The 113,687-nt window shown below is 63.9% G+C and carries 103 protein-coding genes, 1 tRNA gene and 2 pseudogenes (2 of these 106 cut by a window edge); 74 read left to right on the top strand and 32 right to left on the bottom strand.

Translation table 11 applies throughout. The features are described from left to right. The 9 genes from ABMA59_RS05165 to ABMA59_RS05125 form a co-directional block, all read left to right on the top strand. Positions 1-920 carry the 3' portion of an alpha-D-glucose phosphate-specific phosphoglucomutase gene (locus tag ABMA59_RS05165; protein WP_349004239.1) on the top strand. Its footprint begins 703 nt before the window's first position, so 920 of the gene's 1,623 nt are visible here — the last part of the coding sequence; its start codon lies beyond the left edge, outside the window; it ends in the stop codon at positions 918-920. 265 nt (positions 921-1,185) lie between these two features. Beyond that, positions 1,186-3,162, top strand: a complete 1,977-nt coding sequence (gene glgX / locus ABMA59_RS05160) for a glycogen debranching protein GlgX (protein WP_349004238.1) — start codon at positions 1,186-1,188, stop codon at positions 3,160-3,162. Further along, positions 3,159-4,784: a beta-galactosidase BglA gene (gene bglA, locus ABMA59_RS05155; protein WP_349004237.1), complete on the top strand. Its 1,626-nt coding sequence runs from the start codon at positions 3,159-3,161 to the stop codon at positions 4,782-4,784. Before glgX ends, bglA begins: the two co-directional genes overlap by 4 nt. Before the next feature lie 247 nt (positions 4,785-5,031). Then, positions 5,032-6,630: a peptide ABC transporter substrate-binding protein gene (locus ABMA59_RS05150; protein ID WP_425475864.1), complete on the top strand. Its 1,599-nt coding sequence runs from the start codon at positions 5,032-5,034 to the stop codon at positions 6,628-6,630. Positions 6,631-6,699: 69 nt separating this feature from the next. Beyond that, positions 6,700-7,623 carry an oligopeptide ABC transporter permease OppB gene (gene oppB / locus ABMA59_RS05145; RefSeq protein ID WP_349004236.1) on the top strand — a complete coding sequence of 308 codons (924 nt, stop codon included), beginning with the start codon at positions 6,700-6,702 and terminating at the stop codon, positions 7,621-7,623. Continuing rightward, entirely contained in the window at positions 7,616-8,734 is a 1,119-nt protein-coding gene (locus ABMA59_RS05140; RefSeq protein WP_349004235.1) for an ABC transporter permease, read from the top strand. The genes oppB and ABMA59_RS05140 overlap by 8 nt, the downstream gene beginning before the upstream one ends. Position 8,735: 1 nt before the next feature. Next, on the top strand, positions 8,736-10,355 hold the full coding sequence (locus ABMA59_RS05135) for an ABC transporter ATP-binding protein (RefSeq protein ID WP_349004234.1): 1,620 nt from the start codon (positions 8,736-8,738) through the stop codon (positions 10,353-10,355). 255 nt (positions 10,356-10,610) lie between these two features. Next, on the top strand, positions 10,611-10,862 hold the full coding sequence (locus ABMA59_RS05130) for a glycine zipper domain-containing protein (RefSeq protein WP_349004233.1): 252 nt from the start codon (positions 10,611-10,613) through the stop codon (positions 10,860-10,862). Positions 10,863-10,978: 116 nt separating this feature from the next. Beyond that, positions 10,979-11,194 (top strand): hypothetical protein, encoded by a 216-nt coding sequence (locus ABMA59_RS05125; protein WP_349004232.1) that lies wholly within the window; start codon positions 10,979-10,981, stop codon positions 11,192-11,194. A 62-nt stretch (positions 11,195-11,256) separates the two neighbouring features. Here ABMA59_RS05125 and ABMA59_RS05120 read toward each other — a convergent pair whose 3' ends face one another. After that, entirely contained in the window at positions 11,257-14,010 is a 2,754-nt protein-coding gene (locus ABMA59_RS05120) for a calcium-binding protein (RefSeq protein ID WP_349004231.1), read from the bottom strand. Positions 14,011-14,260: 250 nt separating this feature from the next. On the opposite strand from ABMA59_RS05120, the gene ABMA59_RS05115 reads away from it, so the two are divergent. Then, positions 14,261-14,746, top strand: a complete 486-nt coding sequence (locus ABMA59_RS05115) for an Lrp/AsnC family transcriptional regulator (RefSeq protein WP_349004230.1) — start codon at positions 14,261-14,263, stop codon at positions 14,744-14,746. 117 nt (positions 14,747-14,863) lie between these two features. Here the strand turns inward: ABMA59_RS05115 and ABMA59_RS05110 are convergent. From ABMA59_RS05110 to betI, 7 genes are all read right to left on the bottom strand, one after another. After that, a tRNA-Pro gene (locus tag ABMA59_RS05110) sits at positions 14,864-14,940 on the bottom strand. Between the two features lie 297 nt (positions 14,941-15,237). After that, complete coding sequence (gene betB, locus ABMA59_RS05105) at positions 15,238-16,701, bottom strand: betaine-aldehyde dehydrogenase (RefSeq protein WP_349004229.1); 1,464 nt, start codon at positions 16,699-16,701, stop codon at positions 15,238-15,240. Positions 16,702-16,793: 92 nt separating this feature from the next. Beyond that, the gene (gene betA, locus ABMA59_RS05100) at positions 16,794-18,446 is read right to left on the bottom strand and encodes a choline dehydrogenase (RefSeq protein WP_349004228.1); all 1,653 of its coding nucleotides are present in this window, start codon (positions 18,444-18,446) and stop codon (positions 16,794-16,796) included. Then, complete coding sequence (locus ABMA59_RS05095) at positions 18,439-19,431, bottom strand: threonine/serine dehydratase family protein (RefSeq protein WP_349004227.1); 993 nt, start codon at positions 19,429-19,431, stop codon at positions 18,439-18,441. The genes betA and ABMA59_RS05095 overlap by 8 nt, the downstream gene beginning before the upstream one ends. Beyond that, the gene (locus ABMA59_RS05090) at positions 19,428-20,069 is read right to left on the bottom strand and encodes a glutathione S-transferase family protein (protein WP_349004226.1); all 642 of its coding nucleotides are present in this window, start codon (positions 20,067-20,069) and stop codon (positions 19,428-19,430) included. Before ABMA59_RS05090 ends, ABMA59_RS05095 begins: the two co-directional genes overlap by 4 nt. Before the next feature lies 1 nt (position 20,070). Next, positions 20,071-21,597 (bottom strand): choline-sulfatase, encoded by a 1,527-nt coding sequence (gene betC / locus ABMA59_RS05085; RefSeq protein WP_349004225.1) that lies wholly within the window; start codon positions 21,595-21,597, stop codon positions 20,071-20,073. Then, entirely contained in the window at positions 21,594-22,187 is a 594-nt protein-coding gene (betI, locus tag ABMA59_RS05080; RefSeq protein ID WP_349004641.1) for a choline-binding transcriptional repressor BetI, read from the bottom strand. Before betI ends, betC begins: the two co-directional genes overlap by 4 nt. Before the next feature lie 194 nt (positions 22,188-22,381). On the opposite strand from betI, the gene ABMA59_RS05075 reads away from it, so the two are divergent. The 3 genes from ABMA59_RS05075 (at position 22,382) to ABMA59_RS05065 (ending at position 25,188) form a co-directional block, all read left to right on the top strand. Continuing rightward, positions 22,382-23,548: an acetyl-CoA acetyltransferase gene (locus tag ABMA59_RS05075; protein ID WP_349004224.1), complete on the top strand. Its 1,167-nt coding sequence runs from the start codon at positions 22,382-22,384 to the stop codon at positions 23,546-23,548. A gap of 234 nt (positions 23,549-23,782) precedes the next feature. Then, a complete protein-coding gene (locus ABMA59_RS05070; RefSeq protein WP_349004223.1) occupies positions 23,783-24,136 on the top strand; it encodes a hypothetical protein in 354 nt (117 codons plus the stop codon). A gap of 44 nt (positions 24,137-24,180) precedes the next feature. After that, positions 24,181-25,188, top strand: coding sequence for an asparaginase (locus tag ABMA59_RS05065; protein ID WP_349004222.1), 1,008 nt, complete (start codon positions 24,181-24,183; stop codon positions 25,186-25,188). Between the two features lie 339 nt (positions 25,189-25,527). On the opposite strand, the gene ABMA59_RS05060 is transcribed toward ABMA59_RS05065, so the two are convergent. Further along, entirely contained in the window at positions 25,528-26,907 is a 1,380-nt protein-coding gene (locus ABMA59_RS05060) for a TIGR03808 family TAT-translocated repetitive protein (RefSeq protein ID WP_349004221.1), read from the bottom strand. Positions 26,908-27,015: 108 nt separating this feature from the next. Here ABMA59_RS05060 and greA point away from each other — a divergent pair, with 108 nt between their 5' ends. After that, positions 27,016-27,486 (top strand): transcription elongation factor GreA, encoded by a 471-nt coding sequence (gene greA / locus ABMA59_RS05055; protein WP_349004220.1) that lies wholly within the window; start codon positions 27,016-27,018, stop codon positions 27,484-27,486. A gap of 154 nt (positions 27,487-27,640) precedes the next feature. Here the strand turns inward: greA and ABMA59_RS37130 are convergent. Continuing rightward, positions 27,641-27,777 (bottom strand): annotated as a pseudogene (locus ABMA59_RS37130) (IS630 family transposase); the annotation flags it as partial. A gap of 126 nt (positions 27,778-27,903) precedes the next feature. Between ABMA59_RS37130 and ABMA59_RS37125 the strand changes: the two are divergent. Then, positions 27,904-28,065 (top strand): annotated as a pseudogene (locus ABMA59_RS37125) (DUF4236 domain-containing protein); the annotation flags it as partial. 108 nt (positions 28,066-28,173) lie between these two features. Continuing rightward, a complete protein-coding gene (locus ABMA59_RS05050) occupies positions 28,174-29,544 on the top strand; it encodes an SH3 domain-containing protein (protein WP_349004219.1) in 1,371 nt (456 codons plus the stop codon). Positions 29,545-29,817: 273 nt separating this feature from the next. On the opposite strand, the gene ABMA59_RS05045 is transcribed toward ABMA59_RS05050, so the two are convergent. Further along, a complete protein-coding gene (locus tag ABMA59_RS05045) occupies positions 29,818-30,210 on the bottom strand; it encodes a type II toxin-antitoxin system death-on-curing family toxin (RefSeq protein WP_349004218.1) in 393 nt (130 codons plus the stop codon). Further along, positions 30,207-30,437 (bottom strand): AbrB/MazE/SpoVT family DNA-binding domain-containing protein, encoded by a 231-nt coding sequence (locus ABMA59_RS05040; RefSeq protein ID WP_349004217.1) that lies wholly within the window; start codon positions 30,435-30,437, stop codon positions 30,207-30,209. Before ABMA59_RS05040 ends, ABMA59_RS05045 begins: the two co-directional genes overlap by 4 nt. Before the next feature lie 222 nt (positions 30,438-30,659). On the opposite strand from ABMA59_RS05040, the gene ABMA59_RS05035 reads away from it, so the two are divergent. Next, the gene (locus tag ABMA59_RS05035; RefSeq protein WP_349004640.1) at positions 30,660-32,213 is read left to right on the top strand and encodes an FAD-dependent monooxygenase; all 1,554 of its coding nucleotides are present in this window, start codon (positions 30,660-30,662) and stop codon (positions 32,211-32,213) included. Positions 32,214-32,227: 14 nt separating this feature from the next. On the opposite strand, the gene scpA is transcribed toward ABMA59_RS05035, so the two are convergent. Continuing rightward, entirely contained in the window at positions 32,228-34,348 is a 2,121-nt protein-coding gene (gene scpA / locus ABMA59_RS05030) for a methylmalonyl-CoA mutase (RefSeq protein ID WP_349004216.1), read from the bottom strand. Next, complete coding sequence (locus tag ABMA59_RS05025; RefSeq protein WP_349004215.1) at positions 34,348-35,787, bottom strand: methylmalonyl-CoA mutase family protein; 1,440 nt, start codon at positions 35,785-35,787, stop codon at positions 34,348-34,350. Before ABMA59_RS05025 ends, scpA begins: the two co-directional genes overlap by 1 nt. A gap of 240 nt (positions 35,788-36,027) precedes the next feature. On the opposite strand from ABMA59_RS05025, the gene ABMA59_RS05020 reads away from it, so the two are divergent. Both ABMA59_RS05020 and ABMA59_RS05015 read left to right on the top strand, forming a co-directional pair. After that, positions 36,028-37,593 carry a helicase HerA-like C-terminal domain-containing protein gene (locus ABMA59_RS05020; protein ID WP_349004214.1) on the top strand — a complete coding sequence of 522 codons (1,566 nt, stop codon included), beginning with the start codon at positions 36,028-36,030 and terminating at the stop codon, positions 37,591-37,593. 151 nt (positions 37,594-37,744) lie between these two features. Further along, the gene (locus ABMA59_RS05015) at positions 37,745-38,323 is read left to right on the top strand and encodes a GNAT family N-acetyltransferase (RefSeq protein WP_349004213.1); all 579 of its coding nucleotides are present in this window, start codon (positions 37,745-37,747) and stop codon (positions 38,321-38,323) included. A gap of 85 nt (positions 38,324-38,408) precedes the next feature. On the opposite strand, the gene ABMA59_RS05010 is transcribed toward ABMA59_RS05015, so the two are convergent. The 4 genes from ABMA59_RS05010 to ABMA59_RS04995 form a co-directional block, all read right to left on the bottom strand. Beyond that, the gene (locus ABMA59_RS05010) at positions 38,409-39,368 is read right to left on the bottom strand and encodes a DMT family transporter (RefSeq protein ID WP_349004212.1); all 960 of its coding nucleotides are present in this window, start codon (positions 39,366-39,368) and stop codon (positions 38,409-38,411) included. Between the two features lie 182 nt (positions 39,369-39,550). Further along, positions 39,551-40,285, bottom strand: a complete 735-nt coding sequence (locus tag ABMA59_RS05005) for a L,D-transpeptidase (RefSeq protein WP_349004211.1) — start codon at positions 40,283-40,285, stop codon at positions 39,551-39,553. 345 nt (positions 40,286-40,630) lie between these two features. Further along, a complete protein-coding gene (locus tag ABMA59_RS05000; protein ID WP_349004210.1) occupies positions 40,631-41,494 on the bottom strand; it encodes a L,D-transpeptidase in 864 nt (287 codons plus the stop codon). 163 nt (positions 41,495-41,657) lie between these two features. Beyond that, entirely contained in the window at positions 41,658-42,317 is a 660-nt protein-coding gene (locus tag ABMA59_RS04995) for a haloacid dehalogenase type II (RefSeq protein WP_349004209.1), read from the bottom strand. A 161-nt stretch (positions 42,318-42,478) separates the two neighbouring features. On the opposite strand from ABMA59_RS04995, the gene ABMA59_RS04990 reads away from it, so the two are divergent. The 5 genes from ABMA59_RS04990 (at position 42,479) to ABMA59_RS04970 (ending at position 46,023) form a co-directional block, all read left to right on the top strand. Next, a complete protein-coding gene (locus ABMA59_RS04990; protein WP_349004208.1) occupies positions 42,479-43,354 on the top strand; it encodes a branched-chain amino acid aminotransferase in 876 nt (291 codons plus the stop codon). A gap of 181 nt (positions 43,355-43,535) precedes the next feature. Then, on the top strand, positions 43,536-44,135 hold the full coding sequence (locus tag ABMA59_RS04985; protein WP_349004207.1) for a superoxide dismutase: 600 nt from the start codon (positions 43,536-43,538) through the stop codon (positions 44,133-44,135). A gap of 104 nt (positions 44,136-44,239) precedes the next feature. Beyond that, positions 44,240-44,461, top strand: a complete 222-nt coding sequence (locus tag ABMA59_RS04980; protein ID WP_349004206.1) for a hypothetical protein — start codon at positions 44,240-44,242, stop codon at positions 44,459-44,461. A 183-nt stretch (positions 44,462-44,644) separates the two neighbouring features. Then, positions 44,645-45,085 (top strand): c-type cytochrome, encoded by a 441-nt coding sequence (locus ABMA59_RS04975; protein ID WP_349004205.1) that lies wholly within the window; start codon positions 44,645-44,647, stop codon positions 45,083-45,085. Positions 45,086-45,096: 11 nt separating this feature from the next. After that, positions 45,097-46,023, top strand: a complete 927-nt coding sequence (locus ABMA59_RS04970) for a c-type cytochrome (protein ID WP_349004204.1) — start codon at positions 45,097-45,099, stop codon at positions 46,021-46,023. Positions 46,024-46,243: 220 nt separating this feature from the next. On the opposite strand, the gene ABMA59_RS04965 is transcribed toward ABMA59_RS04970, so the two are convergent. Beyond that, entirely contained in the window at positions 46,244-48,358 is a 2,115-nt protein-coding gene (locus ABMA59_RS04965) for a S9 family peptidase (protein WP_349004203.1), read from the bottom strand. Positions 48,359-49,072: 714 nt separating this feature from the next. Between ABMA59_RS04965 and ABMA59_RS04960 the strand changes: the two genes are divergently transcribed. Beyond that, positions 49,073-49,501, top strand: a complete 429-nt coding sequence (locus ABMA59_RS04960; protein WP_349004202.1) for a Ros/MucR family transcriptional regulator — start codon at positions 49,073-49,075, stop codon at positions 49,499-49,501. A gap of 138 nt (positions 49,502-49,639) precedes the next feature. On the opposite strand, the gene ABMA59_RS04955 is transcribed toward ABMA59_RS04960, so the two are convergent. Both ABMA59_RS04955 and ABMA59_RS04950 read right to left on the bottom strand, forming a co-directional pair. Beyond that, positions 49,640-50,029 carry a hypothetical protein gene (locus ABMA59_RS04955; RefSeq protein WP_349004201.1) on the bottom strand — a complete coding sequence of 130 codons (390 nt, stop codon included), beginning with the start codon at positions 50,027-50,029 and terminating at the stop codon, positions 49,640-49,642. Then, positions 50,020-50,154, bottom strand: coding sequence for a hypothetical protein (locus tag ABMA59_RS04950; protein ID WP_349004200.1), 135 nt, complete (start codon positions 50,152-50,154; stop codon positions 50,020-50,022). Before ABMA59_RS04950 ends, ABMA59_RS04955 begins: the two co-directional genes overlap by 10 nt. 71 nt (positions 50,155-50,225) lie before the next feature. On the opposite strand from ABMA59_RS04950, the gene ABMA59_RS04945 reads away from it, so the two are divergent. Together ABMA59_RS04945 and ABMA59_RS04940 are read left to right on the top strand one after the other, a co-directional pair. Then, positions 50,226-50,630: a helix-turn-helix domain-containing protein gene (locus tag ABMA59_RS04945; protein WP_349004199.1), complete on the top strand. Its 405-nt coding sequence runs from the start codon at positions 50,226-50,228 to the stop codon at positions 50,628-50,630. Position 50,631: 1 nt separating this feature from the next. Then, positions 50,632-51,438 (top strand): DUF6456 domain-containing protein, encoded by an 807-nt coding sequence (locus ABMA59_RS04940; protein WP_349004198.1) that lies wholly within the window; start codon positions 50,632-50,634, stop codon positions 51,436-51,438. 176 nt (positions 51,439-51,614) lie between these two features. On the opposite strand, the gene ABMA59_RS04935 is transcribed toward ABMA59_RS04940, so the two are convergent. Next, positions 51,615-52,043, bottom strand: a complete 429-nt coding sequence (locus ABMA59_RS04935) for a SufE family protein (protein WP_349004639.1) — start codon at positions 52,041-52,043, stop codon at positions 51,615-51,617. Between the two features lie 82 nt (positions 52,044-52,125). Further along, positions 52,126-52,488 (bottom strand): DUF5330 domain-containing protein, encoded by a 363-nt coding sequence (locus ABMA59_RS04930; protein WP_349004197.1) that lies wholly within the window; start codon positions 52,486-52,488, stop codon positions 52,126-52,128. A 468-nt stretch (positions 52,489-52,956) separates the two neighbouring features. Here ABMA59_RS04930 and ABMA59_RS04925 point away from each other — a divergent pair, with 468 nt between their 5' ends. The 3 genes from ABMA59_RS04925 (at position 52,957) to ABMA59_RS04915 (ending at position 56,019) form a co-directional block, all read left to right on the top strand. Next, positions 52,957-54,723, top strand: a complete 1,767-nt coding sequence (locus tag ABMA59_RS04925; RefSeq protein ID WP_349004196.1) for a sensor histidine kinase — start codon at positions 52,957-52,959, stop codon at positions 54,721-54,723. Further along, entirely contained in the window at positions 54,698-55,594 is an 897-nt protein-coding gene (locus ABMA59_RS04920) for a peptidoglycan-binding domain-containing protein (RefSeq protein WP_349004195.1), read from the top strand. The genes ABMA59_RS04925 and ABMA59_RS04920 overlap by 26 nt, the downstream gene beginning before the upstream one ends. An 80-nt stretch (positions 55,595-55,674) precedes the next feature. After that, positions 55,675-56,019 (top strand): DUF1491 family protein, encoded by a 345-nt coding sequence (locus ABMA59_RS04915; protein ID WP_349004194.1) that lies wholly within the window; start codon positions 55,675-55,677, stop codon positions 56,017-56,019. On the opposite strand, the gene ABMA59_RS04910 is transcribed toward ABMA59_RS04915, so the two are convergent. After that, positions 56,006-57,019, bottom strand: coding sequence for a hypothetical protein (locus ABMA59_RS04910; protein ID WP_349004193.1), 1,014 nt, complete (start codon positions 57,017-57,019; stop codon positions 56,006-56,008). The two genes, ABMA59_RS04915 and ABMA59_RS04910, sit on opposite strands and share 14 nt — an antisense overlap. Positions 57,020-57,182: 163 nt before the next feature. Here ABMA59_RS04910 and ABMA59_RS04905 point away from each other — a divergent pair, with 163 nt between their 5' ends. Beyond that, on the top strand, positions 57,183-57,374 hold the full coding sequence (locus ABMA59_RS04905; RefSeq protein WP_349004192.1) for a hypothetical protein: 192 nt from the start codon (positions 57,183-57,185) through the stop codon (positions 57,372-57,374). A gap of 34 nt (positions 57,375-57,408) precedes the next feature. Here the strand turns inward: ABMA59_RS04905 and ABMA59_RS04900 are convergent, their stop codons facing one another. The 4 genes from ABMA59_RS04900 to ABMA59_RS04885 all read right to left on the bottom strand — a co-directional run bounded on the left by ABMA59_RS04900 (position 57,409) and on the right by ABMA59_RS04885 (position 63,651). Continuing rightward, positions 57,409-58,014, bottom strand: coding sequence for a DUF1254 domain-containing protein (locus ABMA59_RS04900; protein ID WP_349004191.1), 606 nt, complete (start codon positions 58,012-58,014; stop codon positions 57,409-57,411). Then, positions 58,007-58,591 (bottom strand): DUF1214 domain-containing protein, encoded by a 585-nt coding sequence (locus ABMA59_RS04895; protein WP_349004190.1) that lies wholly within the window; start codon positions 58,589-58,591, stop codon positions 58,007-58,009. Before ABMA59_RS04895 ends, ABMA59_RS04900 begins: the two co-directional genes overlap by 8 nt. Before the next feature lie 64 nt (positions 58,592-58,655). Then, positions 58,656-60,809 carry a transglycosylase domain-containing protein gene (locus ABMA59_RS04890; protein ID WP_349004189.1) on the bottom strand — a complete coding sequence of 718 codons (2,154 nt, stop codon included), beginning with the start codon at positions 60,807-60,809 and terminating at the stop codon, positions 58,656-58,658. A 217-nt stretch (positions 60,810-61,026) separates the two neighbouring features. Then, positions 61,027-63,651 carry a calcium-binding protein gene (locus tag ABMA59_RS04885; RefSeq protein WP_349004188.1) on the bottom strand — a complete coding sequence of 875 codons (2,625 nt, stop codon included), beginning with the start codon at positions 63,649-63,651 and terminating at the stop codon, positions 61,027-61,029. Between the two features lie 382 nt (positions 63,652-64,033). Here ABMA59_RS04885 and ABMA59_RS04880 point away from each other — a divergent pair, with 382 nt between their 5' ends. The 7 genes from ABMA59_RS04880 (at position 64,034) to ABMA59_RS04850 (ending at position 72,800) form a co-directional block, all read left to right on the top strand. Beyond that, positions 64,034-65,074: a sugar ABC transporter substrate-binding protein gene (locus tag ABMA59_RS04880; protein ID WP_349004187.1), complete on the top strand. Its 1,041-nt coding sequence runs from the start codon at positions 64,034-64,036 to the stop codon at positions 65,072-65,074. 93 nt (positions 65,075-65,167) lie between these two features. After that, a complete protein-coding gene (locus ABMA59_RS04875; RefSeq protein WP_349004638.1) occupies positions 65,168-66,634 on the top strand; it encodes a sugar ABC transporter ATP-binding protein in 1,467 nt (488 codons plus the stop codon). Between the two features lie 39 nt (positions 66,635-66,673). Then, complete coding sequence (locus ABMA59_RS04870; RefSeq protein ID WP_425475863.1) at positions 66,674-67,684, top strand: ABC transporter permease; 1,011 nt, start codon at positions 66,674-66,676, stop codon at positions 67,682-67,684. A 146-nt stretch (positions 67,685-67,830) separates the two neighbouring features. Then, on the top strand, positions 67,831-68,829 hold the full coding sequence (locus ABMA59_RS04865; protein WP_349004185.1) for a dihydroxyacetone kinase subunit DhaK: 999 nt from the start codon (positions 67,831-67,833) through the stop codon (positions 68,827-68,829). 2 nt (positions 68,830-68,831) lie between these two features. After that, a complete protein-coding gene (locus ABMA59_RS04860; protein WP_349004184.1) occupies positions 68,832-69,431 on the top strand; it encodes a dihydroxyacetone kinase subunit L in 600 nt (199 codons plus the stop codon). Positions 69,432-70,239: 808 nt separating this feature from the next. Beyond that, positions 70,240-70,491: a YjiS-like domain-containing protein gene (locus tag ABMA59_RS04855; protein ID WP_349004183.1), complete on the top strand. Its 252-nt coding sequence runs from the start codon at positions 70,240-70,242 to the stop codon at positions 70,489-70,491. Positions 70,492-70,661: 170 nt separating this feature from the next. Next, positions 70,662-72,800: a calcium-binding protein gene (locus tag ABMA59_RS04850; RefSeq protein ID WP_349004182.1), complete on the top strand. Its 2,139-nt coding sequence runs from the start codon at positions 70,662-70,664 to the stop codon at positions 72,798-72,800. A 48-nt stretch (positions 72,801-72,848) separates the two neighbouring features. Here the strand turns inward: ABMA59_RS04850 and blaOXA are convergent, their stop codons facing one another. Further along, positions 72,849-73,643, bottom strand: a complete 795-nt coding sequence (gene blaOXA / locus ABMA59_RS04845) for a class D beta-lactamase (protein WP_349004181.1) — start codon at positions 73,641-73,643, stop codon at positions 72,849-72,851. Positions 73,644-73,813: 170 nt separating this feature from the next. On the opposite strand from blaOXA, the gene ABMA59_RS04840 reads away from it, so the two are divergent. From ABMA59_RS04840 to ABMA59_RS04700, 29 genes are all read left to right on the top strand, one after another. Further along, a complete protein-coding gene (locus tag ABMA59_RS04840) occupies positions 73,814-74,680 on the top strand; it encodes a bile acid:sodium symporter family protein (protein ID WP_349004180.1) in 867 nt (288 codons plus the stop codon). A gap of 313 nt (positions 74,681-74,993) precedes the next feature. Further along, on the top strand, positions 74,994-75,500 hold the full coding sequence (locus ABMA59_RS04835) for a hypothetical protein (RefSeq protein ID WP_349004179.1): 507 nt from the start codon (positions 74,994-74,996) through the stop codon (positions 75,498-75,500). Beyond that, positions 75,460-76,737: a DNA-packaging protein gene (locus tag ABMA59_RS04830; RefSeq protein WP_349004178.1), complete on the top strand. Its 1,278-nt coding sequence runs from the start codon at positions 75,460-75,462 to the stop codon at positions 76,735-76,737. The genes ABMA59_RS04835 and ABMA59_RS04830 overlap by 41 nt, the downstream gene beginning before the upstream one ends. Positions 76,738-76,870: 133 nt before the next feature. Continuing rightward, positions 76,871-78,049, top strand: a complete 1,179-nt coding sequence (locus ABMA59_RS04825; protein ID WP_349004177.1) for a phage portal protein — start codon at positions 76,871-76,873, stop codon at positions 78,047-78,049. A 181-nt stretch (positions 78,050-78,230) separates the two neighbouring features. Further along, a complete protein-coding gene (locus tag ABMA59_RS04820; protein WP_349004176.1) occupies positions 78,231-78,521 on the top strand; it encodes a type II toxin-antitoxin system TacA family antitoxin in 291 nt (96 codons plus the stop codon). Then, on the top strand, positions 78,500-79,039 hold the full coding sequence (locus tag ABMA59_RS04815) for a GNAT family N-acetyltransferase (RefSeq protein WP_349004175.1): 540 nt from the start codon (positions 78,500-78,502) through the stop codon (positions 79,037-79,039). The genes ABMA59_RS04820 and ABMA59_RS04815 overlap by 22 nt, the downstream gene beginning before the upstream one ends. 127 nt (positions 79,040-79,166) lie before the next feature. Further along, complete coding sequence (locus ABMA59_RS04810) at positions 79,167-79,499, top strand: DUF6107 family protein (RefSeq protein ID WP_349004174.1); 333 nt, start codon at positions 79,167-79,169, stop codon at positions 79,497-79,499. Then, positions 79,496-80,188 (top strand): HK97 family phage prohead protease, encoded by a 693-nt coding sequence (locus ABMA59_RS04805; RefSeq protein ID WP_349004173.1) that lies wholly within the window; start codon positions 79,496-79,498, stop codon positions 80,186-80,188. The genes ABMA59_RS04810 and ABMA59_RS04805 overlap by 4 nt, the downstream gene beginning before the upstream one ends. After that, a complete protein-coding gene (locus ABMA59_RS04800) occupies positions 80,185-81,438 on the top strand; it encodes a phage major capsid protein (RefSeq protein ID WP_349004172.1) in 1,254 nt (417 codons plus the stop codon). Before ABMA59_RS04805 ends, ABMA59_RS04800 begins: the two co-directional genes overlap by 4 nt. Positions 81,439-81,694: 256 nt before the next feature. Then, complete coding sequence (locus tag ABMA59_RS04795; protein ID WP_349004171.1) at positions 81,695-82,264, top strand: head-tail connector protein; 570 nt, start codon at positions 81,695-81,697, stop codon at positions 82,262-82,264. Next, positions 82,264-82,599 (top strand): phage head closure protein, encoded by a 336-nt coding sequence (locus ABMA59_RS04790; RefSeq protein ID WP_349004170.1) that lies wholly within the window; start codon positions 82,264-82,266, stop codon positions 82,597-82,599. Before ABMA59_RS04795 ends, ABMA59_RS04790 begins: the two co-directional genes overlap by 1 nt. Continuing rightward, a complete protein-coding gene (locus tag ABMA59_RS04785) occupies positions 82,596-82,784 on the top strand; it encodes a hypothetical protein (protein WP_349004169.1) in 189 nt (62 codons plus the stop codon). The genes ABMA59_RS04790 and ABMA59_RS04785 overlap by 4 nt, the downstream gene beginning before the upstream one ends. Beyond that, positions 82,765-83,178, top strand: coding sequence for a DUF3168 domain-containing protein (locus tag ABMA59_RS04780; protein WP_349004168.1), 414 nt, complete (start codon positions 82,765-82,767; stop codon positions 83,176-83,178). The genes ABMA59_RS04785 and ABMA59_RS04780 overlap by 20 nt, the downstream gene beginning before the upstream one ends. Positions 83,179-83,285: 107 nt before the next feature. Further along, positions 83,286-83,699, top strand: a complete 414-nt coding sequence (locus ABMA59_RS04775; RefSeq protein ID WP_349004167.1) for a phage major tail protein, TP901-1 family — start codon at positions 83,286-83,288, stop codon at positions 83,697-83,699. Further along, positions 83,699-84,037, top strand: coding sequence for a gene transfer agent family protein (locus tag ABMA59_RS04770; protein ID WP_349004166.1), 339 nt, complete (start codon positions 83,699-83,701; stop codon positions 84,035-84,037). The genes ABMA59_RS04775 and ABMA59_RS04770 overlap by 1 nt, the downstream gene beginning before the upstream one ends. After that, positions 84,034-84,267, top strand: a complete 234-nt coding sequence (locus ABMA59_RS04765; RefSeq protein ID WP_349004165.1) for a rcc01693 family protein — start codon at positions 84,034-84,036, stop codon at positions 84,265-84,267. The genes ABMA59_RS04770 and ABMA59_RS04765 overlap by 4 nt, the downstream gene beginning before the upstream one ends. Positions 84,268-84,270: 3 nt before the next feature. Then, the gene (locus ABMA59_RS04760) at positions 84,271-84,828 is read left to right on the top strand and encodes a phage tail tape measure protein (RefSeq protein WP_349004164.1); all 558 of its coding nucleotides are present in this window, start codon (positions 84,271-84,273) and stop codon (positions 84,826-84,828) included. A 185-nt stretch (positions 84,829-85,013) separates the two neighbouring features. Continuing rightward, positions 85,014-85,664, top strand: a complete 651-nt coding sequence (locus ABMA59_RS04755; protein WP_349004163.1) for a phage distal tail protein, Rcc01695 family — start codon at positions 85,014-85,016, stop codon at positions 85,662-85,664. Beyond that, positions 85,661-86,551, top strand: a complete 891-nt coding sequence (locus tag ABMA59_RS04750) for a DUF2163 domain-containing protein (RefSeq protein ID WP_349004162.1) — start codon at positions 85,661-85,663, stop codon at positions 86,549-86,551. The genes ABMA59_RS04755 and ABMA59_RS04750 overlap by 4 nt, the downstream gene beginning before the upstream one ends. Further along, positions 86,548-87,000, top strand: coding sequence for an NlpC/P60 family protein (locus tag ABMA59_RS04745; RefSeq protein WP_349004161.1), 453 nt, complete (start codon positions 86,548-86,550; stop codon positions 86,998-87,000). Before ABMA59_RS04750 ends, ABMA59_RS04745 begins: the two co-directional genes overlap by 4 nt. A gap of 115 nt (positions 87,001-87,115) precedes the next feature. After that, a complete protein-coding gene (locus ABMA59_RS04740) occupies positions 87,116-91,015 on the top strand; it encodes a baseplate multidomain protein megatron (protein ID WP_349004160.1) in 3,900 nt (1,299 codons plus the stop codon). 329 nt (positions 91,016-91,344) lie between these two features. After that, complete coding sequence (locus tag ABMA59_RS04735; RefSeq protein ID WP_349004159.1) at positions 91,345-91,650, top strand: hypothetical protein; 306 nt, start codon at positions 91,345-91,347, stop codon at positions 91,648-91,650. A 69-nt stretch (positions 91,651-91,719) separates the two neighbouring features. Next, positions 91,720-92,385 carry a response regulator transcription factor gene (locus tag ABMA59_RS04730; protein ID WP_349004158.1) on the top strand — a complete coding sequence of 222 codons (666 nt, stop codon included), beginning with the start codon at positions 91,720-91,722 and terminating at the stop codon, positions 92,383-92,385. Next, the gene (locus ABMA59_RS04725; protein WP_349004157.1) at positions 92,382-93,803 is read left to right on the top strand and encodes an ATP-binding protein; all 1,422 of its coding nucleotides are present in this window, start codon (positions 92,382-92,384) and stop codon (positions 93,801-93,803) included. The genes ABMA59_RS04730 and ABMA59_RS04725 overlap by 4 nt, the downstream gene beginning before the upstream one ends. A 107-nt stretch (positions 93,804-93,910) precedes the next feature. Then, the gene (locus ABMA59_RS04720; RefSeq protein ID WP_349004156.1) at positions 93,911-94,333 is read left to right on the top strand and encodes a hypothetical protein; all 423 of its coding nucleotides are present in this window, start codon (positions 93,911-93,913) and stop codon (positions 94,331-94,333) included. A gap of 128 nt (positions 94,334-94,461) precedes the next feature. After that, on the top strand, positions 94,462-95,598 hold the full coding sequence (gene ccmI / locus ABMA59_RS04715) for a c-type cytochrome biogenesis protein CcmI (RefSeq protein ID WP_349004155.1): 1,137 nt from the start codon (positions 94,462-94,464) through the stop codon (positions 95,596-95,598). Between the two features lie 7 nt (positions 95,599-95,605). Continuing rightward, positions 95,606-96,058: a cytochrome c maturation protein CcmE gene (gene ccmE / locus ABMA59_RS04710; protein ID WP_349004154.1), complete on the top strand. Its 453-nt coding sequence runs from the start codon at positions 95,606-95,608 to the stop codon at positions 96,056-96,058. Then, positions 96,058-98,043 carry a heme lyase CcmF/NrfE family subunit gene (locus tag ABMA59_RS04705; RefSeq protein ID WP_349004637.1) on the top strand — a complete coding sequence of 662 codons (1,986 nt, stop codon included), beginning with the start codon at positions 96,058-96,060 and terminating at the stop codon, positions 98,041-98,043. The genes ccmE and ABMA59_RS04705 overlap by 1 nt, the downstream gene beginning before the upstream one ends. Then, positions 98,040-98,552 carry a cytochrome c-type biogenesis protein gene (locus ABMA59_RS04700; protein ID WP_349004153.1) on the top strand — a complete coding sequence of 171 codons (513 nt, stop codon included), beginning with the start codon at positions 98,040-98,042 and terminating at the stop codon, positions 98,550-98,552. The genes ABMA59_RS04705 and ABMA59_RS04700 overlap by 4 nt, the downstream gene beginning before the upstream one ends. A gap of 14 nt (positions 98,553-98,566) precedes the next feature. On the opposite strand, the gene ABMA59_RS04695 is transcribed toward ABMA59_RS04700, so the two are convergent. Continuing rightward, positions 98,567-99,724, bottom strand: a complete 1,158-nt coding sequence (locus ABMA59_RS04695; RefSeq protein ID WP_349004152.1) for an adenylate/guanylate cyclase domain-containing protein — start codon at positions 99,722-99,724, stop codon at positions 98,567-98,569. Between the two features lie 237 nt (positions 99,725-99,961). Here ABMA59_RS04695 and ABMA59_RS04690 point away from each other — a divergent pair, with 237 nt between their 5' ends. The 5 genes from ABMA59_RS04690 (at position 99,962) to ABMA59_RS04670 (ending at position 107,290) form a co-directional block, all read left to right on the top strand. After that, complete coding sequence (locus tag ABMA59_RS04690; RefSeq protein ID WP_349004151.1) at positions 99,962-101,491, top strand: Do family serine endopeptidase; 1,530 nt, start codon at positions 99,962-99,964, stop codon at positions 101,489-101,491. Positions 101,492-101,693: 202 nt separating this feature from the next. Continuing rightward, a complete protein-coding gene (locus ABMA59_RS04685) occupies positions 101,694-102,368 on the top strand; it encodes a response regulator transcription factor (RefSeq protein WP_349004636.1) in 675 nt (224 codons plus the stop codon). An 8-nt stretch (positions 102,369-102,376) separates the two neighbouring features. After that, the gene (locus ABMA59_RS04680) at positions 102,377-103,822 is read left to right on the top strand and encodes a sensor histidine kinase (protein WP_349004150.1); all 1,446 of its coding nucleotides are present in this window, start codon (positions 102,377-102,379) and stop codon (positions 103,820-103,822) included. Next, positions 103,823-106,789 (top strand): bifunctional [glutamine synthetase] adenylyltransferase/[glutamine synthetase]-adenylyl-L-tyrosine phosphorylase, encoded by a 2,967-nt coding sequence (locus tag ABMA59_RS04675; RefSeq protein ID WP_349004149.1) that lies wholly within the window; start codon positions 103,823-103,825, stop codon positions 106,787-106,789. 66 nt (positions 106,790-106,855) lie between these two features. Then, positions 106,856-107,290: an EF-hand domain-containing protein gene (locus ABMA59_RS04670; RefSeq protein WP_349004148.1), complete on the top strand. Its 435-nt coding sequence runs from the start codon at positions 106,856-106,858 to the stop codon at positions 107,288-107,290. A 227-nt stretch (positions 107,291-107,517) separates the two neighbouring features. Here ABMA59_RS04670 and ABMA59_RS04665 read toward each other — a convergent pair whose 3' ends face one another. Then, positions 107,518-109,845, bottom strand: coding sequence for a PAS domain-containing sensor histidine kinase (locus ABMA59_RS04665; RefSeq protein ID WP_349004147.1), 2,328 nt, complete (start codon positions 109,843-109,845; stop codon positions 107,518-107,520). Between the two features lie 251 nt (positions 109,846-110,096). Between ABMA59_RS04665 and ABMA59_RS04660 the strand changes: the two genes are divergently transcribed. Continuing rightward, the gene (locus tag ABMA59_RS04660) at positions 110,097-110,564 is read left to right on the top strand and encodes a YqfO family protein (protein WP_349004146.1); all 468 of its coding nucleotides are present in this window, start codon (positions 110,097-110,099) and stop codon (positions 110,562-110,564) included. After that, a complete protein-coding gene (locus ABMA59_RS04655) occupies positions 110,561-111,445 on the top strand; it encodes a DMT family transporter (RefSeq protein WP_349004145.1) in 885 nt (294 codons plus the stop codon). The genes ABMA59_RS04660 and ABMA59_RS04655 overlap by 4 nt, the downstream gene beginning before the upstream one ends. 16 nt (positions 111,446-111,461) lie before the next feature. Here the strand turns inward: ABMA59_RS04655 and pepN are convergent, their stop codons facing one another. Then, positions 111,462-113,687 carry the 3' portion of an aminopeptidase N gene (pepN, locus tag ABMA59_RS04650; RefSeq protein ID WP_349004144.1) on the bottom strand. Its footprint extends 414 nt past the window's final position, so the window shows 2,226 of its 2,640 coding nt (coding positions 415-2,640); its start codon lies off the right edge, out of view; the stop codon is at positions 111,462-111,464.

Below are 113,687 nucleotides of genomic sequence, written 5' to 3'. Positions count from 1 at the left end.
CGCGAAACTTCAAGCCGCTCGAGGATTTCGGCGGCCATCATCCGGACCCGAACCTTGTCCACGCAAAACATCTCTACGACGAGATGATGGGTCTGGACGCCCCGGACTTCGGCGCCGCCTCGGACGGCGACGGCGACCGCAATCTGATCATCGCCAAGGGCATCTTCATTCCGCCGTCGGATTCTTTGGCTATGCTGGCGGCCAACGCGCATCTGGCGCCCGGCTACAAGGCTGGATTGAAGGGCATAGCCCGCTCCATGCCGACCAGCGGCGCGGCCGACCGCGTCGCGGCAAAGCTCGGCGTCGGCATGTACGAGACGCCGACGGGTTGGAAGTTCTTCGGCAACCTGCTCGACGCCGGCATGGCGACGATCTGCGGCGAGGAAAGTGCCGGCACCGGTTCCGACCATGTGCGCGAGAAGGACGGGCTGTGGGCCGTGCTGCTCTGGCTGAATATTCTAGCTGTGCGCAAGGAGAGCGCCAAGGCGATCGCCGAGAAGCATTGGGCAACTTATGGCCGCAACTATTATTCGCGCCATGACTACGAGGAGGTGGATTCTAACGCCGCCAACCAGCTCGTGTCGGAACTGCGCGCCAAGCTCGACTCTCTGCCCGGAACGAAGCTGCGCGGACTGACAGTCGAGAAGGCGGATGACTTTGCATATCACGATCCGGTTGACGGCTCGATCAGTGAGCACCAGGGCATCCGCGTGCTGTTCGAGGGCGGGTCGCGCTTCGTCATCCGGCTTTCCGGCACCGGCACCTCCGGCGCGACGCTGCGGCTCTATGTCGAGCGCTACGAACGGGACCGGCTCGATCTCGACACGCAGGAGGCGCTTGCCGATCTGATCGGCGCAGCCGATGATATCGCCGGAATCCGCAGCCACACCGGCAGGAACAAACCGAGCGTGATTACTTGATGGCGGCCATGAAGGCCAATCTCCCTCCTTGTGGGGGAGATGTCCGGCAGGCCAGAGGGGGGCAGCGTAGAGCGCCTGCCCGAGCGGACCTGCGTTTCGGCGGGCGCTTGCGTTCCGGTCAGATGCCAGCGGCCGCCACCTGCCATCGTGGCATTTCTTCACGCCCCCCTGTGTCTTGCCGGACATCTCCCCCACAAGGAGGGAGATCGGCCGTCGCGGCCCCCGGAGCTTTCCTGCCGCCCCTTATTCGCCATCCCGACGACAGATGAGTTCAAAGACACCTCGCCTCGGCGCGTCAGTCACTGCCTCCGGCACCGACTTCGCTGTCTGGTCCGGCGCGGCGGAGCGTATCTGGCTCTGCCTTTTCGATGACGACATCGAGACAGCCCGCATCGAGATGAATGCTGGCGAAGGCGGTGTGTTCAGCGCGAGCGTTCCTGGCCTTGGTGCAGGCCAACGCTACGGGTTTCGCGCTGACGGACCTTACGCCCCCGACCAGGGCCTCTGGTTCGATCCCGACAAGCTGCTGATGGACGCCTATGCTGTCGCGATCGACCGGCCCTATGCCTATGACATGCGGTTGGCGCTGAAGCGCGGCGCGGGTGGTGACACGGCGGCGCTGATGCCGAAGGCGGTTGTCACCGCTCTGCCGGAGCCGGTGAAGGCGGAGCCGCCGCTGTTCTTGCCGGGCGGGCTGATCTACGAAGTGCAGGTCCGGGCTTTCACGAAACTTCATCCGGATGTGCCGGAGGAACTGCGCGGGACAATCGCCGCGCTCGCGCATCCGGCGGTCGTCGACCACCTCGTCAAGTTGAATGTGTCGGCGGTCGAGTTGATGCCGGTGACGGCATGGATCGACGAGCGTCATCTTGGCCCGCTCGGCCTGACCAATGCCTGGGGTTACAACCCGGTCTCCTTCATGGGGCTAGATCCGCGCATCGCGCCGGACGGAATTGCGGAATTGCGGGAGACGGTGGCGACGCTCCGCAATGCCGGCATCGGCGTCATCCTCGATCTCGTCTTCAATCACACCGGAGAGAGCGACCAGTTCGGGCCGACGCTGTCGCTACGCGGGCTCGACAACGGGACTTATTACCGCCATGCGCCCGGTGACCCTGGAAAGCTCGTCAACGACACCGGCACAGGCAATACGGTGGCCTGCGACCGTCCGGTGGTTCGGGAACTGGTTCTGGATTCGCTGCGGCATTTCGTTCGCCATGCCGGCGTCGACGGTTTCCGTTTCGATCTCGCGCCGATCCTCGGACGCAATGATGAAGGCTTCGACCCGGACGCGCCGCTATTCAGGGCGTTGCGCGAGGATACCGTTCTCAAGGATCGCGTGTTGATCGCCGAGCCGTGGGATATCGGGCCGGACGGCTATCAACTCGGCAATTTCCCCGCGCCCTTCCTCGAATGGAACGACCGGTTCCGTGATGATGTCAGACGTTTCTGGAGGCGCGACCGCGGCATGGTCGGCACGCTGGCGACAAGGCTGGCCGGCTCGTCCGATGTCTTCAAGGGCGCGGCAACACGAACCGTGAATTTTCTCGCCGCGCATGACGGATTTTCGCTGGCCGACCTTGTCGCCTATGAGCGCAAGCACAACGAGGCCAATGGCGAGATGAACCGTGACGGTCACAACGAGAATTTTTCGTGGAACAATGGCGTCGAAGGAGAAACGGCCGATGCCGCAATCCTGACCGAGCGCCGCCGCGACCTCAAGGCTTTGCTCGCGACGCTGTTCCTTTCACGTGGCACGATCATGCTCACAGCCGGCGACGAGTTTGGCCGCACCGAGCACGGCAACAACAATGCCTATGCGCAGGACAACGTAGCATTCTGGCTCGACTGGGCGGGGCGGGATCGCGAGCTGGAAGAGTTTGCGTTCGTGCTTACCGCGATCCGTAAGCAATTGCCGACGTTGCGCGATTGCGCGTTCTTGACCGGTCAGGCGAACGAGAGCGGGCTGCCAGAGGTCGACTGGCTTACGGAGGCGGGCCGGCCGATGACCGAACAGGACTGGACCGACCCCGGGCGCAGCCGGCTGACGATGGTGCTGGCCGGCGAGGACGGCTCGCGTGTTGCGGTGGTCGTCAACGGCGACCGGCGGGCCACGGCGTTCTCCTTGCCGGAGCGGGCTGGATTCCGATGGGTCAAGATCTTGGGCGACCCGATAGGCCAGTCCGCGCCGTTGCTCGCAGCCGGCCGCGCCTGCCTGTGTTTTGTGGAGAAAGCCGAATGAATGCATCGTCCGACTGGTGGCGTGGCTGCGCGATCTACCAAGTCTATCCACGCTCCTATCAGGACACGACCGGCGATGGCAGCGGCGACCTGAAGGGTATCACAAGCCGCCTCGGCCACATCGCCTCGCTCGGCGTCGATGCAGTCTGGCTGTCGCCCTTCTTCAAGTCGCCGATGGCGGACATGGGCTACGACGTGTCCGACTACTGCGACGTCGATCCGATGTTCGGCACACTCGCCGATTTCGACAAGATGATTGCCGAGGCGCACCGGCTGGGGCTGAGGATCATCATCGACCAGGTGCTGTCGCATTCGTCGGACAAGCATCCGTGGTTCGCGGAAAGCCGGTCGAGCCGGAAAAGCCCCAAGGCCGACTGGTATGTCTGGGCCGACCCGAAACCCGACGGCTCCGCGCCGAACAACTGGCTGTCCATTTTTGGCGGGCCTGCCTGGGAATGGGATTCGGTGCGCAAGCAATATTACCTGCACAATTTCCTGGCGTCGCAACCAGACCTCAACTTCCACAATCCGCAGGCGCAGGAGGCATTGCTCGCCGCCGTGCGCTTTTGGCTGGATCGCGGCGTCGACGGTTTCCGGCTGGACACGGTGAATTTCTATGTCCACGACCAAAAACTGCGCGACAACCCGCCGCTGAAGCTCGGCAAGGCGGAAAAGGCGAAGCAGACCAATCCCTACGAGTACCAGAACCATCTCTACGATAAAACGCAGCCGGAAAACCTCGCCTTCCTCAAGCGGTTCCGCGCGCTGTTGAATGAGTACGACAACCGCGCCTCGGTGGGCGAGGTCGGTGACGGTAAGCGGTCGCTGAAGACGGTCGCTGCCTATACGTCGGGGGGCGACAAGCTCAACATGTCCTACACTTTCGACATGCTTGGGCCGGATTTCTCCGCAGCGCATGTCAGGAAATGCATCGCTGCCTTCGAAACCTCGGTCACCGATGGCTGGATCTGTTGGGCATTTTCCAATCACGACGTGATCCGCCACGTGACCCGCTGGACCAAGCCAGGAGCTTCGCCGGCGGAAACCGCGAAATTCGCCATCGCTTTGCTCGCCTGTCTGCGCGGCTCGATCTGCATCTATGAGGGGGAGGAACTCGGGCTGGAGGAAGCCGAGCTTGCCTTCAAGGATCTGGTCGACCCCTATGGCATCCGCTTCTGGCCGGGCTACAAGGGCCGCGACGGTTGCCGCACGCCGATACCCTGGGAGTCGGGGGCGCATGCCGGCGGATTCACCACCGGCAAGCCATGGCTGCCGGTGCCTGATGCACACCGGCAACTGGCGGTTGATCGGCAGGAGCGCCAAGCCGATTCGGTGTTGGCGCATTATCGTGCGGTGCTGAAATTCCGCGATGGTGAGCAAGCGCTGACGAAGGGCTCGATCGAACTTGTGGACGGGCCAGAAAATGTGCTGATCTTCACGCGCGAGGCGGGAAACGAAAAGCTGCTCTGCGCCTTCAGTTTTGCCAGCGCTCCCACGGAGGCCGGACTGCCGTCTGGTCTCAGCGGCGCGGCTGCCATCGGCTTTCCCGGTGCGGAGGGAACGGTCAGCGGTGAAAAATTGGTGCTGCCGGCACATGGTGTGTTCGTCGGAAGAGTGGCCTGAACCCTTGGCGGCGAGGACACGATTGGCCCACCTCGCTGGACCGAGGCTGTTGCCATCCATACGTCAGGAGCAACTTCCTCTGCGTGACCTCTCGGGACGGTTGAATTAGCGTTCGCCGGTGCTAGTGTCGCGGCACGGGGCGGCCACGGGCAATCCGGGCCGCTTTCACCGTGCCGGCGTCATTGCCAGGCACAAAAAGGCACATGCCGCGGCTGAGGGGCCGTGGCCAAGTGGGAGATCGACCAAAATGAAGATGCGAAACCTGTTGAAGGCGACGGTATTTGCCGCGAGCCTGACGGCGGCTGGCGGCGTGATGTTGGCGCCGGCCTTCGCCGAAGTTGTGTATAACCGCGGCAGCGCCGCCGAGCCGGAATCCGTCGACCCGCACAAGACTTCGACCGTCTATGAAGCGAACGTGCTGCGCGACCTGTTCATGGGCCTGGTCATGCAGGACGCCAAGGCGGAAGTGATCCCCGGCGCGGCCGAAAGCTGGACCGTTTCGGACGACGGCAAGACCTACACCTTCAAGATGCGCGCCGGCGCGACCTGGTCGGACGGCAGCCCGGTGACGGCAGAGGATTTCGTCTATTCGTTCCGCCGCCTCGAGGATCCGGCGACCGGCGCGGAATATGCCTCGATGCTCTATCCGATCGTCAATGCCGAGGAAATCAACACCGGCAAGGCCAAGCCCGAGGAGATGGGCGTCAAGGCGATCGACGCGGGCACGCTGGAGATCACGCTGAAGGCGCCGACGCCCTATTTCCTGGAAATGCTGACGCACCAGGCCGCCTATCCCGTCAGCAAGGCCGCGATCGAAAAGGAGCCGGCCGACTGGATCAAACCGGGCAAGCTGGTTTCGAACGGCGCTTTCACGCTGGCAGAATGGGTTCCGAACGACCACATGAAGATGGTCAAGAACCCCAAGTTCTACGACGCGGCCAATGTCAAGATCGACGTCGTGAACTTCATCCCGACCGAAGACCGCTCTTCCGCGATGAAGCGCTTCGAGGCTGGCGAACTGGACAGCTATGACGATCTGCCCACCGAACAGCTTGCCGACTTGAAGGCGAAGTTCGGCGACCAGATCCGCGTCGCGCCCTATCTCGGCAGCTATTATTACGCGATCAAGACGGACAAGGCGCCGTGGGACAATGTCGAACTGCGCACCGCCATCTCGGAAGCGATCGACCGCGACTTCCTCGCCGAGAAGGTCTGGAACAACTCGATGGCTCCCGGCTATTCCATGGTCCCGCCCGGCATCCAGGGGTACACGGCAGCGATGGCGACCTATGCCGACAAATCGCAGATCGACCGCGAGGACGAAGCCAAGGCGGTTCTGGAAAAGCTTGGCTACGGTCCCGACAAGCCGCTGAAGATGGAAATCCGCTACAATACGTCGGAGAACCATAAGAACACCGCTGTCGCCATCCAGGAGCAGCTGAAGCCGCTCGGTATCGAGGTGACGCTGCTCAATACCGATACCAAGACGCACTACGCGCATCTGGAGCAGAAGGGCGACTATGACGTTGCCCGTATCGGCTGGATCGCCGACTACAAGGACCCGGAGACTTTCCTGGGCACGCTCCGCAAGGCAAGCGGCAACAACTACTCGAACTACGACAGCGCGAAGTTCGAGGAATTGATGAACAAGGCGGCGGCAGCCGGCGGTAATCCGGAAGAGCGCATGAAGCTGCTGGGCGAAGCCGAGCGGGAGGTGGTCGACGACATCGCCATCATCCCGCTGCTGTACTACAACTACAAGAACATCGTTTCGCCGAAGCTGTCGGGCTTCGAGGATAACGTCATGGACGTTCATCCGTCGCGCTTCATGAACAAGACCCAGTAAGACTGCCCGCAAAATGGCCGCTCCACATTTGTGGAGCGGCTTGCGGACTTTTTAGCGAGGTCTTGCCTCATGCTGATCTATGTCCTCAGGCGGCTGCTGACTGCCATTCCCACGCTGTTTGTCATCGTCACGCTGGCGTTCTTCCTGATCAGGGTTGCGCCTGGGGGGCCTTTCAATCAGGAGCGGGGGCTAAGTCCGGAAATCAGGGCGAACTTGGAAGCCCAGTTCGGGTTGAATGATCCTCTCTGGCTTCAATATTTCAATTATTTGAAGAACTTGCTGCAGGGCAATTTCGGTCCGAGCTACAATCTACCTGACTTCACCGTCGGCGAACTGTTCGCGAACGGCTTGCCCATTTCTATACAATTGGGCTCCATGGCGCTTCTGCTGGCGCTGGTTGTGGGATCCGCGTTGGGCATCGTCGCGGCGCTGAACCAGAATAAGCTGGGCGACTACGCGGTCATCGCCACCGCGACTGCGGGAAGCACCATCCCGACCTTCGTCGTCGCACCGGTGATCCAGCTTCTGTTCGGACTGACCTGGACCTTGCTGCCCATAGGCGGCTGGGGCGACGGCGCATTTCTGAACAAGATCGGGCCGGTCCTCACCCTGTCGCTGCCGCAGATCGCCATCGTGGCGCGACTGATGCGCGGCTCCATGATCGAATCCCTGCGTTCCAATCACATCCGCACTGCCCGTGCGCTGGGCCTTTCCGAATGGTCGGTGGTGGTGCGCCATGCCTTGCGAGGCGCCTTGTTGCCGATAGTCTCCTACGCCGGGCCGGCGGCGGCGGCGCTGCTCACGGGCTCGATCATCGTCGAGACGATCTTTTCGATTCCGGGTGTCGGCCGGTATTTCGTCGATGCCGCGCTCAACCGCGATTATACGCTGGTGATGGGCACAGTGGTTGTGATCGCCATCTTCACCATCCTCTTCAACCTGATCGTCGACATCCTCTACGCCGTGGTCGATCCGAGGGTGCGCTATGACTGACGCCGTCCTTGTCGAGGCTGTTGCCGGACGGTCGTTCTGGGGTGACGCCTGGGCGCGGCTGAAGGCCAACCGCGCCGCCATGGTCAGCCTGATCTACCTGTGCCTGATGGCCGTGGTCTGCATCGCCGGTCCTTGGTTCGTCCCGCACCAGTACACCACCATCTATGCCGACTACGTGCGCACTCCACCGAGCCTCTCGGCTTATCCGAAGCCGGAGATGATCGAGACGGCGCTGGCGGACGTGATGAAGCGGATGCGTGTCGACCTCAAGGAATGGCGACAGGAGGGCGAGCGCGTCTTCCTCACCGTCACCTCCTCACGCGCGATCGACGAGCGAAACACGCGCTATCTCGACCGCTCCGACACGTTCGACGACGCCAAGGTCGAGGACAAGTCGGCCGACGGGCTGACCATGACGATGAGCGCCGGCATCAAGCAGCAGTATTTTCTGTTCGGCACAGACAATACCGGGCGCGACCTGCTGTCGCGAACCCTGATGGCGGGGCGCGTGTCGCTGGCCATCGGCCTGCTCGCCGGTGTCGTCGCCGTGGTTATCGGCGTGATCTACGGCGCGACGGCGGGTTTCCTCGGCGGGCGCGCTGACGAGGTGATGATGCGCATCGTCGATGTGCTTTATTCGCTGCCGTTCATCTTTTTCGTCATCATGCTGGTGGTGTTTTTCGGAAGAAATTTCGTGCTTATGTTCCTGGCCGTCGGCGCGGTGCTTTGGCTGGACATGGCCCGCATCGTCCGGGGCCAGGCGCTTTCGATCCGCCGCCAGGAATATGTGCAGGCGGCCGAGGCGCTCGGCGTATCCCGGGTCGGCATCGTGTCGCGCCACATTGTTCCCAACCTGCTCGGTGTCGTCGTCATCTACATGACGCTGCTGGTGCCGCAGGTGATCATCCTCGAGAGTTTCCTGTCCTTCCTTGGACTCGGCGTGCAGGAGCCGATGACGAGCTGGGGCGTGCTGATCTCTGTCGGCGCCAAGAACATCGGCTCGGCAAACTGGCTGTTGCTGTTCCCGGCGCTGTTCCTGGTGTCGACGCTGTTCGCGCTGAATTTTGTCGGCGACGGCCTGCGCGACGCGCTCGATCCGAAGGACCGCTGACATGACCGAGGGAAACCCCATTCTCTCGGTTAGGGACCTGCGTGTCGGCTTCCGCACACTCGACGGCACCGTGAACGCCGTAAAGGGCGTTAACCTGCGGGTCGATGCCGGCGAGACGGTGGCGATCGTCGGCGAGTCCGGTTCGGGAAAGAGCCAGACGATGATGGCGGCCATGGGCCTGCTGGCGTCGAACGGAAGTGCGAGCGGAGCGGTGGAATATCGAGGCCGCAATCTGCTCGGCCTTTCGAAAAGCGAGCTGAACAAGATCCGCGGCTCGAAGATCAGCATGATCTTCCAGGAACCGATGACCTCGCTCGATCCGCTCTACACGGTCGGCAGCCAGCTTGTGGAGCCGATCCGCAGGCACCGGGGGCTCGATGCCAAGGCCGCTCACGCCGAGGCGCTGCGCCTGCTCGAACTGGTTCGCATACCGGAGCCCCGGCGGCGGCTGCGGTCTTATCCGTATGAAATGTCCGGCGGCCAGCGTCAGCGGGTGATGATCGCCATGGCGCTGGCCAATGACCCGGACATCCTGATTGCAGACGAGCCGACCACGGCGCTCGACGTCACCGTGCAGGCGCAGATCCTGAAATTGCTTGCCGACCTGCAACGCAAGCTCGGCATGGCCATCGTTTTCATCACCCACGATCTCGGCATCGTCCGCCGCTTGGCCGACCGGGTCTATGTCATGCGCTCGGGCGAGGTGGTAGAGGAGGGGGCTACACAAGTGATCTTCTCGGCGCCTCAGCACGCCTACACCAAAATGCTGCTGGCCGCTGAGCCGACAGGTCGCAAGGCGCTGCCGCCCACCGGGGCGCCGGTGGTGCTGGAGGGACGTGGCGTCGAGGTCACTTTCGAGATCGGCGGCGGCTTTCTCGCTGGCGATTCGATGATCCTGCGTGCCGTCGACAAGATTTCCGTGGCGCTCAGGCAGCAGCAGACGATCGGCATCGTCGGCGAATCTGGTTCGGGCAAATCAACGCTCGGCCGTGCCTTGTTGCGCCTTTTGCCCAGCCAGGGCGTCATCCGCTTCGGAATGAAGGACATCGCCAAACTGGACCGCGAGGAGATGCGCCCTCTGAGGCGCGAATTGCAACTGGTGTTCCAGGATCCGTTCGGTTCGCTGTCGCCGCGCATGACCGTGGGCCAGATCGTCACCGAGGGCCTTCTCGTCCATGAGCCCAGCCTGTCGAAGGCCGACCGCGACCGCCGCGCCGTCGAGGCGTTGCGCGAAGTCGGCCTCGATCCTGCGATGCGCAACCGCTACCCGCACGAGTTTTCCGGTGGCCAGCGCCAGCGCATCGCGATCGCCCGTGCCATGATCCTCAAGCCCAGGGTTGTCGTGCTCGACGAGCCGACATCCGCGTTGGATCGGTCGGTGCAAAAGCAGATCGTCGAGTTGCTGCGCGACCTCCAGCAGGCGCATGAACTGTCCTACCTGTTCATCAGCCACGATCTTTCGGTCGTGCGCGCTATGGCCGACTACATCATCGTCATGAAGGAAGGCAGGATCGTCGAACAGGGCGAAACCGACGTGATCTTCGACCGCCCGCACGAGGACTATACGCGCACCTTGATGGCAGCGGCTGTCGATGAGACTAGGTTTCGGGCGGCAGGCTAGAGCCTTGATTCGACCGGATTTTTAAGAAAATGAGACCCGGCATTGGGGCAAGAGGCCGGGTCCCTAAGGCATATCCATCTGGAATGATTGAAGCTTACAAATGCTGTGTAACCGCTACATGCCGCCCGCCTTATGAATGTAACGGAAAGGACGGTTAGCCAAGATTGACGACGATCCTTGCGGCGATGCCGAGGGAACGTTAGGCTTCTCAGGACGTTACGATACACGTCGAAGCGAGAGAGGGATTTTCCACCCATGAAGAAGATTTTGATCGTCCTGGCAGTCGCGGCTGGCGTTGCCGGCTGCAACAACACCGAAAAGGGCGCAGTGATCGGCGGTGCGAGCGGCGCGCTTATCGGTGGTCTGGCCAGTGGCGATGCCGGCGGCGCGATTATCGGCGGCATCGCCGGCACGGCGGTGGGCGCGCTGATCGGCAACGTCGCCGACCAGCCGGGCAAGTGCTACTATCGCGGCCGCGACGGACGTCGTTACATCGCCCGTTGCTGATCTCGGGTCTCTGTCGGACCGATTGCGCCCGCGCTCGAAGCGCGGGCGTTGTCTTTTGTCTGAGGTGCAACTCCTTCCATGGTGCCACGTTTGGTTCTCGAACTTGGAGAAGTGCCATGACCGGTTATGCGCGCCCGCCGAGATTGACCCCTGACGGGAAGCCGCAGGAGGAGCGCCGCACCGGCGACGAGACCGGCCGCAGCTCTGTTGATGAGGCGCAGGATCCTGCCGGCGATACCGATGAGGGAACCTACGCCAACACCGACGAGGCGGTCCCGGACGAAGACGGCCTCGTTGGGCGCGGCGATCAGCGGAACCCGCCGTTGATCTGAAGCGTGCCGGCCTGACACGCTTCAAGGTCCCGCTCATCGCCGGCTTGCTCACAGGCGTCTGATCAAATCACCTCGAAATCCGCATTGGTGAGCGCCAGCCCGGCCGCAACCGTCGCGAAGTGGATGCCGGCGCCCGCGCCATTGCCGTCGGCGTCGTAGAACAGCTTTCCGGTGTCGGTCTCATAGACGATGCGGTCGCTGGCATCGGCTGCCGCCCCCGTGGCATTGGCACGGAACGCTCCCGCTGCCAGCCCGCCCACCCCTCCGGCCGACGCGAAGATGCCGCCGTCGAGCCGGATCGTGTCCGCGGCCACGCTGAAGTCGGTGATCTCGTCGACGTTGGCCGCGCCCAGCGCCGTCGAGAACACGAAGAAGTCCATGCCGCTGAGGCCGCTGAGTGAGTCCGACCCCTCCTTGCCGTCGAGGATGTTCGAGCCGGCATTGCCGATCACCGTCTGCGCGATCTCGTTGCCGGTCAGGTCGATCCCCGACACTCCTGCGCCGCTCGTGGTGGCGAGCTGCTCGACATGGACGCCCGCTCCCAGCGCATAGTCGATATTCGTCAGCAGCTTGTCCAGCGCCCCCTGGGCGGCGCTTTCGATGACGGTGGTGCCGACGCTGTAGACGAGATAGGTATCGTCGCCGCCTAACCCGCGCAGGACGTCGGCCGCGCCGCCGCCGTCCTTCAGCGTGTTCTCGCCGGCATTGCCCACGATCTCCTGCGACAGCTTGTTGCCGGTGAGGTCGATCGCCGTCACTCCGGCCGAGGACGTGGTCGTCAGCTTCTCGATGTCGGCATCCGCCGCCAGCGTGTAACTCGCCCGTGCCATGACACGGTCCGCCGCGCCACCCCCGGCAATTTCGACGACGATGTCGCCGGCAGCGTCAACGATCAGGACGTCGTCGTCCTGGCCGCCATCCAGCGTGTCGTTGCCCTTGCCGCCGTCGAGCGTGTCGTTGCCGATCCCGCCCTTCAGCATGTCGTTGCCGCCGAGGCCGGAGAGCTTGTCCAGTCCTTCGCTGCCGTCGAGCACGTTGTCGACGCCGTCGGTGCCGGTGATCGTGTCGTCGTGCGACGACCCGTAGGCATTCTCGATCCCATAGACCTTGTCGTTGCTGGCGCCGCCGGCATTGGCGCTGCCGTCGAGGTTCAGCGTGATCCCCACCGCTTCCGATTCGTAGCTGATCCAGTCGATGCCATCGCCACCGTCGAATGTGCTGCCCGTGCTCTTCGAGGCGACGAGGAAATCGTCGCCGCCTTCGCCCGAAAGCACATCATGGCCGCCGTTGCTGGCCAGCGTGTCCTTGCCGCCGCCGCCCTCCAGCCGATTGTTGCCGTTGGTGCCGTACAGCGTGTCGTCTCCCGTCGCCGAGCCGACGACCCTGAAGAACGAGTTGTAGACGATGGTGTCGCCTTCCGCGTCTCCGTATTTCGCGGTGCCGCCCAAAAGGTCGATCTCGACCCCGATCAGCGAACTTTCGTAGCTCAGCGTGTTGAGGCCGGTGCCGCCGTCCAGCTTGTCGCCGCCGGCGCCGCCTTCCACGATGTCGTTGCCGCCGCCCGCGGTGATCGTGTCCTTGCCGCCGCCGCCGAAGATCCGGTCCACCAACTCGTCGCCCTTCAGCGTCTCATCGGTGCCGTTGCCGACCGTGGTGCGGCTGATTTGCATCTCGGTGAAGGCGATGCCGCTGCCGCTGCCGTCGAATGTAACGTCCTTGGTCTCGTAGACATAAGCCAGAATACCGCCCGCGAGCCCGACGCCGTTGCCGCCCTTCTCGTCGCTGGCGCCGCTGGCGACAAGGAACTCGCCGGTTATCGCCACGCCGTTGCGGTCGTAGATCCTGCCAGCGATATCGGTGTTGGCGCTGCCTTGCGGCGTCGTATCCCAGGTAACCGCGATGAAGCCGTTGTCCAGCAAGGTGAGCGACGGATTGGCCTGGGTCCCGTCGATGACCTGATTGATTTTGAAGGCGGCGGTGCGGGCGGTGCCGTCCTCGTTGTAGATGCGCATCTTCTGGTCGAAATTACCCGACGAGTAGTCGAGATAGGCCACGGCGAAGCCGCCGTCCTTCAGGCCAATGACCTGCGGTTCGTTGCCGGTGCCGCCGCCGATGTTGTCGACCAGGATCTTGCCGGTAAGCGAGGAGTTGTTGTCGCTGTATTTGCTGACATAGGTCTTCCATTTCTGGCCGTCGTGCTCGGACCAGGCGGTCACGAAGCCGCCATTCGTTAGCGCAGCGACCGTGGGCGCGGCGGCGGTGGTCTGCGGCAGGTCGTCGATGGCCCAGCCTCCCTTCAGCACGCCGTTGGCGTCGAAGCGGGCGAAGTCGGCATTCTGGTCGCCGGTGGAATCGTCGGTCTCGAAGGTGATGACAAAGCCGCCATCCTTCAGCGCCGCGACGCCGCCCAACTTGGTCGTCTCGAAGCCTTCGAAGACGACCGCGTCCGGCCCGAGCGCATTGCCGCTGCTGTCGAAGACGCGGTAGCGGATCTGGTTCGCGCCGGAACTCATGTCATTGAAGATGGCGACGAAGCCGCCTCCGGTCAGCCCGACAGTCTGGCTGTCGAACTGGTCGCCGTTGAGCGTCGAGTTGACCGGCGCCTTCTCGAACAGCGGCGTCGAATTGGATGGATCGGTGCCGGCCTTGTAGGCACTCATCGCAAGCTGGGTCGTGCCGAAATGATTGAAGGTCGTCACCAGCGTGCCGTCCTTCAGCAGGGCGATGGACGGCGAACCCTGATTGTTCGTGGTGTAGGCGTCGGTGAGAACCACGGGGTTGAGAATCTTTCCGTAGTCATAGGTTATGGTCGCCATGAGGACGCTCTCCGGTGTGTCGGTTGTGCGGCTTCGGCATGCTGACGTTGCGGCATGCCCGCTGCGGTTGAATGGCCTATAGGCCGATCAAATTGGGCTTTCCATGAATTTCCGGACGTTGTGCGGGATAGTCCGAATATTGTCCGGTATATGACAAATTCACCCGTCATTTATCCGGATACGCCAAGCGGTGGCTTGATTTCGCGGCATCGCAATTGACCGCACGCCTCGACAGGGGCAGACATGAACGATGAACGATCTGGACGAGACCGACCGGACGATCCTGAGCCTTCTCCAGGAAAACGGCCGCACCCCTTATGCCGAACTCGGCAAGGCGGTGGGCCTGGCTGTTTCCTCGGTAAACGACCGCGTCCGGAAACTCCACGAGCGCGGGGTGATAGAGGGCGTCCACGCGACGCTATCCGCGCCGGCGCTGCGCCTCGATTTGCTGGCCTTCGTGTTCGTCGGCTGGAACGATCCCGCAACCGAGGAGGCGTTTCTTGCGCGCGTCGCCAACGAGACGGCGATCCTCGAATGCCATCATGTCACCGGCGCGTGGAACTATCTGCTAAAGGTGCGAACCCACACAACCCGCGACCTGGAAGCTTTCCTGAACGCAATCGTCAAGGCTGTTCCCGGCGTGCAGCGTACCGAGACGCTGATTGCGCTTTCGTCGCCGAAGGAGACCGGACGTCTGCCCTTGTCACGCCAGGCTTGGGCACCAGGGCCGAAATGACGATCGCTTGAGGTCTTCGCGATACAAGCCCGTGTCGCCTTGGGGCAGGCGTGATTAAAAACTGGGGAATGCCGTAAGCGAACGGCATGCAGCAAAGATCGGGATCCTTGTGAAAACTGGTCGGAGTGGCAGGATTTGAACCTGCGACCCCGTCGTCCCGAACGACGTGCGCTACCAGACTGCGCTACACTCCGTGACCAGACGCGGGCTTATAGCCGCCGCCGGACAAAGCCGCAAGCGTGAAAAGGCAGGTTGTGAGCAGGAATCGACACGGCTATTCGATATGCCGGTGCGAGGTTTTAACGCACTGATTTCACGTGGATTTTGACCAGCGTGTCTCGGACGGCTGGGCAGCGTCCGGCAGGGGAAGGCCATCGGGTTGGAGAGGGCGCGCGATACGATTTGTTCTATTGAGCCTAAGCATCGCTCAGGGCGAAGACGGCCTTAGACACCTGCGACCCCGTCGTCCCGAACGATGTGGGCTGCCGATATCAATAGGGGCTGGCGACGTCGCCGGTTTCGACATAGACCGACTTTACCTGTGAATAGTGGCGGAGCGCGTCCAGTGCGTTCTCGCGGCCGATGCCCGACTGTTTGTAGCCGCCGAAGGGTATCTCGACCGGTGTCAGATTGTAGGCGTTGATCCAACATGTGCCGGCCTGGAGGTCGGCGATGACGCGGTGGGCGCGCGGCAGGTCGCGGGTGAAGACGCCGGCAGCCAGCCCGAACTCGGTATCGTTGGCGCGGGCCACGACCTCGTCTTCGTCGTCGAAGGACAGGACGGTCATCACCGGTCCGAATATCTCCTCGCGCGCGATGCGCATCCGGTCGGTCACGCCCGCGAAGATCGTCGGCTCGACGAAGAACCCTCCCTCGAAACCCTGCAGGGAGGGTATGCCGCCGCCGTGGCGGAGGTCCGCGCCCTCCTGCCGGCCGATGTCGATATAGCCCAAAACCTTGTCGTGCTGCGCCCTGCTGATCAGCGGCCCCATCTGCGTTTCGGGATCGAGCGGATCGCCGATACGGATTTTCTTGGAGCGTTCGACCAGTCGCCCGAGGAAACGGTCGTGCAGGCCTTTCTGGACGAAGACGCGCGTGCCGTTGGAGCACACTTGGCCGGTCGAATAAAAATTGCCGAGCATGGCGCCGCCGACCGCGTTCTCCAGATCGGCGTCGTCGAAGACGATAAGCGGCGATTTCCCGCCGAGTTCCATCGTGGCGTGTTTCATCAGCGAACCGGCGAGCGCCATCACTTTGCGACCGGTCGGCACCGATCCGGTCATTGACACTTTTGCAACCGCTTCGTGGCCGGCGAGCGCGGCGCCGACATCGCCAAAACCCTGGACGACGTTGAAGATGCCGTCGGGCAGGCCTGCCTCGGAATAGATTTCGGCCAGCGCCAGCGCCGTCAGCGGCGTGTTTTCCGAAGGCTTGAACACCATGGCGTTGCCCATGGCCAGCGCCGGGGCGGATTTCCAGCCGGCGACCTGGATCGGGTAGTTCCACGCGCCGATGCCGACGCAGACGCCGAGCGCTTCGCGCCTTGTGTAGGCGAAAGGCCCGCCGAGATCGGTATATTCACCTCCGAAGGCAGCGACCGCTCCGCCGAAATATTCGAGCGCATCGGCGGCGGAAGCCGCATCGGCCACCAGCGTTTCCTGGATAGCCTTGCCGGTATTGAGCGTCTCCAGCCGCGCCAGTTCGGCATTGCGGGCGCGCAGAATATCGGCGGCGCGCCGCAGCACCCGGCCGCGTTCGACCGGTTTCAGCCGCGCCCATGCCGGCTGGGCCGCCCGCGCCGCCTCGATGGCAAGTTCGACGGTGTTCTCCGTTGCCGCATGCAGGGTCGCGATGGTCTCGCCGGTGGCAGGGTAGACGACCGGCAGTTCACGGCCTTGCTCGTCCTCGACATAGCTGCCGTTGATGTAGTGCGAGGTTTTCGGCTGGGCTTTCATTGGCGGTCCACCGAGTTAAGTTTGCGTTCAGATACAGCGTTGTCGGCTGTTCGTCATGTCCGATTGGCCGGCGAACGGCGAGCCCAGGGATTTCACCGGTCGCTTTCGCGCCAGCGCGGATTGATCCAGGGCTCCTGATTGGATGGCGGCAGCATCGGCCGCCCAAGGATATGGGCGGCGGCTTTCTCGCCGGTCATGATCGAGGGCGCATTGAGGTTGCCGTTGGTGACGCGCGGAAAGATGGACGAGTCCGCAACGCGCAACCCCTCGACGCCGATCACCCGGCATTCTGGATCGACGACGCTCATCGGATCGTTTCTCCGCCCCATCCGGCAGGTGCCGCAGGGATGGAAGGCGCTCTCGGCATGTTCGCGGATGAAGGCGTCGAGCTGGTCGTCGCTCTGCACGTCCGCTCCCGGCGAGATTTCCTTGCCGCGATAGGCGTCGAAGGCCGGTTGCCCGAAAATCTCGCGCGTCAGCCGGATGCAGTGGCGGAACTCCTCCCAGTCGTCGGGATGCGACATGTAGTTGAAGCGGATTTCCGGCTTGGCCCACGGATCGGGCGAGCGCAGCGTGACGCTGCCGCGCGACTTCGACCGCATCGGCCCGACATGCGCCTGGAAACCGTGCGACTTCGCCGCCGCCTTGCCATCGTAGCGCACAGCGGCCGGCAGGAAGTGGAACTGGATGTCGGGATAGTCGACGCCCGCTTTCGAGCGGACGAAGGCCGCCGCCTCGAAATGGTTGGTCGCACCGAGTCCCGTCTTGAAGAACAGCCATTCGGCACCGATCAGCGCCTTGGAGAACGGGTTCAGCACGGAATGCAGCGTGACCGGCTGCGTCGCCTCCTGCTGAATGTAAAGCTCCAGATGATCCTGGAGATTGGCGCCGACGCCAGGTCGGTCGGCGACAACCGGGATGCCGTTCGACTGGAGATGTGCGGCAGGCCCGATGCCGGACAGCATCAAGAGTTTCGGCGAGTTGATCGACGAGGCGGCGACGATCACCTCGCGCCTGGCGCGCACGATCTGGATCTGGCCGCGCGTTTCGATCTCGACGCTGACGGCACGTTGATTCTCGATGACGACTTTCCGGGCGAAGCCTTTGACAAGGCTGACATTCCCGCGTTTCAGCGCCGGCCGCAGATAGGCGTTGGCGGCCGACCAGCGGCGCCCGCGATGGATGGTCTGCTCCATCGCGCCGAAGCCTTCCTGCTTGGAGCCGTTATAGTCCTCGGTAAGCTCAAAGCCGGCCTGCGACCCGGCTGCCACGAAGGCTGAATAGAGCGGATTGCTCCGCTTGCCGCGCTGCACGAAGAGCGGCCCGTCCGTGCCGCGCCAGCCGTCTTCGCCGCCCCGTACGTTCTCCATGCGTTTGAAATACGGGAGCACGTCGGCATAGGCCCAGCCGGCCGCTCCTTGCTCGGCCCAGTGGTCGAAGTCGCCGGCATGGCCGCGCACATAGACCATGCCGTTGATCGACGATGAGCCGCCCAGCACTTTTCCGCGCGGCGTCACCAGCACGCGGTCGCCGAGATGCGGCTCCGGCTCGCTGGCAAAACCCCAGTCGTAGAGGCTCATATTCATCGGGAAGGACAGCGCCGACGGCATCTGGATCAGCGGCCCGATGTCGGAGCCGCCATATTCGATGACGATGACCGAATGGCTACCGTCCTCGGACAGACGATAGGCCATGGCCGAGCCGGCGGAACCCGATCCGACGATGACGAAGTCGGCTTCAAGCATTTTCGACATGTTTCATGTAGTCTGCCAGCGAGACGTTGCCGCCGCTGGCGATCACCACGACGGTCCTGCCCTTCACGTCGACCGTGCCGGAGAGCAGGGCGGCCAGCGAAGCTGCACCGGATGGCTCCAGCACTAGTTTCATCCGCTCGAAGGCGATTCTCATGGCCGCACGGACAGCGGTGTCGCTAACCGCCAGCCCCTTCACGCCGGCAGCCCGTACCGCCGCAAATGGGGTGACGCCCGGCCGGCGTGACATCAGTCCGTCGCAGATCGACGGCGCGACCAGCGGCATGGTTTCGATCTCGCCATGGGCTATCGAATTGCCCATGCCGTTGAACCCTTCCGGCTCGACGCCGTAAATTGCCGTCTTCGGCGAGAGATAGTGGAAAGCCAGCGAAACGCCGCCGATCAATCCGCCGCCGCCGACGGGGCAGAACACGATGTCGGCCTGCGCGTCGCGAGCCGCGAGTTGGTCGAGCGCTTCCAGGCCCGCGCCAGCCTGGCCGGCGACGATCTCGGGATCGTCGAACGGATGCAGCAACGTGAGACCCTGTTCGGACGAGATCTCGCGCGCCCGGGCGGAGGCCACTTCCTCGCGCGGACGGTCGCCATGGTCGGTCAGCACCACCGTCGCGCCATAACCTTTTGTCGCGTCGCGTTTGGCCGCCGGCGCGTCGATCGGCATGACGATGGTGACCGGGATGCCGAGCGCTTCGCCGGCCGCCGCCAGTCCCTGCGCGAAATTGCCGGAGGAATAGGCCACCACGCCGCGTTTCGCCTCCTCGGGCGAGAGCTGCTTCAGCCGCCAGTAGGCGCCGCGTACCTTGAACGAGCCCGCCCATTGCAGCGATTCCGGCTTGAGGAAGACCCGCGCCGCGCCGCTCTCGCGCGCTAGCGCTGCCGATTCCAGCAGTGGCGTGATCTGCGTCGCGCTGGAAGTAACGGCGTAGGCACGTCTCAGATGGTCGAGACCGGGGATCATCATTTGGCTCTCAGGCTTTCATAGGAGACTGTGACGTGCTCGGCATAGGCCGGACGCTGGCAAAGCCGGTCGTAATAGGCGCGCAGGTTCGGCGTGTCGGCGCGGTCGAAATCCAGCGTGAAATAGCGGTAGAGCGGCGCGCCGACGACGATGTCGGCGAAGCAGATATCGCTGCCGCCCAGATAGGGTCCGTCGGCGAGGCGCGCGTCGAGCATCACCGCGAGCGGTTTGAGTTTCCCTGCCGCCGCCGCGATGCCGGCGTGATCGCGCTTGTCCGGCGTGGTGCCGACGATCGGCCAGAACAGTCCCGGCCCAAGCACCGGGCTGAAGGTCGTCTTGATCCACTCTGCCCATTTATCCTGCGGCGCGCGTTTGCCGGGGGACGCCGGCCAGAACTGCTCGTCTCCGTAGGTCGCGCCGAGATAGCGCAGGATCGCCGCGCTCTCCCACAGGTACGGCCCATCGCCGTCGCGCAGCACCGGCACCAGCCCATTGGGGTTCATCGCCAGATACTCCGGCGTCCTGTTGCCGCCGAAGGCGCCGCCGACGTCGTGACGTTCGGGTTTCAGCCCAAGCTCGGCCAGCGCCCACATGACGATCTGCCCATTGCCGGAAGTCGTTCTGCCCCAGACGGTGATCATCTCATTCTCCCCGTGGAAATCGCTTGCTCTCTTCGAGCACGTTCAGGTCCATGTGGTTGCGCATGTAGCGCTCGGACGCGTTCCGCGGCGGCTGGAATTCCCAAGGAAAGTAGGCGCCGTTACGCAGGGCGGGATAAACCACCCAGCGGCGGGCCTGGCTTTCCCGAACTTCGGCGTCGAAGGCGGCCATGTCCCAGCGGGAACGGATCTTTTTTGTGAACTCCGCAACAAGGGCGTCATTCGCCGGATCGACCGCGAGATTGCGCAGTTCGTGCGGATCCGATTCCAGATCAAACAGTTGCGGCGGATCGATCTCGCAAAACACGAACTTGTAGCGGCCGTCACGGATGGCGACCATCGGCGCCTGCGTGCCTTCGGCGGCGTATTCCATCAGCACTGGCGTTTTCCGCCTTTCGCCGCGCATCAGTGGGACGAGGGATTCGCCATCGGTCCACGGCAGGACGTCGGAAATGTCGATGCCGGCCAGATCGCAAAGCGTCGGGCAGATATCGAGGTTCGAAGTCGGCGTCTCGATCAGCCCGGCGGGAATGGTCGGTCCTGCGATCATCAGCGGCACACGCGATGACCCTTCGTAAAAAGACATCTTGAACCACAGGCCGCGCTCGCCGAGCATGTCGCCATGGTCGGAACAGAACAGCACGATCGTATCTTCGCGCATCCGTGTGTCGTCCAGCACGGCAAGGATCTCACCGATCTTGTCATCGATGTATGAAATCGATGCGAAATAGCCGCGCCGCGAGCGCCGCACCTGGTCGGTCGTGATGTCGAAGCTGCGGTAGTCGCTGGCGTCGTAGAGCCGCTGCGAATGCGGGTCCTGGTCCTCGCGCTCGATGAAACCGACCTTCGGTTCCAACTCGGAGCAGCCTTCGTACAAATCCCAGTATTTTCGCCGCGCGACATAGGGATCGTGCGGGTGGGTGAACGAGACCGTCAGGCACCAGGGCCGGCGATCGGCGTCGTCCGACCGTCGCGAATAGTCGTAGAGTTTTTGGGTCGCGTGAAAAGCCACCTCGTCGTCATATTCGAGCTGGTTGGTGATCTCCGCCACGCCCGCGCCGGTGACGGAGCCCAGATTGTGATACCACCAGTCGATGCGCTCGCCTGGTTTGCGATAGTCCGGCGTCCAGCCGAAATCTGCGGGGTAGATGTCGGTCGTCAGCCGTTCCTCGAACCCGTGCAACTGGTCCGGTCCGACGAAGTGCATTTTGCCTGAGAGGCAGGTCGTGTAGCCGGCAGCCCTCAGGTGATGCGCAAAAGTCGGGATCGAAGAGGCGAATTCCGCGGCGTTGTCGTAGACGCGCGTCCGGGACGGCAACTGGCCGCTCATGAAGGAAGCCCGGCCAGGCGCGCAGAGCGGCGAGGCGGTATAATTATTACGGAACCGCGCCGAGCGCGCCGCCAACGCCTTGAGGTTTGGCGCGTGCAGAAAATCGGCTGGACCGTCGGGAAACAGCGTTCCCGCCAACTGGTCGACCATCAGGATGAGGATATTCGGACGGCGTGTCATTGTGTCCTGGCGGCCAGTCTGAGTTTGGTCTCGACATAATCTTCGACGAGCGTGGCGGCGCTCAGCGGGTGGGGTAGCCCGTCCCGCAGAGCGCGGCGGATGTACAGCCCGTCGATCATCGCGGCGATGGCTTCGGCCATCCGTTCCGCTTCGCTGCGCTCGAAGAGGGGGGTGAGCCCGCTCATCAGGTTGGAATAGAGCCGGTGGCTGTAGACCCTGAGCAGCCGTCGCAAGGGCGCCGAGCGCTGCGCCTCGACATAGAAGGCGAGCCAAGCATGCACGATCTCCTGCCGGAACTGGCCGACGGAAAAATTCACGTTGATCGCGGCGGATATCCGGGCGCGAGGCGACGGCGCCCGCTTGAGGGCGACCACCATGTCGCGCCCGAGATCGGCCAGCAGGTGCCGCATCGTTGCCTGCAGGAGGTCCTCCTTCGCGCCGAAATAGTGATGCGCGAGTGCCGGCGAAACACCGGCGCGTCCGGCGATTTCCGACATGGTGACGTCCAGCGTGCCACGGTCGCCAATGGCGGAAATCGCGGCGTCGATCAGCGCCTTGCGGCGCAACGGTTCCATTCCGATTTTCGGCATCGATCCCTCCCGGCAGGCAAGGCTATTTTTTATTGAGCGGTCAATCAATAAAAATCGAATGCGCCAGATGGTCGACGCCAGTAGCGCCCCGTGGGTCGTTGGGATAAAGGAAACAAGTTCATCCTTGAACAGAATGCGCAATGCTGGACAGCCGCCCGGCCCCGCGCGATTGTTGGATTTTCCAGGAGGTTGCCATGACTGCATGCATCGTTGGTTGGGCCCATTCGCGCTTCGGCAAGCTGGAGGGCGAGACGGTCGAAAGCCTCATCACCAAAGTGGCAGCGGAGGCCATGGAACATGCCGGTGTTGGACCGGACGACGTCAGCGAGATCGTACTCGGTCATTTCAACGCCGGTTTCTCCGCCCAGGATTTCACGGCGAGCCTCGTCTTGCAGACCGACGAACGTTTGCGTTTCAAGCCCGCCACCCGTATCGAGAATGCATGCGCCACCGGCTCGGCCGCCGTGCGTCAGGGGATCCGGGCCATTGAGGCCGGCGCGGCGAAAATCGTTCTCGTCGTCGGTGTGGAGCAGATGACCACGACGCCCGGCCCTCAGGTTCAGCAGAACCTGATTCGGGCCTCCTACCTGCCGGAGGAGGGAGATATTCCCGCCGGCTTCGCCGGACAGTTCGGCAAGATAGCGGCTGCTTACTTCCAGCGCCATGGCGACCAGTCGGATGCGCTTGCCATGATCGCGGCCAAGAATCATCGCAACGGTGTCGACAATCCCTACGCGCATATGCGCAAGGATATCGGCTTCGATTTCTGCCGGCACGAGAGCGAGAAGAACCCGTTCGTCGCCGGCCCGCTGAAGCGCACCGACTGCTCGCTGGTATCCGACGGCGCCGCGGCGCTGGTGCTGACGGACGCCACCACGGCGCTGTCGATGCGCCGCGCCGTTGCGTTCCGAGCGAACGAGCATGTGCAGGATTTCCTGCCCATGTCCAAGCGCGACATTCTGCTCTTCGAAGGCTGCGAACAGGCCTGGGCGCGGGCGCTGAAAAATGCCGGCGTGACGCTGGACGACCTGTCCTTCGTCGAGACGCATGATTGCTTCACCATCGCCGAGCTGATCGAATACGAAGCGATGGGCCTTGCGCCGCGCGGGCAGGGGGCGAAAATCGTCGCCGAGGGCCAGACCGAGAAGGGCGGGCGCCTGCCGGTCAATCCGTCCGGCGGCTTGAAGGCAAAAGGCCATCCGATCGGCGCGACCGGCGTTTCAATGCATGTGCTGACCGCCATGCAATTGGCGGGTGAGGCCGGCGGCATCCAGGTCGAGGACGCGAAGCTGGGCGGCATCTTCAATATGGGCGGCGCGGCGGTGGCGAATTACGTTTCTATCCTCGACCGTATCAGATAGAGGTCGCCGCCTAGGCCGGAACGCGAGTGTCTGTCAGCGTCGGCCCTATTGTGCGGGGGTGAAGGCTGGATGTCCACGGATTGCGGAACTCGGCTCAAGTCTCTGAGAACATTGGCTTTTGCCGTATCGCTTGTTGCGACTGCATCCGCCGTTGGGGCAGCCGACAATTCCGCCGACCTGACCGCGGCGTTCTGCAAGACACGGATTGCGGGAGACGCTGAAGCCGTCAGGCCGTTGCTCACCGCGTCGTTGCTGGCGGTGATCGCCGATGCCGAGGACCGCAACCGCATTATCGCGGAAGCAACACCCGACGAGAAGCCGCCATTCGGTGATGGCATTCCCTATCAGAGTTTTCCGGACCTGCCCGATACATGCACACCGGAGAAGCCCGCGGAAAGGGCCGGGCGGACGGAAGTGGCCGTTACGTACGGTTTCCCGAAAACGCCGCGCGCCAACTGGACCGACACGCTGATCCTGATATCGAGCGAGGGGCAGGCCCGGATCGACGACATCCGCTTCCGCGAATCGGCCGATGGCAGCGGCGCACTGACCCTGCGTGAAATCCTGCACGACGCCTTCGATCAGTAGGAGAACGCCATTTTACCGAACGGAATCAATAGGAAGACAAGGTCGTGACCAATCTGGTGCTGGTGGAAGTCTTGCGCGGCGAGATCGTCGAGAGCGCTCATCGTGGCGCTGTGGCGGTATGCGATGCGGACGGCAAGGCGGTGTTGGAAATCGGTGATACCAGCCAGCCGGTTTTCCCGCGTTCCGCAATCAAGGCGATCCAGGCGTTGCCTCTGGTCGAGAGCGGTACGGCTGACGCTTATGGCTTTGGAAACAAGGAATTGGCGCTGGCCTGCGCCTCCCATGGCGGTGAGCCGGCGCATGTCGAACTGGCTTCGGCAATGCTGGCGACTGCAGGATTGGACGGCGCGGCCTTGGAGTGCGGAACGCACTGGCCGAGCCATCAGGATTCGACGCTGGCGCTGGCGCGGGCCGGCCGCCTGCCCAACGACCTGCACAACAACTGTTCGGGGAAACATTCAGGTTTTATCTGTACTTGCGTCCATCTCGGCGTCGATCATCACGGCTACGTCGCGGCCGGACACCGCTCGCAACAGATGGTGCGCGAGGCGATGCAGGACGTCACCGGCGCCAGGCACGACGCCGGAAACAGCGCCATCGACGGCTGCTCCATCCCGACATATGCCATTCCGCTCAAGGACTTGGCGGCCGGCTTTGCGAAAATGGTGACGGGGAAGGGACTCTCGGCCAAGCGCGCCAAGGCGGCGAGACGGCTGATGGCAGCCTGCATGGCAGAACCATTTTATGTCGCGGGCACGGGGCGGGCCGACACAAGGCTGATGCAGGCCGCGCCCGGCCGCATCTTCGTCAAGATCGGCGCGGAAGGGGTCTATTGCGCGGCCCTGCCGGAACTCGGATTCGGCATCGCCCTGAAGGCCGAGGACGGCGGCGAGCGGGCGGCGGAGGTGATGGTCGCCGCGGTTCTGAGCCGGCTTTTGAAGGCAGACGAGGATCTTTCGGAGCGGCTGGCCGCCATGGCGAGGCCGCCTGTTCTCAACCGCAAGGGGCTTGCTGTCGGCGTGTTGCGACCCGCCGAGGCGCTTTTCGTCTAGACGACCACTCTCGTCTGTTCGCGTCGGGAACGAAGGCCGGCCATAAGCCGCTGTTTTCTTGCGGGAAAATGAAAGTGGCTGGGTTTTCGCGCGATGCGATTTTTGAGGCGATAGGGTTGTCCCGATGTTCGGATCGCGCGTCGCCCAGGCGATGCGTCAAGTTCAGAATAGTGAATAAAGTCAGTGGGATAAACAAATTTCCGGACTCAAGAATCGCAAATGAGCTGACGCGACACCCTTTTGAATATGGCGCGACGCCTCTTTTGGCTGAACCGAACGGCTCGGTGAAGTGCTTCGACCTGACGCGGCAAGGCGGTCCCGCCTACGTCGGACACCGCCTCAGCTCACATGGTTGCGATCGATGGTCAGATGGCCAAAATTCTCCGCGCCGGAGGCGGTGAGATCGCCGGTGGCGGTGTCGCTCCAGCGGAAGCCGACGATGGCGCCGTCGGGGGTCGCCTCGATCACGTTGTCGGTGATGACGGCCGGACCGGCGCCCTCGACCACGGTGACGGCGATGCCGACCCCGGCCTTGCGGATGACGTTGCCGGTGGCCGAGACGTTGCGCAGGTAAGGACCCCAGCCGAGTTGCATGCCATAGCGGGCGCTTTCCTCGACGACGTTGCCGGTCAGCGTCGTGTCTGCCTCGACGGTGATGCCGACGCCGAACATCGGCCTGTCGAACGGATAGGGGCCGACATTGGAGATGTTGCGGACGATGTTGCCGTTGCAGACCGCCAGCCGCCCGCCTTCGTTGAAGTTGACGATAGCGATGCCGTTGGCGGCGCCGTCGACGATGTTGGAACTGATCACCGCGCCCTGGAACGAGAATTCGGAATAGATCGCGGTCTCGCCGCTGCGTGAGCAGTTGTTGCCGAGGATCTGGACGTCGCTGGAACTGTTGGCGCGGATGGCGGAAAAGGCGCAGTCGGCAATCGTGTTGTTGGCGATCATGACCTTGTCGGCGCGGAAGGTGTTGATGCCGTTGCCGTAGGGACCCGTTCCGCCCTTGCGCGCGGCGATGCGCTCGACGCGGTTGCCGGTGACCATGGTGAAATCGTCAGCCGCCTGCCAGCGATGCACCAGGATGCCGCCATTGGCGCAGTCGGTCACGCTATTGCCAGTGATAGAAAGGCGTCCGGCCTCCACCGAATAGATGCCGGATTCCGCCGCCCCCGAAATGGTCGTGCGCTCGATGCGGCCGGACACGGTTTCCAGCGCCAGCCCGTTGCCGCCGCTGCCGATGACCTGGCAGTTGTCGACGACGAGATTGGCGACGCGGCGGAAATCGCCGAGCCCTTGCGCGTATTCTCCGATCCAGCGGTTGGCGCCGTCCAGAACCAGTCCGCTGAGTTCGATGTGGTCGGCATTCTCGGCGCGCAGCAGATAGCCGTCACCGCCATAAAGCAGCCGTGTCGCGCCGGGCACGCCGGAAAGCCGGACCCGGCGCGGCAGGGTGATGTTGGAGACGACATAGGTGCCGGGCGGCAGAAAGATAGGCGCTTCAGTCTCGGCGGATTTCTCGAGCAGTTTGGAAAAAGCCTTGCTTTGGTCGTCGAGCGTACCCGGCGCGATACCAAGTTCGGTGGCGCTGATCGCACCGCGCAGCGAGGCGGTCTCGACGCCGGACGGCAGGCGCGACACGGCAGCGGCGGGCGCGGCGATGCCCATCGCGGCAAGCCCGGCCGAGCCCGTCAGAAACGCACGCCTGTTCAACATCGGCACAGATTCCGCCAAAAGCCTCCCGACCGGCTTTGTTACGCAGGAAATGTGCCAGGTGCGCGGTTGACGCTTGTCGGCGGTGCGGCGAAGGCATACGCTCCCTCGATGAGCAGAGCATTCACCCGGGAAGACGACAACGAGGCCATCGCCGATATCGGCGAGCGGCCGGTGAGCCCCCACCGCAATCTCGTGACCGAAAAGGGACTTGCGCACATCGAGAAGGAACTCGCGAAGTTGCGCGAGGACCTCGGCGAGGCCGAGCGCTCATCCGACCGCGAGCGGATCGCGCTTGTGTCGCGCGACCTGCGCTACTGGACGGCGCGGCGCGAGACGGCGGAAGTCTCGGTGCCCGAGCCGGATTCCGACGTCGTGCGCTTCGGCATGACGGTCAGGCTGAAGGACGAGGACGGCAAGCACCACACCTGGACGATCGTCGGCGAGGATGAGGCCGACGCCGCGCACGGCACGATCAGCCATGTCTCGCCGATGGCCAAGGCGCTGTTTGGAAAAGGCGTCGGTGACGAGGCTAGTGTCAACGGCAAGGATTTTGAGATCGTCAAAATTAAGGTGGGGTAGGCCGCAGCTTGTCAGCACCCCTGTCAATTCGGTTTCAAGGTTCGCTAGCGACTCCCATTGTCGCCGTTCGCCCAGTTCCACGCGGCGCCATGTCCTTTCAACTCACGACAGCCGGTCGGACCGGGGTCGGAAGCAGCCCAGCAAATACTGGGCTGTGCAAAGGCAAGTTGTCCATAACGACGATGTTGCCTACCACCAAGGATCGGAATTAAGGCCCGTGAAAAGATTTTCGATCATTGCTCCGTCGTAGACGATGGGTGCGTTCATGCCACTCAAGCGCACCGCACCCGTTATGTTTCAGTAACCAGCAGGGACAAAGGCACGAATACACTTGCTCAATGGGGCTTCCTATCCAATAGTCGAGCCGATGCTTGTTGCCAAAGAGACGCAGGTTCTCGGGGGCAAGAGAAGGGCTTGGTGCGGGGGGCGCATTTGCCATTTTACATTAGGAAGTCGGTTTCGGCAGGCCCGTTCCGCTTCAATTTCTCAAAGTCCGGGGTCGGAGTTTCCGTTGGTGTGAAAGGCCTGCGAATAGGAACGGGACCTCGTGGGCACTACATCCATGCGGGTCGTGGAGGTCTTTACTATCGGGCGACGCTTGGCAATGCTGGGCAAGGTCGGCCGTCGGCAGCTTCGCCGCAACAATCACCATTGCCGAGGACGACGTTCGACAATGATGATGTCGCGATGATCGAGATCGAGTCCGGCGATGTCTTGCAGATGCGCGACGAGTCCTTTTCGGAACTTCTCGACGAGATAAACTCTAAGGCCAGACAGACGCGCATGTCTGTGGCGTTTTTCTGGACTGCTCTCGTAATAGGTGTGATAGCGGGCCTCGCGACAGGCGGACCTGGACTGGTTCTTTGCGCCGCTGCGCTGCCGGCGGGCGGGATCGGTAAGTGGCTGGACTCCTATCGCAGGACATCGGTGCTCTATTACGACCTCGAAGGGGAAGCAGAGATAGCCTATCGTCGCCTCGCAGAAGGGTTTGACGGCCTTATAGGGTGTGCCGCCAAATGGCATATCGAAGCCGGAGGCGCAGTCCAGACTCTAACTGCATGGAAGCGTAACGCGGGAGCTTCGCACCTTGTAAACAAAAAGGTGACTACCCTAACCTACAATCTCCCGGCGGTAATAAAGAGCAATGTGATCCCTCCTGCGCTGCATGTTGGCAGGCAGGTTATGTTCTTCATGCCCGACATTGTGCTCATGCAGGACGGCAGCCGCGTAGGGGCGGTGAAGTACGCTGATCTGAACGTACGTTGGCAGGACTCTAGGTTCATCGAAACCGAGGGCGTACCGGGCGACGCTACGGTCGTAGATCATACTTGGAAACATCCAAACAAGAGCGGCGGACCCGACCGACGCTTCAGGGACAACAGACAGATTCCGATCTGCCTGTATGAAGTTATGCATCTCACAAGCAACACCGGCGTGAACGAGCTTGTAGAATTTTCGAAGACCGGGTTGGTGGCGGCTTTTGCGGATGGCTGCCGAAAGCTTGCAGCGCTGCCACGGGAACGTACGGTCGCATTGCTGTCCGCGCCTACGAACGTTGCCGTTGAGGTTGCTCCCGTCCCCGCAAATGCTAGGAAGCGGAGCCCTCTCAAACTCGCAATGTTGACTGTTGTTGGTATCCTTGTGGGCATTCCAGTATTTGCTGTCATTTTCGGAACCGACAGAAAAAAGGCGGACCCCGGATTGCCACCGACCTTTAGCGTGGAGATATCCGACACCAAATCCGCAGCGCAGAAGGGTGCTGCCCCGACTGAAGAAATCGGGCCGGATCATCCCGCGCGTCAAGTAACAACAGTCATTGCAACCGATGGGGTTCAATCGGAGCCGGTCAGTAACGAAAAAGCCGATCGAGCCATGATACGCTATACGAAGACCGCGGTGAACCTGCGCGAAGGACCCGGCACCAAATTCGCTATAATTACCGTCGTCCCGGAAGGGGTAGACATCTCGGTTATTGAAGCCCAGGGAGCATGGAGTCGGATCAGGTTAAACGAGAATACGGCCGGATGGATGGCGAATTCTACGATCGCCGAACGTTGATCGCTGTTCTGCAAAACTCGCTGTCGTTAGACCCGCGGAAAGTAGCGCTTATAGTTAGCGACCATTGGTTTGATTAAACCTACCATTGTAGCTTGTAAGGTCGACGATTCGCCGGATCACTGGGAAATCAGAAGGCATTGCCGCAGCGGCTCGTTGGCAAGAATAAAGGACAGCTTGGCAGCCTCGCAACCACAACTTGCCATTTCGCTACCCACCTCATTGCCGACATTAGCGTTAGAACCAAAACCCCGTTTCAATGTCGTAATGGAGACATCAGGCGCTTTCGGTCAGCGGCTCCGTGTGATCCCGGAAAAATGCCGTGGCGCCGTCCTCGTCGATCTCGCCGGCGGCGACCATCAGGACGAACTGGATGAGGTCTTCGTCCACAGCCTGAAGCTCAAGCCCGTTGAAGAACAGAAACGTATCGGCGGCGGCCAGCGCGGTGCGTTTGTTGCCATCCACGAACGGATGGTTCTTGGCGATCCCGAAAAGATAGGCGGCCGCCAGTTCGCAGAGGTCCGGATCGCCATAGGCTTGTTTTAGCAATGGCCGGTTGAGCGCGGAATCCAGCATGCCTTCGTCACGCACGCCGGCGGCTCCGCCATGCAGGCGCAACTGCTCGGCATGCATGGCCAGAATGAAGTCGAGCGAATGGAACTCGGTCATTTCGCCAGCGCGCGATAGACCTTCTCGTATTTCTTCATGCGGTCGCGCGCGACCGCCATCTTGCGCTCGAATTCCTCCGCGGAATCCTCGACGCGGCGCAAACGCAACTCGTCGCCCTCCTGCACGACAAGCACGTTGTCGCCTGCCTTCAGATTGAGTTTCGTGAGCAGTTCCTTGGGCAGGATCACGCCCTCTGAATTGCCGATCTTGCGGATCACGGTGTTCATCGCAACCTCCATGTTATAACGTGATGTATAACGCCAAAATGGACCTGTTGCAACGGATGTAATAACGGGCAACGATGGGCAAGCGGCTTGCACGGACGGGCCGACAGCCTGACATTCTGTAAACGCTCCGTGGGGGCGACCGCTATCGGCTTGCGCCGGCATTCGAGCAATGCATTATGGCTGGACAGGCTTGGGGGAAATGTAGTGACTGGCGTAACTGTCATGATTGTTGGGGCCGGTCCAACCGGCTTGCTCGCAGCCGCGGAACTCCATCGGCGCGGTGTGGACTGCCTTCTCATCGATGCGCATGAGCATGCGATGGCCTGGGACCGGGCGACGGTCGTCCATCCGCGCTCGCTGGAGATTTTCGAGTCGCTGGGCATCCTGGAGCCGCTGCTGGCCGCAGGGGTCAGGCAGCGGCGGGCCTGCATCCATGCCGGAGGCGAACTGCTGGGCGAGATCGATCTCGAACTCTGCGGCAGCCGCTATCCGTTCAACATCGGCATATCGGAAGAAGTGACCGAAGCGATCCTGACGGACTATCTCAGCCGGCAGGGCGGCATGGTGACGCGCGGAACGAAACTGGTCGGATTGGTCGAGCGGCATGACGGCGTGCTTGCCACGATCGAGCACGAGGGGGTGGCGACCGAAATCCTCGCGCGATGGGTGATCGGCTGCGACGGCCACCACAGCTCGGTGCGCTCGCTCGCCGGCATCGAGCAGGACGGACACGACATCGCCGAACCATGGGCCGTGTTCGACGCCGGCGTGGCTGGCTGGCCAGCGTCGTTCGAGGCCAACTATGCTTATCTCGACGAGGTGCCGGTCATCCTCACCGCGCTGCCGGGCGAGCGGTGGCGTGTCTATCTGAGGCCAAGTTCTCCGGATTCCGATCTGGTTGCCGACGCGCTCGGCACGCTGCGGCGCTATTTGCCGGCGGCGCGCTTCGAGGGCGTGGCCAATCCGACGCGCTTCCAGTGCCACACCAAGGTCGCGAAAAAGTTCCGGTCCGGCCGCGTCCTGCTTGCCGGCGACGCCGCGCATACCTGCAGCCCGGCGCAAGGCCACGGCATGAACAGCGGCCTGCAGGACGCCTACAATCTTGCCTGGAAGCTGGCGCTCGTATGCCACGGACATTGCTCCGAAAAACTCCTCGACAGCTATGAGGCGGAACGGCGTCCGGTGGCGGAGATGGTGACAGCGTCCGGCGAGACGGCCGAGGGCGCGCAGATGGTCAAGGGTGCAGCCGCGCGCCGGGAGCGCGACGTTGCCATCAAAGGCGCCTTTGCCGATCCCGCCATGCGTCACCATGAGGCGGTGGCCGAGGCGGAGCTCGACATCGACTATGCGGCCTCGCCGATTGTGCTGGGTGACAGGCATGAAGCAAGCTGGCCGGGGCAGCGGCTGCCGGACGGGATCGAACTGCGGCAAACGGCCGGCGTCGGCAAGCTTCATCGGTACGCCAGCCGGCGGGGTCACACCGCCTTCCTGATCGGAGGTGCATCGGCGACCGGTGATAGTCTCGCCAGGATTCTGGATGAGCTTCGGTCCTTCGCCGGCGGTCCGATCATCGAGACGGTCATTGCCTTGGCATCGGACGCGGATTTCGCGGCTGCCGACGCCCGTATCGAGCCAGATGCCGCCAAAGGCCTGGGCGCGGGCGATGTCCTGCTGCTCGTCGTGCGAGCCGACGGGCACATCGGGCTCCGCGCGGAGAGCAACCACGCTGGGCAACTTGCGGATTATGCCGGGCTGCTAGGACGTGGCCTACGTTAAGTCATGTGGCCGCCTCAACGGGCCAACCCGTCCAGCAGCCTCTCCGCCGCCTCGGGTATCACCGTGCCGGGCGGAAAAATTTCCGCCGCGCCGGCCTCGCGCACCGCGTCGAAATCCTGCGGCGGGATGACGCCGCCGGCGACGATCACGATGTCGTCGCGGTTGAGTTTTTTCAGCGCCGCCTTGAGTTCGGGAATGAGGGTCAGGTGTCCGGCGGCGAGCGAGGAGGCACCGACGATATGCACGTCGTGCTCGGCGGCGAGTTTGGCGATTTCGTCGGGCGTCTGGAACATCGAGCCGACGGTGACGTCGAAGCCGAGATCGGCGAAGGCGGTGGCGATGACCTTCTGGCCGCGGTCGTGGCCGTCCTGGCCCATCTTGGCGACGAGGATGCGAGGCTTGGCGCCGGCGGCCCTCTCGAAGGCCGTGACCTTGGCCTGGACGCGGTCGACGACGGCGTTTTCGCCGATCGCCTCGCGGTAGACGCCGGAGATCGTCTGGACCTGGGCGACGTGGCGGCCGAAGGCCTTTTCCAGTGCCAGCGAAATCTCGCCGACCGTGGCCTTGGCGCGGGCGGCTTTGATGGCGAAGGCAAGCAGGTTGCCGTTTTCGCGCGCGGCTGAAGTGAGCTGGTCGAGCGCGGTTTCGACGGCGCCGACGTCGCGCGTGCCCTTGAGCTGCTGCAACTTCGACAGTTGCCGGGCGCGCACCTCGGCGTTGTCGATCTTCAGCACGTTGACCTCGATGTCCCTTTCCGGGCGGTGCACGTTGACGCCGACGAGATGCTGCTCGCCGGAATCGATGCGCGCCTGGGTGCGGGCCGCGGCTTCTTCGATGCGCAGTTTCGGAATGCCTTTTTCCACGGCGGCCGCCATGCCGCCGAGGGATTCGACTTCCTCGATGTGGGCGAGAGCCTTGGCGGCGAGGTCATGCGTCAGCCGCTCGACGAAGGCCGAGCCGCCCCACGGGTCGATGAAGCGGGTGGTGCCGGACTCTTTCTGCAGGATCAGCTGAGTGTTGCGGGCGATGCGCGCTGAATGGTCGGTCGGCAGCGCTAGAGCCTCGTCGAAGGAATTGGTGTGCAGCGACTGGGTGTGGCCCTGCGTCGCCGCCATCGCCTCGATCATGGTGCGCATGATGTTGTTGTAGGGGTCTTGTGCCGTCAGCGACCAGCCGGAGGTCTGACAGTGGGTGCGCAGCGACAGCGAGCGCTGGTCTTTTGGCGAAAAATTCTTCTGCATCAGCGCGGCCCAGATCAGGCGGGCGGCCCGCATCTTGGCGACTTCCATGAAAAAATTCATGCCGATCGCCCAGAAGAAGGAGAGGCGCGGCGCGAACTTGTCGATGTCGAGTCCTGCGGCGACGCCGGCGCGCGCATATTCGATGCCGTCGGCGATGGTGTAGGCGAGTTCGAGGTCCGCGGTCGCGCCTGCCTCCTGCATGTGGTAGCCGGAGATCGAGATCGAGTTGAACTTCGGCATGTTGGCCGAGGTGTAGGAAAAAATGTCCGACACGATCCGCATCGAAGGTTTCGGCGGATAGATGTAGGTGTTGCGGACCATGAACTCCTTCAAAATGTCGTTCTGGATGGTTCCGGCAAGGTCCTTCTGCGCGACGCCCTGTTCTTCGGCGGCCACGATGTAGAGCGCCATGATCGGCAGCACGGCGCCGTTCATGGTCATCGACACCGTCATCTCGCCGAGCGGGATCTGGTCGAAGAGCTGGCGCATGTCGAGTATGGAATCGATCGCGACGCCTGCCATGCCGACATCGCCGGCGACCCGCGGATGGTCGCTGTCGTAGCCGCGATGGGTGGCTAGGTCGAAGGCGACGGAAAGACCTTTTTGGCCGCCGGCAAGATTGCGGCGGTAGAAGGCGTTGGATTCTTCAGCGGTGGAGAAGCCCGCATATTGGCGGATCGTCCAGGGCTGCTGGACATACATGGTCGGGTAGGGGCCGCGGATGAACGGCGCGATGCCGGGATAGGTGTCCAGCATCGGAAGCTTGGCGACGTCGCTCTCGCCATAGGAGCGCTTGATCGTCAGGCCTTCCGGCGTCTTCCAGGTGCTTTTGTCGCGGATGGGCGCGGCCGCGCCGGGCCGGCGCCAGTCGATCTTGGTGAAATCGGGAATCATCAGTGGGCAGCAACCAGTTCGTCGATGCGGGCCGACTCCAGCCTCTGGCAGAACACGGTGCCGTCGGTGGGAAGCGGGCGGGGTGAGGCGGGAAGGGTTTCGACCGGCAGTTCGATCTTGGCGGGAAATAGCGTCGTGCCGATGATGGCGCGCTTGCCGGAACGGTATTCGGCGGCACGGCGGTCGCGCGCCTCGACGATGCGGGTCTGAAGGTGGCCGCCGGCAAGGCTGCGCAACAGACCGCCTTCCCTTTCGATGCGCTGGAACTCTGCCCAGGCTGCCTCGCAGAGCGCGTCGGTGAGGGCTTCGATGCTGCCCGAGCCGGTGACCGGATCGATGACGAAGTCGATGTGGCTTTCGGAGGCGAGCACGAGCTGGGTGTTGCGGGCGACGCGGCGCGCGAAGGCGCCGGAGAGGCCGTGGGCGATGGTGTGCGGCAGGACCGAGATCGAATCGGCGCCGCCGGCGCCCGCCGCGAAGGCAGCAAGCGTCGTACGCAGGATGTTGGTTTCCGGATCGCGGATCGTCGCCATCCGGTAGGAGCTCTCGGCATGGATCATGGCGCGCGACGGCTTGATCCTGACGGCTTCCTGCGCCTTCTGCCAGAGCAGCCGGAGCGCCCTGATCTTGGCGATGGACAGGAACTGGTCCTGGTCGACCGACAGCGCGAAGCCGATATGCGGCGCGGCATAGACCAGCGCCTGGCGGGCTTCTTCGAAAAGCCTGAGATGCGCGACGGCCCCGGCCAGCATCGCGCCCAGCTCCTGCGCTTCCGTTGCGCCGGCATTGTGGAAGACGCGGCCGTCGGCCTCGAGCAGGATGCCGGGAACGCCCATGGCGAAGAAATGCGCCAGCGACTGCGGCATGGAGGCCTGCAACGCTTCGATCGACATGCGCAGGCGGCCGGTGCCGGCGAAATTGGCGGCCGAATCGATGCCGAAGGAGAGGCTGAGTTTTGCCGGGTCGGCGCGGCGCTTGGTGAGGAAGGCGACGAGGCGGTCGGCCATGGCGCGGCTCGCGGGGTGCGCGTCGATGCGCACATGCACCTTGTCGAGCGGGATGCCATCAAGCACGCGCTCCAGCGTGTCGGGCTGGTCTGGCAGGCCGTAGCCGTAGGCGTTGGGCGCACCCTCGAACACCAGGGCGAGGCCGGTAGCGCCGCCGGCCACGTCTTCCAGCGCCTGGCGGTTGGCGCGCACTGGGTCGGTGTCGTCGCAGCGCTGCACGACGATCCAGGGCAGCGCCGCCTTGCGGCGCGGCAGCGGGATCGCTCCTGCGCGGCGCGAAGCCAAGGGGTCGATCGCCAGCCCGTCGTCATTGCGGGCGACCATGACGTCGTCGAAGGATGCACCCGCGAGGGTCTTTTCCACCAAGGCCAGCCATTTCGACCGGTCGGGCGTCGGAAAGGCGGATCCGCTGATCAGGTCGTCGACGTTCATCCTCGTCACTCCTACGCTCGGCAACCACCGGCCGGCTCATCTATGCCATGGTGCCGGTGCGCCGCGGACGGACAAAGGAGGCGCTGCTACCGATTGCCAAACGTGGCGCTTAAGTGCAAGCCCGCATTGGCATTTTAGCACGTCGGACCGATTGTCGCGCGGCAAACGCCATCTTATACCATTGCCCTGCAACCGAATGATGTTCGGTGCGGCATTTTAGGTATCCGGGAGCACATTTTCATGGCCGAGCCCGCCAGCATTTTTCTAGGCGCCAGCCGCAAGCCGGACGATTCTTACCAGAGGCCGGAAGAGCTGCTGCTGAAATACGGCAACCGGCATGGGCTGGTGACCGGCGCGACCGGCACCGGCAAGACGGTCTCGCTGCAGGTAATGGCGGAAGGTTTTTCCAATGCCGGCGTCCCGGTTTTCTGCGCCGACATCAAGGGCGACCTTTCCGGCGTCGCGATGATGGGCGAGGCCAAGGATTTTCTGGTCAAGCGCGCCGAGCAGGTGAAGCTCGATCCGTATGAGTTCCAGGAATTCCCGGTGATCTTCTGGGATCTGTTCGGCGAGCAGGGCCACCCGATCCGCGCCACCGTCTCCGAGATGGGGCCGCTGCTTTTGTCGCGGCTGATGAACCTCACCGAAGCGCAGGAAGGCATCATCAACATCGTCTTCCGCATCGCGGACGAGGAAGGTCTGCTGCTGCTCGACATGAAAGATCTGCAGGCGCTGCTTTCCAACATCGCCGAGCGGGCCGATGAGATTTCGACACGCTACGGCAATGTGACGAAACCGTCGGTCGGCGCGATCCAGCGCTCGTTGCTTATTCTCGAACAGCAGGGCGCGAAGAATTTCTTCGGCGAGCCGGCGCTGCGCATTTCCGACCTGATGCGTACGACGCGCGACGGGCGCGGCGCGATCAACGTGCTGGCCGCCGACAAGCTGATGATGAACCCGCGGCTCTACGCGACCTTCCTGCTTTGGCTGATGTCGGAACTGTTCGAGCAGCTTCCCGAGGTCGGCGACCCGGACAAGCCGAAGCTGGTGTTCTTCTTCGACGAGGCGCATCTGCTTTTCGATGAGGCGCCGAAGATTCTGATCGACCGAGTAGAGCAGGTCGTGCGGCTGATCCGCTCCAAAGGCGTCGGCGTGTACTTCATCACGCAGAATCCGCTGGACGTGCCGGAGACGGTGCTGGCGCAGCTCGGCAACCGCGTGCAGCATGCTTTGCGCGCCTATACGCCGCGCGAGCAGAAGGCGGTGCGCACGGCCGCCGACACGTTCCGGCCGAATCCGGATTTCGACTGCGCGTCGGCAATCACCAAGCTCGGCACCGGCGAGGCGCTGGTCTCGACGCTGGAGGAGAAGGGCATACCGTCGATGGTGCAGCGTACGCTGATGCGGCCGCCGGCGTCGCGACTCGGCCCGATCGCGCCGGAGGAGCGGAAGAAGTTGATCCTCGAAAGTCCGGTTGCCGGCCAGTACGACCAGGCGGTTGACCGCGAATCGGCATTCGAGATGTTGCAGAAGAAGGCCGCGCAGGCGCAGCAGCAGGAGGCGGAGGCTCAGACGGGCGGACAGGGCGGCGGAGGCTGGACGCTTCCGGATTTCGGCGGCGATTCCTCCCAGCCCGCACCCCAGGATCGCAATCAGCCCGCTTCGAGGCAGCGAGCGCCCGCCGGGCCGCGCCCGTCCAACCGCCAGACGGTTGCCGAGGCGGCGATCAAGTCGGTGGTGCGTTCGGTCGGGTCGTCGCTGGGACGGGCACTGGTGCGGGGAATCCTGGGCAGCCTCAAGAAATGATTGGCGCGGGGCGGAAGCTTCCACCGCTCCTAGACGCGCCGTTGTGCTGGCTTTGGGACATTCAGGCTGTTGGCGGCTTTTCTGAATTTCGTGCTATCACGGCGTTAAATTCACGGCCTGTCGCATTGCAATGTTCAAGGTGAGAAGTGCGGTGTCTGGCGACGCAGGGGAGGCGGTCGCCGCGTTGGGCGATGCGTTCGCCGACGACCCTTTGATGTCGTATCTCTTTCGCGAAAACCCTGACGGCATTCGCGCCGGAGCGACGGACTTTTTCTCCATTCTGCTCAGGGCCAGGATTGCGCTCGGGATGCCTGCCCATGTGCTGCAGGAGGCCGGGAGTATTCTGGGCGTTACGATGGGGTATGACACCTCGCGCCCGACATGGCCGGCCGTGCTCGCCACTGAATGGCGCCAGTTCGAAGTCCGCGTCCCCGGCTTTGCGGCACGCCTCGCGGCCTACGAGAAAATCTGCGAGGCTTATCAGCCGATCGAGGAGCATTATTATCTGGGCGTGATCGGGATACATCCTTCGTTTCAGCGAACGGGAGCGGGGAAGGCGATGCTCGACGCCTTTTGCGCGCTCTCGCGCGCGGATACACAATCACACGGGGTCTATCTCGACACGTCCAATCCGAGCAGCCTCCAATTCTACTACAACAATGGGTTTGAGCTCCGAGGCCAAGGCAGTCTTGATACTGCGTCCCTATGGTGCGTCTACAAGCGGACGTAACGGGCCGGATCCGAGAAATCTTGCACAAACGACGCCGCCCGGCGGTGGAGCAACAGTCAGGATCAGCGGCCTTTGGTGTCGGGCGTCATGACGCCGCCGGGGTAGCCTGGCGCGTCGGCAGCATGGCGGTCAGAAGGCCGGCGATGATGAAGGCTCCGCCCACCATGTCGAATCCCTGCAGCCGCTCGCCGAGGAACATGTAGGCCAGGATCGCGACGAAGGCGGTCTGCAGATAAAGCATCATGCCGGCGCGGCTGGCGCCCAGCGTGTCGACGCTGCGGTTGTAGAGATAATACATGAACGCGCCGCCCGGCCCGGCCACATAGGCGAGCGCAAGCAGGCCGCTCGTATCCATGGCGGTGCGATGGCCCGACAAAATTTCCCAGAGGTAGAGTGGTGCTGCGCCGAGCGCACCCATGCCGAGCAGGAGAACCAGCAGCGGTAGCCGCTCGATGCCGAATTTCAGGCGGCGCAGCAGCACCGTATAGAGCGCCCAGGCAAGCGCGCTCCCGACGATCAGCAATTCGCCGGCATTCACCTCCAGCCGCAGCAGCGCGGGAAGGTCGCCCCGCGCGACGATGACGATCATCCCCAGCATGGAGATCGCCGCCCCGGCGGCCTGCCGGAAGCTCATTTTTTCGGCAAGGAGGAAATGCGCCAGAACCATGGTGATCATCGGCGACATCGCCATGATGATGCCGGCGGTGGTGGCGTTGGTGAATTCGAGGCCGACATAGATCAGCCCCTGGCAGATCGTCAGGCCGAGCACGCCGACTGCGAGCAGTTCGAGCGGCCTGTCGCGGATGAGGGCGATCATGGCCGGATAGTGCCGGCGCACGAACGGCAGCAGGATCACGCAGGCCAGCGCGAGCCGCCAGAAGCAGAGAGTCCAGGGCGGCATTTCCGGGATGATCCATTTGGCCGCGATATAGACGCCCGCGGAAAGCAGCCAGCCGAAGATGGCCGTTGCATAGGCGAAGGGCAGCGAGGTTTCGGTCGCGGCGCCCCCCTTGCCGTGCCCGATGGCAGCTATGTGGAAGCCCATCTGTGCGCACCCCATGGCGCGGGATGTTTGGACCCTGTCGCGCCAATCCCAGCGAAGCAGCGCCCGCACCCGCCGTCAAGCGGATGTACTGCCTGACGGCCGGATGAGGCGGAAAATGTAGATGATTCAATTGTTCCAACAGTCCGGACGAAAATCGTGCCAAACTGTTGGAACAGTCTCGCTCAGCTCACCCCGATGCCGCTGGTCGCCAGGATCGGCGTCTTGCTGGGCACGCGGTTGTAGAGGTCCATGACGTCCTGGTTCATCATGCGCACGCAGCCTGACGATACCGACTTGCCGATCGTCCACCATTCCGGCGAGCCATGGACGCGGTAGAGCGTGTCCTCGCCGTTCTGGAAGATGTAGAGAGCACGCGCGCCGAGCGGGTTTTTCAAGCCCGGATCCATGCCGCCATTGGCGGCGCTGTAGCGTTCGAGTTCGGGCTGGCGGCCGATCATGGCGTCGGGCGGTGTCCAGCGCGGCCATTTACGTTTCCACTGGATGACCGCGCGGCCGGCCCAGTCGAATCCGGCGCGGCCAAGTCCCACGCCGTAGCGCAGCGCCTTGCCGTTCTCCTGCACGAGGTAGAGATAGTGGGCGGAGGTGTCGACCACGACCGTGCCGGGCCGTTCGCCGGTCGGGTCGTCGATAAGCCGCCGCAGATATTGCTTGTCGACCTTCTTCAGCGGGATGGCGGGAATCTCGTAGCCCTCGTCGACGACCGATGCATACATCGCCTCGTAACCGCTGACTTCCATCGGCGGCTTAGATCCCGCCGGCTCGGCCGGCGCCAGATAGGCCATCTCGCGGGGCACGCTCGTGCAGGCGGACAGGGCAAGCGATGCGGCGGCGGCGCCGACACCGCCGAGCAGGCGGCGGCGGGACAGGATGGGCGAGGGCGGAAGGTCAGTCGGCATTTCCTGGTCTTTCGATTGCAATCTGAAGGGTGCGGCCCGGCGTGCCGGACGGTGCGACGCCAGCGGCATTCCACCAGCGTTTCGCGGCGGATAGATCGGTCGGAGTCGGGCGCAAACGGGGACGAACGGTGGCGAAGATGTGGTAGGCAGGGCTGTGTGGTTTGAGTGCAACACGGTCTGGCCTCGGCGGCCGTATGGCCGCCTGGAGCCGTAGGGCAGCCAACCGCAAATTGCATTGTTTGCTGTGAACAAAGCCGGGGACGCCGATTCACAATACGGTGTGGCCGGCGTGAACGGCGGGGAAGACCGCGGCGCTGGCTTGTACAATCCGCCGGGCGGCGGCCGTCAACCGGAGGCGAGGCCGCCGATCTCGACGCCAGCCGGTTCCGTGCCGATCGGGGCCACGCCATCCGCGCCGATGGCGGCCGGAGCGGTGTTGTTCCGGCTCACGCCCATGCCGACGCCGCCGGCGACGACGATGTTGGTGCCTTCGGGGACGCGGTCGTAGAGATCGATGATGTCCTGGTTGATCAGCCGCACGCAGCCGGAGGAGACCGATTTGCCGATCGACCACCATTCCGGCGAGCCGTGCAGGCGGTAGAGCGTGTCCTCGCCGTTCTGGAAAATGTAGAGGGCGCGCGCGCCGAGCGGATTGTTGGGGCCGGGCGGCATGCCGCCTTCCCATTCGTTCTTCTTGCCGATCTGCTTGGCGCGATATTGTTCAAGCTCCGGCTGGCGGGCGATCATCTCGTTCGGCGGGAACCAGCGCGGCCACATCTGCTTCGACTGGATGACGCCACGGCCCGCCCATTCGAAGCCGGCGCGTCCGAGCCCGACGCCGTAGCGGATGGCCTGTCCGCCCTCGCGCACAAGGTAGAGGTGATGCGAGGAGGTGTCGATGACGATGGTGCCGGGCAGTTCGCCGGTCGGATCGGGCACGACCTGGCGCAGGAACTGTTGGTCGATCTTGTCGGTGGGGACGCCGGGAACCTCGAAGCCGCCATCCGAGACCGGGGCGTACATGCTGGCGAAGCTGCCAAATTCCGGAATGTCGGCTTGGGGCGGCGGCTGCGGTTCGGTTGCGACGTAATTGACGTCGCGCGGCGCGCTGGCACAGGCCGTGAGTGCGATTGAAGCGGCTCCGGCCGCGGCCGCGCCAAGGAAGCGGCGGCGCGTCAATGCCAGAGCGGGTCTGTTGTCCGAAACCATTTTTTCCCTTCGCTTCGCGGCCGGAGCACCCGACTCGCATAATCGTTCAACAATGAACGGCGGAGATAGGGGTTCCGATTCCAGCGTCGATGCAACGGCAGCGTGGCGAAGATGTGTTCACCAAATCGTGTTGTGCCCGTGCAACAGTCTCGCGACGGTTGGTTCAGCCGGCGAGCAAGCCCTCCAGGGAAGGCAGGATCAGGCGAGGCGGAAAATCGCGATATTCGTCCGGCTGGCTGTTTCGGTTGATCCAGACCGTGCGGAAGCCGAATTTCGCCGCGCCCGCTATGTCCCAGCGGTTGGACGACTGGAACGAGACGGCGTCGGGATAAAGACGCCAGCCGGTGGCCACCAGGTCATAGACCTGCGGGTCGGTCTTGAAGCGGCGCACGGGATCGACGGAGAAAATCTCGTCGATGACGTTTTCGAGCGCCGCCGACTTCACCGCCGCCGCCAGCATGGCGGGCGAGCCGTTGGAGAGGATGGCAAGCCGTGCGCCCCCCGCCTTCAGGCTTTTCAGCACATGCGGGACTTCCGGATAGCAGTCGAGCGTCCAGTAGGCGGCCAGAAGGTCGGCGCGCAGTTTCGGGTCGTCGACCTTCATCTGGGCCATCGCGAAATCCAGCGACTGCTCGGTGAGCGCCCAGAAATCCTGGTAGGCGCCCATCAGCGTGCGAACCCAGGAATATTCGAGCTGCTTGGCACGCCATATCTCCGACAGACGCTGGGCGTCCGGGCCGATGCGGCCGGCCTGTTTGCGCACGGCGGCATGCACGTCGAACAGGGTGCCATAGGCATCAAAAATGTAGGCCGCGTGCAGCATATCTTTTCGTCGGCCAAGGAGTGTTGGAATGCAAGCAGATTGTTGCGGCTCGGCTTTCCGGCGTCGGCTGTTGCGGTGGTCCAGCGTTTTGCCTGGCGATCCCGGTTGACCTTGCCAGCCAAAGCGGCTTTCCATGACCGCGCAAAAGGAGGCGCTTCGACATGACCCTTGCCGCGGCCGCGCAGACCATCACCTGGACCTATGTCGACGGCGACTGGCACGAAGGCAATGTCGCGATCCTCGGGCCGCGCAGCCACGCCTTCTGGCTGGCTTCGAGCGTGTTCGACGGCGCCCGCTGGTTCGAGGGCGTGTCGCCCGACCTCGACCGCCATGCGGCACGCGTCAACACTTCCGCCATCAGCCTCGGGCTCAGGCCGACCATGACGGTCGAGGAGATCGTCGGCCTGACGTGGGAGGGGCTGAAAAAGTTCGACGGCAAAACAGCGATCTATATCCGTCCGATGTATTGGGCCGAGCACGGCGGCTATATGGGCGTGCCGGCCGATCCGGACTCGACACGTTTCTGCCTATGCCTCTACGAGGTGCCGATGCCGGCGCCGAGCGGTTTTTCGCTCACAGTCTCGCCGTTCCGCCGCCCGACCATCGAGACCATGCCGACCGACGCCAAGGCCGGCTGCCTCTATCCCAACAATGGGCGCGCCATTCTGGAGGCGCGCATGCGCGGTTTCGACAACGCGCTGGTGCTCGACATGCTGGGCAACGTCGCCGAGACGGGTTCTTCCAACATCTTCCTGGTCAAGGATGGGCAGGTGTTCACGCCCGCGCCGAACGGCACGTTCCTGTCCGGCATCACACGTTCGCGCACCATCGGCCTGCTCGGCGACTATGGATTCCGCACCATCGAGAAGACGCTGTCGGTGCGCGATTTCCGCCACGCGGACGAGATATTTTCGACCGGCAACTACTCCAAGGTCGTGCCGGTCACCCGTATCGAGGACCGCGACCTGCAGCCCGGCCCGGTGGCGCGCAAGGCGCGCGAACTCTATTGGGAATGGGCGCACGCCACTACCGTCTGAGCCGGGAAGCGACGGTTTTGAATCTCTTTTTGCCGCAGGTTTTGGAAGGAAAACCGTGTGACAGTTTTCCGGAACCTGCTTAGAAGGGAACCGACGCGCGGCGGCGGAGTTTTGCCAACGGTCGCGACCCATCTTCCCCGGTCCATCAGGGCCGGTCTCTAGCCAACGAGGGAGTATTGCCATGGCTTTCGAACTGCCCGCTTTGCCTTATGATTACGAGGCTCTCCAGCCCTTCATGTCGAAGGAAACGCTCGAATATCACCACGACAAGCACCACAAGGCCTATGTCGACAACGGCAACAAACTCGCCGTCGAGGCCGGAATGGACAATCTGTCCCTCGAAGAGGTGGTGAAGCAGTCCTTCGGCAAGAACGCCGGCCTCTTCAACAACGCTGCGCAGCACTACAATCACGTCCATTTCTGGAAATGGATGAAAAAGGCTGGCGGCGGCAACAAGCTGCCGGGCGCGCTGCAAAAGGCTGTTGACGCGGATCTCGGCGGCTATGACAAGTTCAAGGCCGACTTCATCGCAGCCGGCACCACGCAGTTCGGCTCAGGCTGGGCCTGGGTTTCGGTCAAGGATGGAAAACTCGCCATTTCCAAGACGCCGAACGGCGAGAACCCGCTGGTGCACGGCGCGACGCCGATTCTCGGCGTCGACGTGTGGGAGCACTCCTATTACATCGACTATCGCAATGCCCGGCCGAAGTATCTCGAGGCGTTCGTCGACAGCCTGATCAACTGGGACTACGTGCTCGAACTCTACGAGAAGGCGAAGTAAGCTCGCTTTACGCATGTCCGAGCATTGCTCGCAATACGCAAACCCCGCGCAGGCGGGGTTTGTTGTTTTGGCGCCCTTGTCGGCATTCGTGTCATACGTGCGGCATGACGTTGCATTTCGGCAACGAGATCATTCCGGCCGACTTCCCCGAGCTTAAACGGCTCGTGTGGAACCGTGATCCGTCGCGCCCCATCGCGGCCGAGGAGGTTTTTGCCCTCTACGAGCGGAATTGGCGGTTCGTGGACCAGGACCATCTGACCGAGCGCGAGGCCAAACTCATCGACGAGCTTGGACGAGTATACGGCAGAGGCTTCGAGCTGAAGTGATGCCACTTCCGTGGCGCGACACTCTGCGCCCATCGTCTCTCACGATCGGCAAGCCTTGGGTCTGACCGACTGGCGACTGTGCATTCCAGTCTTCACGAAACCGTGAAGTTGCGCTCCGCAAGAAGTCGTGCAACCTCGTCGTTAGCCTCCTCAGGCAGCCATACGCAACCCAGAGGGTCCTTCATGAAAAAACTGCTCCTCGCCATTTCTCTGTTCGCATTGACCGTTTCCGCGGCCACCGCCGATCCGATCGCAGACCGCCAGGCGCTAATGAAGGCCAACGGCAAGGCAGCCGGACAGCTCGCAGCCATCGCCAAGGGCGAGAAGCCTTTCGACGCGGCAGCCGTGCTCGCCGCGCTGACGACGCTGAATGAGGACGCGCAGAAGCTTGACGTTGCGACCCTGTTTCCGGCCGGCAGCGACAAGGGCGGCGACACCACGGCCTCGCCGAAGATTTGGGAAGACATGGCCGGCTTCCAGGCCAAGGTCGACAAGTTCAAGACCGATGCCGCGGCCGCGCTCGCCGCGCCGCCGGCGGATGTCGACGGCGTCAAGGCGACGCTCGGCGTCCTCGGCCAGAATTGCGGCGGCTGCCATGAGGCGTTCCGCATCAAGAAAGGCTGATTCCTCTCGGAATGAGACTGTTAGGCAAGCTTGCCATCGGCGTCGTGATCCTGGCCGGCGCGGCAGCGGCGGCAGGATGGGTGCTGTCGGCTCCGCAGCGTCTGGACGAGGCGACGCTGGCGGCGGTCGGGCAGGGCGATGCCTCGCGCGGCGAGCGTATCTTCTTGGCGGGAGGCTGCACCTCGTGCCACGCCAAGCCCGGCTCGCAAGGCGACGCCAGGCTTGAACTCGTTGGCGGCGTGGAGTTGAAGACGCCATTCGGCACGTTCGTCGCGCCGAACATTTCGCAGGACCCGACCGACGGCATCGGCGGCTGGAGTGCCGCCGACCTTGCAAACGCCATGCTGAAGGGCGTGTCGCCGGACGGCTCGCATTTCTACCCGGCGTTTCCCTACGCATCCTATGCGCGGATGAAGCCGTCGGACATCGGTGATCTCCATGCCTATCTGAAGACGCTGCCGGCGGTTCCCGGCAAGGCGGCGGCGCACCAGTTGAAATTCCCGTTCAATATCCGGCGCGGTCTTGGCCTGTGGAAACTGCTCTATCTCAGCGACCAGCCTGTCGTGGGGTTTGCCGAAGGCACGCCCGACAATGTGCTTGCCGGCCGATATCTTGTCGAAGGTCCCGGCCACTGCGGCGAATGCCATACGCCGCGCGATCTTGCCGGCGGGCCTGAGAAAAGGCAGTGGCTGGCCGGTGCAGTTGCTGCCGAGGGGCAGGGCAAGGTTCCCAACATCACCGGCGGCGAGGGCGGTATTGGTGGCTGGTCTGAGGACGAGATCGCTTATTTCCTCGAAAGCGGCTTTACGCCGGATTTCGATTCGGTCGGCGGCTCGATGGCCGAGGTACAGAAGAACATGGCGAAACTGGCTACCGAGGACCGCGCGGCGATTGCGGCCTATCTCAAGGCGATCCCGCCGCATCCGAGAGGATTTTGAGGCTCGGGAGGTTTTCCCCAAGCGGCCGTCATCGTCACCCGCACCGCCCGTCCGGATGATCGCGGCACGTCGACGCCGATCTCACCTCCGCCGGCCTGGCCCTGCTGTCGCTGGTCGATGTGCTGGGCGACTGGCGGGAGACAAAGGGCACGTCGAGAGCGAGGAGCAGCCGGCATTGCGGCTTGCTGCGTGAGCGGTCGTGATCCCTGTCGTCGCGACGTTAGGGGTTGGCTGGCACGTCGGCCTTGCCGGTGACCTTCAGCGCAAACGCATAATTGAACGCGATCTCCTCCAGCCGTGAAAAACGGCCGGAGGCGCCGGCATGGCCAGCATCCATGTTGATCTTGAACAGAACCGGATTGTCGCCGGTCTTGAGTTTGCGCAGCCGCGCCACCCATTTTGCCGGCTCCCAATAGGTGACGCGGGGGTCGGTAAGGCCGGCAGCCGCCAGGATCGGCGGATAGTTTTTCGGGCCGACATTGTCGTAGGGCGAATAAGCGGCGATGGTGCGATAGTCCTCGGCCGAGGCGATCGGATTGCCCCATTCAGGCCATTCGGGCGGGGTCAGCGGCAGCGTATCGTCGAGCATCGTGTCGAGCACGTCGACGAAGGGCACTTCGGCGATGATGCCGCCGAAGGCTTCCGGCGCCATGTTGGCGATCGCACCCATCAGCATGCCGCCGGCCGAGCCGCCCTGAGCGACGATGCGGTCGTGGGCGGTATAGTTCTCGGCGACGAGATGTTTCGCGGCGGCGATGAAGTCGAGGAAAGTATTCGTCTTCTTCCGCTTCTTGCCGTCTTCGTACCAGGCAAAACCCTTGTCCTTGCCGCCGCGTATATGGGCGATGGCGTAAATGAAACCGCGGTCGGCCAGCGAGAACAGGTTGGTGTTGAAGCCGGCGGGGATGGCGATGCCGTAGGCGCCGTAGCCATAGAGCAGGCAGGGTGCCGAGCCGTCGATCGGCGTGTCGATGTGATGGATCAATGAGATCGGCACCAGTTCGCCATCATGCGATGGGGCCATCAGGCGGCGGGTTACATAGTGCTCGGGATCGTGGCCGGAAGGCACTTCCTGCGTCTTCAGCAGCGTGCGTTCGCGCGTGCGCATGTCGTAGTCGAAGACCTGGCCGGGGGTGGTCATCGACGAATAGGAAAAGCGCATAATGTCGGTATCGTATTCGTAGGAGCCCATGAGGCCGAGCGAATAGGCCTCTTCGTCAAAGGCGATGGTGTGTTCGGCGCCGTCGGCACGATCGCGGATGACGATGCGTGGAAGGCTGTCCTTGCGCTCAAGCCGGACCATGAAATCCCTGAAGCCGACAACGGACAGGATGAGCCGGCCGGGTTCGTGCGCGACCAGTTCCGACCAGTTTTCGCGCACAGGATTGTCGATGGGGGCGGTCATGATCTTGAAGTCTCTCGCGCCGTCGGCATTGGTCAGCACGAAGAAGATGTCGCCGCCTTCCTCCAGATCATATTGCAGCCCGGTCTCGCGCGCCGCCACCAGCTTTGGCTCGGCACCGGGCGTGGCGGCGTCGAGGATGCGGTATTCCGATGTCTCGTGATCGTTGATGCCGATCATCACCCAGCGATTGTCGCGGGTGCCGCCCACGCCCATGAAGAAACCGGCGTCGGTCTCCTCGTAGACCAGCCGGTCGTCAGCCATCTCGGTGCCGAGCCGGTGATAAAAGGCCTTGGAGGGCCGGTGATTAGGATCGAGGCGGGTATAGAAGAAACCCGTATTGCCGGCATCCCAGACCCCGGAGCCGGCAGTGTCGGCGATGATGTCCGAGAGATCTTGGTCCGTTTCAAGGTCGCGCGTCTTCAGCGTGAAGAACTCCGAGCCCTTGTCGTCGAAACTCCAGATCAGTCGCTTGTGGTCGGCGGAATGCTCCATGCCGCCCAGATTGAAATAGGCCTTGCCTTCGGCTTCATGGTCGCCATCCAGGATGATTTCCTCGGTGCCGCCATCGCGCGGAGTGCGGAAGAAGCGCGGATGCTCGCCGCCCTTCTTGTAGGACGAGCCATAGGCGTAGGGCCCGTCCTTCATCGGCACCGAGGAATCGTCCTCCTTGATGCGGCCCTTCATTTCCTGGAAAAGGGTTTTACGCAGAACTTCCGTGTCGGCCATCAGCGTCCGCTGATAGGCATTTTCGGCCTCGAGATGGCTGCGGATCGCCGGATCGAGCACGCTCGGATCGCGAAACACTTCCTGCCAGTTGTCGGCACGCAGCCAGGTGAACTCGTCGAGGCGGGTGATGCCATGGCGAGTGTCGCTGATGGGGCGCTCCTCGGTTGCCGGAGGCGTGACGGACGGGAAGACAGAATGTGCCATAGAATCTCGCTGGACGAGTGAAGGACCGATGAACCACCTGCTCCGCCTGCGTCGATGCATTCGAACCGGGCGATCAGAGGCATTGAAGATCCGATATAACGGAGGAGGTTGATGTCGAATACCCTTGCAAGAATTATGGCGAGCGCAATTCGTTTGCGCGGGATGCGAGGAGTGTCGGAAATTTGCCGGTCAACCTTGAATGCCGCCGAAACAATACGCTTGCCGACGCCTTCGGTCGCCTGATTTGCTCGGTCGTACCTGAACGGTGGGCAAGGCCGTTGAGGCACGCGATGCGGCTGGGAGCCGACTAAGATAGACGTTCCCATTGGCGATACGCGCATCGTTGAACGGGCGCTTCAGGTTGTACAGGACCTGAATTCCACGAAAACGGGCGTAATCGGTCTTTTTGGACCAGTTTCCAAGCAATCGTTGGCCCAAAGGCTGCCAGTGACGCCGCGTCAAAATATCGACAGAACAGTTGAATGCGACTGACCTCCGACAAAATGACGCTAGCAGTTCCGAGCGCAACATTGTGAACGACTGGTTCGAACAGCTATAAATACCGAGTTTTGTATTGACTTGACTTGCAAACCGCCCCATTTAGTCGTGCGGACGCGACTCGTAACGCTCTCGTTCGTGTCAAGTCAGTCGCAGCCCTGCGTGGTTCAAGCAAAGACAGGGCGCTAAATCACTCTCTCTTGGGGCCAGAAGACAATGGATATCTCTGATACGACCACCAAAAATGGTGAAATGCTGATCGAACTGACGGCGGATGTCGTTGCTGCTTATGTCAGCAACAATCCAGTACCTGTCGGTGAATTGCCTAACCTCATCGCCGATGTTCATGCGGCGCTCGGCCGCGTCGGCGGCCCCACCGAACAGCCGGTAGTCGACAAGCAGAAGCCGGCCGTGAACCCGAAGCGCTCGGTTCACGACGATTACATCATCTGCTTGGAAGACGGGAAGAAGTTCAAGTCGCTGAAGCGTCACCTGATGACCCACTACAGCCTGACGCCCGACCAATACCGCGAGAAGTGGGCATTGGACCCCTCCTATCCGATGGTCGCGCCGAACTACGCCACCGCCCGCTCGCAGCTTGCGAAGAAGATGGGCCTGGGTCGCAAGAAGAAGACCGGCCGCTAAAGTCCGGTTTGCGAACTCTACACCGGCGGCCAGTCATTGGCGTGTGCTACACTCCAACCTGGTGACGGAGGCAAATGAGCGCCTCGCTGTTTGCGCGGTCGACTGCCGGATATTCACTATTCAGTTCCGCTGAGCGGTTCAACTGTCTCGAGACCGGGCAGCAAGTCCGCGGATTTCTTGCGTTCTACGTTGGCGGCGCCTTTTGGCGCCGTCTTTCGTTCGCGGTCGGGTTGCTCCGGTACCACCGTCGCGCGATTCCTTCAGCCGGTCGCCGGCCTGCTTCAGGGCGATGTGACGGTTGAGGTCGTAGCTCCAATGGCCGGCTAGGCCCTTCATCCGTTCGCGGACGAGCAGCCGGTCGACGCGGGCGATTGCCCCGGCGCGGGCCGCGCCTTCCGATGCCAGTGCCGCTGCAAGATCAATGCCGCACAGAATTTGCAATGCGGCCAGTTGCGCGGCATACGCTCGCGCATCTCGTTTCGTGACCAGAAAATCCCGGATTTCGCTACCGATCGTGCTCATCGCCATTCCTGCTTTTGTGAAAGCCGAAGGTTACGGGCGCTGGCGGCGGCGGGGATAAAATCGGCGTCGAAAAAATCTCTCGCGACAAAAAAACCAATCGTTTCAACGGGGCGCATCGTGAGAATATCCATTTAGTTCTCAATTTGTTCCCCGCTCGGCCTTCTGCTGATATAAGAAGAAATTCCTATGTCGGAGGGGCCACGTGCAGACACAAACCGCTTTCAGGAAAGACGAGGCGAAACCGCCGGCCCGGGTGAAGCCGGGCTTGCCAGCGAGCGGCCGGCGCGGCGAGCGCGTCATGGAGGTCTGCGAGGCGATGATCGATGTATGCGCGGCGCTTTATGGCGTGTCGAGCAAGGAAATCCGCCAAACCTGCAAGAGCGCGCCCGAAATAATACGTGTCCGGCAGATCGCCATGTATGTCACCCATACCGCGCTCGGTGTCAGCATGCAGGAGGTCGGGCGGGGTTTTGCTCGCGACCGCACGACGGTGCGCTACGCATGCCACGTGATCGAGGATCTGCGCGATGACGATGATTTTGACCGGACCGTAGCGATGACGGAACGGGTGGCGCTCGCCGCCTTCCGCAACAGGCTGGAGTACTGACATGAATTCGCGCGACATGATGGGAAAGGCGGCGGCGCGTGTCCTCGCGCTTCTTGCCGGTGGGCCGGCGAAGGTCGAGGCGGCAGCCGACAGCGGGGTAGTGCTGCTGCGGAGCGAGAAGGGAACGATCTCGATCGAGGCCAATGTGCTAAGGCGCATGGCAAGCAGCGGATCGATCGTGCGGCGCGGCAACACCCTTCAGGCGACCGAAGCGGGTCGCAAGGCTGAACTGCGGGCCGGCGAGACAGGCGATTGCTTCCAGCGCCAGCATCGAGACACAGAAATTGCATCGGCCTCGTCGGACGATGGCGTGATTGGCTCCGCCGAGATCAACCTGGCGGAATCGCCGCTGGCTCAATTGATGCGGCTCAGGGTGAAAAGCGGCCGGGCTTTTCTTTCCAAGGTGGAGTTCGCGGCCGGCGAGCGCCTGCGCTGCGACTATACCCGCGGCCGTATCATGCAGCGGCTGGGTGCCAACTGGGAAGCCAGTCCATCGTCCGGGCGGCGCGGCGATGTCAACGGCATTGCCGACCTGACCGACGCAGCGCTTGCGGCGCGCCAGCGGGTCGACCGGGCGCTACAGGCGGTTGGGCCGGAACTGTCCGGGCTGCTCGTCGATATATGCTGCTTCCTGAAGGGGCTGGAAACGGTCGAACGCGAACGTCTCTGGCCGGCGCGCTCGGCCAAGATGCTGCTCAAGACCGCGCTTGGGATGCTGGCGCGCCACTACCATCCGGCCGGCAGTGGCCGTGGACATGTAGTCCTGCATTGGGGCGCTGAAGGTTATCGCCCGGAGAACATGATGTGAGGAGAGGTTTGCTCCGTGGCGGCCTCGCCTTCCTGGCTGAAGGTCATCCCTTGCGGGGCGTCCACGAACGCGCATCGGAGCAGACGAGCAGATCCGACGGGCTGAAGTGGTTCTACCCGGACATCGGGATGTTCAAGCAGGGCGTGCCAGCGCAGCCCATCTCCGAGAGCCGGCGATCAGACGCTTTCGGTCAGCGCGCTCTGCGCGTCTTGCTTGATGCGCCTGACCATTGCCCGCAACCCGTTGGCGCGCTGCGGCGTCAGATGTTCATCGAGCCCAAGCGAACGCATGAGGGCTTCCGCGTCGGTCGAGACGATCTCGCTGGCGCGGCGGCCGGAAAACAGCGCCAGCATGATGGCGACGAGACCGCGCACGATATGCGCGTCGGAATCACCGAGGAAGGTAAGCACGGGATCGGGACCTTCACCGCGATCCGACACCAGCCAGACCTGGCTGACACAGCCCTGGACCTTGTGCCCAGCGTCGCGTGCGTCCTCGGGGAAAGGCGGCAGCGCCTCGCCGAGGTCGATGACGTAGCGATACTTGTCTTCCCATTCGTCGAGGAAAGCGAAGTCGTCGCGTATTGCCTGGATCGTGTTCATTATGAGCGGGATATAGGCGCGAAGCGCGGCTGCGTCACGGAAAAATCGGCGAGGCGGCAGACAAGTGGAGTGCAGCGGCTCTGGCTCAGGGTTTCGGAGGGACTGGCGCGGGCTTGACGGCGGGCGGAACCGTTTCGTCCGGTCGCGGAATCGTGCCGGTCAGCGTAGCCTTGTCGGTATCGCCGAAATTCTCGTCGAGCATCTCATAGGCGATGCGGGCGGCCTCGCGTGCGCGGACGCCGACCGTGTTCATCGCCGACTTGCCGACCTCGCAAACTTCCGGTTTGCGTTCGCAAATGCCGGAAAGATCGGTGATGGCATCGCGCGCCGCAAGGAAGGCCTCAATGGCGCCGACGCGTTCCTCACCCGGCTGTTCGTTGCCGAGGTTGAAGGGAATCACCAGCAGCACCAGTGAGAACCAGAACGCGATTCGCAACAGGAAGCCCATCTCACTATCTCCGTGCGCCGGAAAGCCTTTGGGGCTGTCCGGTTCAACACGGACACAATGCCACAAGCCATTGAAAAAGCACTTGTGCCGGTAGTTGGTATTTTCGACTTGTTCGAAACGAACTCTAAACTTTTGGACGTCCCGCAAAATGGAAATCAATTGAAGATTGCAGCGTTCATTTTTCGTCAATCATATAACGCATTGGAAAGATGACGATTTTCCCGTCGAGACGAAATGCGGCAGGGTAAAAGCATTCGCCGGACCCCCAGCGCATCTTGAAACGCTCCGTTTACTATGGAACGAAGTCGCGGGACGCCAACCGGAGCTGAACCTGAATTTCGCCGCGCCGGGACTTCACCGATGCGGCGCCTTTTATTCATTCCTTAAACGCTGGGTGCGAGGGTCGATTTTAACCAAGATCGATCCGCGAGGCGGACTGTAGACTGTACCGGATGCGTTGAGTTGAATTTGTTCGCGACCAGATACGCCGGGCTGATGCGTGCCGTCGCAGTCGCATGCGACCGCCTCATGCGCCCGCGCGCCGTCGACGAATCGGAACGGACCGGCCAGCGGCGTATCCTCGTCATGCTGCTGGCGTGCCCGTTCCTAGTGTCGGCCGCTGCCTGGACCTTGCTTCCTTCCGGCATAGGCGCCGACGCGACTTTCGGTTTTATCTGCGCCTCGTTCCTTGGCTGCGGGCTGGGGGCGCTTGCCGTGACCGCCCGGAAGAATGCCGGCCCGGTGCTCGCGTCGGTCCTGGTGGTGACCACTGTGCAGATTGCGTTCCTGATTGCGGCGGCCGGCGGGTTGCAATCGCCGCTGGCACTGATCACCGTGGCACTGCCGTTGGAAGCATGGCTGGCTTTCCGAACAAGGAGGGCACTGGCCTGGGGCTTTGGCGCGATGGCTGCTGCCTTGCTGATGCAGGCGTTGCCGGACGGCTCGTTTTTTGTCGGCGCCGGCCCCGCCGCCTGGCACTGGCTGCTGCCGCTGGCCTATGGCGGTGTGCTTCTGCCGCGCACCGCGACGCTTCTGGCCGCGCAGCGCAATGCGGCTGGCATGAGCGCACTGCCCGAAATCGATGCCGACCGGGTCGCCGTGCATTTCGCCGTCAATGGCGACCTGCTCGACATCGATCCCGCGGCCCGCGACTTGTTGGGCATCGATCCCGACCTGCTGATCGGCACCGGTTTCTTCCAGCGGGTGCATGTGGGTGACCGGGTGGGATTGCTCTGCGCCCTCGCGGACCTTCGCGATGGCGCCGACCGTCGCAAGGTCGAGTTGCGGCTGAGGCTGCCGGCGCTCAAGGAGGGAGCGGCGCCAGTCCACCGGTCGCTGATCATAAACCTGACGCGCGCCGGTGCGGAAATCGTCGGAAGGCTGCGGGACAATTCGGAGGTCGCCGAACTGCGGGCTGAACTGGCCGCGATGAAGGAGGCGAATGCCGGGCTGGAAGTGGCGAAGAGTCGCTTCCTGGCGACCGTCAGCCACGAACTGCGCACGCCGCTGAATTCGATCATCGGCTTTTCCGACATGCTGCTCTGCGAGGTGCACGGCCCGCTGCCCGACCCGCGCCAGCGCGAGAATGTGGAGATCGTGCGCGAGGCGGGCAATCATTTGCTGGCCGTCGTCAATTCCATCCTCGATGTGTCGAAGATCGAGGCGGGGTCCTATTCGACCAATCCGGAGCCGTTCCGCTTTGCCGAGGCGGCGGCGCTTTGCACCGCCATGGTCCGTCTGCAGGCAGAGGCCAAGGGGATCGCGCTGGCGATGGACATTTCGCCCGCCAACGGCGAGATAAAGGCCGACAAGCGTGCGGTTCAGCAGATGTTGCTCAACCTTCTTTCGAATGCGATCAAGTTCACGCCGGATGGTGGCGCGGTTTCGCTCGGCGCCAAGCGTATCGGTTCGCGCCTGCATTTCTGGGTGAGCGATACCGGCATCGGCATCGCCGCCGACGATTTGAGCCGCCTAGGGCAACCTTTCGCGCAGGTGCAGAACGATTATACACGGCAGTTCGAAGGGACAGGGCTGGGATTGGCTCTGGTCAAGGGGCTGGTGGCGCTGCATGAAGGCACGATGTCGATCGACAGCGCTTTCGGAAATGGCACGACGGTGACGATCAGCCTGCCGATCGACGGGCCGGCCGGTGTGGAAAGCAGCGTCGGACCAGCGCGGCCGTCTGGAGCAGCATCAGGAGAGTATGCGTATGGCACGCTCCGCAAAGCAAGCTAAGCGCGCTCCCGCGAAGCGCGCGCCGCTGCTCGGCGGTGCGTCGGCGCTGGGCGCGATGATCGCGCGAAACCCGGTGATCGCCGGCGGCTCGACAGCGTTCCTGGTCGCCTTTTGCTATGTCTCGGCCAATGCGATCTGGTACCAGCCGCATGCGCATCGTGGCGCGTTTTTCCCAACCCGGGATTTTGTCCGCCATTCGGACGCCGGCCAACCGGCCGAGCCGGAGACCACTTTCCTGATCGAGCGGCCGCAGGAACCGGCGGCAAAGCCAGCCCTGGCGCCGGCCGCACCAAAGCCGGCTCCGCCGGCGGCGGATGAGACAACGGCCCAGGTGCAAGGCATCCTCAAGGAGCTCGGCTTCTATGACGGCGCGGTAGACGGTCTGTCCGGCCCGGCGACGGCAAAAGCGATCGAGACCTATCGCAACAAGGTGGGACTGGCGGCCGCGCAGGGCGTGGACGAGGAACTGCTGTTGCAACTCGGTATCGAGCCGACGACCGCCGGCATCACACCTTCACCCGCGCCGCGCAAGGTTGAGCAACAGCCGGCGGCAAAGCCCGCGCAGAAGCCGGCGGCAGAGCAACCGGCAGCCAAGCCTATGCCCGTGGCGAAACCCGAGCCGGCCGCCAAGCCGGAGCCTGCGGTCGCAAAGGTCGACGATGCGGCTAAGGCCGAACTGGCCAGCCTGACGAAGAAGGTGCAGGTGGGGCTGAAGGCGTTCGGCAACGCGGGCATCGACGTGGACGGCGTCAATGGCGGCAAGACCAGGAACGCCATCCGCGAATTCCAGTCGATCTTCGGGCTCAAGGTGACCGGCGAGCCGGACGCGGCGCTGTACAAGAAGATGCGCGAACTGGGTTATGTGAAGTAGCAGCAGGCAAAGGGTTATTGCACGCCCTTGGATCGGCCGCTAGACGGGCATCGTAATCCGCGGCAGCCTCCGATCAGCCCATGCGCGTCACATCTGACTTGTTCGTCTCCGCCTTGCTGCGCCGGGTGTTCTCCAGCGGCGGCTACGGCGCAGTGGTGCGGCGGGGCGCCTCCGAGGCCGGGGCGGTGTTCGTGACCAGCCGCGACCGGCTGGGCGAGACGACGCTGTTCGGTCCGGCCGCGCAGGCCAGTTACGGGGAAGGGCGGCCTGAAGACCGGCTGTTCGCAGAACTGATGCGCGGCGAGGAGGCGGATGTTGCGGCACGGCTCGCCAAGGAACAGCGGTTCGATCCGGACATTTGGGTGGTTGAGATCGAGGCCGGCAGCGAGCCGCCGGCCGATCTGCTGTCGATCACGAAGCCCTGAAGCGCTCGTTCGTCTCGGAGCTGTCGGCATTGCCCGGGCGCGCGGAACGCCGGCCACGGCCGGCGGCTGAACTCCATTGCAGCCAGTTGGCGACGATCTCCAGTTTCCAGCCACGTACCCGCTCGCGGGCCGCGTCGTAGTCCAAGGCCCGGTAGCGCTCCACGAACATGCGGATGGCTTCGGGATGTGCGAACTGAGCCGGAAAGATCGCGGCGGCAATCATGAAGGCCTGTTCCTCGCTGAGATCCAGCGCACGCAACGCAGCCAGCAGTGACGAATAGGTCGATGTTTCGGTGATCGCGCGCGCGGCCGGAAGGTTCATGCCGAGCGCGTCGGCCAGCGCGGTCTGAAAGAAGGTGTCGTTGCCGGTCAGCGCCGTATCGCGAAGCTTGCCGAAAGCCGAACGATCGGCGGGCACATGGGTTTCCAGCGAATAGGCGGAGCGCAGATCGGACCGCATCATCTCGCGCAGCCGGCTCCGTACCTCCTCCGCCGCCTGGCCGCGTTCAGGTTGCGGCGCAATCGCCTGTTCGACCGGCTTGGACGCTGCCTCGGACATGCGGACGATCTTCGGCATGGCCGAGATGGAGGCCTCCAGCGCCCGGATGAGCTGCGCGATGGTGGGGTTCAGCGCCGGCCTGCGGGCGATGACGCGGGCATGGGCGATGCCGTGCCTGGCTATCAACGCGATCAGATCGACATCGCTCAGCAGGCTGGAACGCATGAGCAGCGGCGCGGCGACGTCGATGCGGTCGTCGGTCAGTTTGGCGATCAGCCGGGATGGGGCGATGGCGCATTCCGAAAGCGCGGCCGCGACAAAGCGCCGACCTTCCGCCGAGACCTGATCGAAAAGCGGAAGCGTGAGATCCTCGAGCTGCGTGACCTCGCGCCGCGACGGTCGGGTGATCGCGCAGAACGCCGAGACCGACGCCCGGAACAGGCGCTCCCCCTTGCCGCCGTCGTTCTTTACAACGATGTCCCGAAAGTCTGCTGCTGACACGGAAAAAACGCCCGCCACACTCGATACACACCGGCCGCATGCAAGGCCGCCCGGCAAAAATGAAAATTAGCTAAGATTTGTTAGAAGACTGTTAACCGTCTGCTGGCCTTATCGATGGTGGAGGCGTTGCGTGGTTGCTCCCCACAGTCGAGAGGCAAACGACATGGGCAACGTACTGGCATTTCGTCCGCGTAAATCGTCCGGTGGAAAGACCCGGGAAAAGGGTGCTTCCGCCACGGTCATCATCTTCCCCGGGGTCCGCTACGAGCGCGCGCCCGAAGCGGCGAGTGGGCAGAAATGGTCGCCGGCCGCCTGGATCGCGCAGTTGCAGCCGCAGCCGCTCCCGACTAGCTGAGTAAAGCCTTTTCGGGAAATGCGGCTCGCGCGCGTCAGCGCGGTGCGCAACGCATTTCCGATATGAATTGTGAGACGAACGGCTTAAAACTGTCGTCCGGGGCGAAGGCTCGCAATACGAGCATGCCTTCGTCGTCGGGAACCTCGACGAAGACCGATTTGGCGAAATCTTCCGGCAGATCGTCGCGGATCTCGACCATCTGGTCCGGCGTCAAAACCACGAAATCCAGGACATCGCTCGTTCCCGAACGGTCGCTGAGGCTGAAGAGTGTTCTGCCGCCGCGGTCATAGACCGACGCCGACCAAAACGGCACCTTGCCCGCCGTTGCGACATGAACGGCGCCCTCGGCCAGGTCGAAGCGGCAGGCCGCGATTTGAAAGGCCGGATCCGGGGTTTTGAGGAGTTTCAGCGCATCGCCTTCGAGCGGAGTCGCCCTATTGGGTGGCGCGATGCCCGCAAGATGTGTCCAGGCATTGCGGTCGGCGAATTCCGGCACAAGCAGCAGGACGACAATGTGGACGATGGCGGCGCCGACCAACCCGAGCGACAGCGCATAGGCAAGCGGCCAGCGCGATCCTTTTGCGAGGCGCGCCACGAGTGGCGGCAGCAGGCTTTTGGACCGTACTTGATCCTCAGTCATCGCAGCCCGCCTTGATGATTTGTGGCATGGCGATCGAACCAAGATCGGGGTCGGCCGCCAGAGGCGTGTCATAGAGGATGAGCACGAGCCGCATTGGGCCGCTGCCACCGGTGGCCAGCCAGTTGCCAGGCGCTGCCCGCGCACCGACCGTTATCAGCAGCGAATCATCGGACAAGAAAAGCACGTCGCGGGAACTCAGGAAGTTCTGCCTGCGAGTGCCGGAAGCGATGGGCTGCATCTCTTTGTCGGCGGTATGCAACGTCCACAGCCTGGCTGTCGGCAGCGCACCCTCGATCGTGTAGGCACATTCGCGCCGGAGCTTGTCGCCGGCCGAATCCCGCGCCGCCACGAAGGTGAGCCCCTCCATGCGGCCAAGTGGCAATAGTCCCTCACGAATAGAGCGTGCATTCGAATAGGGGTCGCGCGCAAACGCGCCTGCGTCGGGCAAGGCTGTCCAACCGCCGACACTGACCGTGCCAACGCCTTCCGGGACGTCCAGCGCCACCAGCACACTGACGGTCCCGCCGCCTATGGCGACGGCAACGGCAAGCAGCGTAAGCAGGACGGTGCGGAGCATTCTTCCGGGTATCGCGGGAGGCGAGATGTGGCAAGCTGGGGTTGGTTGGGTTAGGGTCTGCCCCTCACAACGCCGACAGCGTCTCCGGCTCCTTCGGCTGGATTGCCGGCGCGTCGCGGAATGCCTTGGAGAGTTCTCGCAAATAAATTGTGGTGGCGCTGGAAAGGGCGGCCGGGCGATCCGTTGTGCCAGCTGCGGATTCGGCGAGGCGGCGTTTTTCCGCTTCGGCGGCGCGCGCCGCGACATCGGCATCGATGAAGGGCTTTTCGATGCCGGGAATGGGCTTCAGATCGACATTGCGGTGGGCGTAGACCATCAGGCGCTGCCAGACCATGGCGGGCAGCGAGCCGCCCGTCATTTCCTTTGTCGGTGAAAAATCGTCGTTGCCGAGCCAGACGGCGGCCGTGTAGTTGCCGGTGAAGCCGACATACCAGGCGTCGCGGTAGGACTGCGTCGTGCCCGTCTTGCCGGCCGACCGGATGTAGGGCAGGGCGGCGCGCTTGCCCGTGCCGATCTCCGGGATCTGCACGAGGATCGAGTTCATCGATTTCAGCGCCTGTTCCGACAGCACGCGCTTGGGCTGCGGCGCGTCGCGGGAAAAGTCGTAAAAAACCTCGCCGGAATGCGTCGACAATTGCAGGATGGCGTGGCGCGTGCCGGCAAAGCCGCCATCGGCGAACGTGTTGTAGCCGGTCGCCTGGTCCATGACCGTCATGCCCGACGTGCCGAGCACCATGGTCTTGTGGCCGTTGAGCGGCGTCTCCACGCCCATCGCCTCCGCCATGGCCTTGATCGGCGGGATCGAAAGATGGTCCTTGGCGAGCCTGACCGGCACGGTGTTGATCGAGCGGATCAGCGCGGAGGCAAGCGTGGTGCGTCCGGAATAGCTGCGGCCGTAATTCTTCGGCTGCCAGCCGCCCCAGCTGATCGGCCCGTCGGAAATGACCGAGTCGGGCTTGAACCCGTGCTCCATGGCGGTGGCGTAGACATAGGGTTTGAACGACGAGCCGGTCTGGCGCAAGGCCCGCGTGGCGCGGTTAAACTGGCTCTCGCCATAGTCGCGGCCGCCGACGATGGCGCGCACCGAGCCGTCGGTGTCGAGAACCACGATGGCGCCTTCGGTGACGCGAAATTCCTTGCCGTGCTGGCGCAGGTTGAATTCAAGCGATTCTTCGGCCGCGCGCTGGATGTCGAGGTCGACGGTGGTGCGCGCCACGATGGAGCGGTTGCCGGTCGGCCCGGCAATGCGCTTTACCTCGTCGAAGGCGAAGTCGAGGAAATAGTCGGGGCTGCCCTGTTTGCCGCGGTCGACGATGTCGGCCGGATGCAGGCGGGCCGAAAGCACCTGGCCCTCGGTCATGAAGCCGCTGTCGACCAGATTGTCGAGCACGACATTGGCGCGGGCGCGCGCCGCCGGCAGGTTGATGTGCGGCGCATATTTGGCCGGCGCCTTGAACAGGCCGGCCAGCATTGCCGCCTCGGCGAGGTCGAGGTCCTGCACCTCCTTGCCGAAGTAGAAGTCGGCCGCCGCCGCGATACCGAACGTGCCGCCGCCCATATAGGCGCGGTCGAGATAGAGCTGCAGGATCTCCTTCTTGGAGAGATTGGCCTCCAGCCAGATGGCGAGAAACGCCTCCTTGACCTTGCGCTCTATGGTGCGTTCGTTGGAAAGGAACAGGTTCTTGGCAAGCTGTTGGGTGATCGACGAGCCGCCCTGCACGACGGAATTGGCGCGCAGGTTTTCGGTCATGGCGCGCGCCAGGCCGGGAAAATCGATGCCGTAGTGCTCGTAGAAGCGGCGGTCCTCGGTGGCGAGCACGGCCTTTATGACATGGTCCGGCATCTCGTCGACCGGCACGGAATCGCGCTGGATGATGCCGCGCTGGCCGATCTCCAGGCCGTTGCGGTCGAGGAAGGTAACGGCGAAGTCGCCCTGCGTGCGCCAGTCGCCCTTGGTTTCCTCGAAGGCCGGCATGGCCAGCGCCAGCATGACCACCGAACCGGCGGCGCCGAGCGTCATGGCTTCGCCAAGAATCTCGACGGGAACGCGGCGCCAGCCCGAAACGCGAAAACGGCGCAAGAAGATGGTGAGGTTTTCGTAGGCCTGGCCGAGCAGGAAACCGGCCTCGTAGACGGTCGAATCGATCCACGCGTCGATGGCAAGCAGAATGCCGGCCTTCGGCGCCTTTGGCCTTCTTGGGCTCAGAGGATCGTCCATCAGGGAATCCGGCCAGTTGCGCAGCTATGGTTTTCGCCCAAATGGGCGATTTGAGGGCGGTGTCGTTGGCGGTCTCTCACGTAAGTGCGGGGAGGCATAAAGATTGTCAGGGCAAGATGCGAATGAAAGATGAATCGGTTCGCCGGTGAAGCGCCCAGCTCGGCCACATAGCCACCGAAAAGTACCATTTGACGTCCCGCTTCGGCGGGACACGTGATCAGATCCTAGCGACCGCCATGCGAAAGAGGCGCGGCAAGGGTTGCTTGCCGCGCCTCCAGAGAAACGATCTGTTGTGAGCTTTGGCGGCTGTCCGCTCCGCCCTACACCACCTGGAAGTCCGCCGCGGTGATGGCCGGCAAACCGGTGAGGGTGGCGAATTGGACAGCAACTCCGGCGCCGTTGCCATCGGCGTCGTAGAACAGTTTGCCGGTGTCGGTTTCGTAGAGGATGCGGTCGTCGGCGTCGCCGGCAAGGCCGGTCGTGTTGGCGCGGAAGGCCGTGGCAGCCAGTGCGCCTGTGACGGCCAGCGCCTTGAACACGGCGTCTCCAGATGGATCGTGTCGTCGACCGCCCGGAAATCGGCGATCGTGTCGACATTGCCTGCGGCATTGAGCGCGGTGTCGAAGACGAAGATGTCCTTACCCGAATTGCCGGAGAGCGTGTCGTTGCCGCCCAGGCCGCGAATCGTGTCGTCGCCCATGCCGCCCTGGATTGCGTTGGCGGCGCTGTTGCCTGTCAGCCTGTCATTGAAGTTGGAACCGAACAGGTTTTCGATCGAGTTGAAAGTGTCACCCTTTGCCTCGCCGGTATTGATCGAAGGATCGGTTAGGCTGACGGCGACGCCGGCGGCGGCGAGTTTGTAGGAAGCGGTGTCGGTGCCGACCCCGCCGGAGAGATAATCGGCGCCAAGCCCGCCGCGCAACGTGTCGTTGCCTTCACCGCCGAACAGAGTGTCGTCGCCGGCAAGGCCGGAAAGCGTGTCGTTGCCGGCGCCGCCGTCGACATGGTTGGCGGAGGCGTTGGCCTCCAGCGTGTCGTTGAAAGCCGAGCCGGTGAGGTTTTCGATGGAGTTGTAGGTGTCTCCCTTGGCCTCGCCGGTGTTGAGCGCGGGGTCGGTGAGGCTGGCGGTGACGCCGGCCGCCGCGCCGGCATAAGAAGCGCGGTCGCTGCCCGCTCCGCCGCTGAGATAGTCGGCGCCGAGGCCGCCGGTGAGCAAGTCGCTGCCATCGCCGCCAGAAAGCGCGTCGTCTCTGGCGCCACCATCAAGCACGTCGTTGCCGCCTGCGCCGCGTAGGAGGTCGTTGCCGTTCAGTCCGATGAGCGTGTTGGCGCCGGCATTGCCGTCGAGCGTGTCGTTGAAGGCGGAGCCTTCCAAATTTTCGACGGAGTTAAAGGTATCGCCCTTGGCCTCGCCGGTGTTCAGCGACGAATCAACGAGGTTAACTTTGACAGCCGCGGTCGCTCCAGCATAGGAGGCCGTATCGACACCTGCGCCGCCGCTGAGATAGTCAGCCCCGCCGCCGCCATTCAGCAGATCGTTGCCGTCGCCACCGGCGATCGAGTCGTTGCCGCCGAAACCGGACAGCATGTCCTCACCGCCCGCGCCAGAGATTTTGTCGGCGAAAACATTGCTGCCGTTCCAACTATCGGCACTGTCGGTGCCGAAGAATTTAGTGGCATCGAATATTTGAGCGCGAACTTCGCTCTGGACTGCTCCGTTATCCCAGTAATGCCAAGTCACAACAAAGCGGCCGTCGGCCAACGCCGAGACCACGGGACCGGATTGCGAGTCTTGGGCTGTCGTATTCACAACGAAATCGGCGCCGGCGGGCTTACCATCCGCACCGAAGACGCGGGCGCGCACGCAGCCGGCGGAGCCGTCGCCAGTGTCCCGAGACGTCCACGCGACCACGAAACGTCCGTCTTCAAGCTCCGTGACAGACGGACCGAATTGCATGTCCATTGTCGTCGAATTGACTACGAAATCGGCACCGACGGGACGCCCGTCCGCGTTGAAAATACGAGCCCGGATGTCAGAGTCGGAGTTCGACCCTGGAAGTTCATTCGATTCCCACGTGACGATGAAACGGCCACCGGCAAGCGCGGTGGCCACCGGCTGAGCGTGAACACCCTGACTGGTGAAATTCACCACAAAATCGGCCCCCTCAGGCAAGCCGTCGGAGCCAAATATTCGGGCACGCACACAACTCACGTCACCGTCAGCGCCATCCTCGGACTCCCAGAGAGCTATGAAACGATTGCCGGGCAACGCCGTGATCGAAGGATTGATCCCGACACTCGACGTCATCGAATCGACGATGAAATCGGCACTGGTCGGTTGTCCGTCGGCGTCGAAAATGCGCGCGCGAATGCTGCCTTCAGCGCCGGTATCGAGGGATTGCCACATCGCGACAAAACCGCCGTCCGACAGCGCAGTGATCGACGGAGCAATTTGATTGTTTGCAGTCGAGGAATTGACGAGGAAATCTTCACCGGCCGGGGCGCCGTCAGCACCATAGATGCGGGCACGTACGCAGGTGCCGGAGCCGTCACCGGTATCATTGGATTGCCATGTCGCAACGAAACCACCGTCGGCCAGCGCAGCAATTGATGGGTAACTTGTATAGCCCTCTGTCGTCGAGTTGACGATGAAGCTCGCACCCGCAGGCTTACCGTCCGCATCGAATATTCGCGCCCGGACGCTGTCGTCACCGCCCCACTCGTTGAACCACCACAACGCCACGAAGCGGCCATCCCCCAACGTCGTAACCGACGCCTGAGCTTGATCGCCACCGCCGGCGCGCTCGACATTAAATTCCTGTCCGATGAATCCGATCGGCATGTAACCTCCCCCACTATGCACCCGCCCCGGGCCGTTCGTACTACTGCTGTCCATATTTCGCTGACTCGAATACTGGCCAGGCTATATCTGCGCAAGACAATGCAGCACGCAAAACTGTATTGGAAAGGAATGTGGCACTTTTATGCAACATATGCGTGTATCCGACGGCATCGCCGCCGATTGCTGACCGAAGCTCTCACCCCAACATTTTCCACCGCCGCTGGCATTCGCCAAAATGGCCGCCGTATTCAGTTGACCTTTCATCGCTTTCGACCCTATTTTTCGAGGCGCGCAGAAAACCGCCTGGGTCAGCAAGAGGAGTGCTTCCAGGACCGGGTGCGGGCGTGAGGTTGATAACGTCATCCGGCCGGGCGGCCGGGCAATGGGAGGAACTGAAGTGCTCGACGATCTTATCGAGGAATCAAGAACGCGCCGCGACATCTTCAAGGCGATCGGCGCCACCGCGCTTGCCGGCGCGCTGCTCGGCTCCGCCGGCTTCGATCCGGCGATGGCGCAGGAGCTAAAACCTTCGGGCAAGCCGCTGAAGGCCGCCATGGGCAATGCCGGCCTGCAGGCAAGCTGGTGCGCGCAGGGCAAGCAGGCCGCGGAAGCCTGGGCCAAGCTGATGAACGTCGAAATCACCTGGTTCGACGGCGAACTCTCCGCCACCAAGCAGCGCGCCGCGGTCGACAACCTTGCCACGCAGAAGTGGGATTTTGTCGCCCTGCAAACGTTTGGCATCGGCACGCTCAACGACCCGATCAAGAAGGTGATCGATTCCGGCACGCCGGTCATCGCCATGGACACGATGATGGCGCCGGAAGGCCAGCTCGCGCTGCACACCTTCATCGCGCCGGACAACATCTTCATGGGCTCGGTGGTGACCAACCAGTTGATGAAGGCGATCGGCGGCAAGGGCAACGTCGTCATGACCCAGGGCGCGCTCGGCCATACCGGCGCCCAGGGGCGCGCCAAGGGCTTCAAGGAGGTCATCGCCAACTTCCCGGACGTGAAGCTGGTGGACGACCAGCCGGCGGATTGGGACGTGACCAAGGTCGCCCGCATCTGGGAATCGCTGCTGACCAAATATCCGGACATCGCCGGCGCCTTCTTCCACAATGACGATATGGCGCTGGCCGCCCACAACGTCATGAAGGCCAAGGGCCGCACCGGCATCTTCATCGGCGGCGTCGACGCCATGCCGCCGGCGGTCAACGCCGTGCTCGACGGCACGATGGTCGCCACGGTGCGCAATCCGTCCTGCCGCATCCATGGCTGGGCGGTCGCGGCCGGCGTGGCCGCGGTCAATGGCGGCGAGAAGACCGGCAAGGATATCCCGAACTACATCTGGGCCGATGGTCCGGTCATCACCGCCGAGACGGCTCCCGGCCATCTCTGGCTGCAGAAGAATTTTCTGATCTGACCGGCCGCGACTTTGGCTGACAACGCTTCGATAGCGGCCGGGGGCTCGATCGAGTCCCCGGCCAAGTCATCCGCCGTCACGCCGATCCTGGAAATGGTCGGCGTGTCGAAAGCCTTCGGCGGCGTGCATGCCTTGCGCGACGTCGACTTTTCGCTCGATGAAGGCGAGATTCACGGGCTGGTCGGCGAGAACGGCGCCGGCAAGTCGACCATGATGAAGCTGATCGCCGGCGTCTACCATGGTTTCGAGGGCGAAATGCGGGTGGACGGCGCGGTCGTGCATTTCCGCTCGCCGCGCGACGCGCTGGCTGCCGGCATCGGTATGGTCCACCAGGAACTGTCGATCGTGCCGGACCTGACGGTGGCCGAGAACGTTTTTCTCGGCGTGCAGCCGCTGGTGGCGGGTGGCGTGGTCGACTGGGGACGCATGCGCCGCGAGGCGAAGACGCAGCTCGAAAGCCTCGGCCTCGACATCGACCCGAATGCGCGCATGGGCAGCCTGCCGGTCGGCATTCAGCAACTGGTCGAACTCTCGCGCGTGCTCTTTTCCGGCGCAAAGATCATCATTCTGGACGAGCCAACGTCGGCCCTGTCGCCGCCGGAGGTGGCGCGGCTGTTCGAGGCGCTGCGGCGGCTGAAGGGCCAGGGCCGCACCATCGTCTTCATCTCGCATTTCCTGGACGACGTGCTTGATATCTCCGACCGCGTGACCGTGTTCCGCAATGGCCGCAAGGTGATCACCGAGCGCACCGATGCGCTGACGAAGGATTCGATCATCGGCTACATGATCGGCCGCGGCGCGGTCGACATGCATATGGGCGAGAGTACGGAACTCACCGGCGACGATGCCCGCGCCGTGGTACTGGAGGCATCCGGTCTCAGCGACGGCCAGATGGTGCGCGACGTGTCGCTGAAACTGCGGGCGGGCGAGATCACCGGCGTCTACGGTTTCATGGGCTGCGGCCAGGTGGAACTGTCGCGCATCCTTTTCGGCAAGGGTCTTTTGCAGGCCGGCACCTTGGCGCTGAACGGCAAGCCCGTACGTTTTGGCTCGACCGCTTCGGCGCGGCGCGCCGGCATCGCCTATGTGCCGGAAAACCGGCGCATGATGCTGTTCCGCACCGAGCAGGTGTTCAAGAACATTTCCATCGCCATTCTAGGCCGCATTCACCGCATCCTGCTCAAGCCGCGCAAGGAACGCGAGATCGCGAAAAAGCATATCGACGACCTGCAGATCAGGCCGCCGCGCCCCGAAATCGCGCTCGGCAATCTTTCCGGCGGCAACCAGCAGAAGGTGGCGCTGGCAAAGTGGCTGACCGAACTGCCGAAGGTGCTGATCCTGTCGGAGCCGACGCGCGGCATGGATGTCGGCGCCAAGGAGGACGTGATCCGCATCGTGAAGTCGCTGCGTGACCGCGGCGTCGCCATCCTGGTGTTGTCGACCGAGCCGGAGACGATCCTCACGCTGGCGGACCGGGTGACAGTGATGAAGCGCGGCGTGGTGGCGAAGGAATTCACGCGCGGCCACATCGACAAGACGGATCTGCTCGATGCGGCGTGAGCGGCGCGAAACGGGATTTTCGGGGGAATTGGGATGAGCATGGCGTCTGAGACCGCGCGGCCGTTTGAACTAAAACGGTTCCTCGCCGAGCAGATGCGCAACATCGCGCCGGTGTTTACCCTCATCGTTCTGGTCATCTTCTTTGCGACGCAGGCCGAGAGTTTCCGCACCTTCGACAACTTCATGAACATTTTGAGCCAGGCCTCGATCACCGGCATCATCGCCGTCGGCCTGACCTTCGTGATCCTGACCGCCGAGATCGACCTGTCGGTGGCCGCGATCGCCAACGCCATCGGCATATTGGTGGCCTATTTCACCATCCAGCCGGATTACGTGAACATCGCCAACCTTCCCGTGCAGGGCTGGATCGCCATCATCCTGACGCTGGCGGCCTGCCTGGTGCTGGGGTTGATCACCGCCTTCGGCGTGACCGGCATCGGCATCCCGTCCTTCATCATGACGCTCGCCATGATGCAGATCGCCAATGGGATGTCCGCCATGCTGGTGCGCGGCCAGATCGCCTACAATTTTCCCGACCTGATCACCACGCTTGGGTCAGGGACAATTCTCGGCGTCAAGTGGTCGATCGTAATCTGCCTGCTGTTCATGCTGGTGGCACATCTGGTGCTGACCTACACGCGCTTCGGCCGCTATGTGTATATGGTGGGCGGCAACCGCGAGGCGGCCGAGTATTCCGGCGTCAACGTCAAGATGATCATCGGCGCGGTGATGGTGATTTCGGCCATGTGCTCGGGCATTGCCGGCATGATCGGCGTGGCTTACTTCGGCTCGGCCCAGCAGAACCAGTTCGACACCTTCCTGCTCGACGCCATCGCCGCGGTTGTGGTCGGCGGAACCAGCCTGTTCGGCGGACGCGGCGGCATCGGCAACACCATTATCGGCCTGATGGTGCTGGGCGTGCTGAACAACGGGCTGGATCATATCCAGATCGACAGTTTCCTGAAGATTTTGATCCGCGGCCTGATCCTGCTGGCGGCGCTGGTGATCAATGTCTATGCGCAGAAGCTGAGGGAAAGCGCGCGGGAGTAGGCAGGGATCGCGAAGGACAGTTTGCTTTCTTTCCGTGGAAAAGCCGAAACGCTTCAAGGTTAGTACGAGCGGGAAAAGGAAATTGTTCTTAGCACTTGCGTCAGGCAGCATCTCCCTGTCCTAGAACTTCGATCGGAGGATCCGTCGTGAAGAAGATATTGAACGACCCGTTTAGCTATGCCGAGGAAACGCTGCGCGGGCTCTGCCGCGCCTATCCGCAATATTACCGGCTGGCGCAGGACACGACGCGGGTTGTTGTCCGGGCCGACGGGCCGATCAAGGGTAAGGTCGGGATAGTCTCGGGCGGCGGATCGGGACACCTGCCGATTTTCACCGGTTATGTCGGGCCGGGGTTTTTGGACGCGGTCGCCTGCGGCGATGTTTTTGCATCCCCTTCCGCCGACGAGATGGCCACCGCCATGCGCGAGGCCAATGGTGGGGCAGGGGTGTTGCGGCTCTACGGCAACTATGGCGGCGATGTCATGAACTTCGACATGGCCGGCGAAATGGTTGAATTCGATGAGATTTCCTCGACCACGGTGCTGCTTGCCGACGACGTGGCGAGCGCGCCGCTCAACGAGCGCGAGAAACGCCGGGGCGTCGCAGGCATGGTGCTGACCTTCAAGATCGCGGGGGCGGCGGCGGAGGCGGGGCTGGATCTCGACGAGGTGACCAGGGTGGCACAGAAGGCGGCGGACGGCTGCCGCACCATGGGCGTGGCGCTGTCGCCCTGTACCGTGCCGCAGGCCGGAAAGCCGACGTTCTCGATCGGCGACGACGAGATGGAGGTCGGCATGGGTATCCATGGCGAGCCCGGCGTCAAGCGCGGAAAATTGCGGCCGGCCAAGGAGATAGCCGATGCGATGCTGGACCCGATCCTCGCCGACCTGGCGCTGCCGCGCGGAGAGCAGGTGACGGTTCTGGTGAACAGCCTGGGGGCCACGCCGGTGGAGGAACTGTTCATCCTCTACGACCGGATCGCCGACCGCATCGAGGATGCGGGGCTGAAGATCGCCCATCCGCTGGTCGGGCGCTATGCGACCTCGATGGAAATGGCGGGTGCCTCGCTGACCGTGCTGCCGCTCGACGACGAACTGGAAAAATATCTGACCGCACCCGCCGCCTGCGCCTTCTGGAAGGTGTGATCGTGGCTCTGACGGTCGTTCAACTCAGGATTGTGGTTGCGAAGATCCTGGCGGCACTTGAGACCGAACATGAGAGGCTGACCTCCCTCGATGGTCAGATCGGTGACGGCGACCTGGGCATTACGCTGATTAAAGCGTTTCGGGAACTCGACCGGATTAAGGACAGTTTCCCAGACGATCTCGGACAGGCCTTCATGCAGGGTGCCTCGGCGGTGTCGAAAGTGTCGAGTTCGAGTTTCGGCACGCTGCTCGCCACCAGCCTGATGGCGGCGGCGAAGTTGACCAAGGGCAGGACCGACGCCGCGTGGAGCGAGGTGCCAGGTTTTCTCGACAAGGCGGTCGAGGCGATGATGGCGCGCGGGAAAGCCAGCCTCGGCGACAAGACGGTGATGGACGCTGTGTCGGGCGCCGCGAAGGCAAGCGCCGGTAAGGACGATCCGGTGGAACTGCTTGCTGCGATGCGGCAAGGCACAGATGCGGCGCTGGCGGAATTCCGCGACAGGCCGAACAAAATCGGACGCGCCCGGATTTTCGCCGAACGCACCATCGGCATGGATGACCCGGGCATGGTCGCGTTCAAGGTGATGATCGACGCGGTTTGAGCAACATGGCAACGGCCTCTTTCTCAGAGCATGGCGCCACTGGCCATGTGACCCCAGGCGCTGGCTGATACCGCTTGTCTCTCCAGCCTCAAGACAGTGCTTCGAATCAGGGCGCGGTCCCTCCGTTTGTGGGAATGTGCACACCCTGCAAGCCGGCTCGCCGTCGTCGTTGACCGGCAGCCGTAATTTTCTCAAGAGAAGGCAATTCGCAGCTACAGGAACTGAACCGGGCGGCAGCCCAGTCCAGCCGGCTTGGGATGGATGTTGTGCAGCATACTTCCGGTCGGAAGGGAACGGACAGGAATTTCGACTGTCCGCTGTGAGTCGAACTCGCTGGCACGCACCGATTTCGACGAGCACCCGTCGGCTTCTCGCCGTCGGAGGAAGTTCGTGTCCGCGGGTTTTCGGAGCACGCGCAATAGCCGCCAAACAGCATCTTTCTCCAGTTAATTCAAGTGCTTGGGGGGAGGGACTAGCGTATCAGCGGCACCGGTCTTTGCAGGCCAGCGAAGCAATCTGACCCGTATAACAGTGCGCCGGGGCGCGGCTGGTCGGGCAACGTGCGCAGGGTCGCGACCGCTATCGAAGCCGAAACGAACCGGTCGTATCGCAATGATCCGCGGCTTACCGATCTCGTCGAAAGGAAATATGCGAGGTCGGACAAAAGATGTTGGATTTACCGGAATCCCATGGATCGATCGCGGTTCGTTCGCGCCGAAATCTCCCGCCGGTATAGTTCCTGAACTTGTTGGAAGGTTCAACATGTCTCCTAAGGGGCACAAGGCAAATTGCCAAAGGAGAAAAGACAATGAACAGCCCCAGGAGAGCGCAAACCGCCTCCATATTCGACGTCATGACAATCGCCCGTGAGTTCGCGCCGGCAGTCGGCCGGGCAACGGGTTTCGTGCAGCGCGCAATCCGCATGCGGCGAGACCGCAGAAGATTGCATGCCATGCCGGACCATATGCTCAAGGACATGGGCATCGCGCGTTGCGAGATCTCGTCCTCGACGCGTTTCCGCAGTGGGTCGACAGCCTGGCTTCGGCCATCCGGCGAATGACCCGCTGATCTTCCCGACAAACGGCGCGGCGAAGCGGGCTGGCCTGAAAGCCGGTCTCATTCCGCCGCGCCACCTCGTCTGAACCACATCAACTCATCCGATCCGCGGACGGCGTGAAGCCGTCGCGGTGTCTGTGCGCGCCGCCGGATCGTCAAAAAGGAACTTTGACCATGGCCACCCTGGATTTAAGCAAAGCAACCGCGTCCCTCGACATGGCGGACCCCAATCTCGTCACCTTCGGCAAGGCCGGAGCGACGCTGCCGTTCTACTTCAACTATCTTACTACCGCCGGAAGTTCCGTCGTGCTGCAGGGCGAGAACATGACCTATGGCGCGGAAGGCCGGCCGGTATCCGGCACTGTCACCAAGATCGAACTGGATACCGGCAGCTATGACGCTGCCCGGCCGGAACTCGTCATCACCGGCATCTCGCTGGACCCGCAAGCTCTGCTGGCCGGACCCGATAGTTTCTGGAGTTTTCTCGAAGGCAATGACGTCATCACCGGCGCTTCGCAGGCGACCGCCCAACCCGATGCCGAGTTCAAGCTGTTCGGCGACGGTATTTCCGCCCGGGCGGGGGCTATCGGCGGCAACGACATCATCCAGCCCGGCGACGCCCAGACCACCGCGATGGGCGACGTGTCTCAAGTCGGAAGCAGGAGCACTACCTCTCCCCTTGTCGACTACCGTGGCGGGATGGACGACATCACCGGAGCCGCCACCACGGCGTTCCAGTCCTTTTCCGGCGATGCCGAAGTGCTTTTTGCTTCCGGAAAGCTCACCGGCGGCAACGACACGATCTACATCCAGTCGACACATGCGCAGTCCATGGCGGTCGGCGACGTCGTGATCGTCGAGGGCATGAAGGGCCGGGTCGCCCAACTGATCGGCGGCAACGACTATATCGCCGCCGGGCCCGATTTCCACGGGACGCTGATCGGCGATGCCGCCGCCCAGAATACCGACACGCTGGTTTATGGCGGCGACGACCGGATCGAGGGCGGACTCGTGCGTGACGAGATCTACGGCGACGTCCAGTATGTCACCGGCGGGCGGCTCTATGCCGGCGACGACCGGCTGAGCGGCAATCGCGGCGACGACGTCATCTCCGGCGACGCCGAGCGGATCGAGGCCGGCGCGCGCGTCGTCGGCGGCAACGACACCATCTATGGCGGCGAAGGTAACGATCGCATCTACGGCGAATCGGCGTTCGATTCCGGCTCGCTGATTGCCCGCGGCGACGACCTGATCTTCGGCGAGGCGGGCGAGGACGATATGTTCGGCCAGACCGGCAACGACCAGCTTTATGGCGGCGCCGATGCGGACCGCCTCTATGGCGGTACGGGCAACGACTTTCTCGACGGCGGCACCGGTCTCGACACGATGGAGGGCGGCGCCGGCAATGATTTCTATGTCGTCGACGCCATCGGCGACGTGGTGATCGAGTCCGCGGGCCAGGGAACCGATACGGTTTTCAGCTACCTCAACAGCTACAAGCTCGGTGACAATCTTGAGAACCTGACCGCGTTCGCGACCGGCGATTTCATCGGCATCGGCAACGACCTTGCCAATGTGATCGAGACCGGCGCCGGCAAGGACGCCATCGGCGGACGCGGCGGCAACGACGTGCTGATCTCTGGAGCGGGCGACGACCAGCTCCATGGCGAGGACGGCAACGACGTGCTCGACGGCGGGGCGGGGCGCGACCGCTTCGAAGGCGGCAACGGCTTCGACACCATCAGCTATGCCAGTGCCGACAAGGGGGTGCGTTTCGCACTCGACGGAGCGTTTGCCGGAACCGGCGACGCCGAGGGCGACAACCAGCAAGGGGTAGAGGGCATCGCTGGTTCCAATTTCGACGACGTGCTTCGCGGCGACAGCGGCATCAATAAGCTCGAGGGCCGCGGCGGTGTCGACTTGCTCGCCGGCGGCGCCGGCAATGATGTGATTGTTGGCGGGGCTGGAAAGGACGTGCTCAACGGCGGCGCCGGCAACGACAGGTTCGACTACCTGGCGTTGGGCGACGGCGGAGACGCGATCCGCGACTTTCGCAATGCCGCGGGCAACGACGATTCGCTGCGTTTCGACGGCGATGTCTTTGGCGGTCTTGCCAAGGGTGCGCTGGCCGCCAAATTTTTCGTCGCGAATGCCAGCGGCGTTGCGACGACGCTGGATCAGCACTTCGTCTACGAGACCGATACCGGCGTCCTGCGCTACGACGCCAACGGCTCCGCCGCCGGCGGGGTGACCGTCATCGCGACGCTCACGGGAGCGCCGGGCCTGACGGCGGGCGACTTCTTCATCATCTGAGGCGAGCAGTCATCGTCTCGGCTGACCGGCCGCGCCAGGCGCGTCCGGTCAGGAGGGAGGCAGCATCCCCGGCAGTTCCTTTAAGAAGGCATCTCGGGCGACGAGGCCGGAGCCGATGGCCTGGCGTTTCTCGGTCTGGATGAGGCGGGCGAAGACGATGGTCTTGCCGCCACGTGTCGCCCAGCCGACGAACCAGCCATAGGCGCGGTCGCGGTCCTGCGAGCCGTCGGCTTTGCGCGGGAAAGCGGAGCCGGTTTTGCCGTGAAGTTTCCAGCCGCCAGGCAGCGGCGGCTGCGCGGTGATCCTGGCGGTCATGTTGAAAGCGGCCGGCGACACAGGCAGTTCGCCCCGCACCAGCTTGCGCAGGAAGCCGACCTGCTCGACCGGTGAGATTTTCAGCGACGAGCCGATCCAGGAGCGTTCAAGGCCGTTGTCCTTGCCCGGATCGCCGGAAACGTCGCGGTTGCCGTAGTCCAGTGCCTCGACGTATTTTTCGAACCGCTCCGCGCCGAGGTTCTGGGTGATCTGTTGCGAATACCAGACGACGGAATTCTTCATCCATAGGGCCGGATCGGTGTCCGTCCGCCACGACTTCATCCAGTCGGGATAGCCCTCGCGGAACGGCAGCAGCGGCGCGTGCTCGTCCTTCAGGAAACCGGAATCGTAGCCCATCAGGGCGAGCGGGATCTTGAAGGTCGAGGCCGGCGTGACGCGCGTCTCGCAGTCGCCCGTCTGCACGAGCATCTTGCCGGTGGCGGCGTCGGCCAGCGCCGTGCACAGGGTTTTGGCTTGCGCCGGGAGGGCCAGCAAGGCCAGGGCGAGGGTGAGGATCGAGATGCGCATTTCCGCCTTCCAGTTCTGGGTGCCCGCCGCCAGCGAGGGATAGCCGGGGAGGGTTAAGCGGAGGTGACGCGGCGGCCATAATTCGTCGCGGACGAGGCCGCGTAAAGAGCAGTCGGTAAGACTTCGGAGATTTGTCCGGACTATGATGCGCTGGGGCTCGGAGACGGTGCATGCAGTCAAGTCCGGCGTTGAGCATCGGCCTGCCGATAGCGCTTTGCGTCATCATGCTCGGGCTGGGCCTGTCGCTCAGGCTCGAGGATTTCGTCCGCGTTTTGGCGCGGCCAAGGGCGGTGGTGATCGGGCTTGTCTGCCAAGTGGTGCTTCTGCCGGCGATATGTTTCGTCCTGGTCTATTTTTCTGGCCTGCCTCCCGCCATCTGCGTCGGCATGATGCTCCTGGCCGCAAGCCCGGGTGGAACCTCCGCCGCGCTGTTCACCCATCTCGCGCGCGGCGATGTGGCCCTCGGCATCACGACGACGGCGGTCGGTTCGCTTCTGGCGATGGTGAGCCTGCCGCTCATCGTCAACCTGTCGCTGACGGCGTTTTACGGGCAGGACGGCGTGGTGAAACTGCAGGTCCATCAGGTGCTGCGGATATTCCTGATCGCCATCGTGCCGGCCCTGATCGGCGCATTCATCCACAGGCAATATCCCGCGCTGGCCGCACGCATGGACCGGCCCGTCAAGCTGTTGGCCACCTTGTTCCTGGTGGCGGTCGTGCTGATCGCGCTGGTGGGGCAGTGGGGCCTGCTGGCCACCTGGGGACTGACGGTCGGCACGGCTGTGCTGGCCTTTGCCGTTCTGAGTTTTTCGGCCGGCTACTGGATTCCGCGCATGCTTGGGGTCGAGCGGCGTCAGGCAGTTGCCCTGTCGATGTCGAGCGGCATCCACAACGCCGCGCTGGTGATTGCGCTGGCGATGAGCGGATACATGCTGAACAACCCCGAAATGGCGATCCCGCCGGCGGCTTATGGGCTGGTGGCGTATATTGTCGGTGGGGTTTTTGTGTGGGTGTTGAACCGGCGCGCGCCAGTCTGAATGCGAAGGGGGATCGCGGGGCCCTCTTCGTTTCGGGGTTAAGACCCGACGAAGCATAGCCGCATCAGTCCGATCTCTCGCTATCGCACATGGACTCCGGCCAGAGGGTGCGCGGTGTTTGAATCCGAAAAGTCTAGGGAAAAAGTCCTTGACGGCGTGACGGTGCTCTGGTAGGGTTCAGTTATCGTCCGAAAAGTGTGAGTGGCAGGCAGGCGAAGCAATCGCCGGCGCTTCCTCTGGCCTTACGGCTATCACCCCTCAAAAAAGGGGAGAAAGCCGGCATCGTCGTTCGGCCTCAATCAGGAAAATCGAAATGCCTAAAAAATCGCCGCCGAAGGTGCGGGCGAAGAAGCCGCTTGCGCGCCAGCGGGCGCTGCGCCTGCTGGCGGAAGGCGCGAAGCCGACGCTGGAGCTGCTGGCCGATGCCAGCTCGCTTTCGGTGACGACGCTGCGCTCCGACGCCAAGGCCGAAGGCTGGCAGCTCGACCGCGAGCCCGATCCGGACGCTCTTGGGCGGGTGCGGGCGATTGTTGCCAAGCTCCTGGACAAGGTGGAGGGCCTGCAGGCGGCAAGCCTGGAGGAGGGCGGCAGGATCGACAAGCAGGAGATCGACGCCATGCTGGCGATGATCCGCGGGCTGGAGAAGATCGACGACATCATGCGCCCCGAGGGCGCCGCAAGCCAAGACCAGATCAAGAAGGACGAAGACGTCGCCGATACGCTCGATCGCATTAACGAACGGATTGTCGCTCTCGCAGTGGAAATGGCAGCAGGCATGGTTGCACAGGGAACTGGGCCTGCGGGGAGCGAGGCTGGTTGACGGCGAATGGCTGTGCTTCGCGCGCGAGCAGCAATATCCGCTGCTGCTCGGCGAGCCGCCGATCTGGCTGGTGAGCGGCGGACGCGGCGCGGGCAAGACGCGGCTGGGCGCCGAATGGGTGAACGCCGTGGCGCGGGGCTTGCCGCCCTTTACGCAGGGCAGGCGGGTGCATGAGCGGATCGCGCTGGTCGGCGAGACGCTGGGCGATGTGCGCGAGGTGATGATCGAGGGCCCCTCCGGCATCCTCGCCACGGCGCGCAAGAACCGTGCCCGCTACGAGCCGAGCCGCCGCCGCTTAATCTGGGAAAACGGCGCGGTGGCGCAGGTGTTTTCCTCGGAAGATCCCGAAAGCCTGCGCGGGCCACAGTTCCATGCCGCCTGGTGCGACGAGCTGGCGAAATGGAAGAACGCCGAGGCGACGTTCGACATGCTGCAGTTCGGGCTGAGGCTCGGCGCGCTGCCCAGGCAGATCATCACCACCACGCCGAGGCCGACGCGGCTGATGAAGCGCCTGATGGCCGATCCTTCGGTTAAGGTGTCGCGCTTCGCCAAGGCAGGGAACATGAAGAACCTGGCCCCCGGTTTCATCGCCACGCTGTCGCAGCGTTACGGCGGGACGCGGCTGGGGCGGCAGGAACTCGACGGCGAACTGATCGACGACCGCGAGGACGCATTGTGGACGCGCGCGCACGTTGAGGCGGCACATGTCGAGGCCGTGCCGGCACTCGGGCGGATCGTGGTGGCGGTCGACCCGCCGGCCAGTGCGCGAAAAAGCTCGGACGCCTGCGGGATCGTTGCCGCGGGGCTGGATTTCCAGGGCAAGGTGGTGGTGCTGGCCGATGCGACCGTGATGGCTGCGCGGCCGCAGGACTGGGCGCAGGCCGCCGTTAACCTGTTCCATCGGTTGGAGGCCGACTGCATCGTCGCCGAGGTGAACCAGGGCGGCGACATGGTGAGCGCGGTGATCCGCGCCCAGGATGCTTCGGTGCCGGTGCGGGCCGTGCGCGCCCGGCGTGGAAAATGGACGCGGGCCGAGCCGGTGGCCATGCTCTACCAGCAGCACCATGTGCTGCATGCCGGGCGGTTCGCAGCGCTGGAGGACGAGATGTGCGACTTCGGTCGAGATGGGCTGTCGGGCGGCCGTTCGCCGGATCGCGTGGACGCGCTGGTCTGGGCTGTCAGCGAGCTGGTGCCGGGTGGGACGGGCGAGCCGAAGATCAGGATGATAGGGGAATAAGCAGTAGGCAGTAGGCAGTAGGCAGTAGGCAGTAGGGAAGAGGCCTTCGTCTTCTGCGTCTCCACACCTTGCCGTCCTTTTCCTCGACTGCCTATTGCCCATTGCCGACTGCCTCACTTTCAAGGAAACATCGATGCAACTGAAATGGCCCTGGCGCGATGGCGCCCGGAGTAGCGGAAGTGCGCCCGAGGCAAAGAGCGGCGGGCTGGGTTTCGTCGCTCTGCACATGCAGGCGGAGGCGGCGTGGACGCGGCGCGACTATGCGGCACTGGCGCGCGAGGGGTTCATGCGCAACCCGGTCGTGCACCGCGCCGTGAGGCTGATCGCCGGGACGGCTTCGGCGGTGCCGTGGCTGCTCTATGAGGGGCAGGCGGAGCTTGTCGAACATCCGCTCCTCGCCCTGCTTGAACGGCCGAACCGCAGGCAGGCGGGTGCGACGTTTCTGGAGGCGCTGTACGGGCATTTGCTGATTTCCGGCAATGCCTATGTCGAGCTGGTCGAGGCCGGCGAGGCGTTGCGGGAACTGCATTTGTTGCGGCCGGACCGGGTCTCGGTGGCCTGCGACGCGCAGGGCTGGCCGGTGGCGCTGGACTATCGAACGGACAAGGCCAGGCGCAGCGTGCCCGTGGGCGCGGCGGATGAGGGCGGGGCGCTGCATCTCGGCCTGTTCCACCCACTCGACGACATTCATGGTTTCCCGCCGCTGGAGGCGGCACTGATGGCGCTGGATACGCACAATGCGGCGGGGCGCTGGAACAAGGCGCTGCTCGACAATTCGGCGCGGCCCTCCGGCGCGCTGGTCTATGCCCCGAAGGAGGGCGGCAATCTCGCTCCGGACCAGTACGATCGGCTGAAGGCCCAAATGGAGGAGCGTTATACAGGCGCCAGTGGGGCCGGGCGGCCACTGCTGCTGGAAGGCGGGCTGGACTGGAAGGCGATGGGCCTGTCGCCCAAGGACATGGATTTCATCGAGGCGAAGAATTCAGCCAGCCGCGACATCGCGCTGGCCTTCGGCGTGCCGCCGATGCTGCTCGGCATTCCGGGCGACAACACCTATGCCAACTACCAGGAGGCGAACCGCGCCTTCTATCGCATGACCGTGCTGCCGCTGGTGGCCCGCACCGCTCGCGAACTGTCGGCCTGGCTGGCGCCGGTTTTCGGCGACGGATTGCGGCTTTGGTACGACGCCGACCAGGTCGATGGGCTTGCCACCGAGCGCGAGGCGCTGTGGGCGAGGGTGTCGGCCGCGCCGTTTCTCAGTGACGACGGGAAGCGGGAGGCGGTGGGGTATGGGAACAGAGGGGCGGAATAGCGACAGGCCAGATAAATGGCGAATTGCAGGCTTGCATATCCAATGTTTCAGCCTGCTAACGGAAGGTTTTCGATCGTCCCATCGCGGCTTCAGCGTATCCGCTCCCTGTCAATACATTGTCAGCACGTCGTTGACTGTGGTAGTGGATTGAGACGGCCCTTCGCATCGAACGAGAACGACAATGGCTGCGTCGCTGAAAAAAGAAAACATGAACGTCCGTATCACGGCTGACGCGCTCGATCTGATCAAGCGCGGCGCCCAGGCGAGCGGCAAGACAGTTTCGGCGTTCGTACTCGAGGCCGCGTCAGCGCAAGCCGAGAAGGCATTGCTCGACCAGCGCTTCTTCCATCTGGACGCTCAGGTGTTCGATGAGATCGAGGAAATGCTGTCGAAGCCGGGTGAACCGCGACCCGAGCTGGTTGAGTTGTTCAGGGCAACGAAAAAGGCCAGATGGGCGAATTCGGGCAACTAGGCCTCTTTTCGCCCGAACTGCTGACACGGGACCATAAGGTCGTCGGCTTCGCATGCGGCCGCCCAGCGTTGGATACCTGGCTGCGCGACATGGCGCTGCACAATCAGCTTGAGAACTACACGCGGACCTTCGTCGTGCGGAACGCGGCCATGGAGGTGAAGGGATACTATGCGCTGTGCGCCGGTGTTCTTTTCAGGAAAGATGCACCAAAGGCGCTTGCAAGGCACGGTTCGCCTGCGGAATTGCCGGTAGCTTTGCTGGCGAGACTGGCCGTTCACAACGATGTCAAGGGCAATGGACTTGGCCAGGCCCTGCTTGCACATGCTCTGCAAAGCGCCTGTCTGGCTGCCCGTCAGGTGGCACTCCGCGCGATAATGGTCGATGCGCTCGATGAACAGGCGGCCGAACTCTATCGCCGGCATCATTTTCAGGAAACCAAAATCGGCCCTCTAAAGCTGGTGCTGCCGATCGCCGACGTTCTCGCATCCACCGAGCTGACGGAACGAGACAAAGGCTGACAGGCGCCACGGCACTCAATTTGCCTGATCGTCTGCCGATATCGCTCCGTCGTTCGGATGCGGGTTCCAAACCCGCATAGCGTTCGACTGCCCTTGCTCTCCCAAAGACCAACGGGACCTTCACATCATGACAGACTTCACCGAAGCGGCCTGGCTGTGGGTCGCCAAAGGGGCTGGCGCTGTTGCCGGCTCGGCGATCTCGCTTGCCTACATCCTGCCGGTCGGGCGCCGCGAGGCGGCGGTGCGGTTTGCCGTTGGGCTGGTCTGCGGCCTGGTCTTCGGCGGCACGGCCGGCCTGAAGATCGCCAGCGAACTCGGCATCGAGAAGATCATCGGCACCGGCGAGACGGCGCTGATGGGCGCGGCGGCGGCCAGCCTCTGCGCCTGGTGGGCGCTCGGCCTGCTGCAACGTGCCTTCAGCAATGGCGGCATCGCCCGTCTTTTCAGGAGTGGCAAATGACCGGACGGGTTCTGGACGTGGCGCGCGAGCGCAAACACGCCGGCGTAAGGCTGGCCGGCGTCGAACCGGACGGCGCCTTCTCGGGTTATGCCAGCCTGTTCGACGCCGTCGACCTCGGCAAGGACATGGTGGTGCGCGGCGCCTTCGCCCGCTCGATCCGCGAACGGGGGGCGGCCGGCATCCGCATGCTCTACCAGCACGATCCCGCGCAGCCGATCGGCGTGTGGACCGAGCTTCGAGAGGATAGGCGCGGCCTCTTCGTACGCGGCCAACTGGCGAAGGACGTCGCAAAGGCCCGCGAGGTGCTGTCGCTCATGCAGGCCCGTGCGCTGGACGGCCTTTCGATCGGCTTTCGCGCCGTGAAGGCCTCGAACGACCCGGCGACCGGCGTGCGTCGCATCGTCGAGGCCGATCTTTGGGAAATCTCGGTGGTGACTTTTCCGATGCTGCCCGGCGCGCGCGTGGAGACAGTGAAGGCGCGCGGCGCGCTGCCCACCATCCGCACATTCGAACGCTGGCTCACGCGGGATGCGGGGCTGTCGCGCGGCGAGGCCCGAACGGTGATCGCCAAGGGTTATGCCAGCCTGCTGGGCGTGCGGGACGCAGCCCCGGGATCGACGGAAGACCTCGTGAACAGGCTTCGCGAGGCGACACGCTTCATGCATCCAACAAGGAAAACGAGACCATGACGGAACAGACAGGCCCGCAGGGGCTGGAACGGAAGTCGGCCGATGGCGCCGACCTCGCCGAGGCTTTCGGCGATTTCATGACGACCTTCGAGGCCTTCAAGGAGGCCAATGACGAGAAGCTGGCGGAGATTGAGCGGCGCCTCGGCGCCGACGCGGTGACGACCGACAAGGTCGAGCGCATCTCGAAAGCGCTCGACCAGCAGAAACGGGCGCTGGACGATTTGTCGCTGAAGCGGGTGCGCCCGCAGCTCGGCGACGGCGGCCGCAGGCCGGCGCCTTCCGAGCACAAGGCGGCGTTCGACGCCTATCTCAGGCGCGGCGACGAGCGGGCGATGCGCACGCTCGACCTGAAGGCGATGTCCTACGGCTCGGGCGCCGATGGCGGCTACTTGGTGCCGGACGAGATCGAGGCGGAGATCGGCAAGCGGCTGGCGCATATTTCGCCGATCCGCTCCATCGCCTCGGTGCGGCAGGTATCGACGGCGGTGCTGAAGAAGCCATTCTCGATCACCGGCCCGGCGGTCGGCTGGGTGGCGGAGACAGCCTCGCGGCCACAGACCAACTCTCCTACTCTGGACGAGTTGCAGTTCCCGACGGCGGAACTCTATGCGATGCCCGCGGCGACGCCGGCGCTGCTGGAGGATGCGGTGGTCGACCTCGACCAGTGGATCGCGGCCGAGATCGAGACCGCCTTCGCCGAGCAGGAGGGCGCGGCCTTCGTCGGCGGCAACGGCACCAACAAGCCGAAGGGATTTCTCGACTACAACATCATCGCCGAAGCGAGTTGGACCTGGGACAACATCGGCTACGTCGCCACGGGTGTCGCCGGCGCGCTGCCGGCCAGCAATCCGTCCGACAAGCGGATCGACCTGGTTTATGCGCTGAAGGCCGGCTACCGGCAGAACGCCAACTGGGTGATGAACCGTAAGACTCAAGGTGCGATCCGCAAGCTGAAGGACGCCGACGGCAATTATCTCTGGCAGCCGCCGGCGACGCCAGGCAGCCGCGCGATGCTGATGGGCTTTCCGCTGGTCGAGGCGGAGGACATGCCGGACGCCGCGACCGACGAGACGCCGATCGCCTTCGGCGATTTCGCGCGGGGCTATCTCGTGGTCGACCGGACAGGCGTGCGCGTGCTGCGCGATCCATATTCGGCGAAACCCTACGTGCTGTTCTACACGACCAAGCGGGTCGGCGGCGGCGTGCAGGATTTCGACGCGATCAAGCTGCTGAAATACGGCACGAGCTGAGTGCACCGGCAGTACCCTCCCCCTTGAGGGGAGGGTCGCTGCGCAACCCGCTCGGAAAGAGCGGGATTGCAAAGCGGGGAGGGGGCGTTGCGGCAGCGCGCCGAACTATTCTCGCTCCCTCTAAGTGAGATCGGTCTGCAGGGGCAGGCCGAGCGCTTCATAGGCGACCCCACCCGGCCGCTTCGCGGCCACCCTCCCCTCAAGGGGGAGGGCAAGCCTGCATGTGGCCGCTCCTTTTCCGACAATGAGGTTTTTGATGACACTGGTTCTCACTGGAGCGCCGGAGGCGGAGCCCGTGACGGTCTCGGAAGCAAAGGGCTTCCTGAGGCTGGCCGGATCGTCCGAGGATGCGCTGATCGAAGGGCTGATCCGCGCCGCCCGCGAGGATGTGGAACGGGCCGCGGGCCTCGCCCTGATCGATCAGACCTGGCGGCTGGCGTTGGATGCGATCCCGCACAGCGATATGGTGCTGCTGATGCGCCATCCGGCGAAGGAGATCATTGCCGTGACCGCCTATGGGACGGAAGGCGAGGCCTCGCTGGTCAATGTCGGCGACTATCAGGCCGACCTGATCTCGCGGCCGGCGCGCCTGTTCTTCCGCAAGCGGCCGGAGCCGATGCGGGCCATGAATGGACTGGAGATCGATTTCCGCGCCGGTTTCGGCGAGGCGGGAACCGATGTGCCCGATCTGCTGCGCCGCGCCATCCTGGTGCTGGTAGCGCACTGGTGCGAATTTCGGGCAAGTTTCGGCCCGGACGAGCAGCCGGTTTCCTATCCGCCGCAATATGAGCGGATGATTGCCGCCCACCGCGACCGGAGGCTGTGATGAGGGCGGCCTTTGTTGACCCTGGTGCGCTGCGCACCGAATTGTCGCTGCAATCAGCGGTGCTGGCCGGTGACGGTCTCGGTGGCCATACGACCGCCTGGCAAGAAGTGGCGACCGTGTTCGGGCTGATCGAGCCGGTGTCGCAGGCGAGCCGTTTCGGCGCCGATCAGGTGTTGGAGGAAAACACCCATCGCATCACCATACGCCATCGCAGCGGCGTCGCGGCCGGCATGCGCTTCGTTTGGCAGGCGCGGGTGTTCGACATCCTGACCGTCCACGATCCCGACGCGACGGGACGCTACCTTGCCTGCCGGGTAAGGGAGGACGAGGCATGAAACTCGCGATGCGATTGACGCTCGACGGTTTGATTCGAGCTCTGAGGATGCAGGCGCAACAGCTTGCCGACGATGTGGAATTTCCGGACTCGCTTCCCGATATGGAAGGTGAGACGGTGGCCGCGCGAGGCCGGCAGCGGCAACGCCTGATGACCGGAGTGGACGATGACGCAATCCGCTACTGAGCTGCAGAAGGCCATCTTTGCCGCGCTCGGCGGCGACGGCGCGCTCGCCGCGCTGCTGGGCGTTGCCAAGATCCATGACCACGCCCCGGCGCATGTCGCGTTTCCCTACATCACCTTCGGCCGCACCAGCGTGTTCGACTGGAGCACCGGCACGGAAAACGGCGACGAGCAGTTGTTGACGCTGCACGTCTGGTCGAAGGCGCAGGGCAAGAAGGAAACGCTGGCGATCATGGAGCGGGCAAAAACGCTGCTGCACGACGCGCCGCTGGAACTGACCGGATATCGGCTGATCAGCTTGCGGCTGGAGTTTTCCGAAGTGCGCTTCGACGAGGATGCGTCCGTGCATCATGGGCTGATGCGGTTCCGGGCCTTGATCGAAGCCGCGGAAGCATAGCTTCTGAAATTCTTTGGCGCCAAGTTGGAACACCCCTCATCCGAGTTCGGATGAGGGGTGTTCCAACTTGGTGAGAACTTTGATCTGGATACATCAGGAGGGCCGAAATGGCTGCACAGAAGGGCAAGGACCTCTTGCTCAAGATCGATATCGACGGGCTTGGCAATTTCATCACTGTTGCCGGGCTGCGCTCGCGGCGGCTGGCGTTCAACAGCGAGACCGTCGACGTGACCGACGCCGATTCGGCCGGGCGCTGGCGCGAGCTTCTGGCGGGCAGCGGCATCCAGCGCGCCTCGGTCAGCGGCTCCGGCATCTTCAAGGATGCGCAGTCCGACGCCTCGATCCGCACCCGGTTCTTTTCGGCAGACATTGCCGATTGGCAAATGGCGATCCCGGATTTCGGCCTCGTCGAGGGGCCGTTCCAGATCACCGCGCTGGAATATTCGGGCAACCATGACGGCGAGGTGACTTTCGAGATCGGGCTGGAATCGGCCGGCGCGATCAGCTTCGCGGTGTCGTAATGAGCGTGAACCGGCGGCGCGGCGAGGTGGCCGCGGAACTCGACGGGCAGAGTTATCGCCTCTGCCTGACTCTCGGCGCACTGGCCGAGCTTGAGGCGGCGTATGAAGCCGACGATCTGGGCGCGCTGGTCGAGCGATTTGCCGGCGGCCGGCTATCGGCGCGAGACCTCATCCGCATCCTCGGCGCCGGCCTGCGCGGTGGGGGCAATGCCGTCGGCGACGACGAGGTTGCCCGGATGCAGGCGGCCGACGGCGCGGCGGGGTTCGCGGCGATCGTCGCCGAACTGCTGGCGGCGACTTTCGGCGTGAAGACGGCGGAGACGCCGCCGCGCCCTTGACTGCCGCAGCGGGCGCGGGCGGCGAACCCGCTCCTGGGCAATTTCCCTGGGACACGGTCATGGCTGTGGGGTTCGGCCTGCTGCGGCTTTCTTCGAGGGACTTTTGGGCGATGACGCCGCGCGAATTCGAGCGGGCGATGAGCTTTTACCGCCTTGCAGTCGAGGCCGGCCCGGGGCGCGGCGACCTGGCGGCGCTGATGGCGGCTTTTCCGGACAAGCGGAGGACATAGGATATGGCTGAGAACGTCGTCGTCTCGATCGAGGCGGATACCGAGCCGTTTCTTGCGGCGCTGGACAATCTGCAAAGGCTGTCGGCAAGTTTCGGCACGCAGCTCACCGGCGCGCTGCGTGGCGCCGTCGTCGACGGCAGGGAACTGGACAGCGTGCTGCGCCGCGTCGCGCTCAACTTGGCCGGCATGGCGCTGAACCAGGGCCTGCAACCGCTGCAGGGGCTGGTCGGGTCGCTGTTTTCCGGGATGACCGGCGGGCTGGCCGCGCCTTTCGCCAAGGGTGGCGTCGTGCCGTTCGCGGCGGGCGGCGTGGTTTCGTCTCCGACCTATTTTCCCGCCGGTAATCGTCTCGGCCTGATGGGCGAGGCAGGCGCGGAGGCCGTGATGCCGTTGCGGCGCGGGCCCGATGGCCGGCTGGGCGTGGCCGCCGGCGGTGGAGGGGCTTCGGTCAACGTCGTCTTCAACGTCACAACGCAGGACGCCGCCTCGTTCCGCAAGTCGGAGGCGCAGGTGACCGGGATGTTGGCAAGGGCCGTGTCGCGCGGGACGCGGACGTTTTGAAGAGGGTGGCAGTAGGCGGTAGGCAGTAGGCAGTAGGCAGTAGGGTTGCCTTTTTCCTGAGCCTGACTCGAAACCTTTGCGAAGAGCTGCCTCCAAGGCCCTTTGATCGCCTCATACGGGCGAACACCCTCTTCTACTGCCTACTGCCTACTGCCTACTGCCTACTGCCCTCAAAGGGATTTCTCATGACCGAACTTACCGCGTTCCACAACGTGCGGTTTCCGACCGCCGTATCCTTCGGCGCGACCGGCGGGCCGGAACGGCGCAACGAGATCATCACGCTGACGTCGGGGCGCGAGAAGCGCAATGCGCGCTTTACCCATTCCAGGCATCGCTACGACGCCGGCACCGGGCTGCGTTCGTTGGCCGACCTCTACGAGATAATTGATTTCTTCGAGGCGCGGCGCGGGTCGCTGCATGCCTTTCGGTTCCGCGACCCCTTCGACATGAAGTCATGCAGACCAGACGAGACGGCGGCCGGCATGGACCAGCTTCTCGGCACTGGTGACGGCGTAAAGGCGCGCTTTGCGCTGGTGAAGACCTATGGTGACGGGGACGCCGCCTATTCGCGGCCAATCCGAAAACCGGTGCTTCCAACCCTGGCGGTGGCGGTCAACGGCGTGTTGGCAGTAACGCCGGCAGACTATGTCTTTGACGATGCGACCGGTGACATCGTGTTCGCGCCGTCAGCCGTGCCGGGCGTGGGTCAGGACGTAACGGCCGGGTTCGAGTTCGACGTACCGGTGCGTTTCGACATCGATCGGCTGGAGATCGGCATAAGCGCCTTCAAGGCGGGCGCGATCCCGTCGATCCCTCTGGTGGAGGTACGGCTTTGACCATCTATCCCGAAGCGCTTGCCGCGCATCTCGAAGGCGGGGTGACGACGGTCTGCCATTGCTGGCGGATGACGCGGCGCGACGCCGCGATCAAGGGCTTTACCGATCATGATCGTCGCCTGATGGTCGACGGCACGTCGTTCGAGCCGTTGGCCGGCTTCAGCGCAACGGAAGCCCGCGATACGCTCGGCCTTGCCGTCGATACGGTGGACGTTGAGGGTGTGCTGTCATCCGATGAAATCAACGAGGCGGATATCTCGGCCGGGCTGTATGACGATGCGACCGTCGAGACGCTGCTGGTCAATTGGGCGGAAACGACGCAATTCGCAAGGTTGCGCAACGCCACGATCGGCAAGATCACGCGGCGCGACGGAGCTTTTGTCGCGGAGTTGAAGAGCCGCATACATGCGCTCGACCAGGTGAACGGGCGGGTTATTTCGCGATCATGCGACGCTGAGCTGGGCGACGCCCGGTGCCGCTTCTCGATGGGCTCGCCCGGCTTTTCCGCCGCCGGTGCGGTGATCTCTGCGGAGACGCCAGAGATGCTGCATGTCTCGGGGCTCGGCGCCTTCGATGGCGGATGGTTCGAGCTGGGTTCGATCGAATGGACGAGCGGCGCGCTGGCCGGGCGCTTGGCGCATGTTGCCGGGCATGTGAAAGGCCAGGCCGGCGTTGAACTGACGCTGCAACCCAGCGAGGCCTCGGCGCCGGCGCCTGGCGACACGTTTCTCATAAAGGTTGGTTGCGACAAGACTTTCGCGACCTGCAAGGCGAAGTTCGACAATGCACTGAATTTCCAGGGTTTTCCGCATTTACCTGGGAACGACGCGGCCTATGGCTACGCTGTCGACGGCGACATTTTCGACGGAGGCCCGTTGGTGGCATGAGCGATGACCTTGGAACGGCCGGCGACACTGGCGCACTGGTCGTGGCGGAGGCGCTGGATTGGGTCGGCACGCCTTACCGGCATCAGGGTTCGCGGAAGGGCGTCGGCTGCGACTGTCTTGGCCTGCTAATCGGGGTATGGCGCGCAATTTACGGCGCGGTTCCGGAGGAACCCGGACCTTACACGGTAGATTGGGCGGAGACGGGCGGACCCGACCGGTTCCTGGAGGCTGCGCGACGGCACTGCCGGGAGAAACCGGTTATCGAGGCGGAGGCGGGCGACCTGATCCTCTTCCGCTGGCGTGAAAACCTGCCAGCCAAACATGCGGCGATCCTTGTGGCGCCCGACCGTTTCGTCCACGCCTATGAAGGTAGCGCGGTGGTGGTGAGCGCACTGGTGCCGCAATGGCGCAAGCGGATCGCGGCGGCCTTTGCGTTTCCCGTCCGCTAGTGCCGGCAATCCAGGGCTTTCGAGACAACCTTTCCGAGAACATCCATTGTTCCTGCGGTGCCCTCGCAAGAGGCGGTGTATGGGCGAGGGTGTTCGCCCACAGCGAGCATTTCAAATGGCGGTTCTTCTTCTGCAGGCGGCCGGCGCCTATCTCGGCGGCTTGTTCGGTCCGATCGGAGGCGCGGTCGGCACGGCGGCCGGCGCGCTTGCGGGTTATGCGCTAGATCGCGCGCTGGTCGACGGCACGCGCCGCGTCGAGGGGCCACGGCTGGCCGGCGCAAGGCCGTTCTCGGCGGAGGAGGGCGCGGCGATCCCGCGCCTCTATGGCACCGCGCGGGTCGGCGGCACCATCATCTGGGCGACGCGCTTTGAGGAGACGAGTTCGACGCGGCGACAGGGTGGTAAGGGCGGCACGAAGGTCACCGAATACAGCTATTTCGCCAACGTTGCCTTTGCGCTCTGCGAAGGCGAGATCGCCGCCGTGCGCCGCGTCTGGGCGGATGGGCGGGAAGTCGACCTGACCGGCGTTGAATTGAGGGTACATACCGGCGGCGCCGACCAGGCGCCGGACCCCCTGATTTCGGCCAAGCAGGGGGCGAGCAATACCCCGGCCTATCGCGGCCTTGCCTATGTCGTGTTCGAGCGGTTGCCGCTTGGAGATTACGGCAACCGGATTCCGCAGATCCAGTTCGAGGTCCTGCGGCCGGTCGGCAGGCTGCGGCACGACATAAGCGGCGTCGCATTGATACCGGGGACGACGGAATACGGCCTCGATACCGGTCTGGTGACCAAGAAGGCCCGACCGGGCGAGGAGGCGGCGGAAAATCGGCACATATTGTTCGCCGGCTCGGACATAGCCGCTTCGCTCGACGAGTTGCAGGCGCTGTGCCGGAACCTTACCGATGTCGCGCTGGTCGTGTCGTGGTTCGGCGACGATCTGCGTGCCGGGATTTGTTCGATCCAGCCGGGCGTGACCACGGCCAGCAGCGCTGGCTTCTCAAGACCTTGGGTGGTTTCCGGCATTGGGCGTGCCGAGGCGCGAACCGTCTCAACACATGGTGGCAATGCGGCTTATGGCGGGACGCCGACAGATCGTTCCGTCATGGCCGCGATTGCCGAGATCAAGTCGCGGGGCCTGAGGGTCGCGCTCTATCCGTTCCTGATGATGGATGTCGCGGAGGGCAATGGTCTGCCGGACCCGCATGGCGGCAGCGAGCAGGCGGCCTATCCCTGGCGCGGGCGCATCTCGTGCTTTCCGGGATCGGACCAGCCAGAGACAGCGGACAAAACGACAACAGCCAGAACGCAGGTCGAGGCGTTTTGTGGGTCTGCCGCATTGGTGGATTTTTCGCCGGGAGACCATACGATCGAGTTCTCCGGGGCGGCGGATGACTGGGGGTTCCGGCGGCTGATCCTGCATTATGCCCATCTGGCCGTCGCCGCTGGGGGCGTGGACACATTTCTGATCGGTTCGGAACTGCGGGGCCTCACGACGCTGCGCGATGCGGCGAATGCCTTCCCATTCGTCGAGGCGTTGTGCGAACTGGCCGATGAGGCGAAGGCGCTGCTCGGGCCGGATACCGACATCTGCTATGGTGCGGACTGGACGGAATATTTCGGCCACCATCCGCAGGACGGCTCGGGCGATGTCTTCTTTCATCTCGATCCGCTGTGGGCGCGACCGTCGGTCAGCGCGGTCGGCATCGACAATTACATGCCGCTCTCGGACTGGCGCAATGCAGACTACCGTTTCGGCAATCCGGACGGGGCAATCGGTCCGTACGATCCCACCGCATTGCGGACTGCCATCAATTCGGGCGAGGGTTTCGACTGGTATTATGCCAGCTTCACCGATCGGCAGGCGAGGATACGCACGCCGATCGATGACGGAGCTTACGGGAAGCCTTGGGTGTTCCGCTACAAGGACCTCGTCGGCTGGTGGTCGAACCAGCATTTCGATCGCATCGACGGCGTCGAGGTTTTGACAGCCACGGACTGGGTGCCGTGCGGCAAGCCGATCTGGCTGACGGAACTCGGCTGCCCGGCGGTCGACAAGGGGCCGAACCAGCCGAACGTGTTCGTCGATCCGAAGTCGAGCGAAAGTTTTGTTCCGTATTTTTCGAGCAGTGGGCGCAGCGATCTTGCGCCGAAGCGCTTTCTGGAAGCGCATGCCGCCCACTGGGACCCGGCGAGCCAGAATTTCGATCCGGCCGCAAATCCGCTCTCGCCCGTCTATGGCGGGCGGATGGTCGACCACGAGCGGACCTGGGTCTGGTGCTGGGACGCGCGGCCGTTTCCAGCGTTTCCGCTAATTGAGAATGTCTGGGCCGATGGCTCCAACTGGCATTTCGGGCATTGGCTCAACGGCCGGCTGGAAGCGCCTGATCTGGGTTCCCTGATCAACGCGATCCTTGCCGACCACGGGCTGCCCGCGGCGGACGTTTCGCTGGCCGATGGCACGCTGCAGGGATACGTCATCGATGAGCCGGGTTCGGCCAGGGCAGCGCTGGAACCTTTGGCCGATCTCTATGGGCTTGCCGTTTGTGAGGACGCGGCCGGACTGGCGTTCCGCTCGATGCTGGCGCGTCCGGCCGCGCCACTGGCCGTCGACGAGATGGTCGTCGAGGATGCCGCCGCGATCGTCGAGAGGGTGCGCGAGCCCGATCACGAATTGCCGGGCGAGGCGGTGCTGGTCTTCCGGGACCACCTTTCCGATTTCCAGACCGCCTCGGCGCGCAGCCTGCGGGCCGGTGTAAGCGGGCGGCTCCAGCGAACGTTTAGCTTTCCGGGGGTTTTGGAGCACGGGCAGGGCACCGCGCTTGTCGCCGACTGGCACCGTCGGCTCTGGGCCGGGCGCGAAAGCGTATCACTTTCGCTGGCAAACTACCGCGCCGGATTCGAGCCAGGCGCGGTCGTCACGCTACCGGATACCGACGGTTCGGAATTCCTGGTCACCGAAGTCGAGGACGGTTTGGTAAGGCGGCTGAGGGCACGCCGCATCGACCCCGCCGCGCCTGCTGCCTGGACGATGTCCCCTCGGCAAACGGTAGGCGCGCCAGCGATCCACGCCGGAAAGCCTTACGCGCTGTTTCTCGATCTCCCGGCTCGAACTGCCTCGGCCGCGCCGCAGGATCATTTCCGGATCGCGGTTCGGCAAAAGCCTTGGAAGAGCCAGGTTCTGCTTGCCTCGCCGGAGGATACCGGCTTCACGCCGAGGGCGACTATCGACAGACCGGCCGATATCGGCGAATTGCTGGCGCCGCTGCCCGCGGGAACCTTCGAGGGGCGGGTCGACCGTGCGGCAACCATCACGGTCGCGCTGTTCGACGCGGAGGCGGCGAGCGTTAGCCGGTTGCAGTTGCTGAATGGCGCGAACGTTGCAGCGGTTCGGTCAGATGGCGGTATATGGGAGGTTTTGCAGTTCGAGAGGGCGGATGAGATTTCTGCCGGCGTCTGGTGGCTGGGCGGCCTGCTGCGCGGGCAGCTCGGGACCAGCGACGCGATGGCAGTGGGCGCCGCGACGAGCTCGCCCTTTGTCATTCTGAACGACAGGGTGAAATCGGCGGGGCTTCTTGCCGGCGAGGTCGGCCTTCCACTCAACTGGCGCGTCGGGCCGTCCGGCACGGTCATTTCCGAGGATAGATTCGCCAGCTATTCCGAAATCGGCGGGGTACGTGCCCGCTTGCCGCTCGCTCCGGTCCAACTGCGATGCCGGACAGGTTCGGGAGGCGACCTTGCTTTTTCGTGGATCAGGCGGGGCCGGATCGACGCGGACGACTGGGCGGCGACCGACATTCCGCTCGGCGAAGAGCGGGAGGAATATCGCATCGACGTGTCGGGCCCAGGCGGGCCGGTCGTGCGCTCGGACACGGTGTCCGTGCCGAGCTGGACCTATACCGGTGGCGACATCGCCGCCGATTTCGGTGGAATGCCGGCCGAAATCGACATCACGGTGCGCCAACTCAGCCTCTCGGCGGGGTGGGGAATCCCGGCATCGCGCCGATTCAGTCTCTGAATTTCTGTTCATAACCCTTTGAAAGGAATTGAAATGACGGGCAGCAAACCCTGGTACCTTTCGCGCACCATATGGGCGGCCATCGTAACGATCTCAACTGCTCTGGCCGGCCTGTTTGGGTACCGCTGGAAGGCTTCGACGATGCAGGTTTTGTCGATGCGATTCTGCAGGCGGTGGCGGCAGTGGCAGGGGTCGTGGCTCTGATGGGGAGGTTGTTCGCGCAGTCGCGGATTGGATGAATCTCGACCCAGCGGCTGACGCCTTGCATGTCTTGCCATTATGAGGATTCGTTCATTCCGCGTTCAGCAGGAATGGGCTAGAACCGCAGCATGAACAGGGTTTTCTCCTTTCTCCGGCCTGGCCTCGCGGTGCTTTGCGCCTCGGCGATATTTGCAGGGCAGGCCTCTGCAGCGCCGGTCTTCGTGCCAGCGCCCGATCATGGCCTGCCTACGGCCCTCGTCCAGTCGGACTGTTATGCGATCGGCCAGCAGGTGGCTGCACAGAACGGCGGCACGCTGGCGCGCGCCAGCCAGTCGACCAAGGGCGGGCAGCCGGTCTGTGTCATCGTCGTGCTGGTGCCCGGCAAGGACGGGCAGCGGCCGCGCCGCACCGAGATCGTCGTGCCGCTGAACTGAAGGCAGGCGATTTCATCTGACGCCGCTCGTTCTATAAGATGGACCTTCCGAAATTGGATTGACGATTCCATGCGCATACTCGTCGTCGAGGATGACAAGGACCTGAACCGGCAATTGACCCAGGCACTGGGGGACGCGGGCTATGTGGTCGACAAGGCCTTCGACGGCGAGGAGGGGCATTTCCTCGGCGACACCGAACCCTATGATGCCGTGGTGCTGGACGTCGGCCTGCCGCAGATGGACGGCATCAGCGTCGTTGAACGCTGGCGGCGCGCCGGCCGAAAAATGCCGGTGCTGATCCTGACCGCCCGAGACCGCTGGAGCGACAAGGTTTCGGGGATCGATGCCGGCGCCGACGACTATGTCACGAAGCCCTTCCACATCGAAGAAGTGCTGGCGCGCCTGCGCGCATTGATCCGCCGCGCGGCGGGCCATGCATCGTCGGAACTGACCTGTGGTCCGCTGCGGCTGGACACCAAGGCGTCCAAGGCCGACATGGATGGCGCGCCGCTGAAGCTGACATCGCACGAGTTCCGGCTGCTTGCCTATCTGATGCACCACATGGGCGAGGTGGTGTCGCGAACCGAACTCGTCGAGCATCTTTACGATCAGGATTTCGATCGCGATTCCAACACGATCGAGGTGTTCGTCGGGCGCCTGCGCAAGAAGATGGGCATCGATATGATCGAAACGGTACGCGGCATGGGCTATCGCATGCGCGAGCCGGAGGCGTGACGGCCGAACCCAGGAAATCCATTATCGGCCGGTCGGCCTGGCCTCGGTCGCTGACGCCCCGCTCCCTGGCCTTCCGTGTCGTCGCGTTCTCCACCATCTGGGCGATCGTCACGCTCATCATCATTTACACCGTCATCGCAGCGCTCTATCGCGAGACGAGCGAGCGCGGTTTCGACAGCCTTCTCTCCGCGCATCTCTTCAACCTCATCGGCTCGGTTGGCGTCTCGCAATCGGGAACACTGACGGGCACGCCAGACCTTGGCGATTTGCGTTTCTCGGAGCCGCAATCCGGCTGGTATTGGGAGGTCGAGCCCGTCTCGGAGGGCCTTTCCGGCCGGTTGCGCTCGCTGTCGATGACGCAGTCCGTTCCATCGCCGGGCGTCACGGAAGCGCCGTTCAATTCCAGCTTCCAGCGCAACTACATAACCGACGGCATCGGCGGCGAGGAACTGGAAGTGTTCGAGAGCGAGTTCGTGCTCGATGCGCAGAACCGCGTTGCGCGATTTCGCGTCATGGGCAATCGCAGCGAACTTGAGAACGAAATCGGCATCTTCGAGCGACGGCTCTTCACCTATCTCTCGCTGTTCGGTGTCGGCATGATCGCCATAAACGCCGCAGCGATCCTTTTCGGCCTTCGGCCTTTGGGGCGAGTTCGCCAGGCGCTCGCGCAAGTGCGCGAGGGCACGGCGCAGCGGCTTGGTGGCAGATTTCCGACAGAAATCGAGCCGCTGGCCAACGAGACCAACGCGCTGATCGAGAACAACCGACGCATCGTCGAGCGCTCGCGCACCCAGGTCGGCAATCTGGCGCATTCGCTGAAGACGCCACTGGCGGTGCTGCTCAACGAGGCGCGGGCGCTGGGCGGCGACAGGGGCAGGATCATCGCCGACCAGGCCACGGCCATGCAGGGTCAACTCGAACATTATCTGCAGCGGGCTCGCATCGCGGCGCAGCGCGACAGCGTCGTCTATCGCACGCCGGTCACTCCCTTGCTGGAGCGCATGACCCGGGTGATGGCCAAGCTCAACGCTGATATGACGGTGACTTTTGTCCCGCCCGAAGATGAAGTGATCTTTGCCGGCGAGAGCGAGGATCTGGAGGAAATCGTCGGCAATCTCATGGAAAACGCCATGAAGTGGGGCCGGCAACGCGTGACGGTCTCGCTGGCCGCCGCATCTCCGATCGATGGCCAGGCGATGTTCGCGATCGTCATCGAGGATGACGGGCCGGGCATTCCCGACGACCAGGCACGCGAGGTTATGAAGCGCGGCAGGCGCCTCGACGAGACCAAGCCTGGCACCGGCCTTGGTCTCGCCATCGTTTCCGATCTCGTCAACGAATATGGCGGCCGGATCGAACTCGGTCGGGCCCCGCCGGGTGGGCTGAAAGCCGTTGTCCTGCTGCGCCGGGTCGAGTAGACAGTCGCTAGGCCAAGTGCATGCCGCGGCGGCCAAATTTCGGCCCGATATCAACAGTATCGCGGCGGCATTCCTCATGCCGCAAGCGGCCTCGATCGGTGGTGGTGATGACGATACGGATGGCGCTGCTCGTTGGTCTGCTTGCCCTTGCCGGCTGTGGCACGACATCCGGCCTCGGCGGCAAGCCTGCCGGCACGACGATCGAACCCCCGCCCGTGACTGGCGGCAAGGCCAGCATGGTCGGCGGTCTGGTCGCGGGTGACATCGGCAAGGGCTTGAATTCCGGCGACCGGCGCAAGGCATTGGAGGCCGAGTATCGCGCGCTGGAGTATACGCAGAGCGGCCAGAAAGTGAGCTGGAGCGGCGACAGTTCCGGCCGTTCGGGCGACGTGGTTCCTGCGCAGCCTTATCGGGTCGGGTCCCAGGACTGCCGGCAATATACGCACACGATCGTGATTGACGGCGCGACGCGCACGGCGCGCGGCACAGCCTGCCGCAATACCGACGGAAGCTGGGCGACGCTGACCTGAATTGCGCCGCTTTTGGCGATGATGGCCTGAATCCCGGTTTTCTCAAGAACGGTTCGTCATGCAGGCTGTCAATCAGCCGCAGCGGCCGCGAGTTGGCAGGCCGTGACGGGACGGGTATTGAGAAGTCCATGCTGTTCTGGATTGTCGCCGCGCTGCTGACACTGGCCGCCAGCTTGGCGGTCATGCTGCCTCTGAGCGGGCGCAAGCCGCGGGCAGACGTCGCGCAGGATCACGATATCGAAGTCTATCGCGACCAGTTGCACGAGTTGGACCGTGATGCAGGGCGCGGATTGATCGGCGAGACGGAGGCGGAAGAGGCGCGCGCCGAGATCGGCCGCCGTATCCTGAAGCTGGCCGGCGCCAGGGATGATAAATCGACGAGCGGTGGCAGCAGGCTCGCGCGTTTGGTCGGTGCGGCGGCTGTATTGGCTGTGCCGATCGTCAGTTTGGGATTGTACGCGGCCCTTGGTTCGCCCTTGCTGCCGGGACAGCCCTTGAGCGCGCGCCTCCAGACTGACCCGGCCGACAATACGATGGCCGAACTCGTCGCCCGCGCCGAGGGCCATCTTGCTTCCAATCCGGAGGACGGGCGCGGGTGGGAGGTTCTGGCGCCGATCTACCTGCGAATGGGCCGTTTCGCCGATTCCGTCGCCGCCTATCGCAATTCCATCCGTCTGCTCGGTGAAAGCGGGGACCGGTTTGCCGGCTTGGGCGAGGCGATGGCGAATGCCGCGGGCGGCATCGTGACAGCCGAAGCGCAGGAGGCCTTCCGCCAGGCATTGTTTACCGATCCGAACAATTCGAAGTCACGTTTTTATCTTGCCACGGCGCTGGCGCAGGAAGGCAAGATGAAAGATGCGGCATCGGCGTGGCAGGCGATGCTGGCCGGCTTGCCGGCCGACAGCCCGTGGCGCGTTCCGGTGCAGGAAGCGATCGCCGAGGCCGGGCGCCGCATCGCCGCCGCTGAAAAGCCCGCGGCACCCGGGCCGTCCGCGGACGAGGTGGACGCGGCAGCCTCGATGTCGCAAGAGGACCGCACCGCGATGATCGAGCAGATGGTCAGCGGGCTCGATGCTAAACTGCGGCAGAATCCGCGTGACGCGGAAGGCTGGATGCGGCTGGTTCGTTCTTATGTCGTGCTTGGCAAGACCGATCAGGCGCGCGAGGCTCTCGGACGCGGGCTGCAGGCGCTGGACGGCGGCAGCGAGGACGGCAAGCGGCTGTCGGCGCTGGCAACGTCGCTCGGCCTGTCCGCGACGGAATGAGACTTTGATGACGCGCAAGCAGAAAAGATTATCGGTGATCGCGGGCGCGCTGGCCTTCCTCGGTGCGGCGACGGCGCTGACCTTTTACGCGCTTGGCCAAAAGGCGTCGTTCTTCTACATGCCGGCGGAACTGCAAGCGGCGACGCTGGAACCCGGCCAGCGCATCCGCCTCGGCGGGCTGGTCGAGGAAGGCACAGTAAAGCGCGGGCAGGGCACGGAAGTGTCCTTCGCCATCACCGACAAGGACAAATCGGTTCCCGTCGCTTATGTCGGCATCCTGCCGGACCTCTTTCGCGAGGGGCAAGGCGTGATTGCCGAGGGCACGATGCGCGCCGACGGCGTGTTTTCCGCCGACAGTGTGCTTGCTAAGCATGATGAAAACTACATGCCCAAGGAAGTCGCCGACAGTCTGAAGGCCAAGGGTGTATGGCAGGATGAGACCGCGGGGCCGGGCTCATGATCGTCGAGACCGGTCATTTTGCCTTGGTGCTGGCCTTCGCGCTGGCACTGGTGCAGTCGCTGGTGCCGCTGGTCGGCGCCCGCACCGGGGATGCTCGCCTGATGTCCGCCGGAGGGCCGGTGGCCGTGGCGGGTTTCGCCTTCACCGGCATTGCCTTCGCGGCGCTGACCATGGCCTACGTGCAGTCGGATTTCTCCGTGGCAAATGTGTGGGAGAATTCGCATTCGCTGAAGCCGATGCTCTACAAGGTGACGGGCGTCTGGGGGAACCATGAAGGTTCCATGCTGCTTTGGGTGCTGATCCTCACCTTTTTCGGCGCACTGGTTGCAGTGTTCGGCAACAATCTGCCGGCGACGTTGCGCGCCAACGTGCTGGCCGTGCAGGGATGGATCGGCGCGGCGTTCCTGCTGTTCGTGCTGACGACCTCCAACCCGTTCATCCGCATCGAGCCCGCGCCTTTCGAAGGCCGCGATCTCAACCCGATCCTCCAGGACATCGGTCTCGCCGTCCATCCGCCGCTGCTTTACCTCGGGTATGTCGGCTTCTCGGTCTGCTTCTCCTTCGCCGTTGCTGCGCTGATCGACGGGCGTATAGACGCCGCCTGGGCGCGCTGGGTTCGCCCGTGGACGCTCGCCGCCTGGATGTTTCTGACCGGCGGCATCGCGATGGGCTCCTACTGGGCCTATTATGAACTCGGCTGGGGCGGCTTCTGGTTCTGGGACCCGGTCGAGAACGCTTCGTTCATGCCGTGGCTGGCGGGCACCGCGCTGCTGCATTCGGCGATCGTCATGGAAAAGCGCTCGGCGCTGAAGATCTGGACGATCCTGCTCGCCATCCTGACATTTTCCCTGTCGCTGCTCGGCACCTTCCTGGTGCGCTCTGGCGTTTTGACTTCCGTCCACGCCTTCGCCACCGATCCGACGCGTGGCATCTTCATCCTGGCGATCTTGATGATCTTCATCGGCGGTTCGCTGTCGCTGTTCGCGTTACGCGCCGGCAGCCTTTCGGCTGGCGGGCTGTTCAGCCCGATCTCGCGCGAGGGTGCGCTGGTCCTCAACAATTTGTTCCTGACCACGGCCGCCGCGACGGTGTTGGTAGGCACGCTCTACCCGCTGGTGGTCGAGGCGATTTCCGGCGACAAGATCTCGGTCGGCGCGCCGTTCTTCAACCTGACCTTCGGCCCGTTGATGCTGCCGCTGCTGCTGCTCATCCCGTTCGGGCCGTTGCTCGCCTGGAAGCGCGGTGACCTCTACGCGGTGGCGCAGAGGCTGATGGCAGCGTTCGGCGGCGCGCTGCTGGCGGTGCTGGCAACTTTGCTGCTGGTCGATGGCGCAAGCGTCTTCGCCGCGCTGGGCGTCGGACTGGCCGTCTGGATGATCCTTGGCGCGTTGACGGATATCGCTCAGAAATCGGCGCTTGGGACGGTCCCTTTGAGCATATCGGCAAAGCGCTTCGCCGGTCTTCCGCGCTCCGTCTTCGGCACCGCGATGGCGCATCTCGGCATGGGGCTGACCCTGCTCGGCATCGTCTCGACTTTGTCCTTCGGGGCCGAACATATCACCACCATGAAGCCCGGCGAGACGACCGACATTGCCGGCAAGACGCTGCGCTTCGAAGGTGTGGCGCCGGTTCAGGGACCGAACTACACCGAGACCCGCGCGCGTTTCGCGCTGATCGCTGCCAATGGAAGGCCGCAGGGCGAAGTGACTTCGGCCAAGCGCCTCTACACGGCGCGGCAGATGCCGACGACGGAGGCGGGTATCCTGACGCTGGGCTTCAGCCAGCTCTACGTATCGCTGGGTGACCCGACCGCCGACGGCGGCATAGTCGTGCGCATCTGGTGGAAGCCGCTGGTGACGCTGATCTGGCTGGGCGGCCTGGTCATGATGGCGGCAGGCGCGGTTTCGCTCAGCGATCGCCGCCTGCGCGTCGGCGCTCCGGCCAAGCGCGCCAAGGCCGCGAGTCCCGCCGGAGCCGGAGCGTGATCAGCTTTCGCGCTGTCTTTGCGGCGCTGGCCTTGACCATAGCCATCGGTCCGGCGCTCGCCGTGCAACCCGGCGAGATGCTCGCCGATCCGGCGCTGGAAGCGCGGGCTCGCACGCTATCGGCGGAACTGCGCTGCATGGTCTGCCAGAACCAGTCCATCGACGATTCCGACGCCGAGCTTGCGCACGATCTGCGCGTGCTGGTGCGCGAGCGGCTGGCGGCCGGCGACACGGACGCTGAGGTGCTCGACTTCGTCGTGGCGCGCTATGGCGAGTTCGCGCTGCTGAAGCCACGCTTCAGCGCCCGCAACGCGCTGCTATGGGGTACGCCGGTTGTGCTATTGGCTCTTGGTGGGCTGTTTGCATTGGTTTCCGCCCGATCGAAGCGCCGGACAGAGACGGCTCTCTCCGACGAGGAAAAGGCGGCGCTCGGCCGAATCCTCGGAGAGGGTGGCAGCGGCCAAGGCGGCGCGCAGCGGCCGTCCCCGTCACGAATTGCCGACGCTTGAGCGTCCAGGCACGGTCAAGCGTCGACTGATGTCCTCAACTCATACACCGTCTGCGCCTCGGCAAAACCCTTCAGCGTGTGGCGGCCGAGATCGCGAACCATGTCTGCCGGCAGCAGCGCCGCGGCCTCCTCGGAACACACGGCCTGTTTGTCCAACTGCTTGCTGATGCCTTCGAGGCGGCTGACATAGTTCACTGTCGGCCCGACCACCGTGAAGTCCAGCCGGTCGCGGCTGCCGATATTGCCATAGACGACCGGGCCGACATGCATGGCGGCCACGAAAGGCACTTCGGCAAGGCTGGTATCGCTGAAGGCTCGCGACACGCTGCGGGCGGCACGCAGACAGGCGTCCTTGCGTCCAGAATCCCTCGCGGGGAAGACCGATAGCACGCCGTCGCCGATGAATTTGAGCACGTCGCCGCCCTCGGCGCGGACCGAATCGACCACCACCTCGAAATAGGCTCCCAGGCGGGCCAGCAACGCGTCGGGAGCGAGCCGCTCCGACTGCCCGGTGAAATCCCGCATGTCGGTCACCAGGATAGCGGCCTCTGCCTCGGTCATGTGGCCACGTTGGAAATTGCCCTTGGCGACACGGCTTGCCGGACCGACGCCGAGATAGACCTCCAGCAGGCTCTCCATGGAATGGCGCATCGCCGCCGGCTCAAGGGCGGCGGCGATGGCCGGCGCCAGGCCTTCGATCAGCGCGATGTCGCGAGCAACGAAACCGCCGGGCCGGTCCGTGGTGAATGCGCCAGCCTGGACCGAACCATCCCCATACTCCAGCGGGATCGCCAAATAATCGGTGCTGCCGGCCGCTGCCTGTTCGAAGAGGACCGGATGATCGCGGCCTTCGCTCAGATTCTCCAATGATTCGTGAAAGCTCGTCCTGGTGACGATGACGTGCTCGAACGGGCTCCCGCGATACGAATCGCTCGAGAGCATGCTGCGCGGCACCGTGTAGCGTTCCGCACCGCCGTCGCGGGTCCAGATCACGCCCCAGGCGCCGATCATCGGATTGGCGACGCGCTGGCCTATGCGCACGCGCCACAACGGCACGCCGGCGGCCACGAGGCGATCAATCAGGCCTGCGACGATTTCCTTGGGCTGGCTGGCCTTCCGGGCGGGTCCGATCAGCCATGCCGTGATGTCCGTGACAGAGTTTGCGACGTCCATCGGTCCTGGGAATTCGGCATCGGGAAGTTGCGGGCTCGACATGGGCGCGCACTTTAAGCCGCGGCCTCGCGATGGGAAAGCGGCCTGGGAGCAATGTCGCCGCGAAATGGCCGCACGGTTGCCGCCAACATTACCTAAATTTCATCCCCCGGAAATGGCGCCGTAATGTGCCGGCTCCTATTTCTGTCAGCACTGGATGCCGCCCGAGACGCATCCTGCTGAAGAGGAATAGAAGCCATGAGCAACACCAATATTTCACGGACACGTGCGCGCCTGCTGGCCGCCGTCGCTTCCGTTGCAATCGCCGGCGCGATCGGATTCGGCGCCGTCACGACTGGCACCGCCCCGGTGCTCGCCGATGCCGTGCGCGTCCAGGCGCCCCAGGTCCCGAGCTTCGCCGACGTCGTCGACAAGGTTTCGCCGGCCGTCGTCAGCGTCCAGGTCAAGGCCAAGATCCAGCCTGCCTCCGACAATGGCGGCGACGACATGTTCCAGGGTGGTCCCGGCTTCGACCAGCTTCCCGACAACAGCCCGCTCAAGCGCTTCTTCCGCGAATTCCGCGGCGATGGCGACAATGGCGGACATCAGCAGCGCCACAGCAACCGCGAACAGCGCCCGCGTCCCGTCGCCCAGGGCTCCGGCTTCTTCATCTCCGAGGACGGCTATCTCGTCACCAACAACCACGTCGTCGAGGGCGGCTCCGCCTTCACCGTCGTGATGGACAATGGCGACGAGCTCGACGCCAAGCTGATCGGCACCGATCCGCGCACCGATCTGGCCGTGCTGAAGGTCGACGACAGCCGCAAGTTCACCTATGTCGATTTTGCTGACGACAGCAAGGTCCGCGTCGGCGACTGGGTCGTCGCTGTCGGCAATCCGTTCGGCCTCGGCGGCACCGTGACCTCCGGCATCGTCTCGGCACGCGGACGTGATATCGGCGCCGGCCCGTATGACGACTTCCTGCAGATCGACGCGGCGGTCAACCGCGGCAATTCCGGTGGCCCGGCGTTCAACTTGAGCGGCGAGGTCGTCGGCATCAACACCGCGATCTTCTCGCCGTCGGGCGGCAATGTCGGTATTGCCTTCGCCATCCCTGCCTCCACCGCCAAGCAGGTCGTCCAGACCCTCATGAAGGACGGCAGTGTGTCGCGCGGCTGGCTCGGCGTCGAGATCCAGCCCGTGAACAAGGACATCGCCGACTCGCTCGGCCTGCAGGATGCAAAGGGCGCGATCGTGTCCGAGGCACAGGAAGGCAGCCCGGCGCTGAAGGCCGGCATCAAGGCCGGTGACGTCATCACCGCCGTCGACGGCAAGGAAGTTGATTCGCCGCGCGAACTGGCCCGTGCGGTCGGCGCAATCCAGCCCGGCAAGTCGGTGGAAGTCACTGTCTGGCGCGGCGGCAAGTCCGAGACGATGAACCTGGAACTCGGCACGCTGCCGAGCCCCGACAAGCAGGCCTCGAACGACCAGGGCAACCAGCAGCAGGCCGAGCCTTCCTCGCTGGCTGACCTTGGCCTGACCGTCACGCCGTCCGAGGACGGCAAGGGCCTTGTGGTCACCGACGTCGATCCCGACAGCGACGCCGCCGACCGTGGCATCCAGGCGGGCGACGTGATCGTCTCGATCAACTCGCGTGACGTGAAGGGCGCCAAGGACGTGACCGCCGCGATGAGCGACGCCGAGAAGGCCGGCCGCAAGGCGGTTCTCGTCCAGATCACCCGTGACGACAACAGCCGCTTTGTGGCCCTGCCGATCGGCCAGGGCTGAACGGCAGGTCCGGGCGCCTTGCCTCACCACCCCCGAACGGGGCGCCTCGGATCGTGAACCGGTCCAGTTGTATGTCCTCGTAGGATCGGTTCGGGCGGCAGCAGCTCCCATCGGCTGCTGCCGCACTCTCCACCCAACTCAGGGAGGAACACCGATGAACATCGTCCCAGCAGGCCAGCTCGAATTCGCGTATGATGATCCGATGAAGATTCTGGTCATTGAAGACGATCGCGAAGCGGCCGAATACCTGCAGAAGGCGCTCTCCGAGGCCGGCCACACGGTCCACGTCGCCGGCGACGGCGACGCGGGCTACACCTTGGCGGACACCGGCGACTACGACGTGATGGTGGTCGACCGCATGCTGCCGCGCCGCGACGGCCTGTCCGTCATCGCCGGCCTGCGTGCCCATGGCAACGCCACGCCGGTGCTGATCCTTTCGGCGCTCGGCGAGGTGGACGACCGGGTCACCGGTCTCAGGGCGGGCGGCGACGACTATCTGACAAAACCCTATGCGTTCACCGAGCTTCTGGCCCGTGTGGAGGTGCTTTGCCGCCGCGCAAGCTTCAAGGACGCCGAGACGCTTTACCGGGTCGGCGACCTGGAACTCGACCGGCTGTCGCATACGGTACGCCGCGCCGGCCGCGAGGTCCTCCTGCAGCCGCGCGAGTTCAAGCTGCTCGAATATCTGATGCGCCACGCCGCCCAGGTGGTGACGCGCACCATGCTGCTCGAAAACGTCTGGGATTATCACTTCGATCCGCAGACCAACGTCATCGACGTGCATGTATCGCGGCTGCGTTCCAAGATCGAAAAGGGTTTCGACAGCCCGATCCTGCATACGGTTCGCGGCGCGGGCTACATGCTCAAGGCCGGGTAAGCCAAAGCATGCGGCTGCCGGCCAGCTTCAGGACGACCGCCGCGCGCCTTTCGGCGCTTTATCTCCTGCTTTTCGGCATCTGCGCGATCGGCCTCGTCTTCTACATGACCGCGCTTTCCGTGCGGATGCTGACCTCGCAGACGCAGGACACCATCAACGAAGAGGTCGTCGGTCTCGCCAATGCCTACCAGCGCGGCGGGCTGCCGCTCTTGGTGCGTACCATAGAGCGCCGCTCGCGCCAGCCCGGCGCCAACCTTTACCTCATCGCCGACGCCAATGGCCGCATCCTTTCCGGCAACGTCGAGAGCCTTGAGCCCGGCGTGCTGGAAGTCGAGGGCTGGACCGAGCGGCCTTTCTCCTATCAGCGATACGGCGACAGCAGCGCCGAGCGCCGGATACGCTCCGCAGCGGATCCGGATGCGCCGCAGGTCGAATCCGAGACCCGGCACGCGGCGATTGCGCTCGTGTTGAGACTTCCCAACCAGATGATCGTTCTGGTCGGCCGCGACCTTGGCGAGCCCGAGCGCTTTCGCGTCGTCGTGCGCCGGTCGTTGGTCGCAGCACTCGGCGTCATGGCGGTCGGCGGGCTGCTGATCTGGTTCTTCGTCGGCCGCCACGCGCTGAAGCGCATCGACAGCGTGTCGGAGGCGAGCCGCCGCATCATGGGCGGCGACCTCACCGGCCGGTTGCCGATCAGCGGCGCGGGCGACGAGTTCGACCGGCTTTCCGAGAACCTCAACACGATGCTCGCCCGCATCGCCGACCTGAATGAGGGGTTGAAGCAGGTCTCCGACAACATCGCCCATGACCTCAAGACGCCGCTGACCCGCCTGCGCAACCGCGCCGAGGCGGCGTTGGGCAAGCGGGACGGCGGCGACTACCGCGAAGCGTTGGAAGCGACCATCGCCGAGTCCGACCAACTGATCCGGACGTTCAATGCGATCCTGATGATTTCCCGGCTGGAAGCCGGATACTCGGCTGAGCAGACCGCCAAGGTCGACCTGACGGAAGTCGTCCGCGACGTGGCCGAACTGTACGAGCCCACTGCCGAGGAGATGGGCGTTGGGCTCGAAACCGACGTGCGGCAAGGCGTGGAAGTCGACGGCAACCGGGAACTGATTGCCCAGTCGGTGTCGAACATCGTCGACAATGCCATCAAATATTCGGCGGGCGGGAATGCCGCGCCGAAGGTGACGGTGCGGCTGGAGAAATTGCCGGGCGAGGTGCATCTGCGCGTCATCGACAACGGTCCGGGTATTCCCGATGACGAGGATCGCAAACGCGCAACCGAACGCTTCGTCCGTCTCGAACAGAGCCGTTCGCAGCCCGGTTCCGGCCTGGGATTGAGCCTCGCCAAGGCAGTGATGAAATTCCACGGCGGCAGGCTTGATCTTGAGCCCGGCAATCCCGGACTATCCGTCCTCATGAGCTTTCCGCGCAAGGAGGACGGATAGATGGCAGGTGCCCCGGCGAAGGCAGTAGCAAAACCGCGCCTCTTCGAGGCGAAGCCGGCAGCGCTCAAGCCGCTCGATGCCGCCGAGGCTAGGCAGGAAATGCGCGACCTGGCTGTGCTGGCCAGGGAAAAGGAACTGCCGCGGCTGGCTGCGCTGCTGACGGGCCGTGATGCAGAGGCGGACTTCCTCGCCGCGGTCTTCGACCTGTCCGATTTCATGCGCGACTGCGTCAGGCGGCGTCCCGAGATTCTCGAAAACCTGTTCGATACCCGCGTGGGCGACCGGCTGGCGGCAATCGATGCGGCGGCAAGGCAATTGCCTTTCGTCGATGGCGTCACCGAAAAGACGCTGATGACGGATTTGCGCAGGCTTAAGCTGGAAGCGCATTTCCTCATTGCGCTGGACGATCTGGCTGGCTTCGTCGGTGCGGATGTCACCGTGCGGCGCCTGAGCGCCCTTGCGGACGCCAGTACGAACGCCGCGATCGATTTCCTGCTTCGCGACGCTCATGACAGCGGCAAACTCAAGCTGGTCGATCCAGCAGACCCGGGCAGGGGATCGGGCTGGATCGTACTCGGCATGGGCAAGCTCGGGGCCTGCGAACTGAATTTTTCGTCCGACATCGATCTGATCGTCTTCTTCGAGCCTGAGGCGCCGGCCATCCTCGATCCGTTCGAGGCGACCGACCTGTTTTCGCGCCTGACCAAGCGGCTGGTCCGCATCATGCAGGACCGCACCGAGGCCGGTTATGTCTTCCGCACCGATCTGCGCTTGCGCCCGGACCCCGGCTCGACGCCGCTGGCGATCCCGGTCGAGGCGGCACTCAACTATTACGAGGGCAGGGGGCAGAACTGGGAACGGGCCGCCATGATCAAGGCGCGACCGGTGGCGGGCGATATTGCCGCCGGCGAAGCCTTCCTCAAGGAATTGCAGCCCTATGTCTGGCGCAAATACATGGACTTCGCGGCGATTGCGGACGTCCATTCGATCAAGCGCCAGATCCACGCCCACAAGGGCCATGGCGAGATCGCGGTCAAGGGCCACAACGTAAAGCTCGGGCGGGGCGGCATCCGCGAGATCGAGTTCTTCGTGCAGACCCAGCAACTGATCGCCGGAGGGCGCTTTCCCGAACTGCGCGGGCGCGAGACCGTGCCGACACTGGGGGAACTCGCAAAACATCGCTGGATCAGCGCCGAGGCGCGCGCAGCGCTTGCAGCGCAATACTGGTTCCTGCGCCGCGTCGAACACGCGGTGCAGGTGGTCGCGGACGAACAAAGCCACACTTTGCCTGAAGACGACGAAGGTCTGGAGCGCATTGCCCGCCTGCTTGGCTTCGATAATGCCGAAGCCTTTTCCAACGTCTTCCGCTCCTCGCTACAGGAGGTCGAGCGCCACTATGCCGCGCTGTTCGAAGCCGCGCCGCAGCTATCGGCGGGCGTCGGCAACCTGGTCTTCACCGGCGACGTTGACGATCCCGATACGCTGAGCACGCTGAAGCGCCTCGGTTTCGAACGTGCCAGCGACATATGCCGGGTCATCCGCACCTGGCATTTCGGCCGCTACAAGGCGACACAGTCGGCGGAAGCGCGCGAGCGGCTGACCGAACTGACGCCGGCGTTGCTCGAAGCCTTCGGCAAGACGCGCCGTGCCGACGAGGCGCTGCTTCGCTTCGACGCCTTCCTCGCCGGTCTGCCCGCCGGCATCCAGCTTTTCTCGCTGCTCCAGTCCAATCCGGCACTGCTGAAGCTGCTTGCCACCATCATGAGTTCGGCGCCTGCTCTGGCAGCCACGATCACGCGGCGTCCGCATGTCTTCGACGGCCTGCTCGATCCGGCGCTGCTGGCCGAACTGCCCAGCCGCGATTATCTCGCGGGCCGGCTGGAGGCGTTCCTTGCAAATGTGGCGGTGCACGAGGAGGTGCTGGATCGCCTCCGCATCTTCGCGTCGGAGCAAAAATTCCTGATCGGCGTCAGGCTGCTTGCCGGCGCGATCGACGCCAGCCGTGCCGGCAGGGCCTTCTCCCACCTTGCCGACCTGACCATAGGCGCTGCGCTGGATGCCGTGATGGTCGAGTTCGCGGTCAGGTATGGCAAGGTGCTGGGCGGCAGGGTGGCGATCCTCGGAATGGGCAAGCTCGGCAGCCGCGAATTGACCGCTGGCTCCGACGTCGACTTGATCCTGCTCTACGACCACGATGCGGATGCGGAAGAATCCGACGGCGAGAAGGGCTTGGCCCCGTCGCATTATTTCGCACGGATGACGCAGCGCCTGATCGCCGCCGTCTCGGCGCAGACTGCCGAAGGCGTGCTCTACGAGCTGGATCTCAGGCTGCGTCCCTCAGGCAACAAGGGGCCGGTGGCGACGCATGTCGACTCCTTCAAGAAATATCAGCGCACCGACGCCTGGACGTGGGAACACATGGCTTTGACGCGCGCCCGGTCGATTGCCGGCGATGCGGACCTTTGCGCCGAGGTGGAGGCGGAGGTCGGGGAGATTCTGGCCTTGCCGCGGGACGCCGGCAAGGTGTTCCGCGAAGCCGCCGAGATGCGGGCGCTGATCGAAAAGGAGAAGCCGCCGCGTGACTTCTGGGATCTGAAGCTGGTGCCAGGCGGGCTGATCGATCTCGAATTCATCGCCCAATGCGCGGCACTCACCGGTAATACGATGGAGGGCGACCGCCTGACCGGCACCGCCGGCGCGCTGAACCGGCTGTCCCCGGATTTCGCCGACGCGCAGACACGGCAGGAGCTTTGCGACGCGGACGCGCTCTATATGGCGCTGACGCAGATGATCAGGCTTTGCCTGACGGGGCCTTTCGACCGCAAGGAAGCGCCGCCCGGCCTGATCGATCTTCTTTTGCGGGCGACAGACCTGCCCGACATCGGCGTGCTGGAAGCGCACGTCAAGGAGACGGCGCAACGGGTCCGAAAGCATTTCGGCCGGTTGCTTCGTACCGGCAAGACCTGACGGCGATGGGACGCCACAGACCTTGCCGGAACCGCATCGGGGGTAACGATGCAAAGGAGAGCTGAAGTGAAGACATCGACGAAACTCGCAATGGCCTTTCTTGCGGTGGCGACGAGCGGCGGAACCTCCGCCTTCGCGGCCGACAGGGAAGAGGGCCGCACGGGCGGCAATATGCGTTTCGAGCGGGCCGACGCCGATTCAAGCGGCGACGTCACCTTCGAGGAGTTCGTGGCTGCGATGAACAGCCGCATCGGCAATGCCGACGCCAATGGCGACGGCAAGATGACCGTCGCCGAGATCGCTTCCGAGATCGAACGCATGCGTGCGGAACGCATGGCGCGCCGCATCGTCGAGCGCTTCGATACCGACGGCGACGGCATGCTGACGGTCGTCGAGATCGAGTCGCGCCAGAAGAAACTGTTCGCGCTGATGGACCGCAACGACGACGGCAAGATCGTGCCGGAAGAAATGCCGAAGCGCGGCTGGGGCAAGCGGCACTGATCTTTGAGGCCGGGCGCCGAATACCCTCCCCCTTGAGGGGAGGGTCGCGGAGAAAACCGAGCGGAACGCGAGGTTTTTGAAGCGGGGAGGGGTCGGTGCGGCAGTGCTTCAACCTGAAGCAGCCCCACCCCGCCTCACGATTTGCGCTTCGCTCCGACGGATCGTTCGGGGCGAGCCACGGTCTCGCCCGTCCTTCGGACCCCCCAAGGGAGAGGGTTAGGTAGGCGCTACTCCGCCGCTTGCAGCATCTGTGCAGGCGGCGGCCCTTTCCGGGCCGGGATGCGCACCGAAACGATCGTGCCGATGCCTTCGCGCGACCGGATTTTCAGCGCGCCGCCATGCAGTTCGGCGAGCGAGCGCGAGATGGCGAGACCGAGGCCGGAGCCGGCATGGCTCTTCGAGAACTGGTTCTGCACCTGCTCGAACGGCCGGCCGAGCTTGCTCAGCGCCGCCTTCGGGATGCCGCAGCCATTGTCCTCGATCGACAGCATCATGGCGCCGGACACTTTTCGCGCCCGCACCATTATGTGGCCGCCTTCGCCGGTGAACTTCACCGCGTTGGACAGAAGGTTGATGACGATCTGCTTGATTGCGCGGCGGTCGGCGTAGAGCGTCATCGCCTCGGCGATCTTGGTCTCCACGGCGATCGATTTCTGCGTCGCCTGCAGCGAGATGACGCGCACCGTCTCGCTGATCAGCGGGTTGAGATCGATCTCCTCGCGGTCCATCGAGAACTGGCCGGCCTCGATCTTCGACATGTCGAGTATGTCGTTGATGACGCCCAGCAGGTGTTTGCCGCTGCTGTTGATGTCGCCGGCATATTCCTCGTAGCGCGGCGATCCGAGCGGCCCGAACAGCCTGTTGCCCATCAGTTCCGAGAAGCCGATGATGGCATTCAGCGGCGTGCGCAGCTCGTGCGACATGTTGGCCAGGAACTCCGACTTGGCGCGGTTGGCCGCCTCGGCCCGATCCTTCTCCTTGACGTATTTGCGGTTCAGCTCCTCGAGCTCGCGGGTACGCTCCTCCTCGTTGCGCCGGGCCTGGCTGAGGTCGTGGAGATTGGCCATCAGCCGCCGCTCACCATCCACCAGCTTGTCCTGGTTCTGCCGGATCAGGGTGATGTCGGTGCCGATGGAGACGGTGCCGCCGTCGCGCGTCTTCAGCTCGTTCACCTGCAGCCAGCGGCCGTCCGCGAGCTGGCGCTCATAGGTGGCGCCGCCGCGCGGTCCGTTCGGGTTGGCCATGCGCCGTTCCGAGGCGAAGGCGGTCATCCGCTCCTCCAGTTCCTCACGCGACAGGCCCGGCACGAGGTCGCGCTCCGACAGCCCGCTATCCTGCTGGTATTTGGTGTTGCACATGACCAGCCGGCCGGCCGCGTCCCACAGCACGAACGATTCGCTGATGCTCTCGATCGCTGTGCGCAGCCTGAGGTCGGCGGCCTCCGAACGCGCGGCGAGGTGGCGCTGCTCGGTGACGTCGACGGCGATGCCGATGAGCTGGATGTCGGATGCCTCCGGGTCAATCACCTGCGCGCGGGCGCGCACCCAGACCCAGTGGCCGTCGGCATGGCGCATGCGGAACACCTGGTCGATATTATCGATTTCCCGCGCCACGATCCGTTCCGCCAGATTGAACAGGTCGCCGTCGTCCTTGTGGATGATGTCGTGCACGTCGCCGAAAGACAGCATCGCCTCGCAGGGCTGGTAGCCCAGCATCTCGTACATCGAATGCGACCAGTACATCTTGCCGCGCACCATATCCCAGTCCCAAAGGCCGCAGCGTCCGCGGATGAGCGCCAGGTCGATGCGCTGGTGCGCGTCGCGATAGATGCGGTCGGCGGTCTGGGCGTGCGTCGTCTGCCGGAAATAGGCATAGAGCACGATGACCAGGATGCTCCCGGTGAGCAGGAACAATGTGACATTCAGCGAGACCGCTTTGGTCCAGTCTGAAAAGACGGCATCCTGGGGAACCAAGGCCGCGGCGGCCAGGCCGCCGTCGCTGGACAGGTCCACGGCGGCGAACCAAGGTTCGCCCTCGATCGTGACTTCCAGGACACCGGCGCGCTCGCCGAACAGGAACAGCGGCTGACCGCCCGAGACGACCGTGTCGAGCCGCCTGTCCCTCCATTGCGACCCCGCGGCGCTTGTCGCCACCACGTTGAACCGGCCGTCCATCACCGCGAGCACATGGCGCGTGCCGAGCAGGGCTTGGTGCTCGGTGCGCTCGATCAGGTCGCGCGTGCCCGAGACATCGTCGGTCGCGGCCCCGGCATCGGCCAGCGCGTTGCCGAGCGCGGCGGCGGAAAGCGCGAGAATGGTGCGGGCATTGCGCTCGATCTCGTCGTGCTGGGCGATCAGGGACAGGGTCCGGGTGGCGCCGATGACGATCAGGAAGACGATGATCAGGGTCGGGATCGACCGCCGGAGCAGGGGTTCGGCAGCCAGCAGGCGCCGGAAGGCGGGCTTGGCGAACACGCTTCCAGTCTCCGTCCGTTGCGGCCTGCGCCGGACAAAAGCCGACCCGCCGGCCGCGTCCCACGCGTCCGTCCTTGCCATCCGACTGGCTCCCCGAAATTTGTTTTCTCTGACGATCCGGATACGCCGCACACCCGAATCTGCCCTAAAGAATCAGACGTGATTCGCCTTGTCCAGTGTTCGTGCACGAAAGGCGTCAAGCCGGCGTAAAAAAACGACTGGTGGACAGGATCGGGACTCGATCGGGACCATCGCGGATGGATCGCCCCTGCTGACAGGCGGTTGTCAGCAGCCTGCGCGTATCGTGCCCTTGCAACGGGCGAGGAGGGCAAATGTTCGGGCAGGAACTTGAAACAGGCTCGGTACGCATGGAGCGCATGCTTCTGCTGACGTTTCATGCGCCCGTCGAGGACATCGATCGCATCGTGGGAGCGGTGATTGAGATCACGCCGCTGACCATGGGCAGTTACGACAGCAACGCCTACCAGTCGGCGACCGGTATCGAACGCTATCGCCCGCTCGAGGGCGCGGCCGCCGGCCCGGAAACGGACCTCCGGAAACGGCCCGGCGTGGTGGCCGTTTCCTTCGAACTTCCCGCCGACCGACAACTGGCCGGCCGGGTGATCGAAGCGATCTTCCAGACCCACAGCTACCAGGAACCGGTGATCAGGCTTCACGAGATCCTCGCCAGCCGGTCGAAGGGGCTCGACGACAGCGCCAACCGGAACCGCTGGTGGAACACGACGGGAGACTGGAAGAAGGCGAATTCGCCCTCCGGGACCGGCGGAAGCGAAACATGAACGTGCCGGAATATCGCCTTGGATTGATTCTGGTTACCGGTTCAGCCATCGCCTGGAGCACCGCCGGCTTGTTCACCCGCCTGATCCCGACGGATACATGGACGATGCTCGTCTGGCGCGGCCTGTTCGGCGCGCTCGGGCTCGCGGTCGTCATCGTCGCCTTGCGGCGAGGGGATTCGTTGCGCGGCATGTGGAGGATGGGCTGGCCCGGCTGGCTTTTTGCAATCCTGTCGTCGGTCGGCATGGTATTCTTCATCACCTCGCTCCGGCATACGACGGTCGCCCATGTCGCGGTGATCTACGCGACGGTTCCCTTCCTTGCCGCCGCGCTCGGCTGGCTTCTGCTTCGGGAGCGGCCGACGGCGAGCGCGCTGCTCGCCAGCCTTGCCGCGCTGGTCGGCGTGGCGATCATGGTCGGCCTCGGCGTCGAAGGCGGACTGTTCGGCGATCTCCTGGCTTTCGGCATGACGCTGTGCATGGCGGCGATCATGGTCATCGTCCGGCGTTTTCGCGATATTCCGGTCATGCCGGCGGCCTGCCTGTCGGCGTTGCTGAGCGGGTTCGCGTGCTGGCCGCTGGGCGACCCGCTGGCGGTTTCCGCCTACGATTTGCTGCTGCTTGCCCTGTTCGGCATCGTCAACTCGTCGCTGGGCCTTGCGCTGTTCACTCTCGGCGCGCGTTTCCTGCCGGCCATTGAGACGGCGCTCATCGGCGCGCTGGATTCGCCGCTGGCGCCTTTGTGGGTGTGGCTGGCATTCGGCGAGACGCCGAGCGGCGGCACACTCGTAGGCGGGCTGACCGTTTTCGTTGCCGTGGCCGTCCATATGACCATCGGCGCGTCTACTGCGGCAAAGACCGTTCGGATGCGAGAGCCCGCCTGACCGTGTCCGACGTTCCTTACGCCAGGGTCCGTTCCACGATGTCACTCAGATCCGCCGACAGCCCTTTGGTCGAGGCGATGGAAACCAGTGCCTGGCGCGCCAGTTCCTGCCGCTTCGGCTCCAGCGAGCGCCAGGAGCGCAGCCCCGTCGCCAGCCGCGCGGCAACCTGCGGATTGCGCTTCTCCACCTGCAGGATCGTCTCGGCAAACAACTGATAGCCGGCGCCGTCGGCGCGATGGAAGCCGGTCTGGTTGCCGCTGAAGAAGGTGCCGAACAGCGAGCGCAGCCGGTTGGGATTGGCGAGCGAGAACGACGGATGGACCGAAAGCCGCTTCACCGCTTCGACCGTGCCGACCCCCGGCGCGGCTGCCTGGATGGCAAACCACTTGTCCATGACAAGCGCGTCCTTGCCGTAGGTTGCTTCGAACGTAGCGAGTGCACTGCGCGCCTCAGGCGTCGCCTGGTGGCGATGCGCCAGAACAGCCAGCGCCGAGGCCCGGTCGGTCATGTTGCCTGCCGACGCGAAGTGTTTTGACGTGAGGTCAACGCCGCCCGACAGCGCGGACAGATAGTCGAGCAGCACGTTGCGCAGCGAACGCCGGCCGGCGCTCGCGGCGTCGGGCCTGAACGGTCCCTTGTCGGTCAGGGCGTCGTAGATCGTGGAGAAGCGCTCGCGGTTGGCCTCTGCCACGAGCCGGACCAGGGCTTCGCGGGCCGAAAAGATCGCGTCCGGATTGATGTTGCCGCCGATCTCGCGGGCGATGTCGGCCTCGCTTGGAGGCGTCAACGCAAGCGCGCGGAACGCCGGTTCGAGGCCGTCGTCATCGGCTATTGCACCGGCAAGCTCGGCAATGGCGGGGCTGAAATCCGGTTCGCGGTCGTCAAGTATGCGCCGCGAGGCAGCGATCAACGATTCCGTCATCACCGTGTTGAAAGCCTGCCAGCGCGAAAAGGCATCGCCATCGTGACGCGCAAGGAAGAACTGGTCCTCCGGCTTCTGCTCGACCGACAGCGTCACCGGCGCCGAAAAGCCTCGGTTGAGCGAGACCGCCGGGCGCTCCTTGACGCCCGAGAACAGGATCGAATGCCGCCGTTTGCGCAGATGGATCACGCCGTTCTCGATGACTGCGCCCTCGGCATCGGAATAGGCGAGGTCGCGTCCGTCCGGCCCGACGAGACCGAACTCGATCGGAATATACATCAGCCGCTTGCGGCTCTCCGAGGGTGTTGGCGGCACCGACTGCTCGATCTGCATGGTGAAGGTTTCAGCCATCGCGTCGTGCTCGGCGGTCACCGTCAGGTTCGGCGTCCCGGCCTGGTGATACCAAAGCGCGAACTGGCTGAGATCGCGCCCCGACGCATTCTCGAATGCGGCCAGGAAATCCTCGATCGTCGCGGCCTCGCCGTCATGGCGCTCGAAGTAGAGATCCATCCCCTTTCGGAAATCCTCGGCGCCGAGGATGGTGCGGATCATGCGCACGACTTCCGAGCCCTTCTCGTAGACGGTCGCCGTGTAGAAATTGTTGATCTCGCGGTAACGGCGCGGCCGCACCGGATGCGCCAGCGGTCCCTGGTCTTCCGGGAACTGATGGGCGCGCAGCGTGCGGACTTCGGCGATGCGCTTGACCGGGCGCGAGCGCTGGTCGGCCGAGAATTCATGGTCACGGAAGACGGTCAGCCCTTCCTTCAGGCAAAGCTGGAACCAGTCGCGGCAAGTGATTCTGTTTCCGGTCCAATTGTGGAAATACTCATGGGCGATGATCGCCTCGATATTGGCGAAATCGGCGTCGGTCGCGGTGTCCTCGTCGGCCAGCACATATTTGTCGTTGAAGATGTTGAGGCCCTTGTTCTCCATCGCGCCCATGTTGAAATCGGACACGGCGACGATGTTGAAGACGTCGAGATCGTATTCGCGGCCGAAGGCCTCCTCGTCCCATTTCATCGAGCGCTTCAGCGCATCCATCGCATAGGCGGCGAGTCGCTCCTTCCCGTGCTCGACATAGATGCCGAGAGCCACGTCGCGGCCGGACATGGTGATGAAGCGGTCGGCCACGACGCCCAGATCGCCGGCAACGAGTGCGAACAGGTAGGACGGTTTCGGAAACGGATCGTGCCAGACGGCGAAATGCCGTCCGTCGCCGAGGTCGCCGCTCTCGACCGGGTTGCCGTTGGACAGGAGAAGCGGAGCTTCGGCCCGCCCGGCCTCGATGCGGACGGTGTACACCGACAGGATGTCCGGCCG

The sequence above is a fragment of the Mesorhizobium yinganensis genome (assembly GCF_040081985.1).
Taxonomy (GTDB): domain Bacteria; phylum Pseudomonadota; class Alphaproteobacteria; order Rhizobiales; family Rhizobiaceae; genus Kumtagia; species Kumtagia yinganensis.
The sequence above is the reverse complement of the archived record's forward strand: the minus strand, read 5'-3'. Positions and strand labels throughout refer to the sequence as shown.

Excerpts from the sequence above, each read along its gene's own strand:
- glgX (WP_349004238.1), top strand. The coding sequence starts at position 1,186 with ATGAGTTCAAAGACACCTCGCCTCGGCGCGTCAGTCACTGCCTCCGGC.
- bglA (WP_349004237.1), top strand. The coding sequence starts at position 3,159 with ATGAATGCATCGTCCGACTGGTGGCGTGGCTGCGCGATCTACCAAGTC.
- ABMA59_RS05150 (WP_425475864.1), top strand. The coding sequence starts at position 5,032 with ATGAAGATGCGAAACCTGTTGAAGGCGACGGTATTTGCCGCGAGCCTG.
- oppB (WP_349004236.1), top strand. The coding sequence starts at position 6,700 with ATGCTGATCTATGTCCTCAGGCGGCTGCTGACTGCCATTCCCACGCTG.
- ABMA59_RS05140 (WP_349004235.1), top strand. The coding sequence starts at position 7,616 with ATGACTGACGCCGTCCTTGTCGAGGCTGTTGCCGGACGGTCGTTCTGG.
- ABMA59_RS05135 (WP_349004234.1), top strand. The coding sequence starts at position 8,736 with ATGACCGAGGGAAACCCCATTCTCTCGGTTAGGGACCTGCGTGTCGGC.
- ABMA59_RS05130 (WP_349004233.1), top strand. The coding sequence starts at position 10,611 with ATGAAGAAGATTTTGATCGTCCTGGCAGTCGCGGCTGGCGTTGCCGGC.
- ABMA59_RS05125 (WP_349004232.1), top strand. The coding sequence starts at position 10,979 with ATGACCGGTTATGCGCGCCCGCCGAGATTGACCCCTGACGGGAAGCCG.
- ABMA59_RS05120 (WP_349004231.1), bottom strand. The coding sequence starts at position 14,010 with ATGGCGACCATAACCTATGACTACGGAAAGATTCTCAACCCCGTGGTT.
- ABMA59_RS05115 (WP_349004230.1), top strand. The coding sequence starts at position 14,261 with ATGAACGATCTGGACGAGACCGACCGGACGATCCTGAGCCTTCTCCAG.
- betB (WP_349004229.1), bottom strand. The coding sequence starts at position 16,701 with ATGAAAGCCCAGCCGAAAACCTCGCACTACATCAACGGCAGCTATGTC.
- betA (WP_349004228.1), bottom strand. The coding sequence starts at position 18,446 with ATGCTTGAAGCCGACTTCGTCATCGTCGGATCGGGTTCCGCCGGCTCG.
- ABMA59_RS05095 (WP_349004227.1), bottom strand. The coding sequence starts at position 19,431 with ATGATGATCCCCGGTCTCGACCATCTGAGACGTGCCTACGCCGTTACT.
- ABMA59_RS05090 (WP_349004226.1), bottom strand. The coding sequence starts at position 20,069 with ATGATCACCGTCTGGGGCAGAACGACTTCCGGCAATGGGCAGATCGTC.
- betC (WP_349004225.1), bottom strand. The coding sequence starts at position 21,597 with ATGACACGCCGTCCGAATATCCTCATCCTGATGGTCGACCAGTTGGCG.
- betI (WP_349004641.1), bottom strand. The coding sequence starts at position 22,187 with ATGCCGAAAATCGGAATGGAACCGTTGCGCCGCAAGGCGCTGATCGAC.
- ABMA59_RS05075 (WP_349004224.1), top strand. The coding sequence starts at position 22,382 with ATGACTGCATGCATCGTTGGTTGGGCCCATTCGCGCTTCGGCAAGCTG.
- ABMA59_RS05060 (WP_349004221.1), bottom strand. The coding sequence starts at position 26,907 with ATGTTGAACAGGCGTGCGTTTCTGACGGGCTCGGCCGGGCTTGCCGCG.
- greA (WP_349004220.1), top strand. The coding sequence starts at position 27,016 with ATGAGCAGAGCATTCACCCGGGAAGACGACAACGAGGCCATCGCCGAT.
- ABMA59_RS05050 (WP_349004219.1), top strand. The coding sequence starts at position 28,174 with ATGATCGAGATCGAGTCCGGCGATGTCTTGCAGATGCGCGACGAGTCC.
- ABMA59_RS05045 (WP_349004218.1), bottom strand. The coding sequence starts at position 30,210 with ATGACCGAGTTCCATTCGCTCGACTTCATTCTGGCCATGCATGCCGAG.
- ABMA59_RS05040 (WP_349004217.1), bottom strand. The coding sequence starts at position 30,437 with ATGAACACCGTGATCCGCAAGATCGGCAATTCAGAGGGCGTGATCCTG.
- ABMA59_RS05035 (WP_349004640.1), top strand. The coding sequence starts at position 30,660 with ATGATTGTTGGGGCCGGTCCAACCGGCTTGCTCGCAGCCGCGGAACTC.
- scpA (WP_349004216.1), bottom strand. The coding sequence starts at position 34,348 with ATGATTCCCGATTTCACCAAGATCGACTGGCGCCGGCCCGGCGCGGCC.
- ABMA59_RS05025 (WP_349004215.1), bottom strand. The coding sequence starts at position 35,787 with ATGAACGTCGACGACCTGATCAGCGGATCCGCCTTTCCGACGCCCGAC.
- ABMA59_RS05020 (WP_349004214.1), top strand. The coding sequence starts at position 36,028 with ATGGCCGAGCCCGCCAGCATTTTTCTAGGCGCCAGCCGCAAGCCGGAC.
- ABMA59_RS05010 (WP_349004212.1), bottom strand. The coding sequence starts at position 39,368 with ATGGGCTTCCACATAGCTGCCATCGGGCACGGCAAGGGGGGCGCCGCG.
- ABMA59_RS05005 (WP_349004211.1), bottom strand. The coding sequence starts at position 40,285 with ATGCCGACTGACCTTCCGCCCTCGCCCATCCTGTCCCGCCGCCGCCTG.
- ABMA59_RS05000 (WP_349004210.1), bottom strand. The coding sequence starts at position 41,494 with ATGGTTTCGGACAACAGACCCGCTCTGGCATTGACGCGCCGCCGCTTC.
- ABMA59_RS04995 (WP_349004209.1), bottom strand. The coding sequence starts at position 42,317 with ATGCTGCACGCGGCCTACATTTTTGATGCCTATGGCACCCTGTTCGAC.
- ABMA59_RS04990 (WP_349004208.1), top strand. The coding sequence starts at position 42,479 with ATGACCCTTGCCGCGGCCGCGCAGACCATCACCTGGACCTATGTCGAC.
- ABMA59_RS04985 (WP_349004207.1), top strand. The coding sequence starts at position 43,536 with ATGGCTTTCGAACTGCCCGCTTTGCCTTATGATTACGAGGCTCTCCAG.
- ABMA59_RS04980 (WP_349004206.1), top strand. The coding sequence starts at position 44,240 with ATGACGTTGCATTTCGGCAACGAGATCATTCCGGCCGACTTCCCCGAG.
- ABMA59_RS04975 (WP_349004205.1), top strand. The coding sequence starts at position 44,645 with ATGAAAAAACTGCTCCTCGCCATTTCTCTGTTCGCATTGACCGTTTCC.
- ABMA59_RS04970 (WP_349004204.1), top strand. The coding sequence starts at position 45,097 with ATGAGACTGTTAGGCAAGCTTGCCATCGGCGTCGTGATCCTGGCCGGC.
- ABMA59_RS04965 (WP_349004203.1), bottom strand. The coding sequence starts at position 48,358 with ATGGCACATTCTGTCTTCCCGTCCGTCACGCCTCCGGCAACCGAGGAG.
- ABMA59_RS04960 (WP_349004202.1), top strand. The coding sequence starts at position 49,073 with ATGGATATCTCTGATACGACCACCAAAAATGGTGAAATGCTGATCGAA.
- ABMA59_RS04955 (WP_349004201.1), bottom strand. The coding sequence starts at position 50,029 with ATGGCGATGAGCACGATCGGTAGCGAAATCCGGGATTTTCTGGTCACG.
- ABMA59_RS04950 (WP_349004200.1), bottom strand. The coding sequence starts at position 50,154 with ATGGATATTCTCACGATGCGCCCCGTTGAAACGATTGGTTTTTTTGTC.
- ABMA59_RS04940 (WP_349004198.1), top strand. The coding sequence starts at position 50,632 with ATGAATTCGCGCGACATGATGGGAAAGGCGGCGGCGCGTGTCCTCGCG.
- ABMA59_RS04930 (WP_349004197.1), bottom strand. The coding sequence starts at position 52,488 with ATGGGCTTCCTGTTGCGAATCGCGTTCTGGTTCTCACTGGTGCTGCTG.
- ABMA59_RS04920 (WP_349004195.1), top strand. The coding sequence starts at position 54,698 with ATGGCACGCTCCGCAAAGCAAGCTAAGCGCGCTCCCGCGAAGCGCGCG.
- ABMA59_RS04915 (WP_349004194.1), top strand. The coding sequence starts at position 55,675 with ATGCGCGTCACATCTGACTTGTTCGTCTCCGCCTTGCTGCGCCGGGTG.
- ABMA59_RS04905 (WP_349004192.1), top strand. The coding sequence starts at position 57,183 with ATGGGCAACGTACTGGCATTTCGTCCGCGTAAATCGTCCGGTGGAAAG.
- ABMA59_RS04900 (WP_349004191.1), bottom strand. The coding sequence starts at position 58,014 with ATGACTGAGGATCAAGTACGGTCCAAAAGCCTGCTGCCGCCACTCGTG.
- ABMA59_RS04895 (WP_349004190.1), bottom strand. The coding sequence starts at position 58,591 with ATGCTCCGCACCGTCCTGCTTACGCTGCTTGCCGTTGCCGTCGCCATA.
- ABMA59_RS04890 (WP_349004189.1), bottom strand. The coding sequence starts at position 60,809 with ATGGACGATCCTCTGAGCCCAAGAAGGCCAAAGGCGCCGAAGGCCGGC.
- ABMA59_RS04885 (WP_349004188.1), bottom strand. The coding sequence starts at position 63,651 with ATGCCGATCGGATTCATCGGACAGGAATTTAATGTCGAGCGCGCCGGC.
- ABMA59_RS04880 (WP_349004187.1), top strand. The coding sequence starts at position 64,034 with ATGGGAGGAACTGAAGTGCTCGACGATCTTATCGAGGAATCAAGAACG.
- ABMA59_RS04875 (WP_349004638.1), top strand. The coding sequence starts at position 65,168 with ATGGTCGGCGTGTCGAAAGCCTTCGGCGGCGTGCATGCCTTGCGCGAC.
- ABMA59_RS04870 (WP_425475863.1), top strand. The coding sequence starts at position 66,674 with ATGGCGTCTGAGACCGCGCGGCCGTTTGAACTAAAACGGTTCCTCGCC.
- ABMA59_RS04855 (WP_349004183.1), top strand. The coding sequence starts at position 70,240 with ATGAACAGCCCCAGGAGAGCGCAAACCGCCTCCATATTCGACGTCATG.
- ABMA59_RS04850 (WP_349004182.1), top strand. The coding sequence starts at position 70,662 with ATGGCCACCCTGGATTTAAGCAAAGCAACCGCGTCCCTCGACATGGCG.
- blaOXA (WP_349004181.1), bottom strand. The coding sequence starts at position 73,643 with ATGCGCATCTCGATCCTCACCCTCGCCCTGGCCTTGCTGGCCCTCCCG.
- ABMA59_RS04840 (WP_349004180.1), top strand. The coding sequence starts at position 73,814 with ATGCAGTCAAGTCCGGCGTTGAGCATCGGCCTGCCGATAGCGCTTTGC.
- ABMA59_RS04835 (WP_349004179.1), top strand. The coding sequence starts at position 74,994 with ATGCCTAAAAAATCGCCGCCGAAGGTGCGGGCGAAGAAGCCGCTTGCG.
- ABMA59_RS04825 (WP_349004177.1), top strand. The coding sequence starts at position 76,871 with ATGCAACTGAAATGGCCCTGGCGCGATGGCGCCCGGAGTAGCGGAAGT.
- ABMA59_RS04820 (WP_349004176.1), top strand. The coding sequence starts at position 78,231 with ATGGCTGCGTCGCTGAAAAAAGAAAACATGAACGTCCGTATCACGGCT.
- ABMA59_RS04815 (WP_349004175.1), top strand. The coding sequence starts at position 78,500 with ATGGGCGAATTCGGGCAACTAGGCCTCTTTTCGCCCGAACTGCTGACA.
- ABMA59_RS04810 (WP_349004174.1), top strand. The coding sequence starts at position 79,167 with ATGACAGACTTCACCGAAGCGGCCTGGCTGTGGGTCGCCAAAGGGGCT.
- ABMA59_RS04805 (WP_349004173.1), top strand. The coding sequence starts at position 79,496 with ATGACCGGACGGGTTCTGGACGTGGCGCGCGAGCGCAAACACGCCGGC.
- ABMA59_RS04800 (WP_349004172.1), top strand. The coding sequence starts at position 80,185 with ATGACGGAACAGACAGGCCCGCAGGGGCTGGAACGGAAGTCGGCCGAT.
- ABMA59_RS04795 (WP_349004171.1), top strand. The coding sequence starts at position 81,695 with ATGACACTGGTTCTCACTGGAGCGCCGGAGGCGGAGCCCGTGACGGTC.
- ABMA59_RS04790 (WP_349004170.1), top strand. The coding sequence starts at position 82,264 with ATGAGGGCGGCCTTTGTTGACCCTGGTGCGCTGCGCACCGAATTGTCG.
- ABMA59_RS04785 (WP_349004169.1), top strand. The coding sequence starts at position 82,596 with ATGAAACTCGCGATGCGATTGACGCTCGACGGTTTGATTCGAGCTCTG.
- ABMA59_RS04780 (WP_349004168.1), top strand. The coding sequence starts at position 82,765 with ATGACGCAATCCGCTACTGAGCTGCAGAAGGCCATCTTTGCCGCGCTC.
- ABMA59_RS04775 (WP_349004167.1), top strand. The coding sequence starts at position 83,286 with ATGGCTGCACAGAAGGGCAAGGACCTCTTGCTCAAGATCGATATCGAC.
- ABMA59_RS04770 (WP_349004166.1), top strand. The coding sequence starts at position 83,699 with ATGAGCGTGAACCGGCGGCGCGGCGAGGTGGCCGCGGAACTCGACGGG.
- ABMA59_RS04760 (WP_349004164.1), top strand. The coding sequence starts at position 84,271 with ATGGCTGAGAACGTCGTCGTCTCGATCGAGGCGGATACCGAGCCGTTT.
- ABMA59_RS04755 (WP_349004163.1), top strand. The coding sequence starts at position 85,014 with ATGACCGAACTTACCGCGTTCCACAACGTGCGGTTTCCGACCGCCGTA.
- ABMA59_RS04745 (WP_349004161.1), top strand. The coding sequence starts at position 86,548 with ATGAGCGATGACCTTGGAACGGCCGGCGACACTGGCGCACTGGTCGTG.
- ABMA59_RS04740 (WP_349004160.1), top strand. The coding sequence starts at position 87,116 with ATGGCGGTTCTTCTTCTGCAGGCGGCCGGCGCCTATCTCGGCGGCTTG.
- ABMA59_RS04735 (WP_349004159.1), top strand. The coding sequence starts at position 91,345 with ATGAACAGGGTTTTCTCCTTTCTCCGGCCTGGCCTCGCGGTGCTTTGC.
- ABMA59_RS04730 (WP_349004158.1), top strand. The coding sequence starts at position 91,720 with ATGCGCATACTCGTCGTCGAGGATGACAAGGACCTGAACCGGCAATTG.
- ABMA59_RS04720 (WP_349004156.1), top strand. The coding sequence starts at position 93,911 with ATGACGATACGGATGGCGCTGCTCGTTGGTCTGCTTGCCCTTGCCGGC.
- ccmI (WP_349004155.1), top strand. The coding sequence starts at position 94,462 with ATGCTGTTCTGGATTGTCGCCGCGCTGCTGACACTGGCCGCCAGCTTG.
- ccmE (WP_349004154.1), top strand. The coding sequence starts at position 95,606 with ATGACGCGCAAGCAGAAAAGATTATCGGTGATCGCGGGCGCGCTGGCC.
- ABMA59_RS04695 (WP_349004152.1), bottom strand. The coding sequence starts at position 99,724 with ATGGACGTCGCAAACTCTGTCACGGACATCACGGCATGGCTGATCGGA.
- ABMA59_RS04690 (WP_349004151.1), top strand. The coding sequence starts at position 99,962 with ATGAGCAACACCAATATTTCACGGACACGTGCGCGCCTGCTGGCCGCC.
- ABMA59_RS04685 (WP_349004636.1), top strand. The coding sequence starts at position 101,694 with ATGAAGATTCTGGTCATTGAAGACGATCGCGAAGCGGCCGAATACCTG.
- ABMA59_RS04680 (WP_349004150.1), top strand. The coding sequence starts at position 102,377 with ATGCGGCTGCCGGCCAGCTTCAGGACGACCGCCGCGCGCCTTTCGGCG.
- ABMA59_RS04675 (WP_349004149.1), top strand. The coding sequence starts at position 103,823 with ATGGCAGGTGCCCCGGCGAAGGCAGTAGCAAAACCGCGCCTCTTCGAG.
- ABMA59_RS04665 (WP_349004147.1), bottom strand. The coding sequence starts at position 109,845 with ATGGCAAGGACGGACGCGTGGGACGCGGCCGGCGGGTCGGCTTTTGTC.
- ABMA59_RS04660 (WP_349004146.1), top strand. The coding sequence starts at position 110,097 with ATGTTCGGGCAGGAACTTGAAACAGGCTCGGTACGCATGGAGCGCATG.
- ABMA59_RS04655 (WP_349004145.1), top strand. The coding sequence starts at position 110,561 with ATGAACGTGCCGGAATATCGCCTTGGATTGATTCTGGTTACCGGTTCA.